The following is a 111,547-nucleotide window of genomic DNA, read 5'->3' on the forward strand; positions in this document are numbered from 1 at the left end:
CGCCCGCATTGCGCCGCGCGCCGACCCGCGGGATCAGGGTGAAGCGCGGGCGGTAGATGGCCACGCCGCCCTCCTCGGCGCGCTCCGGCAGCGCCGCGAGCGGGCGGTAGCGGCCGAGCGCCAGCGGCGGCAGGCCGATCGGGTTGACCACCGTCACCCGCCAGTCGCCCCGCTTCGCCAGCGCCTCGACCGAGCGCGCGACGAAGGTGCCGAACCGCGGATTGACCGGGTTGGGGTAAAGCGTCGAGAGGACGAGGACGTGTTTCACGCGGGTGTCCTAGCAGGTCGCACCCTAAAGCGCCCTGACCAGCATGAAGGCGACCGCGATCCACGCCGGCCGGTCTACCACCACCTGTTTCTGCCCGGCGCCGGGCGGCAGCAGGCGGACCTTGCTCTCCTGCCCCTCGATCAGCCGACCGAAGGCGAAGCGCCCGCCGGGGCGGGGCACGAGGCAGTCGCGGTTGATCGCGCGGGCGAGCGTGGCCGTGCCGTCTGCGGGATCGAGCGTTCTCAGCCAGACGAGATCGCCCGGCCGGTATTCGCCGATGCTGGCGGTGACCGAGAGGACGACCGGCGCCGCCTCGTCCTCGCGGGCGAGCGCGCTGGGGAGCAGCGCCTCGCGCGGGGCGGCGAGCGCCTCGGGCCCGCTCGGCCCCAACTCGGCGACGATCCGTGCGGGCGCGCTCGCCTCTGCCCGCATCAGCGCGGCGGGCTCTACGCCGAGCGCGGCGGCGATGCGGTTCATCCAGGTGAGCGAGAGCTGGCGCGTGCCGGTCTCGAGCCGGCCGATGGTCTGCGCCGTCGTCGGCGGCGCACAGGCAGCAGCGAGATCGGCGAGGGTGAGGCCCTTGGCCTTGCGGATGTCGCGGATGCGGTTCACGGGTCCTCGCGGATTGGATAACCGGATTGGTTTGTTCTTTCCTACAGATGTGCGCGCTTGGCAAGTCCTGCCGTCCACAAGCGGAGGAACCCCATGGAACGCCACCTCGTCGAACGCGAACTCACCCCCGAAGGCCCGCGCCGCACCCGGGTGCGGCCGGGCGAACGGCGCCCCACGCGGACCGTCACGGTCAACCTTGCCGAAAGCCCGCTGACCTGGCTCCACGCCCGCGGGCACCTTACCGACCGGCTGCGCGACGCGGGCGAGGCCTTGCTGCGCGATTACGAGCGCGCGCAGCTTTCCGCGAGCGTGACGATGCGCTGGGACCCGGTGCGGGTGAAGACCACCGGCGAGCGCGGCCTTGCGCCCGGCGAGCGGCAGGTGGCCGCCCGCCAGCGCTTCGACGGGGCGATCCGCGCGGCGGGCAAGGGCCTCGAGGACATCCTGTGGCGCGTGGTTTGCGCCGGCGAGCCGCTTCCGCAAGCGGAGAAGACCCTCGGCTGGCCGGCGCGCTCCGGCAAGCTGGTGCTGCGGATCGCGCTCGACCGGGTGGCGGAGTTCTACCGCATCACCTGAGCCGCTCGGCAATCATCGCGCGCAGCGGCGGAAGGATGTCAGCTGCGAACCACGGGTGCTTCGCCATGAACAGCCGCGAGCGCCACGCGGGGTGGGGCAGGGCGACGAAGGGCAGGTCCTCGCCGAAGCGGCTGACTCGCTCGGCAAGCGAAAGGCGCTTGAGGTGCGGCAGGTAGCGGCCCTGCGCGTGGATGCCGACGAGGAGCGTGAGGCGGTCGGCAGGCAGAACCTCCAGCACCGCATCGTGCCACCGTGGCGCGCATTCCTTGCGCGGCGGGAGATCGCCCCCGCTCGCCTTGCCGGGGTAGCAGAAGCCCATCGGCATCTGGGCGACATTGCGCGCGTCGTAGAAGGTGGACTTGTCGAGCCCCAGCCAGTCGCGCAACCGGTCGCCGCTGTCGTCGTCCCACGCCACGCCGCTCGCGTGGACCTTTGTCCCCGGCGCCTGCCCGATGATGAGGATGCGGCTCGTCGCCGAAAAGCGCGCTATGGGGCGAGGGCCCAGCGGCAGATGCGCCGCGCACAGGGTGCAGGCGGCGATCTGTCGCCGCAGCGCTTCGATGGTGTCGTGCCCCGGTGCCGGGGCGCTCACCCCTCGACCATTTCCGCGAGCATCAGCCAGCGCTCCTCGGCCGCGTCCTTCTCGGCGCGGGCATTGGCGATCCCCTGGCTGATGGTAGCGAACCTTTGCGGGTCCTTGGCGTAGAGTTCGGGGTCGCCCAGCAGCGCCTCGCCCTTCGCGATCGCGGCTTCGAGCTCCTCGATGCGCTGGGGCAGGATCTCGTAATCGCGCTGGTCCTTGTAGGAGAGTTTGGAATTGGCAGGCGGCTTTGTTGGAACGGGCCTGTGCCCCCCCTCAGACCCCCCTTCGCTGCCCCTTCGACCCCCGCCAGACCCCTGCTTGACCCCCGCCAGGGGTGCCTTACGCCGGGCTTCCCAATCGGCGTATCCGCCGGCAACAATATCCACCTTGCCCGACCCGTCGAGGCCGAGGGTGAGCGTCACCGTGCGGTCGAGGAAGTCGCGGTCGTGGCTGACGATCAGCACGGTCCCGTCGAAATCGGCGATGACTTCCTGAAGAAGATCAAGCGTTTCGAGGTCGAGGTCGTTGGTCGGCTCGTCGAGCACGAGGAGATTGGCGGTGCGCGCGAACTCGCGGGCGAGCAGCAGGCGCGAGCGTTCGCCGCCCGAGAGGATGCCGACTTTGGTGTCGACGAGGCCGGGATCGAATAGGAAATCCTTGAGATAGGCCTGGACGTGCTTCCTCACCCCGCGCACGTCGATCCAGTCGCCCCCTTGCGCAAGGATCTGGCGGACGGTGGCCTGGGGTTCGAGGATCTTGCGCTGCTGGTCGATCATGACGCCCGAGAGCGTGCGGGCGTGGGTGACCGAGCCGGTGTCGGGTTCAAGCTCTTTGGTGAGCAATTTCAACAGCGTGGTCTTGCCCGCGCCGTTCGCGCCGACGATCCCGATGCGGTCGCCGTTCTGGATTCTGAGGGAGAACGGCTTGATCACTGCGCGCTCGCCGTAACTCTTTGAAATGTTTTCGGCGACGATCACCGACTTGGACTTGAAGTCGTCGTCCGAGGCAAGCTTGAGCTTGGCCGTCCCGGCGCCCGAAATCATCGCCGCCCGGACGGCGCGCATCTGGTGGAGTTTCTCGAGGCGGCCCTGGTTGCGCTTGCGCCTTGCGGTGACCCCGCGCTCCAGCCAGTGGGCCTCGATTTTCAGTTTAGCATCAAGGCGTTCGGCTGCGCGGGCCTCCTCGGCATAGACCTGCTCTTCCCACGCCTCGTAACCGCCGAAGCCGATCTCCTTGCGCCTCAACGTCCCCCGGTCGAGCCACAGCGTCGCCCGCGTCAGGCGGGTGAGGAAGGTGCGGTCGTGGGAAATGGTGATGAACGCGCCGCGGTAGCGCGACAGCCAATCCTCCAGCCAGTCGATCGCGGCCAGATCGAGGTGGTTGGTCGGCTCGTCGAGAAGGATCAGATCCGGCTCCTGCGCCAGCGCCCGGGCGATCGCCGCGCGCCGTCGCTCGCCCCCGCTGGCGGTCGCCGCGGGGCGGCTCATGTCGATGCCGAGCTGTCCGGCAATCGCCTCGACCTCGTGCGCGGCCGGCGCATCCGCGCCGCCGACGGCGAACTCCATGAGAGTGGAAAAGGGCGTGAAATCAGGGTCCTGTTCGAGGAAAACGATGCGCGTCCCCGGCTTGATCCGGCGCTGCCCGCGGTCCGCCTCGATCCTGCCGGTGATGAGCCTCAGCAGCGTCGTCTTGCCCGCGCCGTTCCGACCGATCAGCGCGAGGCGGTCGCCGGGAAGCACGTGGAGGTCGATCGGCGCCGCGCCGGTGGTGGGCGTCGGCCCGCCAAACAGCCAGCGCCCGCCCTGCTGCAGGGCGAGGCCCTCGAAGGAGAAGATGGGAGGCTGTGCCATGGCCCGCGCACCTAGGGGCTGCGGCGCGGGGCGGCAAGGGTCGCGCGGTTCAGTCGCGCGAAAGCTCGCCGGCCCCATGCGGGCGGCAAACGGAGGACGATTCCATGACCAAGCCCGCTTTCGCCCTTGCCGCCGCTGCCCTAATCGCGCCCGCCACCCTCGCGGCCGCGCCGCAGGTCACCGTTGCCCCCGCCGGCGGTCCCGTGGTCGAGCTGAGCGTCTTCGAGACGATTGAGGTCGCGCCGGACCTTGCGACTATCGGTGCCGGCGTCACCAGCGAGGCGCCCACCGCAAGCGAGGCGCTGCGGCAGAATTCCACGGAGATGCAGAAGGTTATCGCGCGCATCAAGGCTCTGGGGATCGCGGCCAAGGACATCCAGACCACCGGCATCAACCTCAACGCGCGCTACGACTACGATCAGTCCACCCAGCGCCAAGTCTTCCGCGGCTATCAGGCGTCGAACCGGGTGAGCGTCACCTTGCGCAAGATCGACGATACCGGGCGGGTGCTCGACGCGCTGGTCGCTGCCGGGGCGAACGATCTCAACGGACCGAGCTTCGGCGTGGCGGACGACACTGCGGCCAAGGATCAGGCGCGCGCGCGGGCGGTGGCGCGCGCGAACGCCCAGGCTCAGGCCTATGCGAAAATGCTCGGCTATTCAGGGACCCGGGTGCTGGCGCTCAGCGAAAGCATGACCGGCGGGCCGATGCCCTACGACATGAAAGCGCGCAACGTTTCGGCAGAGGCCGTCGCTGCCGCTGCGGCACCGGTCGAACCGGGCATGGTCTCGACCGGGGTGACCGTGACGATCACCTACGAGCTCACCGGAGGGGGCGCGAAGTAGCCCATTCACGGCTTGTTCAATGGGCTGCCGCTAGGCATGGGCACATCATGAAAAGCTTGCGCCCCCTGATGCTTCTGCCCTTGGCCCTGCTCTCCGTGGGGGCTTCCCCTGCCGCCGCGCAGGACGCGCAGGCGCGCGGCGAACAGGGCGAGGCGCGGCGCGAGGCCGAGGCCGGGAACATCATGCGCTCGGGAGAGATCGAGGCGCGCATCCTGCCGATGATGCGCGATGCCGAATATCTCGGCTTTGCCTATGATTCCACCGCCCGGGCCTATCGCCTCAAGTTCATCAGGGAGGGGCGTGTCACCTATGTCGATGTCGACGCCCGGACCGGCCGGATCATCGGCCGCTCGCGCTGAGGGCACTGCATTGATGCATCCTCGAAAGGATTTGGCGGGGGCACAAGCGCCCGGCGATTGCTTGACGCGCGCGCGGCGAGCGCGCAAGCCGCAGGCCAAGACAACCTTTGCAAATGGTGGACAATGCGCATTCTGATCGTCGAAGACGAACCGACCCTCGGCGCGCAGCTCAAGGCGACGCTCGAGCAGCAGGGATATGCGGTCGACCTGTCGACCGATGGGGAGGACGGGCACTTCATGGGCTCGACCGAAGCCTATGACGCGGTCGTGCTCGACCTCGGCTTGCCCGAGATCGATGGGCTCACCGTCCTGGGGATGTGGCGGCGCGAGGGGCGGACCTTCCCGGTGCTGGTGCTGACCGCGCGCGACAGCTGGTCCGACAAGGTCGCCGGGCTCGATGCGGGCGCGGACGATTATCTCGCAAAGCCGTTCCAGACCGAGGAGCTGATCGCCCGCCTGCGCGCCCTGATCCGCCGCGCGAGCGGGAACACCTCCTCGGAACTCACCGCCGGCGACGTGCGGCTGGATACGCGCTCGGGCCGGGTGACGCTGGGGGGCGAGCCGGTCAAGCTGACCGCGCAGGAATACAAGCTGCTCTCCTACCTCATGCACCACAAGGGCAAGGTGGTGAGCCGCACCGAATTGATCGAGCACATTTACGATCAGGATTTCGACCGCGATTCCAACACCATCGAAGTCTTCGTCACGCGCATTCGAAAGAAGCTCGGCGCGGACGTCATCACCACTATCCGTGGCCTCGGTTACAGCCTCGACGACCCCGCCGACCAGCCGCGCGCCTGAGGCGCCAGCGGCAGGCGGCAAAGCGTCGGCGGACTTGCCTGCCGACGAAGGCGCCGCCGCGCCCGGGGGCGTGACGCCGACGCGGCCGAGGCCCCGCGCCAGCCTCGCGCGGCGGATGGGGCTGATTGCGGCGGGATGGATCTTCGTCCTGCTGCTCGGCGGCGGCATCGCGCTCGAACGCACGCTGACCACGCAGGTCGAGGCCAACTTCGACGAACAGCTCGACTATATCCTCACCGCGATGATCGCCTCGGCCGAGATCGACGCGAGCGGGGAGGTCTATTTCTACCGCACGCTCGGCGACCAGCGGTTCCTCGAGCCCGGCAGCGGGCTTTACTGGCAGATCAGCGGCGGCGATTACGAGCCGTGGCCCTCGCGCAGCCTGTGGGACCGGACGCTCACGCTGCGCGGACCCCGGACCACGGGCAAGACGTTCGACAGCGAGGTGCATTTCTACGATTCCGACCAGTTCCGGGGCGAGCCGCTCAGGATTGCCGAGCGGACCGTGATCCTGCCGGGCAGCGAGACCCGCTGGACCTTCGCCGTGGCGAGCGCCACCGAGCAGATGGACGCGCAGATCGGACGCGTGCGGCTGATCCTGATCTGGAGCTTCGCGGTGCTCGGCCTCGGGTTGCTGGTGATGGCGTTGCTCCAGATCCGCTACGGCCTGCAACCGCTGCGCCGGGTGCGCGCGGCGATCCAGAAGCTGCGCACCACGGGGGCGAACCGCATCACCGACCCGCTCCCGCTCGAGGTGCAGCCGCTGGTCGAGGAGCTGAACGCGCTGCTCGAACATTCCGAGCGCCAGGCCGAGGAGGCGCGGCGGCACGCCGGGAACCTCGCCCATGCCCTGAAGACGCCGCTCACCGTCCTTACCAACGCCGCCACCGCCCGCGCGCCTGACCTTGGCGATGCCGTGATGCGCGAGACCCGCACCATGCAGCGCCATGTCGACCACCACCTTGCTCGCGCCCGCGCCGTCGGGCGCCGTGCGGTGGGCCATGCGCGCACCAATGTCATGGCGAGCGCCGAGGCGGTCAGGCGTGCGGTCGAGCGGCTTTACCCGCACGGGCGGCTCGATATCGCAGGCGACAAGGCGGCCACCGTCTCGCTCGAGCGGCAGGATCTCGACGAGTTGCTCGGCAACCTCATCGAGAACGCGGCGAAATATGGCGGGGGCTCGGTGTTCGTGACCATCGATCCCGACGAGGCGGAGGGGCCGCGCGATCCCAGGATGTGCCTCATCTGGGTCGAGGACGACGGCACCGGCATTCCCAAGGCCGAGCGCACCCGGATCTTCGACCGCGGCGTAAGGCTCGACACCGACAAGCCGGGCACCGGGCTCGGCCTTGCCATCGTGCGCGACGTGGCGGAGATTTACGGCGGCAGCGTGTCGCTGGGCGAGAGTGAGGATTTGGGCGGGCTGCTGGTTGAACTGCGCCTGCCGCGAGCGGACTGAGGTTTGCCGTTCACAGGCGGTTCAAGGTGCCACGGTGCATCCTAGGCCAAGTCGCTCAGGGAGCTCATCGGTGATCGCCAGAAGCAGTTGGATCATCATCACGGTTTTCGCGCTTGCCGGCTGTGCCGCTCCCGACCCGCTGGAAGGCCAGCGGACGGTCTTCAGCAATCCTCTTGGCGAGCCGGTCATCGACCGGACGGGTATCGGCCCGCAATGTGCCACGAGGTTCGGTCGCGATGCGACGTGCCTCGATCCGACGATCATAAGGTCCCGCCAGGGCAGCTCCGCTACGCTGTATAGCGGCGAGACCATACGCCTGACGCGCGCTCAGCGACAAATCCTTCGTGAACGCGGCCAAAGGATCGAGGCGCGCCGCGATCAGCCGCCGTCGTCGCCGCCGCCTGCTGGTCCGCCAGAGAACACCACGGCGGACTGACAGGTGACGGGGCCTAGCCGGCCTGCGCGCGCTCGTGGTGGCGGATCACCTCGTCGATGATGAAGCGCAGGAACTTCTCGGAGAATTCCGGGTCGAGATCGGCCTCTTCCGATAGCTTCCTGAGCCGCGCGATCTGATGTGCCTCGCGGTCGGGATCGGCGGGCGGAAGCGTGGCCTTGGCCTTGTATTCGCCCACCGCCTGGGTGATCCGGAAGCGCTCGGCAAGGATGTGGATCAGCGCCGCATCGATGTTGTCGATGCTTTTGCGGAAGGCGGCGAGCACCGGATCGGGCGCGGCTGGAGCTTGCGGATCATGCGGCATCGGCTGCGAAACTAGCACCAAATCTGCGCTTGCCAAGCACGCGCGGGCCGCCCTAAGGCCGTTGTCGATGAGCGCCGACATCGTTCCTCTGCCCCGCAGCCGGCCGACCCTCGATCCGATGCTGTCGCTGACCGCGGCGGGCATGAACTCCGTCAACACGGTGATCCTCGCGCGAATGCAGAGCGAGATCCCGCTGATCCCGCGCCTCGCCGGACACCTCATCTCTGGCGGCGGCAAACGGCTGCGGCCGATGCTGACCCTCGCGGGCGCGGAGCTGGTCGGCTACAAGGGCACCCGCCACCACAAGCTCGCCGCGGCGGTCGAGTTCATCCACACCGCTACGCTTCTGCACGACGACGTGGTCGACGGCAGCGAACTGCGGCGCGGCAAGGCGGCGGCCAACATCATTTTCGGCAACCCCGCGACAGTGCTCGTCGGCGACTTCCTGTTCAGCCGCGCCTTCGAGCTGATGACCGAGGACGGCTCCTTGCGCGTCCTCTCGATCCTCAGCCGTGCGAGCGCGATCATCGCGGAAGGTGAGGTCTCGCAGCTCTCCGCGCAGCGCCAGATCGCGACCAGCGAGGAGCAATACCTTCACATCATCGGCGCCAAGACCGCGGCGCTCTTCGCCGCCGCCAGCCAGATCGCCGCAGTGGTTGCCGAATGCTCCGAGGAGCAGGAACGCGCGCTCGAAGCCTATGGGCGCAATCTCGGCGTCGCCTTCCAGCTGGTCGACGACGCGATCGACTACGATTCCGACGCCGCGGAAATGGGCAAGGACCAGGGCGACGATTTCCGGGAGGGCAAGATGACCCTGCCGGTGATCCTCGCCTATGCCCGCGGCAACGAGGAGGAGCGCCGGTTCTGGAAGGACGCAATCCTCGGCCACCGCATCAGCGACGCCGACCTCGCCCAGGCCATTGCGCTGATCGGCAAGCACAATGCGCTCCACGACACGCGCGAGCGTGCGCGCCATTTCGCGCACCGGGCGATTGACGCGATTTCGATCTTCCCCGACGGCAAGGCGCGCGCGGCCATGGCCGAAGCTGCGCAGTTCGCGGTCGCTCGGGGGCACTAGGCTCTTTCGCCGTTCGCCCTGAGCTTGTCGAAGGGCTCCCCTTATTCTAGCCGGACCGGGTGACCGCCGAGCTCCCAATCCACACCGTCCTCCCCGAAATTCGTGCTGCCTTGGGAGGCGAGGGCGCGGCCGTGCTGGTCGCGCCGCCGGGCGCGGGAAAAACCACTGCGGTCGCGCCGGACCTGCTTGGCGAGCCGTGGTGCAGCGGCCAGATCATCCTCACCTCCCCCCGCCGCGTCGCCGCCCGCGCCGCTGCCGAGCGCATCGCCGAGATGCTGGGCGAGAAGCCGGGCGAGACGGTCGGCTACATGACTCGGCTCGACAGCAAGGTGTCCGCGCGCACGCGCATTCTCGTCGTCACCGAGGCGATCCTGGTGAACCGGCTGGTCGAGGACCCGGAGCTGCCCGGCGTTGCGGCGCTGCTGTTCGACGAGGCGCACGAGCGTGCGCTGGACAGCGACCTCGGCCTTGCGCTGGCGCTCGAGACCCGCGCCGTCCTGCGCGAGGACCTGAGGGTGCTGGTCATGTCGGCGACCATTGATGGCGGCCGCTTTGCTCGGCTGCTGGGTGAGGGCGCGCCGGTGATCGCAAGCGAGGGCCGCAGTTTCCCGCTGACAATCAAGTGGCTTGGCGGCGATGGTTCGCAGGCGATCGAAGACCGGATGGCCGCAGCGGTGATGACCGCATGGCGCGACGAGACGGGCGATATCCTCGCTTTCCTCCCGGGTGTGCGCGAGATCGAGCGGGTGCGCGAGCGACTGGAGCCGCGCCTTGTGGGGGTGCCGCTTCATGCGCTTCACGGCCAGGTCGAGCCCGCCGCCCAGCGCGCCGCCATCCGCCGCGACCCCGAGGGCCGCCGCCGGATCGTGCTCGCCACCGCGATCGCCGAGACCTCGCTGACCCTCGACGGGGTGAGCGTGGTGGTCGATAGCGGCCTTGCGCGCCTCGCCGAATTCGACCGCGCGGCGGGCACCACCCATCTCGTCACCCGGCGCGCCAGCCAAGCCTCGGCAGCGCAGCGGGCAGGGCGTGCGGCGAGGCAGGGCCCGGGGGTCGCCTATCGTCTGTGGGAGGAGGCGGGGCACGCGGGCCGACCGGAGTTTACGCCTGCCGAAATCCTCCAGGCCGATCTCGCCCCGATGCTGCTGCGCCTCGCCAAGTGGGGGACGACCAATCCGGCAGCGTTGCCGTGGCTCGACCCGCCTCCCGAGGCCTCGGTCGCTGCGGCGAGGGCGGCGCTGGAGGCCTTGGGCGCGCTGGCGGAGGGCCGGATCACCCCGCTGGGCGAAGCCATCGCCAGCCTGCCGATGGCCCCCGATCAGGCCGCCGCCGTGCTCCACGGTGCCGCCGCCGGGGTGGTGGAGGATACGGCGCGGCTGGTGATGCTGTTGCAGGAGCGCGGGCTGGGCGGGCGCGGCGAAGACCTTGCCCAGCGTCTCACCCGTTGGCGCGGCGACCGTGCCCCGCGGGCTGTGTCGGCGGGCCGGATCGCCCAAGGCTGGGCGGGACAGGCGGGCAAGCTTGCCGGCGTGCTCGGGCAAAGCCCCGCAACAGATGCTGCCGAGGCGCTCGCGCTGGCGCGGCCCGATTTCGTCGCCCGTCGCCGCGATCCCTCCGGCGAAAATTGGCTGAGCGCCGGGGGCAGGGGCTACATCCTTGATCCTGCCTCGCCACTGGCGCGCGCGGAGTGGATCGTGATCGGCGATGCGCAGGGCCAGGCCAAGGGCGCACGCATCACCGCCGGGGCCGAAATCGCTGCCGAGCGCATCCCGGCGCTCTTTGCCGAGGCGCTTCAGCAACGGGTTACAACCCGCTGGAATAGCGAAAAGAACCGCGTCGAGGCGCGCCGCGAACGGCGGCTCGGCGCGATCGTGCTGGCGAGCATTCCGGAGCCTTCGCCCGATCCGGCCCTGGTTGTGGATATCCTCGTGGAGAAGGCTCTGGAGAAGCTGGGGGAACTCCTCCCCGCCGGCTTCCTCGCCCGCGCCCGCTTTGCTGGCGTGAACGCGCTGTCGGCGGCGGCGCTGCGCGAGCGGGCGGAGGAATGGCTCACCCCGTTGCTCGCCGGGCGCCGCGATCTCGACCTGCCGCCCTACCGCTATGCCGAGGCCGCTCTCGGTCTTCTCGACTGGAACGCAAGGCAGGCGCTCGACCGGACCGCGCCCACCCACTTCACCTCGCCCGCCGACATCCGCCATGCCATCGACTACGCCGGCGACGACGCGCCGAGCGTGGAGGTGCGGGTGCAGGCGCTGTTCGGGCTGGACGCGCAGCCGATGATCGGACGGGTGCCGCTGCTGCTCAAGCTCACAAGCCCGGGCGGGCGTCCGGTGCAGTCCACCCGCTACCTGCCCGGCTTCTGGCGGGGCAGTTGGGCTGACGTGATGAAGGACATGAAGGGCCGCTACCCCAAGCACCGCTGGCCCGATCAGCCGTGGCTCGAAAAGCCCAGCCTCAAGACCAAAAACGCCTTCAACCGCAGCGATTCGTGATCTAAGGCGCGGGGCACATCGGGACGCGGCAGCGGCCCGCAAGGCCGAATGGCCGCCCGCAGCGACGCGACCTTCAGGTCGCATGAGCGAGGACCGAAAACAAAGATGAGCGCACGTATCTACCAGAAGCCCAAGCACACGATGCAGTCCGGCAAGGCGCACACCGACGAGTGGGTGCTCGAATTCGAGCAATCCGAGGCGCGCTTCGCCGACCCGCTGATGGGATGGACGGGCACGGGCGACACGCAGTCGCAGGTGCGCCTCACCTTCCCGGACAGGGATGCGGCCCGCGCCTATGCCGAGAAATACGGCATCCTCGCGCGCGTGATCCCGACGCCGCCGAAGCGGCTCAAGCTCCAGGCCTACGCCGACAATTTCCGCTGAGTTGACGATTCGCGCCGCCAGCGCCATATGGGCGGCCGGGAGTCGGGTGGACGTTTGCGTCCGCTCACCGGGTCAGGGCCGGAAGGCAGCAGCCCAGGTGGATTGCGGCGGGTCGCCCGGCTCCTTCTTTCCCTCAGGCCTCTTCGACGTCGCCGCCCGAACCTCGCATCCGTCCCCGTGCCGCATTGCGCGAGCCGGTCGCTGGAACCAGTCCGGTGAACCTGCCAAGCCCGAAAGCCGGCATATTGGCATAGACGGTCTCGTGCGCACCGCCTGCGACCACGTAAGTCTCGTGGTAGATACCCACAGTGCCATCGTCGCCGATCCGGCGGTTGAAGGCCGTCCAGGCCGGCCAATGCTGCGCGTCGCGCGCGCGGGCGTAGCTTTCGAGCGCCTCGAAGCTGCGCCAGTATTGCAGCAGCAGGAGTTGGCGCGGGCTGACGAGCGCAAATTCACTGCCGATGAACCCGCTGTCGGGCTGGGCAGAGAGCTCGCGCAGCATCGGCCCCATCGCCCGGAACACCGGGAACCACTTGCCGACCTTGCGAAAGTGGTTGATGCGCATACCGATCAGAAACACGACCAGGGGGCCGGAATGGCTGTCGGTCATGCGGCCCCGAACGATGGACATGGCGGTCTCCTCTGGCAGTCGAGATTGATTTCATCATGAAACCTATGCGTCAAGCGCGGTCATGACCGACGACCCGCGCAAGCCTTCGACATTGGTCGAGAGCGCGCCTAAGATGGTGGCGTGATGAACGATTCCGATCCCGATCTGCCTGACGAGACCACCGGTCCCACCGCGGCCGAGCTCGAGGCGGCCGGGCAGTCCGCGCTGTTCGGCGACCCCGCGCCGCCGCCCGCTTCGCCGCAGGCGCCTCCGCCAGCGGCCACGCCCCCCGCCGCGACAGCGGCGCCCGCTCGGGCTCCCTCGGCGTCCGAGAGAGCGGCGAGCCAGCCCTACCGCGTGCTCGCGCGCAAGTATCGCCCCCAGACCTTCGCCGAGCTGATCGGGCAGGAGGCGATGGTTCGCACGCTCGCCAACGCCATCGCCCGCGACCGGCTCGCCCATGCCTTCCTGATGACCGGCGTGCGCGGGGTCGGGAAGACCTCGACTGCGCGCCTGATCGCCAAGGCGCTGAACTGCGTCGGGCCGGACGGGCAGGGCGGACCCACGATCGACCCCTGCGGCGTGTGCGATCCCTGCACCGCGATCGCCGAAGGGCGCCACATCGACGTCATCGAGATGGACGCGGCCTCCAACACGGGCGTCGACGACGTGCGCGAGATCATCGAGCAAGTCCGCTACGCCGCGGTCTCGGCGCGCTACAAGATCTACATCATCGACGAAGTCCACATGCTGTCGCGCAATGCGTTCAATGCCTTGCTCAAGACACTTGAGGAACCGCCGCCGCATGTGAAGTTCCTGTTCGCCACTACCGAGGTCGACAAGTTGCCCGTCACGGTGCTCAGCCGCACCCAGCGTTTTGACTTGCGCCGCATCCCCGCACCGCTTCTGGCCGAACACTTCGCCAAGGTCTGCGCGCTGGAAGGCGTCGAGGCAGAGCATGAGGCGCTTGCGATCATCGCCAATGCCGCCGAAGGATCGGTGCGCGATGGGCTGTCGATACTCGATCAGGCGATTGCACATGCGGATCTGGATGGCGAGGGCAAGGTCGCCGCCGAGCGCGTCCGCGACATGCTGGGCCTTGCCGACAAGAGCGCGCAGCGGCGGCTGCTCGGCCACCTGCTCGAAGGCGATGCCAAGGCGATGCTTGCGGCGGTCGAGGAGCAATATGCCCTTGGTGTGGAGCCGCTCGCTCTGATGCGCGCGCTGATGGACCTCACCCACCGCGTCACCCTTGCACAGGTTGCGGGCGGAGAGCCGGACGCTCCGAGCGAGGACGAGCGCAAGGCGCTTGCGGACTTCGCCGTGCGGCTGGGGGCGGGGGAGCTGCACCGCCTCTGGCAGCTTTTGCTCAAGGGCCATGACGAGGTGCGCACCGGTCCCGATCCGCTAGTCTCGCTCCAGATGGCGTTGCTGCGCATCCTCCATGCCGCGCAGATGCCCGATCCGGGCAAGCTCGCAAGGCGGATCGAGGAGATCGCCGCGAGCGGCATCGTTGCGGCGTCGGCGGGCGAGAGCGCTCCTGCCGCGCCTGCCCCTTCCGCTGCCGCGCCCGGTCAGAGCTGGGCCGCTCTGGTCGATCAGGTCGATGCCGCCGGCTTCATGCACGCAGCCGAGATGATGCGCAGCCGGGTGCGGGTGATCGACATCGGTCCCGAGCGCCTTGTCTACCAGCCCGCCGACAGCTTCCCCGACGATCCCGCACCCGACATCCGCGAGGCGTTGTTCAAGGTGACGGGCAAGCGCTGGCAGATCGAGCGTGGCAGCGGCGCATCGCAACCGAGCTTGCGCGAGGCGGCCGAAGCCGAGGCTGCCGCCGCGGACGCCCGTATCCGCTCCGACCCGCTGGTCAAGGCCGCCTTCGAGGCCTTTCCCGATGCCGAGCTGATCGCGGCGGAACCCGCACGGGCCGCCCATGGTAGCCCCCCCTGGAATTGATGGAGAACCCCCGATGCAATCAATGGAAGAGATGATGGCCGCCGCCCAGAAGGCCGCCGAGACCATCCAGAAGCAGATGAACGAGATGCAGGTGAAGCTCGACTCGATCGAGGTCGAGGGGAGCGCCGGCGGCGGCCTCGTCAAGGTCCGCGCCAGCGCCAAGGGCCGCATCCTCGGCGTTGCCATCGACGACAGCCTGATGGTGCCCGCCGACAAGCAGATCCTCGAGGACCTCGTCGCCGCCGCCTTCAACGACGCCCGCGACCGGGCGGATCGCGTTTCGGAACAGCAGATGCGCGAGATGCAGGGCTCGATGGGCCTGCCGCCGGGGTTCAACCTGCCGGGCTTGGGGTAAGCGCTACCTGATCTCGGGCGTCTCGCCGGACGCGATCCGGGGTTCCGCTATCTTTCCGGCCTCTTGCACGCAAGAAAGCGGGATCCCGGGCCAAGCCCGGGAAGGCGCATCAGGAAAGCTGTCACAACGCAATCGTTCACGCAGCGTCGGCTTCAGGCGCAACGCGAGCTGTCGCTGAGCGACTGGTTTGCGGATTTTGTTCGAGCGCGGCCAATGGCTGGAAGTGGGTGGATAGGCGAACGGCGGCTTCTTTGGCGCTTTTCCTGTCAGACGATCAGGCGGCGATCATCTTGACCATTTTGGGGGTCTGCAGACCGGCCTTCTGCATTTCTGCGAACAGCGCATCGCAAAGGCAGGTCAGACGTGCGCCAAACCTCCGCTCCCGCCACAAATGTGCCTCGCCATGGACGTGCTTTGCAAAGGCAAGATCGGGAATTCGGTTCTTGGGCCCGGATTTTATGTGGAGCAGGCCGCCGGAATTCGGCCTTTCCTTAAAGGGTTCTTCCCTGCTCTTCTCCGGCACGAAGCTGTCGAAATATTGGCCAATCACGAGGATATAGTAGGATCTTGGGAAGGCCTGCCTTTTGGGCATCCTTAATTCGATCGGGTGGAATCTGTGCAGCCCCGGCTCAATCGTCTCGATCAGGGTTTTCAATTCGCCGTCCACGGCTGCGATGCGATCATTTAGCGTAATGTGAGATGCGAGAGTGTTATAGCTCTTCCTCGTATCGAAGGACGTCGGCAGTTCGTGGTCCAAGATGGGCGTGCGCGGAGGATGTTCCGGGCGGGGGCTTTTCCTTTCTCCCCACTCGCCCGTGAATTTTTCGACGACGAAACTCGGATAAAGTTGCATGGCGTCTAGCGGTTCGAGCGGCGTGTCGAACAAAGCCTTCTGGAAATCCGGCTGTTGCCTGTAAAAGTGATTCAGCAAACGATTATACCAGTCGCCGCCTTCAAATGCCCCATCCGGCCAATACTCTCCCGATCCGCTGGGCTCATCCATGCCCCAAAGCATGTTCCGGATTCCCTCTGGCGATGCTCTGACGGCCCTCGATAAGCCACGATCCTTGTCTTGAAATTAAGCACTTAGCTGCGCAATCGAGCCGAAAACCGCAGACCATAATGACCGAAATGGGGTCGCTTCCAGACAGGCAGCTTTTGGACAAAATCCTGTAACAGTCGCCGCGCATCCGCACCGTCCACAGCCTAGCCCGATGTCCCCATTGCGGCCCGCACGGGGGCTTCCCATATCTCCTACATGACCCAGACCTTCCCCCTCCTCCCCCTCCGTGACATCGTTGTCTTTCCCGGCATGGTCGTCCCCCTCTTCGTCGGGCGCGACAAGTCGGTGGCCGCCCTTGAGGCGGCGATGGAGGCCTCCAAGGACATCGTCCTTCTCGCCCAGCTCGATCCGGGCTGCGACGATCCCGAGGGCGAGGACCTCTACGACGTCGGCGTGATCGCGCAGGTGCTCCAGCTCCTGAAGCTTCCCGATGGCACGGTGCGCGTGCTCGTCGAGGGCAAGACCCGCGCGCGGCTGGCGGCGCTCGAGAGCGCCGCGACGCATCTCCTCGCCGAGGTGGAGGTGATCGAGCCCGAGACCGTCGCGGGCAGCGAGGTCACCGCACTGATGCGGCAGGTGACCGAGCAGTTCGGCGAATATGTGAAGCTCAACAAGAAGATGGGCGAGGACGCGGGCGTCGACCTGTCTGAGGTCGACGATGCGGGCCAGCTCGCCGACACCATCGCGGCCGCGATCAGCGCCAAGGTCTCGGACAAGCAGAGTCTGCTCACCGAGAGCAATCCGCTGAAGCGCCTCGAACTGGTCATGGCCTTCATGGAGGGGGAGCTCTCGGTCCTCCAGGTCGAGCGCCGCATCCGCGGGCGCGTCAAGCGCCAGATGGAGAAGACCCAGCGCGAGTACTACCTCAACGAGCAGCTGAAGGCGATCCAGTCGGAGCTCGGCGGCGGCGACGAGGGCGAGGGCAACGAGATTGCCGAGCTTGCGGAGAAGATCGAGAAGACCAAGCTCTCCAAGGAAGCCCGGGCAAAGGCGCAGGCGGAACTGAAGAAGCTGCGCACCATGCAGCCGATGAGCGCCGAGGCGACGGTGATCCGCAACTACCTCGACGTGCTCCTCGGGCTGCCGTGGGGCAAGAAGTCCAAGCTCAAGAAGGACATCGCGCGCGCGCAGGCCGTGCTCGATGCCGATCACTATGCGCTCGAGAAGGTCAAGGACCGGATCGTCGAGTATCTCGCGGTGCAGGCGCGGACCAACAAGCTCAAGGGTCCGATCCTGTGCCTCGTCGGCCCTCCGGGCGTCGGCAAGACCAGCCTCGGCAAATCGATCGCCAAGGCGACGGGCCGCGAGTTCGTACGCCAGTCGCTGGGCGGCGTGCGCGACGAGGCGGAGATCCGCGGTCACCGGCGCACTTACATCGGCTCGATGCCGGGCAAGATCGTGGCGAACCTCAGGAAGGCCGGCACCTCGAACCCGCTGTTCCTCTTGGACGAGATCGACAAGCTCGGTCAGGACTTCCGCGGCGATCCCGCCTCGGCGCTGCTCGAGGTGCTCGACCCCGAGCAGAACGCCAAGTTCCAGGACCACTATCTGGAGCTCGACCTCGACCTTTCGGACATCATGTTCGTGTGCACCGCGAACAGCCTCAATCTGCCCCAGCCGCTGCTCGACCGCATGGAGATCATCCGGCTCGAGGGCTACACCGAGGACGAGAAGGTCGAGATCGCCCAGCGCCACCTGGTGGAAAAGCAGGTCAAGGCGCACGGGCTCAAGAAGGGCGAGTTCACCCTTCAGGAAGACGGCCTGCGCGACCTGATCCGCTACTACACCCGTGAAGCAGGCGTCCGCACGCTCGAGCGCGAGATTGCCAAGCTGGCGCGGAAGTCCTTGCGCCAGATCCTCGAAGGCAAGGTCCAGAGCGTTACTGTGACCCCCGAAAATCTCGGCGACTTCTCCGGCGTGCGCAGGTTCAAGCAGGGCGTTTCGGAGGAGGAACCGCAGGTCGGCGCCGTCACCGGGCTCGCCTGGACCTCGGTGGGCGGCGAGCTCCTCACCATCGAGAGCGTCACCACCCCGGGCAAGGGCGAGATCAAGACCACCGGCAAGCTCGGCGAGGTGATGAACGAAAGCGTCCAGGCCGCCTTCAGCTTCGTCAAGGCGCGGGCGCCCGCCTACGGAATCAAGCCCTCGGTCTTCAACCGCCGGAACGTGCACATCCACCTGCCCGAGGGCGCGGTGCCCAAGGACGGGCCGAGCGCCGGGATCGGCATGGTCACCTCGATCGTCTCGACCCTCACCGGCATTGCGGTGCGCCCCGACGTGGCGATGACCGGCGAGGTCACCTTGCGCGGCCGGGTGCTGGCGATCGGCGGTTTGAAGGAGAAGCTGCTCGCCGCTCTTCGTGGAGGCATCAAGACCGTCCTCATCCCCGAGGAGAACGTCAAGGATCTCGCGGAAATCCCCGCCAACGCGAAGGAAGGGCTGGAGATTGTGCCCGTGGCCCATGTCGACGAGGTGCTTGCCCGTGCGCTGGTAGAAGTGCCTGCCGCGATCGAATGGACCGAAGCGGACGATCTTGCCAGCCAACCAGGCAGTGTCGCGGCAGCGGCGAACCTCGCTGCCGGAGAAGTGCCGACCGCCCATTGAGGTGCCCGGCATGAGGGGTACGCCTGCCGCGATTCGCGGCAGGCACACCTTCGGGAGCGGCGGGACGCGTCACACGGAATCTTGCCCACGGTTAGGCGCAAATTGCGTGCGACCTGTGCGCCGGCGACTGTGACAGGCGGCGATTGCCTTTGACAGCCTCAGCGAAAACGTCTCATTCTCCCGGCTTTCATATCCGCCATTTCCACGATTCCTCGAGACAAGCACACCAGGGGGTTTCAGCATGAACAAGAACGACCTGATCAGCGAAGTTGCAAGCGCGAGCGGTCTTTCCAAGAACGATGCCTCGAACGCGGTCGAAAGCGTGTTCGATGTCATCACCAAGGCGCTCTCGGGCGGCGATGAAGTGCGGCTGGTCGGCTTCGGGACCTTTTCGGTCGCCAAGCGCAAGGCGTCGACGGGGCGCAATCCGCGCACCGGCGAGCCGATGAAGATCAAGGCTTCGAACCAGCCCAAGTTCAAGGCAGGGAAGGGCTTGAAGGACGCGGTCAACTGACCGCCGACTGATCCCACCGCCGAAACGGCACAAGGAAACCCCGACGGCTTCGCGGCCGGCGGGGTTTTCTTCGTCGCCCGTCCGCTCAGCGCCCGTTGGCGGCGATCAGCGCGGTCGGGACCTGCGTTGTGCGCGGCGTGATCGTCCAGGTGAGCGTCTCGCCCGTGGGGGCCGCCGCCGGTCCTTCGTCGGTGTTGTTGGCGAGGATCCGCATCCCGGGTGCGGAGCGGATGGTGAAGGTGCCGTCGATCTGCGGAATGGCCTTGAGGGCATCGGTTTCGGCATCCTCGCTCTCGCCTTTCCCGCCGAGCGCCGCCAGCCCGGCGAGGGAGCCCATGCCGAGCATCGCCCCCAAGCCACTGGGCTCGCCGTTCTGTGCGGCGAAGCCCGGGGCATTGACGCGCACCTGGCCGCCCTTCCTGAGGAACAACTGGACGAAGGGGTTGATCGGCGGGAAGCCCTCGATTGCCGGGAAGGTGAAGTCGTGGCCCAGCGTCCCGCTCGCGCGGTAGCTGACGTCGAACACACCGTCGCTTTTGGCGACGACCCGCTCCCAACCCTTTTGGCGCTGGAGCAGCCTGACGAGCTCCTCGGCGGCCTTGGGATTGGACGGGTCGATCCCGCCCATCAGCGCCGCCATCTGCTCGCCCTGCTTTTTGGCCTCGGCCGCGCGCTGCTCGGCGCCCGCGTCCCAATCGGCACGCTGCTTGGCGAGTTCATCCTCGGTGCAGGCGCGCTCCTCGAAGGATTCGTCCTCATAGCAGGCCTGGGGCTTGAAGACCTGGTCGGCCGCCGCGCCCATCTGTGCGAGCTTGGATAGGCCGAGGAAGAAGATCTCGCCGTCATATCGGAAGGTGAAGCTGTCGGGCCCGGTGATGGCGAGCTCGGCGGTGAATCTGCCGGGCGTCATGAAGCAGCCGGACAGCACCAGCGCCAGTCCGGTGAGCAGGGCCGCCGCCCGCAGCCGGATGTCCGAGACGATCATCATGTCCGTGTGTCCCCCCTGTCCGCGTCCTTCTAGCCCCGGGTCGCCGCCGCATAAAGCGCAATCGCCGCCGCGTTCGAAACGTTGAGGCTCTCGATCGCCGAGGAGATCGGCAGCTTGGCCAGCACGTCGCAATGCGCGGCGATGTTGTGCCTCAGGCCCTCGCCCTCGGCGCCGAGCACCAGGGCGAGGGGACCGGTCGGCATGATGTCGCCGAGCACCGCCTCGGCCTCGCCTGCGAGGCCGATGCGCCAGTAGCCCGCCTCGGCAAGCTCCTCCAGCGCGCGGGCGAGGTTGACGACGCGCACCCAAGGCATTGTTTCCAAAGCACCCGAGGCCGCCTTGGCGAGCACGCCGCCCTCGGGCGGGGCGTGGCGGTCCTGCGTCACGATCGCCGCCGCACCGAAGGCGGCGGCCGAGCGCAGGATCGCGCCGACATTGTGCGGATCGGTCACCTGGTCGAGCACCACGATCGGGCGGGCCGCCTCGCCGAGCGCCACCTCGTCGAGGAACACGTCCTCGAGCGGCGCGCACTCCAGCACGAGTCCTTGATGAGGAGCGTCTTTTGCCACGAGCCGTGCGAGGTCTGCGGCCTGCGCGTGCTCAATCGGGAAGCCGGGGGGCAATTCGCCGTCGAGGCTCTCGAGCCCCTCAGGCGTGGCCCACAGCTTGCGGTGGGCCCGCTCGGGGTTCTTGAGCGCCGCCTCGACCGCGTGGCGGCCCCACAGGCGGACCTGCCCGCTCGAGGCGCGGCCCGAACCGCGGCCGCCCTTCATGCGTCCGGCCCGGCCCCGCAGCGCGCGCTTCTTTTCACCCTTGCTCATGTTGTGTCCCGGCTCCGACGTTCCAAAGGCGCCCCCTGCCAGCAGGCCCATTGACAGGCAAGCACCGCTTCGCCAAAGGGGCGCCTCTCGGCAGCGGGGCCGTTCGCGGACTCGCGCAATTCTTAGCCCCTTGCGGCTTGGGAACGCCCCCCTCTCCTGCGAGGGGACTGTGTGGACAGGTGGCCGAGTGGTTAAAGGCAGCAGACTGTAAATCTGCCCGTGCAAGCGTACGCTGGTTCGAATCCAGCCCTGTCCACCACTTCCCTTTCGCCATCGCCATGTTTCACGTGAAACACGCCCGCCAAGGCCCGCTGGCGGGGCTCTGGGCGGGGTCTAGGTGCGGCCAAGCAGGGTCTAGCCGGGGTCTGGCCGGGGTCTGGCAGGGGTCTGAGGAGGCTCTGGCGAGGCGTGCCCCGCAGCGCCCACGCAAACCGCCCGCACCGCCACGGGGGCGATGCGGGCGGCCGCTTGATCCGACGATGCGACCCTCGGGCCGCCTGACAGGTCAGGCGGCGAGCTTCGCCGGTTGCTGGTCGGCCCACTTGAGGCCGGGGAGGTAGCGCGCGGCGACCTTGCCGCCTTCGAGCGCGAAGAGATGCAGCCAGCCGTTGTCGAACAGCGCGCGCACACCCGGGTGCTTTTCGAGGATACGGATCATCTCCTCGCGCGGGGCCTCGATCATCACGCTCAGTCGCAGCGGCTCGTGCTGGAGCTTATCGCCGTCATGGACCGCCTGCCACGGCAGCCCGGCGCGCAGGCGTCCGCCATTGCCCTCGACCACGCCGAAGCCGCCGACCACGTTGTGGATCAGCTTGTTGCCGCCGCCGAACATCTCGGGCGCGACGCTCGATCCGTAATATTGCAAGGAGATCCAGCTCGCCACCACCACCGGCGCGGTGATGATCAGCTCCAGCGTGCCGAAGCCCGCGTCCGCTTGCCAATCGTAGGAATGGAGGAAGGCGCGGCCCCCGAGGTCGCGGCCCGCGGTCGCCTCGCGCGGGGCGGCGATGAAGGCGGCGCAGCCGGCAAGGCCCCATTCCGGACGGATTTCGGCCCAGTTCTGCGCGCGCGCGGGGATGCTCTCTCCGCTCGCGCCTGGCATCCGGAGAGCGCGCTCGGCGCGGGCGATTTTCGCCGCCTGCGCCAGCCACCCGCGCACCTTGGCAAGATCGCCGGAGCGCGCGGCGGGAAGCCCGTCCTCGTAGATGGTTACGCAATCGGTGGTCGTGTCGTGGAGCCCGGCGACGAACAGCGTGTCGTCCGCCACTTCGACCCCGCGTTCGGCGAGCCCGGCGCGGGTTTCGGGATCGTTGAGCAGGATCGCCAGCAGGCGGGCAGAGACCTCGCCGGTGTAGCCGCCGCAGGCGCCGCAGTGATAGGCGCTCTCGTGCGGATTGTTGGTGACGTTGCCGCCATGGCCGAGCAGCAAGACGATCTCGCCGTGGCCGCGCGTGAGGCTCATCGCCTTCAGCACCGCGGCGCCGGTGTCGGCCTTGGCCTCGGCGCTCATCCCGCCGACCACTTCGGGGGCGGGCTCGGCCTTGGGCTTGGGCACGAAGCCGAGCGCCGACTTCACCAGCTTGACCGCATAGACCGGCCCCATCGCCTCGACGAAGGCGAAGGAGGAGACCGCCGCCTGCCGGAAGCGGCCCCAGGCGCGCTTGGAGCGGGCCTTGATGCGATCGGCCTGGTCCGTGGCGGGATCGCCCATGCTGGAGGTATTGACCGCCGGGTTGAGCAGCACCGGCAAGCGCGCCTCGAGGATGTCCGAACCGTGGGCGTGGTGGGCGAGCGGCAGGCCGAAGAAGCCGGCGAAGCCGATCGTGGCGATGCCCGGGTCGATGCCCTCGAGCGCGCGGCGTAACACTTCCGAGCGCACGTCGATGCAGAAGGCGGCCTGGAGGAAGGGCCGGGTGGCGGCGGGCGCTGCGTTGCCTTCGAGGGCGGCGGCGAGGCGGCGCTGGTGGCCGCGGTCGGCGGCGTCCTGAAGGATGGCGAGCGCCACCTCCTGCGCGCCCGGCACGACCGGTTCGGCATGCGCCGCGACCGTCCGCGCCCAGCGCTCGGCGACCTCGGGGGCGTGGGCGAGCAGCGCCTCGTCCCAGATCAGGCGGATCGCGAGAAGGTCGATCAGGGTGCGATCGGTGTCGCCCTTCAGTTCGGCCTGCCACAGCAGCCAGCGCGCGTGCTGCGCCCATCCGCCGAGGCTCAGCGCGAGGGCATGGAAGGCGGTCGGCGCGGCGGCATCGCTGAGCCCGAGCGCATCGGCGGCGGCGAGGATCGCGCGCTCGGTGGTGTCGGGGGAGGCGGCGACATGGGCGCAGAAGCCTTTCAGCCCGGCGATCTCCGGGGTGAGGTCATGCATCGCCCAGGCGCGCCACGCGGCGAAGGCCTCGGCGCCCGGCGCGGGGCTCCACAGCGCCTGGCCGCGATCGAAATGGCCCGCCGCCCACAGGCCGATGCAGCGGTCGATCAGCGCGGGCCAGTCGATGCCCGTAGCCTCGGCGGCGAGATCGGCGACGGTGGGCAGCGCGCGCGGGGCGGGGCCGTGACCGAGGTTCGCCGCGACCTCGCGCAGCGCCGTGACGCTGGAGGGCTTCATCGGCGAGGCGCTGGCGGCGAGGGCATCGGCAAGGTCCTCCTCGGTGATCCGCCCCTCGGCGATGGCGGCGGCATATTGCGCGCCGGTCCGGGTGGTGCGCACCCCGGCGACCCGGGCGAGGCGCGTGGCGGCGGTGGCAAGGTCCTCCTCGGTCTGCCCGAGGTAGGGGTTGACGGCCACGGTCGCATCGAGCGGGAAGGCCGGCGGGATGGCGCGGGCGGCGGCCTCGGCGGCGTCGAGCACCGCGCTGAAGCGGGCCGGGGCGATGTCGGTGTGGGTCATGAGCATCGTGGGTCTCCGTGTCTGGTGCGGCGGATCAGCGGCCAAGGCCGGTGCTGGGCTTGGTGCGCAGGCCGCCGATCCAGCGGTCGAGCAGCGCGTTCAAGTAGAGGCCGTTGGCGAGGTGGACGCGCAGGCCCGCGGTCGCCGGGTGGTGCGCCCACAGCGGGAACAGCGCCTGGGCGAAGGCGACGAGGCCGAAGCTCGCCACCGCGACCACGATCAGCGCCCATTCGAGCGCGCCGGGGACGGGCGCGGCGGGCAGGATCGGGCCCCACACTTTCGCGGCGATCGCCTGGAAGGAGAAGTAGCCGACCGCAGCGCCGAGGGCGGCGGTGATCGTGCGGGTGGTGAGCGCCGCCGGGGCGCGGCCCGCGAGGCCCTGAGCGACGAGATAGGCGACGCCGAAGATCAGGATCGCGCCCAATGCGAGGGCCTGCGGGCTCTTGGGACCGAGCGCCCAGGTGAAGGCGGCGGCGATCGCGGCGAAGATGCCGAGCGCGAGGGCGAAGCTCTTGACGACGGCGCCGACGCTCGGGACCGCGACCGGGCCGGGGCGGCGGATGTTGGCGACCTCGGTGACGGCCGTCCCCGAGGAGAGGAAGGCGTGGGCCTTGTAGAGCGAGTGGGCGATGATGTGGAGGAGGGCGAGGGTCCACAGGCCCAGGCCGCACTGGAGGAGCATGAAGCCCATCTGCGAGACCGTCGACCAGGCGAGCGCGGTCTTGATCGCGCTCTGGGTGAGCATCACCGCGGCGCCGAACAGCGCGGTGAAGCCGCCGATCATGACCAGCGCGGCCATCGCCCCGGTGCTCTGCTGGACGAGGCCGGCGGCGGTGATGAGCAGCACGCCGCCCGAGTTGATGATCCCGGCGTGGAGCAGCGCGGAGACGGGGGTGGGGGCCTCCATCACCTCGGTCAGCCAGCCGTGCAAGGGGAAGGCGGCAGTCTTGAGCGCGGCGGCGGCGACGATTGCGGCGATGGCGAGGGTGCCGGAAAGGCCGAGGCCGGTGGCGGCGCTCGCCTCGGTCAGCGCGGCGATATCGAGCGTGCCGAAAGCGCTGAACAGCAGGCCGGCGGCAAAGGCCAGCATCACGTCGCCGGCGTGCCAGACGCGGGCGAACTTGGCGGCGGCGCGCTGCGCCTCCGGGCGGTCGGGGTAGAAGAGGAGGAGCTTGCGCAGCGTCAGGCCTACGACGAAGCTCGCCGCAATCAGGGTCGGCAGGGTCGCCGCCTGGACGAACACCAGCACCGCCGCGAGCGTCGCCAGCATCAGCCCGTGGAACGCGCCCTCGCGGCTCTCGCCGTCGAGGTAAGTGCGGCTGTAGCGCATCACGATCCAGCCGATGAAGCCGACGAGGCTCGCCATGGTGGCGGCGACGAGGTCGGCGCGCAGGCCGAAGCCGATCGGACCGTCGAGGAGCGTCAGACCCGGGGAGGAGTTGAGGACGGTCTGGGCGAGGCCGACGATCGTGAGGCCGAGCGCGGCGAAGGCCGACAGCTCGGACAGCTCGGGCAGGCTTCCCGGACGCTTGCCCGGGCGCAGGAGCGCAAACAGGATGGCTGGCACCAGCGCCAGTGGAGCGATCATCGTTTCGGTGATGGCATCGGGCATGAAGCGACACTCCGGCTTTCGGTCGGGAGAAAGTGTTGCCATGCCGGATAGGGGGTGGACGCGATTAAAGAAAATTCATATTTTGTGGTCAATCATTCTATCAGAATGAACGTTCAGCCGGAATTGCGCCGATGGCCAGCCTCAACCTCCACCACCTGCGCCTGTTCCGCGCCGTCGCCCGCGAGGGCACGCTGACCGCCGCGGCCAAGGCGCTTCACATCTCGCAGAGCGCGGTCTCGACCCAGATCAAGGCGCTCGAGGCAGACCTCGGCCACGACCTGTTCGAGCGGCGCGGGCGCAACCTCGTCCTGACCGAGGCGGGGCGGATCGCGCTCGACTATGCCGAGCAGATTTTCCGCGCCTCCGAACAGCTCGCCGCCACCTTCCGCGCGGTCGGCGGGCAGCGCAAGGTGCTGCGGATCGGCGCGCTCGCGACGCTTTCGCGCAACTTCCAGATGGGCTTCCTCGCCCCGTTGCTGGGCCGCGACGATGTCGAGGTGGTGCTGCGCTCGGGCACGCAGGCCTCGCTGCTGCGCGCCCTCGACGCCCTCAGGATCGACGTGCTCCTCACCAACCAGATGCCCGCGCGCGACGCGGCGAGCCCCTATCTGGTGCGCCGCTTGGCCGAGCAGCCGGTGAGCCTCGTGGGCGCCCGCTCGCGTCTCCTGCTTGCCGCGCGCGGCCTGCCCGTGCTGCTCGCCGAGGCGCCGCTGATCCTGCCCACGCCGGAAACCGCCCTGCGCGCAGGATTCGATGCGCTGGTCGAGAGCCTCGGCATCGTGCCCCGCGTCGCCGCCGAGGCCGACGACATGGCGATGCTGCGCCTGCTTGCCCGTTCCGACGCGGGCGTCGCCGTCATCCCCCCCATCGTGGTGCGTGACGAGCTGGCGAACGGCACCCTCTACGAGCTCGCCCAGCTGCCCGGCATCACCGAGGAGTTCCACGCCGTCACCATCGCCCGCACCTTCCCCAATCCGCTGCTGCGCGAGGTGCTCGAGGCCGCGCCCGACATGGTCGGCGCCGACGCCTGAGGCTTGCGGCGCGCGGGGGGCATGGGTAAGGCCGCGCACCCGTCCCGACGCTTGCAGGAATCGCAAAGCCCCATGACCGCTCCCCTCACCGGCCGCCCCGTCATTTCCGCAAGCGGCCTGTTCACCCCGCCCGAGAGCATCACCAACGAGGAGCTGGTCGCAAGCTTCAACGCCTTCGTCGACCAGCACAATGCGGCGAACCCCGACGCCGAGGCGCTGGCCTATTCCTCGGTCGAGTTCATCGAGAAGGCATCCGGGATCAAGGCGCGCCATGTGATGAGCAAGGCCGCGATCCTCGATCCCGACACCATGTGCCCGCGCCTGCCCGAACGAGGCAACGACGAAATCTCGGTGATGGCCGAGATCGGCGTCATCGCCGCGCGCGAGGCGCTGGCGCGGGCGGGCCGCAAGCCCGAGGACGTCGATGCCGTGCTGTGCGCCGCCTCGAATATGCAGCGCCCCTATCCGGCCATGGCGATCGAGATCCAGCAGGCGCTGGGGATCGAGGGCTTCGGCTTCGACATGAACGTCGCCTGTTCGTCCGCCACCTTCGGCATCCAGACCGCAGCCGACTACATCCGCGCCGGCAACGCGAAAAGCGTGCTGGTGGTGAGCCCGGAGATCACCTCGGGGCACTTGAACTGGCGCGACCGGGACAGCCACTTCATCTTCGGCGACGTCGCGACCGCCGTGCTGGTCGAGGATGCCGCGATCGCGCCCGCGCAGCACTGGGAGATCCTCGGCACCAAGCTGAAGACGGTGTTCTCCAACAACATCCGCAACAATTTCGGCTTTCTCAACCGCGCGCACCCGGACAGCGCCGGCAGCGCCGACAAGCTGTTCGTCCAGGAGGGCCGCAAGGTCTTCAAGGAGGTGGTGCCGATGGTCGCCCAAATGATCCTCGAGGAGGCAGACCGCCTCGGGCTCGATCCGGTCGCCCTGCGCCGCCTGTGGCTGCACCAGGCCAATGCCGGCATGAACCGCCTGATCGCGCAGCGCGTGCTCGGCCACGAGGCTTCCGAGGACGAGAGCCCGACCGTCCTCGACACCTACGGCAACACCTCGAGCGCAGGCTCGATCATCGCCTTCCACAAGCACAGCGCGGATCTCGGCGCGGGCGATACGGGGCTGATCTGCTCCTTCGGGGCGGGCTATTCGGCGGGCACGGTGTTCGTCAGGAAGGTCGCCTGACGCCGTCGGTTGCGGCCAAGTGCGGGCGACTTGCCTTGCGGCCTTGCGGCGCCGTCCCTAGAAGCTAGCCGATGGCAGGCGAAATCCTCGACAACAAGGGCCGCGGCGAGGCCGGCTGGCACTGGCCCGCGATCCACCCCGAGGGGCGCAAGTTCGGCCTGATCGCGGGTGGCACGTCGCTGTTCGTGCTGCTGGTGCTGGGCTGGGGCTTCCTCGGCTGGCTGATGCTGCTCGCAAGCGCCGGCGTCTTCGCCTTCTTCCGCGATCCGGAACGCGTAGTGCCGCAGGCCGACAACCTGATCCTGTCACCCGCCGACGGGATAGTGACGCAGATCGCGCCGGTGGAGCCGCCCTTCGAGCTTCAGATCGACGACGGGTCGGGCCATCCCGGCCTGCCCGCCGGGCCGGTGACGCGCGTTTCGATCTTCATGAGCGTGTTCGACGTCCACATCAACCGCACGCCGGTGGGCGGGACGGTGCGGCGGGTGGTCTACATCCCCGGCCGCTTCGTCAGCGCCGAGCTCGACAAGGCGAGCGAGGAGAACGAGCGCCAGCACATCCTCGTCGAGCGCACCGACGGGGTGCGGATCGGCTTCACCCAGATCGCCGGACTGGTGGCGCGGCGGATCGTGCCTTTCGTGAAGCCCGGCGACATCCTCGCCAAGGGGCAGAGGGTCGGCCTGATCCGCTTCGGCAGCCGGGTCGATGTGTATCTGCCGGCCGGGACCGATCCGGCGGTGATGATCGGCCAGAGCGTGATCGCGGGCGAGACGGTCATCGCGGTGCTCGGCCAGCGCGCGCTGATCGAGGGGATTTCGCAATGAGCCGCTCGCCGCAGCGCAGCGCCGGGCCGGCGCGGGGGCGGCGCAAGCTTCCCGGCGCGCGCTTCCTGCCCGCGCGGCTCGGGCCCAAGGCGGCCGAGGATGAGGACGAGACCGAGGGGCGCGGGGCCGCCGCGCCCGGGCTGTCGCTGCGCGCGATGCTGCCCAACGCGGTCACCGCTGCGGCGCTGTGTTCGGGGCTCACTGGCATCCGCTTCGCCACCGAGGCGCAGTGGGGCTATGCGATCGGGCTCGTGGTGCTCGCGGGCGTGCTCGACGGGATCGACGGGCGGGTGGCACGGCTCTTGAACGCCCAGTCGCGCTTCGGTGCGGAGCTCGACAGCCTGGCGGATTCGCTGTCCTTCGGCGTTGCGCCGGCGCTGATCCTGTTCATGTGGTCGCTTCAGGGCTGGCCGACGATGGGCTGGCTCGCCGCGCTCGCCTTCGCGATCTGCTGCGCGCTGCGCCTGGCGCGCTTCAACGCGCGCATCGACGTCGACGACCAGCCGCACAAGTCCGCCGGGTTCCTCACCGGCGTTCCCGCGCCGGTCGGTGCGGGGCTCGCCTTCCTGCCCTTCTACCTGTGGCAGGAGACCGGCATCGCCTGGCTGCGCGATCCCGTGCTGATGGCGCTGTGGCTGACGGTGATCGCGATCCTGATGATCTCGAACATGGCGACGCTGAGCTGGGCCTCGCTGCGCCCGCCGCGTTCGATCCGGCTGCCGCTGATCGCCGTCACCGGGCTCGCCTTCGCGGCGCTGATCCTCCAGCCGTGGTGGACGCTGGCGGTGATCTGTGCAGGCTACCTCGCGCTGATGCCCTGGGGTCTCGTCAAGTATGGACGCATCAAGCGGCGGCGCAGGCTCGAAGCGGCAGCGGCAGGGAAAGGGGCATAGGGCCAGCCGGGCGCCGTGTCGCGAAGGTGCGGCGCGGCTGGGGGAAGGGCACAACCGCCGGGCGCAGACCCATCGCCCGCGCGGGCGCGGGCGCCTGGAGCGCCAGACCGGCCCGCAGCACCTCGCCCTCGCGCAGCAATTGCTCCCACCCGGCCCGCGCCGCGCGCAGGCTGAGGGCGATGACCGCGACCGCCAGCACGCCGGCGACAGTGAATACAAGGCTGATGGCGGCGCTGAGCATGGCGGTTCCCCTTGGGTGAGCTGTTCGAATCGCGTCGTTCGTTCTTTGTTCCTTGTTCCCTACATGTTCTACCCTGTCAAGCGCCGTTCCCACCATAGTGGCCGGGCTTCCGGCAATGCGCCTGCGAGAAAGGGGCTGGATTTCCTATCGCCCTCCCGCTAAGGGCGCGCACGTTCCGGCAGCGGCATGAGGCTTCTGGCGGGGCAAATTCACATGGAAGGCGCACATACCGGTGCCGCAGGCGGGAGCTCCGCCTGACGCGGTTCCTGCCTTCCAGAGGAACAACCGGAAAGGACACGACCTATGGCGGCTCCCGTCGTCACCATGCAAGCATTGATCGAGGCCGGCGCGCACTTCGGCCACCAGACCCACCGCTGGAACCCGCGGATGAAGCCGTACATCTTCGGCGCGCGCAACGGGGTCCACATCATCGACCTGTCGCAGACCGTGCCGCTCTTCGCGCGCGCTCTGGACTTCGTCGAGCAGACCGTGCGTTCGGGCGGCAAGGTGCTGTTCGTCGGCACCAAGCGCCAGGCGCAGGAGCCGATCGCGGAAGCCGCGCGCATGAGCGGCCAGCACTTCGTCAACCACCGCTGGCTGGGCGGGATGCTCACCAACTGGAAGACCATCTCGGGTTCGATCCGCCGCCTGAAGAGCCTCGAGGAAATGCTCTCGGGTGACACCTCGGGCTTCACCAAGAAGGAAGTCCTCCAGCTCACCCGTGAGCGCGAGAAGCTGGAACTCTCGCTCGGCGGCATCCGCGACATGGGCGGCATTCCGGACGTGATGTTCGTGATCGACGCCAACAAGGAAGACCTCGCGATCAAGGAAGCGGGCGTGCTCGGCATCCCGGTGATCGCGATCCTCGACACCAACGTCGATCCCAACGGCATCGCCTTCCCGGTCCCGGGCAACGACGACGCGAGCCGCGCGGTGCGCCTCTACTGCCAGGCGATCGGCGAAGCCGCGCTCGCCGGCAAGGGCAAGTTCCAAGCCGACGTGTCGAGCGATTTCGGCGCGATGGCTGAGCCCCCTGCCGAAGACGTGATCGCCGAAGAACAGGCCGCGGAAGAAACCGAAGCCTGATTTCTGCGCGAGCGATTGGTCCGTCAATCGCCCGTCACAATCCCCCTCTAGCGCGCCCGGCATTGCCCTCCGTTCGGAGAGAGCAGGGCCGGGCGCCCCCACACACACGAAAAGGAATTTCTCCATGGCCGATATTTCCGTCGCCGACGTGAAGAAGCTGCGCGAGCGCACCGGCGCTGGCATGATGGACGCCAAGAAGGCGCTGACCGAAGCCAATGGCGACATCGAAGCTGCGGTTGACGCGCTGCGCGCCAAGGGCCTCGCCACCGCCCAGAAGAAGTCGAGCCGCACCGCGGCCGAAGGTCTCGTCGGCGTGCTGGTGCAGGGCACCAAGGGCGTGGCGGTCGAGATCAACTCGGAAACCGACTTCGTCGCCAAGAACGACCAGTTCCAGACCTTCGTGCGCAACGCCACCGCGGCTGCGCTCGAAACTGGCACCAGCGATGTCGAAGCTCTGAAGGCGGCGGCCTATCCGGGCGGCGGCACCGTGGGCGACAAGCTGACCGAGAACGTCGCCACCATCGGCGAGAACCAGCAGATCCGCCGCATCAAGCAGGTCGCGGTGACTGAGGGCGCGGTCGTGCCCTACATCCACAACGCGGCCGCCGAAGGCCTCGGCAAGATCGGCGTGCTGGTCGCGCTGGAATCGGATGCCGATGCCGAGACGCTCAACGCGCTCGGCAAGGACATCGCCCAGCACGCCGCCGCGATGTTCCCGCAGGCGCTGGACGCTGATGGCCTCGATGCTGACGTGATCGAGCGCGAGCGCAAGATCGCCGCCGAAAAGGCTGCCGAAAGCGGCAAGCCGGCTGACGTGCAGGCCAAGATGGTCGAGGGCGCGGTGAAGAAGTTCGCCAAGGAAAACGCGCTTCTCAGCCAGATCTTCGTCAAGGACGGCAAGGCCACCGTCGAAGAATACATCGCCAAGGCCGCCAAGGACGCCGGCAAGTCGATCAAGCTGGTCGACTACGTGCGCTTCCAGCTCGGCGAGGGCATCGAGAAGGAAGAGGTCGACTTTGCTGCCGAAGTCGCCGCGACGCTGAAGGGCTGATCTCCGCCCGATCGGGCAAGGCGGCCGTCGCAGCGAAGCGCTGCGGCGGCCGTTTGTCTGACAAGCGGGTTTGCGCATCGCCGCTTTGGCCGTTAAGTGCGCCCCACCCAGAGTCCAGCCGGAGCCGAAAGCCCCCATGTCCCTTCCTCCCCTCAAGCGCGTTCTCCTGAAGCTTTCGGGCGAGGTGCTGATGGGCGGCCAGCAGTTCGGCATCGACCCCGAATTCGTCGCCGAGCTCGCCAAGGAGGTGAAGGCGGCGAAGGAAACCGGGCTCGAGATCTGCCTCGTCATCGGCGGGGGCAACATCTTTCGCGGCATGGCGGGCGCAGCCAAGGGTATGGACCGCGCGCAGGCCGATTACATGGGGATGCTCGCCACCGTCATGAACGCGCTCGCCATGCAGAACGCATTGGAACAGCTCGGCGTCCAGACCCGCGTGCAATCGGCGATCGAGATGGACAAGGTGTGCGAGCCGGTGATCCGCCGCCGCGCCGAGCGCCATCTGGAAAAGGGCCGCGTGGTGATCTTCGCCGCCGGCGTGGGCGCGCCCTATTTCACCACCGACAGCGGCGCGGCCCTGCGCGCGGCCGAAATGAAGTGCGATGCGCTTCTCAAGGGCACCAGCGTCGACGGGGTCTATGACAGCGATCCCAAGCAGAACCCGCAAGCGACCCGTTTCGACACCGTGACTTACGACCGCGTGCTCGCGGACAATCTCAAGGTGATGGACGCCTCGGCCGTGGCACTGTGCCGCGACAACAAGATTCCCATCGTGGTCTTCTCGATCCGCGAGAAGGGCAACCTCGCCCGCGTGCTGGCGGGCCAGGGCGTCCAGACCATCGTGCAGGACAGCTAAGCAGAAGGAACCCCAGCCATGCCGCAATTTGACAAGGCCGATGTCGAGCGCCGGATGAAGGGCGCGGTGGAATCCTTGAAGAGCGATCTTCAGGGCCTGCGCACCGGCCGCGCCAACACCACCCTGCTCGATCCGGTGCAGGTCGAGGTCTATGGCTCGATGATGCCGCTCCAGCAGGTCGCCACGGTTTCCGCGCCCGAGCCGCGGATGCTCAGCGTGCAGGTGTGGGACAAGTCGAACCTCCACGCGGTGGAAAAGGCGATTGCCTATGCCAACCTCGGCCTCAATCCGATCATCGACGGCCAGACGCTGCGCCTGCCGATCCCCGATCTCACACAGGAGCGCCGCAAGGAGCTCGCCAAGCTCGCCGGGCAGTATGCCGAGAAGGCCAAGATCGCGATCCGCAACGTGCGCCGCGACGCGATGGAAAGCCTCAAGACCGACGAGAAGAAGAAGGAAATCTCCGAGGACGAGCGCAAGCGGTCCGAGGAACAGGTCCAGAAGCTGACCGACCAATACGTCAAGGAGACGGATGAGGCGGCGGCCAAGAAGGAACAGGAAATCCTGACGCAGTAAGGCGGGTGGGGGTGCCAACTTGCCGTTCGTGTCGAGCGAAGTCGAGACACACCGCAGCAGGGAAGGCCTCTCGACTTCGCTCGAGGCGAACGGACAGTTGGGGTTAGGGTTGGACCAGTCGCGCGCCAGACATGTCGCCATCATCATGGATGGCAATGGCCGCTGGGCCAAGAAGCGGGCCCTGCCGCGCGCGGTCGGGCACCAGCGGGGCGTGGAGGCGGTGCGGCGGCTGGTGCGGGCGCTGGAGCCGATGGGGCTCGAATGCCTGACGCTCTACGCCTTCTCCTCGGAAAACTGGAAGCGCCCCGACGAGGAGGTCGACGACCTCATGAACCTGATGCGCAAGTTCATCAAGTCGGACCTGCCCGAATTCGTCGAGAAGGGCGTCAAGCTCAAGATCATCGGCGACTGGCAGAGCCTTGCGCCCGATATTGTCGCGATGCTCGAGGATGCGCTGGCGCAGACCGCGAACGGGCGGCAGACCTTGGCGGTGGCGCTCAATTACGGCGGCCAGCACGAGATCGCGCGCGCCGCGGCCAAGGCGGCCTCCAAGGGCGACGTGACCATCGAGACGATCACCGCCGAACTCGACACCGCCGATCTGCCGCCGCTCGATCTGCTGATCCGCACCAGTGGGGAGGTGCGCCTGTCGAACTTCCTGCTGTGGCAGGCGGCCTATGCCGAGATGCTGTTCGTCGACACGCTGTGGCCCGATTTCGAGCCTGCGCATCTCGAACAGGCGCTCGATGATTTTGCGCGGAGGGAGCGGCGATATGGCGGTCGGTAACCGGGTGCGCGATCCCAAGGCGGGGACCAGCGACCTGCCGGTGCGCTTCGCCTCGGCAATCGTGATGCTGGTGCTCGCGGGCGGCGCGCTGTGGCTGGGCGGCTGGTTCTGGACCGGCTTCGTGGCGCTGCTCGCGCTGGGCGTTCTGTGGGAATGGAACCGCCTGATCGGCGCCTTCGGGATGAAGGGGCTGGGCGAGACGATCTGGTTCTTCGCCGGCATCGTCTATGTCGGCGGCGCGGCGCTCGCCATGCTGACGGTGCGCAACGGACGGCAGGTGCTGCCGCTCGATCCCGAAGTTTCGGGTTACGGGCCGCTCGAGGTGCTGGTGGTGTTCATCGCGCCGATCGTCGCGGTCGATGTCGGCGCCTATTTCGCGGGCCGGGCGATCGGCGGGCCCAAGATCGCGCCGCGGATCAGCCCGGCCAAAACCTGGGCGGGGCTGGGCGGCGGGGCGACCTTCGCGGCGCTGGTCGGCGTGCTGGTCGAGCTCACCGATTTCGGCCCGGCCGCCGCGCCCGGCACCAGCGCCGTCGCGCTCGGGATGGCGGTGGTCACGGGCGTGCTGATCGCGGTGATCGCGCAGGCGGGCGATTTCTTCGAGAGCTGGATGAAGCGCCGTGCAGGGGTCAAGGATTCGGGCGCGCTCATTCCCGGGCATGGCGGGCTGTTCGACCGGCTCGACGGGTTCATCGCGGTGTTCTTCGTGCTGTTTGTGATTGCCACCCTGCCCGGTTTGCTGGGATGATGCGGCGATGAACCGCTCGCTCACCCTGCTCGGCGCCACCGGCTCGATCGGCGCCTCGACGCTCGATCTGGTGCGGCGCAATCGCGACCGATGGCAGGTGGAGGCGCTGACCGCGCAGTGCAGCGCGGCCGAGCTGGCGGCGCTCGCCATCGAGTTCGATGCCAAGCTCGCTGTGGTTGGCGACGAGCGCTGCCTGCCCGAACTGCGCGAGGCGCTGGGGGCGAGCGGGATCTCGGCGGTGGGCGGACGGCAGGCGCTGGTCGAGGCGGCGGCGCGGCCCGTGGACATGACGGTCGCCGCGATCGTCGGCTGTGCGGGGCTCGCCCCCGTCATGGCGGCGATCGAGCGCGGCGGCACCATCGCGCTCGCCAACAAGGAGGCGCTGGTCTCGGCGGGCGAGGTGATGATGCAGGCTGTCGCCAAGCACGGCGCGACGCTCCTGCCCACCGATTCCGAGCACAACGCGATCTTCCAATGCCTCGCCGGAAACCGCATCGAGGATGTGGCGAAGATCACCCTCACCGCAAGCGGCGGCCCCTTGCGCACCTGGTCGATGGAGCGTCTCCACGCCGCCACCCCGGCCGAGGCGGTGGCGCACCCCAACTGGTCGATGGGCGCCAAGATCAGCGTCGATTCCGCGACGATGATGAACAAGGGGCTCGAATATATCGAGGCCTATCACCTTTTCCCGGTGGGGCTGGAAAAGCTCGCCATCGTCATTCACCCGCAGAGCGTGATCCACTCGATGGTCGAGTTCCGCGACCGCTCGACGCTGGCGCAGCTCGGCCCTTCGGATATGCGCGTGCCGATCGCCTCGTGCCTCGCCTGGCCGCAGCGGATGGAGACGCCGCTCGCCCCGCTCGACCTCGCAGCGATCGGCGAGCTGACGTTCCACGCGCCCGACGAGGAACGCTTCCCCGCCACGCGGCTGGCGCGCGAGGCGATCATGGCGGGCGGCAGCGCGCCCGCGATCCTCAACGCGGCGAACGAAGTTGCGGTCGCCGCCTTCCTCGCCGGTCAGATCCCGTTCACCCGGATTGCCGCATTGGTGGAAGAGACGCTCGCGCGCAGCAACGACGCGCCGCGCCCCGAGAGCCTCGCCGAGGTGCTCGCGCTTGACCAATCGGCTCGCAGGCAAGCCCAACGCCTGCTGGAGACCACCGCCCTTGTTTGAGAGCCCCCCTTTCTGGATGTATGCGGTCGGCTTCGCGCTGCTGCTCGGGCCGCTCGTCACCTTGCACGAGCTCGGCCACTTGCTGGTGGGACGGCTGTTCGGCGTGAAGGCCGAGGCCTTCTCGGTCGGTTTCGGCAGGGAAATCGCCGGTTTCACCGACCGCCGCGGCACGCGCTGGAAGCTCTCCGCGCTGCCGCTGGGCGGCTACGTCCAGTTCAAGGGCGATATGAACCCCGCCTCGGTGCCCGATCCCAGCGCGCCCGTGGAGCCCGGCAGCTTCCAGCACGCCGACCTGTGGAAGCGCGCCCTGATCGTCGCGGCGGGGCCCGTCACCAACCTGTTGCTGGCGATCGGGATCTTCGCCGCCTTCTTCGTGGTGGTGGGCAAGCCCGTGATCGTCGGCGAGGAGGATTCGCGCACGATCGGCGCCTTCGCCGAAGGCAGCGTCGCCGAGGCTGCCGGGATACGGGTGGGCGACCGGGTGGTGGCGATCGACGGGAGGCCGGTGCGCGACTTCACCGACATGAAGATGAAGGTCGCGCTCCATCCCGCGACCCCGATGGTGTTCACCGTCGAGCGCGCCGGGACACGCATCGACGTGCCGCTCGTCACCGCCAAGATCGAGCGCACCGACAATTTCGGCAATGTCAGCACCGAAGGTCTGGTCGGCATCGCGCCGGCCGGCGGCACCTACGAACTGCGCAAGGTGGGCGTCCTGGAAGCGGTCCCGCTGGGGGTGAAACAGGCCTGGGATTTCACCGGCATGATGATCACCGGCATCCGCCAGATCGTCTCCGGCGAACGCTCGGTGAAGGAGCTGGGCGGGCCGCTCAAGATCGCCAAGTACTCGGGCGAGCAGATGAGCATGGGGGCGGCCGCCTTCATCCATTTCGCCGCGCTCATTTCGCTTAATTTGGCATTCATCAATTTCTTGCCAATCCCCGCGCTCGATGGCGGGCACCTGCTGTTCTACCTGGTCGAGGCAATCCGCCGCCGGCCGGTCGGGCCGCAGGCGACCGAGTGGGCCTACCGCACCGGCATAGCCCTGGTGCTGATGCTGATGGCGGTGGTGACGGTGAACGACATAATCGGGCTCCCGGTGTTCGGAAGCTGACTTCGCTGCGGTGGATAGGGCCGGGCCTTTGGCGCTCGCGGCTTGATTGCCCGGGGCACATCGGGCACAGGCGTCAGCCGGGGTCGAGGCAGGCACGCGCGGGCTGCACGGCCCCTTCGCGCATCAGGGTTGAGAACGGGATTTTAGCTGCATGAACCGATTGAGCGAGACGGGCACCGGACCGGCGACGATGAACCGGCACGCCCATCGCCGTCCCCTGCGGGCCGCCGGCCTGCTGTGCTGCGGCTCGATGCTCGCCGGGATGCCCGCGCTTGCCGCGGCGCAGCAGACCGCTCCGGCGCCCGCCGCCCAGCAGTCCGCGCCGGCCCCGGCGCCGGTCGCGCGCGGCACCACGATCCGCACGATCAACGTGGTGGGCGCAGAGCGGCTCGAGCCGACCACCATCCTCAGCTACATCCGTCTGCGCGTCGGCCAGGAATACACCTCGGCCGCCGCCGACGAGGCTTTGAAGGACCTCGGCGCGACCGAGCTGTTCGCCAACTTCTCGATCCGCAACGACGGTGGCGACGTGGTCATCACCGTGACCGAGAACCCGGTCATCAACCGCATCGTGCTGGAGGGCAACAAGCGCCTCAAGAACGACAAGATCCTGCCCGAGATCAAGCTCGCCCCGCGCCAGATCTTCACCCGGTCCAAGGTCCGCGCGGACGTGGCGCGGATCATCGAGCTCTACAAGCGCCAGGGCCGCTTCGCCGCGCAGGTCGAGCCCAAGATGGTGCAGCTGCCGCAGAACCGCGTCGACATCGTCTTCGAGATTTCGGAAGGGCCCAAGTCCAAGGTCCGCCAGATCAACATTCTCGGCAACGAGAAGTTCTCCGACGGCAAGCTTCGCGGCGAGTTCGTGACCAAGCAGGCGCGTCTCACCAGCTTCTTCAGCTCGAACACCAGCTACGATCCCGATCGTCTCGCCTTCGACCAGCAGAAGCTGCGCCAGTTCTACCTGACTGAAGGCTATGCCGACTTCCGCGTCGTCTCGGCCGTGGCCGAGCTGACGCCCGATCAGCGCGACTTCATCATCACTTACGTGGTCGAGGAAGGGGAGCGCTACAATTTCGGCGAGGTCAAGGTCGACAGCCAGCTCAGGGACTTCGACAGCGACGCGATGAGCGCCAACCTGCCGATGAAGGAGGGCGATTTCTACAACGCCAAGCAGGTCGAGGACACGGTCGAGCAGCTGACCGAACTCGCCGGCCGCTTCGGCTATGCCTTCGCCGACGTGCAGCCGCGCTTCAAGCGCGATCCCGACAACCTCAAGATGAACGTCACCTTCGTCCTTCGCGAGGCGCCGCGCGTCTATGTCGAGCGGGTCGACATCAACGGCAACACGCTCACGCAGGACAAGGTGATCCGCCGCGAATTCCGCATCGCGGAGGGCGACGCCTTCAACAGCCTCGCGGTGCAGCGCACCAATGCGCGCATCAACTCGCTGGCCTATTTCCAGGAAAACTTCGAGGTCAAGCAGGTCGAGGGCAGCGCGCCCGACCGCATCGTGCTGGAGGCGAACGTCGAGGAGCGCCCGACCGGCGAACTCCAGTTCTCGGCCGGCTTCTCCTCGATCGAGCAGTTCATTCTTGCCGGCTCGATCCGCCAGCGCAATTTCCGCGGGCGCGGTCAGACCATCGGCCTGTCGCTCAACTATTCGCAGTTTTCGCGTTCGGCGCAGGCGAGCTTCTCCGATCCCTATATCTTCGATCGCAACATCTCCGGCGGGATCGACATCTACCGGCGCGATTTCCAGAACTTCAACTTCCTGAACAACGATCGGAACACCAACTTCCGCCAGGCCACCACCGGCTTCTCTATGCGTGCGGGCGTGCCGCTGACCGAATACATGGCGCTGATTGCGAGCTACACGCTCAACTACGACGACGTGACGCTCGACCGCACGCAGTTCTTCTCCGACATCAACGGGGACGGGATCACCGAGTGCGATCCGCTGCTGGCCGGGCGCTTCCTGTGCGACGCGATCGGCTCGCGGCTGTCCTCCATCGTCGGCCTCAGCCTCAACTACAACTCGCTGAACTCGCGCATCCGCCCCTCGCGCGGCAAGACCGTCAGCCTCAGCGGCGAATTCGCGGGGCTGGGCGGCGACGTGCGCTACATCCGCTTCCGCGGCCGCGCGCAGCAGTTCTGGAACGTGGGCCGTTCGGGCTTCATCTTCTCGCTGCTGGCGGAAGGGGGCACGATCATCCCCCTGCAGGAACGCTCGCAGCCGGGTGTGGACGACGTGTTCCTCAACGACCGCTTCTTCCTCGGCGAGCCGCAGATCCGCGGCTTCGCGATCCGCGGCGTCGGCCCGCGCGTCATCACCCAGACCTCGCAGCTCGACGATCTCGGGCGACCGATCCTCGATGACCAGGGCAACCCGCTGTTCTTCACCAGGCGGCGCGAGATTCGCGACGATGCGATTGGCGGGCGCAACTACTATCTGGGCCGGGCGGAGCTCGAAATCCCGCTCGGCAGCGGCGCGCGCGAGCTGGGCCTCAGGCCCTCGATCTGGACCGACGTGGGCGCCTTGTGGGGCGTCGAGCAGCCGATCCTGACCGTCAACCCGCTGGGCACGCAGCTGCGCAACGAGAATGGTCAGGCGCTTTACGAGATCCCCGGCACCAACACCATCACGACCGATCCGACCCAGCCTGATGGGTCGCCCAACGCCAGGCTGATCCAGAACGGCAGTAACATTCGCGAACTGTTCCTCGGCAACTCGCCGAGCCCGCGCGTCACCGCCGGGATCGGGGTCAACTGGAATTCGCCCTTCGGACCTTTCCGCATCGACTTCGCCCAGACCATCCGCAAGGTCGAAGGCGACGACGAGCGGCGCTTCACCTTCAACGTAGGAACCCAATTCTGATGACACGTCTTGCCACCATTCTCGCCTCTACCGGCCTGGCGCTTGCCGCCACCATGGCCCTTCCGGTCCAGGCTCAGGTCCAGGGCAATATCGCTTCGGCCGACGTGCCGGGCTCGGTGATCGGCTCCACCGCCTTCCAGAACGCCTACAAGCAGATCGAGACCAGCTACGCCCAGCAGATCGAACTGATCCGCACCCGCGCGCAGGAACGCCAGACGCTGCTCGCCAAGTTCGACAAGAACGCCGACAAGCAGGTCGACGACAGCGAGCTCGAAGCCCTCCGGAAGAGCGCCGACGCCACCAAGCTCCAGAGCCTCGAGACCGAGATCCAGTCGGTCAGCAACCAGATCGACGCGGCCCGCGTCTATGCGATCGAGCAGATTCTGGTGCAGGCCGGCCCCGCGCTCCAGGAAGTGGTGAAGGCCAAGAACGTCAAGGTCGTGCTCGAGCCCGGCTCGATGCTCTACGCGCCGCCGGAGATCGACATCACCCCGGCGATGGTCACCGCCTTGAACACCAAGGTGCCGTCGGTCCAGGTCGTCCCGCCGCAGGGCTGGCAGCCGAGCCAGGAGGGCGTGCAGATCTTCCAGCAGATCAACCAGCGCCTCCAGCTCGCCCAGCTCATCCAGCAGCGTCAGGCCGCGCAGGGCCAGCAGCAGCAGCAGGCCAATCCCGCTGCCCCGGCGGGCCGCTGAGGCGGACGGAGAGACACGCGATGAGCGACGCGGGTAGTACGCCGGCAGAGGTGCTGGATTACGACATCGTCAAGATCCTCAAGGCCCTGCCGCACCGCTACCCGCTGCTTCTGGTCGACCGCGTGAGGGCGATCACGCTCGGTGAGCGCATCCACGCGGTCAAGGCCGTGAGCATGAACGAGCAGTTCTTCCAAGGCCACTTCCCGGGCGCGCCGATCATGCCCGGCGTGCTCCAGATCGAGGCGCTGGCGCAGGCCGCGGGCATTCTCGGGATCGAGACGATGGAGCTCGCCGGAACCGGCAAGCTCGTCATCTTCATGGGGATCGAGAACGCCAAGTTCCGTGCTCCCGTGACCCCGGGCTGCCTGCTCGACCTCCACGTCGAATTCACCCAGAAGCGCAGCCGCGTCTACAAGTTCAAGGGCGTGGCGAGCGTCGAGGGCAAGACCACCTGCGAGGTCGAGTTCACCGCAATGATGACCGACGCGCTTTGAGTTGCGCGGGCCCTCTGGGCCGGCGTCCTCAGTGCGTTCCGAGCCCTGTGGACCCGGCACCTGCGGCTCGGCCGCGTGGCCTTGCGGCCGCTGCGCGATGGATCGGGCTTGCATATCCGAGGTTGCAATAGGCTGCGTTCCCGACTAAGCGCGCCGCTTCCCGTTTCATAGCACCGCCGGTCGGCACCGGCGACACGCTCGAAGGATTTGCGTCATGAAGACCGAAGGTCACCCCGATTACCACATGATCACGGTCAAGATGACCGACGGCACCGAATTCCAGACCCGTTCGACCTGGGGCAAGGAAGGCGACGTGCTCGCGCTCGATATCGATCCGCTGAGCCACCCCGCCTGGACCGGCGGCAAGCAGCAGGTCTCCGAAGGTGGCCGCGTGGCCGCGTTCAACAAGCGCTTCGGCGGCCTCAGCCTCAAGAAGTAAGCGATATTGCAAGCTGCGCAGCCTCTCGGGGCTGTAACGAGGGAGGCGGGCCGACGGGTCCGCCTTTTTCGTTTCCGGCGCCCCGGCTCACCCCTGCCAGGGGCGCTCGCGATACCACTTGGTGATGACGTATTTGACGCCCTTCCTCACCTTCATGCCGTGGTGGAGCGTCGCCGGGTTCACGCCGCCGTTGGGCAAGCGGTTGTTCCAGCACAGGAGCTTGCCGGCCTCGGGCTGGAAGGTCTTGCCCGCCACCTTGAAGCGCGTGGCGCCGCCGGCCGGGACATCGTTCAGGTAGATCATGAAGGTCCAGGTGCGGTTTCCCGACCGCGCGCAGTAGCGTTCGAAATCCCCGCCGCCGGGGGTGAAGTAGTCCGTGTGCGGCTTGAATTCCTGCCCCTCGGCATAGCGCTGGCCCTGCAACGGCTCGCCAAATGCCGGGTCGATTCCCGAAAGCTGCGCCAGCAGGGCCTCGACACGCTGTACCGGGACGAGATCGGCGGCGAGGTCGCAGGTCTCGCTGGTGCGGAAGGCAGGGTCGCCATTGTCGTCGGCGATCGTCGAAGGGCGGCGCTCCGCCTCGATCAGCGCGATGAGCTCCGCTGCGAGCGCCGCATCGACGAATCGCCGGCACTGGAAAAGCTCGGCCTTGGGCGTGGGCACCCGCTGCACTCCGGGCTGTGCGGCAATGGATTCGCTGATCGATGTCATGCCGGGCCAGGATAGGGATGCCGCCGTCTCAGGCAAAGCTTTCGGTCACGCGAAACAAAATTGCGTCATACTTGCCACGGCGCAGTTTTCGCTTCCCTTGGAAGGGCCTTTGTGCAAGAGGCGCGCCTCCCCGTCCCGTGCTCTTGACGGTGTGGTTTGCGTGCGCAATGCCGCGCCTCTTCGCACGGTGCCCGCAGCCGCCGAAAGGCCAAGCGGGCAGGGGCGTGTGGCGATCATAGCTCAGTTGGTTAGAGCGCCGGTTTGTGGTACCGGAGGTCACGGGTTCGAACCCCGTTGGTCGCCCCATCTCTCCCCTTTCTCGCCGTGCAGCACCTCCGCAGCCGCGGACCGGGGAGACGACATGACCGCATTCTGGGCCGAGCCCGATTTCGACGCGCACGAGCAGGTGACGCTGGCCCATGACCGGGCGAGCGGGCTCACGGCGATCATCGCGGTCCATTCCACCCACCTCGGCCCCGGCGCGGGCGGCACCCGCTTCTGGCACTATGCCGAGCCCGGACACGCGATGCGTGACGCGCTGCGCCTGTCGCGCGGCATGAGCTACAAGAACGCCATGGCCGGCCTGCCGATGGGCGGCGGCAAGGCGGTGATCCTCGCGGACGAGAGCCGCACCAAGACCCCCGAAATGCTCGCCGCTTTCGGCGATGCCGTCGAGGCGATGGGCGGTCGCTATGTTACCGCCGAGGACGTCGGCATCTCCGAGGCCGACATGGTCGCGGTTTCCCGGCGCACCGCCTACGTCTCGGGCCTGCCGGTCGAAGGCGAGGGCAGCGCGGGCGGCGATCCCGGCCCGTTCACCGCGCAGGGCATCTATCTCGGCATCAAGGCCGCCGTGGCGCACAAGCTGGGCAAGGACAGCCTCGCGGGCGTCCATGTCGCGCTGCAAGGCACCGGCAGCGTCGGCGGCGGCGTGGCGCGGCTGCTGGCGAAGGACGGCGCGAAGCTCACCCTTGCGGACATCGACGCCGCCCGCGCTGCGCGGCTAGCGGACGAACTGGGCGGCACCGCCGTCGCCTCCGACGCGATCATGGCGACGGCGTGCGACGTGTTCAGCCCCAATGCCCTGGGCGCGATCCTCGACGATGCCGGCATCGCCGCGCTCGACTGCGCGATCGTCGCCGGCGGGGCGAACAACCAGCTCGCCCGGCCCGAACACGGCGCGGCGCTGGCGGCGCGCGGCATCCTCTATGCGCCCGACTACGTCATCAACGCCGGCGGGATCATCTCGGTCGCCACCGAATACCTCGCGCGCAGCGAGGGGCGGGCGGGCGATATCGCCGAGGTGGGCGCGCTGATCGCGCAGATCCCCGGACGGCTCGAATCGATCTGGCAGGAGAGCAAGGCCACCGGCGAGACTGCCGACGTGGTCGCCGACCGCATGGCGCAAAAGCTGATCGGGCGCGGTTGAGCACAGACGGCGGCCGGTCGCGAAAGCGGCATTCGGGGCTGGAACAATTCGGCTTTCGTACCATTTGCGCTCTTGTCCGGCGTGGGTGTAAGACTACAAGCCCGGCCAGACCGAAAAACCATGCACATCTACGCCAATCCCGCCCGATTCCTGCGTCTCGCCAAATGGCTGACCCCGCTCATGTTCTGGAGCGGGTTGGTGCTGTCGGTCGGGGCGGTGCTGTGGGGCCTCTTCATGGTCCCGCCCGACCGGCTGATGGGCGATACAGTGCGCATCCTCTTCATCCACGTCCCCGCCGCCTGGCTCGGAATGGGCGGGTGGACCGGGATCGCGATTTCCTCGGGCGTTCTGCTGATCTGGAAGCACCCGCTCGCCGCCGTCGCCGCGCGCGCGATCGCGATGCCTGGCATGGTGTTCTGCGCGGTGTGCCTCGCCACCGGCTCGATCTGGGGGCGGCCGACCTGGGGGACCTGGTGGGAATGGGACGGGCGCCTGACCTCCATGCTGGTGCTGCTGTTCCTTTATGCGGGTTACATCGCACTCTCCGAGGCGACCGAGAAGGAAGGCGGGTCTTCGAGGATCGCCGCGATCTTCGGCCTCGTGGGTGCGGTCAACGTGCCGATCATCAACCGTTCGGTGGTGTGGTGGAACTCGCTCCACCAGCCGCCGAGCATCACCGCGGGCAAGAGCGCGATCGAGGCGACCTTTCTCGTCCCGCTGCTCGTCGCGGTCGTCGGCTTCTCGCTGCTGTTCGGCGCAATCGTGCTGATGCGGATGCGCGCGATCATCGCGGAAGCGCAGGTCGAGGCGCGCCTGCGCCGCCGCGCGCTCGATGACGATGCGCCGCTCGGCGCCGCGCCGGTGCTGGAGCAGGCCTGATGCGCGAAGAGCTCAACCAGTGGGATTTCGTGTGGCTCGCCTATGGCGTCGCGGCGGTTGCGCTCATTGCACTTGTCATCTGGGCGTGGCGCGCGATGGTCGCCGCCGAGGCGCGGCGTGACGCGGTCAAGCGGCGCTGAGCGCGAGGAACGAGGGATGAAGGCCAAGCATCAACGACTGGTTCTGGTGGTGATCGCGCTGCTCGCGATCGTCGGCGCGGGCCTGTTGGCGGCCTGGGGCCTGCGCAATCAGGCTAACTATTTCTACCTGCCCGAGCAGATGGCATCGGAGCCTCCGGCGGTCGGCCAGGCGGTGCGGCTCGGCGGGATGGTGCAGAAAGGCTCCGTCCGGACCGATGCCGACGGGGTGACGGTCAATTTCCGCGTCACCGGCAACACCGCCGATGCGATCCCGGTGCGCTACAGCGGCATCCTGCCCGACCTGTTCACCGAAGGCTCGGGCGTGGTCGCGGAAGGCAGCCTCGGCCCGGACGGGGTGTTCAAGGCGACCAACCTCCTTGCCAAGCACGACGAGAACTACGTGCCCAAGGAGCTCGAGGGCATGGGCACCGAACAGGCCGCCAAGATGGCCGCCGACACCACTGTCGGGCTTAAGTAGCGCCGTGACGCGGGCGAGGGACAGGCGATGATCGCGGAAATCGGCCTTGCCGCCCTGTGGCTCGCGGCAGCCCTGGCTGTGCTGCAATTGGTTTCCGGCGCCTTCGCGCTGAAGGCGGTCGACGGCCAGGTCAACCCTCTCGCCATCTATGCGCGGCCCGCTGCCGTGACGCAGGCGCTGCTGGCGGCGCTCGCCTTCGCGATGCTGCTCTGGGCCTTCGCGACGACCGACCTGTCGATCAAGCTTGTCGCCACCAACTCGCACTCGATGAAGCCGCTGGTCTACAAGCTGACCGGCACCTGGGGGAATCACGAAGGCTCGATGCTGCTGTGGGTCGGCGTGCTGGCGCTGTCGGGAGGCCTGCTCGCGGGCTTCGAGCGCCGCCTGCCGGAGCGCACCATGGGCGCGACGCTCGCCGTGCAGGGCTTCGTGGCATTGGGCTTCTACGCCTTCCTGCTCCTGTCCTCGAACCCCTTCGAGCGCCTGCCCGCGCCGGCGGCCGAGGGCAACGGTTTGAACCCGCTGCTTCAGGACATCGGTCTCGCGATCCATCCGCCGACGCTTTATGCGGGCTATGTCGGCCTGTCGGTCGCCTTCAGCCTCGCAATGGGCGCGCTGCTCACCCGCGAGGTGACGCCGGCCTTCGCCCGCGTCATGCGCCCCTGGGTGCTGGGCGCCTGGGTGCTGCTGACGCTCGGGATCACGGCGGGCTCCTACTGGGCCTATTACGAACTGGGCTGGGGCGGCTGGTGGTTCTGGGACCCGGTCGAGAACGCCTCGCTGATGCCGTGGCTTGCCGCGACCGCGCTGCTGCATTCGGTGAGCGTGCTGGCCGCGCGCGATGCCCTGCGCACCTGGACGATCATGCTCGGCGTGCTCGCCTTTTCGATGTCGATGCTCGGCACCTTCCTCGTGCGTTCGGGCGTGCTGACGAGCGTCCACGCCTTCGCGGTCGATCCGGAGCGCGGCGCGTTCATCCTCGCCTTGCTCGGCATCTACATCGGCGGGGCCTTCGCGATCTTCGCCCTGCGCGCGGGCGCGGTGGCGGAGGGCAAGCGCTTTGCCGCCGTCAGCCGCGAGGGAGCGCTGGTGTTCAACAACGTGATGCTTTCCGGCATCCTTGCGATCGTGCTTCTGGGCACGCTCTACCCGCTGCTGACCGAGGCCTTCGACGTGCGTGTTTCGGTCGGCCCGCCTTATTTCAACCCGGCCTCGGCGATCTTCGCGATCCCCATGCTGCTGGTGATGGCGGTCGGCCCGCTGCTGCGCTGGAAGAGCGACAACCCGGGGCGCCTCAGGATGGAGCTGGTCATCATCGGCGCGCTGATGGTCGGCGTGATCGTGGCGGTGAGCATCGTCGGCCAGTATCCGCTCCTGCCGCTGCTCGGCCTCGGCCTTGCCCCGGCGCTGGCGGTGGCGGCGGTGCTGCCGCTGAAGGGCCGCAAGCTCGCCCGCGTGCCGGTCGCGACCTGGGGCATGGTCGTCGCCCATTTCGGCATCGCCGTCGCCCTCTTCGGCATGGCCTGCGAGGGCGCCTTTTCGCGGGAGCGCCTCGCCGCCGTGGCGCCGGGCGGCACCGAGCGGATCGGCGATTTCGCGGTTACGCTCGAAAGCGTGACGCCGGTCGCCGGGCCCAACTGGACCGCCATCGAGGCGCGCCTCGCCGTGCGCGAGGGCGGCGGTGCGCCGGTGATCCTCACCCCGCAGGCACGCAGCTTCTGGTCGCCGCAGCAATCGACCAGCGAAAGCGCGCTCCTCACCCGCTGGAACGGCCAGCTCTATGCCGTGATCGGCAACCAGGCCGAGGACGGTCGCTGGCAGCTGCGCATCTGGTGGAAGCCCTTTGTCACCTTCATCTGGTATGGCGGCATTCTCGTCGCGCTGGGCGGCGTTCTCGCGATCGCCGGCCGGGTGCGGGTCGACGTTCGTCGTCGCCTCGCCAGCACCAAGGGTGACCGTCGCCGGGCCGATGTCGAGGCGCTCGGCCGGCCCGCGCCGGTGCCGGCGGAGTAGCGCGCGATGCGGAACCGCCTGTGGCTGTGGGTGCCGCTCGCCCTGTTCGCCTTCTTCGCGGGGCTGGCGGCCTATATGCTCACCCAACCCAAGGACCAGTTCGTCCAGAGCGCGATGATCGGCCAGCCGCTTCCCGATTTCGCGCTGCCGCCCGCCTTCACCGGGCTGCCCGGCGCGAGCAAGGCGGACCTTGCCGACGGCCGCCCGCGCCTCCTCAACATCTGGGCAAGCTGGTGCCTGCCCTGCATCGCCGAGGCGCCGCAGCTTGAGGCCTTGCAGAAGCAGGGCGTCGAAATCGTCGGCATCGCGATCCGCGACCGCCCCGAGGATGTCGCGAATTTCCTCGCCAAGCACGGCAACCCTTATACGCGGATCGGCAGCGACAGGATCTCCGAAGTGCAGCTCGCGCTCGGATCGTCAGGGGTGCCCGAAACCTTCGTGATCGACGGCAAGGGCATCATCCGCCACCAGCACATCGGCGACATCCGTCCCGAGGACGTGCCGAAGCTGATCGCCGAACTGGAGAAGGCGCGGTGATCCGGGGCTTGATCGCCTTGGTGCTGGTTCTGATCGCGCTGCCCGCGCTTGCGCAGGATTCGATGCCGCCCGCGCCTTACGCCTACAATCAGCTCGCCGACCCCCGGCTCGAGGCGGAGGCTTCTGCGCTTATGCACACGCTGCGCTGCATCAAGTGCCAGTCGCAGTCCATTGCGGATTCCGATGCGCCGATGGCAGGCGATATGCGCCATCAGGTGCGCAGCCGCATCTTGGCCGGCGAGAGCCCGGAGCAGGTGCGCCGCTGGCTGATCGACCGATACGGCGACTATGTCAGCTATGAGCCCGAGGTGAGCGCGACAACCTGGCCGCTGTTCGCGATCCCGGTGCTGCTGATCCTCGCCGCGCTCGCCGTGCTGCTGCGGCGGCTCGGGCGTCGGCGCGGCGCGGGCGAAGGAGAGGCGGCATGATCGCTGCCTGGCTGCTCGTCGCGGCGCTGGCGCTTGCGGCCTTCGCTTTTGCGGTGGTGGTGCTGAAGCTCCCGCGCGAGGGGATGACGCTGTTCGCTGCGGTGTTGGTGTTCGGCCTTGCGGGTTATGCCTGGCAAGGCTCGCCCGGGCAGCCCGGTGCGCCCAAGCCGCGCATGGAGAACGCGAGCCAGGAAGGTGCGGCGATGGTCGAGGGGCGCAGCGCTTTGTTCGATCGCACCCGGCCGCCGCCCGGCTACCTCGTGACGTCCGATGCCTTCGCTCGGCGCGGCCAGTTCGAACAGGCCGCCGGGCTGCTCCAGAGGGGCCTGCGGGAGAACCCCCGCGACACCGAGGGATGGCTCGCGCTCGGCCTCGCGCTGGTGGGGCACGCCGATGGCTTCGTCACCCCGGCCGCGGTGCAGGCCTTCGGCCGCGCCAAGGCGATCGATCCGCTGAACCCGGGGGCGGAATACTACCTCGGCGTCGCCTATCTGCGCAGCGGCGAGATCATCGCCGCGCGCAATGTCTGGGCGAGGCTGCTTGCGGATTCTCCTGCTGATGCGCCATGGCGGCCGGGACTTGCGGCCGACGTCGCGCGGCTCGACGACATGATCGCGCGCGCCCCGATGCTCCAGCGGCAGTGATCCGCGCGCGTGTCCGGCGCATGACGGCGAGCGGGAGTTTGTTGCAGGTGCTAACGCGCGGTGCTAGGCGCGCCGCCTTGCCGGCGACGAGTCGTTCGCAGCCGATGGGCAGTACCGCGGGATCCGGGAAATCCGAGTGATGAGCAGCACAGCGACCGAACCCGCCCAGGCCAGCGCAGGGCACGCCCAGGGACACGGCCACAAGTCCTCCACCGCTATGCTGGCGATCGGCGCGATCGGCGTGGTGTTCGGCGACATCGGCACCAGCCCGCTCTACGCCTTCCGCGAGACCTTCGCCTCGCACCACGGCGCCCCCGGCATCTCGCCCGACGCCGATCACATCCACGGGGTGCTGAGCCTCGTCTTCTGGTCGATGATGATGGTGGTGACGGTCAAATACGTCTTCACCATGATGCGCGCCGACAACGGGGGCGAGGGCGGCAGCCTGGCGCTGATCGCGCTGATCAAGCGGCGTGCGCAGACCAAGGGATGGACCGCGCCGCTGATCCTGCTCGGCGTGTTCGCCACCGCGCTGTTCTATGGCGACAGCATGATCACCCCGGCGATCTCGGTCCTCTCGGCGACCGAGGGCCTGCAATACATCGTCCCCGGCTTCGAGCCGTGGATCGTGCCGACGGCGGTGGCGATCCTGTTCGGCCTTTTCGCGATCCAGTCGCGCGGGACCGAACGGGTGGGCAAGCTGTTCGGCCCGATCATGCTCACCTACTTCACGATGCTGGCGGTGCTGGGGGTGATGCACCTGTCGGCCGATCCGGCGATCATCCTCGAGACGATCAATCCGGTGAACGCGCTCAATTTCTTCGTCACCGACGGGTTCGTCGCCTTCGTGGCGCTGGGCAGCGTGGTGCTTGCGGTGACGGGGGCCGAGGCGCTCTATGCCGACATGGGGCATTTCGGGCGCAAGCCGATCGGCATTTCGTGGCTGACCTTCGTCTATCCCGCCCTGATGCTCAACTACATGGGGCAGGGCGCGCTGATCCTCTCGCAGCAATCGCCCGAGGCGGCCGCGGCGCTGATCAAGGACCCGTTCTTCCTGATGATCCCCGACATGGTGCGCGTGCCGGTCATCATCCTCGCCCTGCTGGCCACGATCATCGCCAGCCAGGCGGTGATCTCGGGCGCCTTCAGCCTCACCCAGCAGGCGATCCAGCTGGGCTTCATCCCGCGCATGGAGATCCGCCACACCAGCGCGTCGGCCGCCGGGCAGATCTACATCCCGGTCATCAACTGGGGCCTGATGGTGATGGTGATCCTGCTGGTGCTCTTCTTCCAGTCCTCGACCAACCTCGCCGCCGCCTACGGCATCGCAGTGACCGGCGCGATGTTCATCGACACGCTGCTGCTGGCCGCGGTGCTGTTCTCGCTGTGGAAGTGGCCGCTGTGGAAGGGCCTGCCGCTGGTCCTCACCTTCCTCGTGGTCGACATCGCCTATTTCGGCGCCAACCTCATCAAGGTGCCGCAGGGCGGGTGGGTGCCGCTGATGATCGGCGGGATCATCTTCACCCTGCTCACCACCTGGTCGCGCGGGCGCGAGCTGATGCGGGCGAGCATGACCGAAGGCTCGCTCCCCATCGAGATCTTCGCCAAGAGCGCGCAGAATTCCGCCACCCGCGTGCCGGGGACGGCGATCTTCATGGCCTCGACCAATTCGGGCGTGCCCTCCGCGCTGCTCCACAACATCAAGCACAACAAGGTGCTGCACGAGCGCGTGCTGATCCTCACCGTGCAGGTGCGCGGGATGCCCTATGTCGAGGAGAGCCAGCGCTTCGAGTGCAAGAGCCTCGGCAACGGCTTCTACCGGGTCACGATCTTCTGCGGCTTCCTCGAGGAGACCGACGTGCCCCGCATCCTCGGCACGCTCGACCTGTGCGGCGGCGCCTTCGACATGATGCAGACGAGCTTCTTCCTCTCGCGCCAGACCCTGATCGCCTCGTCCAAGCCCGGCATGGCGATCTGGCGCGAAAAACTGTTCGCGTGGATGCTGAGGAATGCCGCGAGCGCGATGGAGTTCTTCCGCCTGCCGACCAACCGCGTGGTCGAGCTCGGGAGCCAGGTGGAGATCTGATCGACCAGGCTAGGCCGTCGGCGGCTCGTCCTTCACCGCCGCGTCCTTTCCTTCCAGCGACAACCCGTGCTTCAGAAGCATCGGGATCTGGCTGAAGGTGAACAGGAAGGTCAGCGGCAGGAACACCCACAGCTTGGCCCACAGCCAGCTTTCGAAGGAGAGCTGGGCACGCAAGCCCTCGTTCAGCAGCGCGAGGCACAGGAAGAACACCCCCCAGTTGCGCGACAGCTTGAGCCAGCCTTGCTCGCTCAGACCCTCGAAGGCAGTTTCGAGCAGGATCCTGAGCAGAGCCTTGCCCCAGACATAGCCGCCCAGCAGGGCGATGCCGAAGGTCGCGTAGATGATCGTGGGCTTCAGCTGCACGAAGGTGGGATCGCCGAAGAAGATCGTGAGGCTGCCGAAGCCGACGATCAGCGCGGTCGAGAACCACAGCATCGGCGAGACCTTGCCGAGCCGCCACTTGGAGATCGCCAGCGCGGCCACGGCGGCGACCATGAAGGCGCCGGTCCCCGCGATGATGGCGGAAAGCTCGCCCACGGCATTGGCCTCGGCCGGCGCGTTCAGGCGGTAGACGCCGAGGAACACCAGCAGCGGCCCGTAATCGACCGCAACGTTGAGCCAGCTCGAGGCGGCCCTCTTGGTTTCGTTCTCGCTCATCACGCAACCCCCGCAATCACCCGCGCGACGAGGTCGGGGTCGAAGGGGCGCAGGTCCTCCATCCGCTCGCCGACGCCGATGGCATGGATGGGAAGGCCATATTGCTCTGCCGCCGCGACCAGTACGCCGCCGCGCGCCGTGCCGTCGAGCTTGGTCATGATGAGGCCGGTGACGCCCGCAACCTCCCTGAAGACGTCGATCTGGGAGAGCGCGTTCTGGCCGTTGGTCGCATCGAGCACCAGCACCACGTCATGCGGCGCCTCGGAGTTCAACCGACCCAGCACGCGGCGGATCTTGGCGAGCTCCTCCATCAGCTCCCTCTTGTTCTGGAGGCGCCCGGCGGTGTCGACGATCAGCGCGTCGATCCCGGTGTCGGTCGCTTGGCGGACCGCATCGAACACGATCGCCGCCGGATCGCCGCCCTCGGGCCCGCGAACCAGGTCGACCCCGATCCGGCCCGCCCAGGTGGCGAGCTGGCCGATCGCGGCGGCGCGGAAGGTGTCGCCCGCGGCCAGCAGCACGCCGTAATCGTCCTCCTGAAACAGGTGCGCGAGCTTGGCGATGGTGGTGGTCTTGCCCGAGCCGTTGACGCCGATCACGAGGATCACCTGCGGCCGCGGGAAGGCGGTGATCTCGAGCGGCTTGGCGACCGGGCGCAGGATCGCGGCGATCTCCTCGGCGACCGCCTCGCGCAGCTGCCGGGTGGTGATCTCGAGCCCGAAGCGCTTCTCCGACAGGCGCGCGCGGATGCGGGCGGCGGCAGCCGGGCCGAGGTCGGACATGATCAGCGCGTCCTCGACCTCGTCGAGCGTCGCATCGTCGAGCTTCGCCGTTCCGCCGCTCGTGCCGGGAAGATTGGCGGTCAGCCGCTCGGAGGTCTTGGCAAAGCCGCCGAACAGGCGCTCGCGCCAGGTGGGTTCTGTCATGCGAGGAGGCCCTCCCTGACCTCGCTGGGGGTCACGTCGACGATGGTGCCCGGCGCCGTGCGGTGGGGCAGGGCGACGGGTGCGTAGTTGGGGGCATAGCCCGTCCCGCCGCGCTCGGCGAGGACCGGCAGGGTTTCGCCCACAAGACCGGCGAGCCACGCCGCCCGGCGCGCGGCGGCGCGTTCCCTGAGGGCGGCGGCGCGGGCCTTCACCAGCTCGCGCGACACTTGGGGCATCCGCGCGGCAGGCGTGCCGGGGCGCGGCGAATAAGGAAAGACATGGGCGTGGACGATATCGAGCTCGTCGATGATCGACAGGTTCTCGGCATGGTGCGCCTCCTCCTCGGTCGGGAAGCCGGCGATGAGGTCCGCGCCGACCGCGATCTCGGGGCGCAGCGCCTTGAGCCGCGCCACCAGCGCCACGGCGTCGGCCCTGAGGTGCCGGCGCTTCATGCGCTTCAGCATCAGGTCCGCCCCGTGCTGGAGCGAGAGGTGGAGGTGCGGCATGACCCTTGGTTCGTGGGCAAGGAGTTCGAACAGCAGCGGATCGATCTCCACCCCGTCCACGGAGGACAGGCGTAGGCGCGTTAGTTCGCTTAGTTCATGCAGGACCGAGTGAACGAGAGCGCCGAGACGGGGTGCGCCTGCAAGATCATGTCCCCAGCTTGTCAGATCGACACCCGTCAGCACAATTTCCTTAGCGCCCGCCGCAAGATGCGAGTCGATCTGCTGTAGGACTTCGGCGACCGTCAACGAGCGGCTCGCCCCCCGGCCTCGCGGGATCACGCAGAAGGTGCAGGCGTGGTCGCAGCCGTTCTGCACCGCCACGAAGGCGCGGGTGCGTGCGGGCGCCACCGGCGGCGCCTCGCCGGGCACGTTCCACGCGCGCGGATCGAGCTTCGCGGCATTCGCCACCAGCGCGTCGACCTCGTCCATCGCGCCTACGCCCGCGCGGTCGATCTCGGCCGCGCAGCCCGTCACCACCAGCCGGGCCGCCGGATGGTCGCGCCGCGCGCGGCGGATGGCCTGGCGGGTCTGCCGCAGCGCCTCGCCGGTGACGGCGCAGGAATTGACGACGACAAGATCACGCTCGCCCGCCAGCATTGCGCGCATCCGCTCGCTTTCCGCGATGTTCATGCGGCAGCCGAGGCTGATGATGGTGGGTGCGGTCAAGCGAAGGCGTCCCAGTCGAACGTCCCGCGAAAGGCCTCGGTGGCGGGCCCGCTCATCAGGATCGTCCCGCCGGGTTCCCAGGCGATCGTGAGATCGCCGCCGGGGAGCGTCACGCGCACCGGGCTCGCCACCAGCCCGCGCCGGATCGCCGCCACGGCGCTCGCACAGGCGCCGGTGCCGCAGGCGCGGGTGAGGCCGGCGCCGCGCTCCCAGACCCGCAGTTTCAGGTGACCCGGCCCTGCAAGGCTCGCGACATTGACATTGACCCGCTCGGGGAACAGCGGGTCGGTCTCGATGAGCGGGCCGAGCCGGTCGAGTTCGACCGCATCGGCATCCTCGACGAAGAACACCGCGTGCGGATTGCCGACATTGACCGCCATCGGCCCTCCGAGCACGCCCTTGTCCATTGGCCACCCAACCGGCATCGCGGCAGTGTCCATCGGATAGGCGAGCGGGATCGCGTCCCAGTCGAAGCGCGGGGCGCCCATGTCGACGCGGGCGCCGCCCTCCAGCGGCTCGAGCGCGATCGGCCCGCCGCCGGTCGCGATGGTGACCGCCTCGCCGTGGAGCAGCGCCACCGCGCGCGCCGCATTGCCGCAGGCCTCGACCTCGCCGCCATCGGCGTTGAAGATGCGCATCCGGAAGGCGTGAGCCTCGCTCGGCTCCAGCAGCACCAGCTGATCGCAGCCGATCCCCGTCCGGCGGTCGGCGAGCGCGCGGGCGAGCGCAGCGGTCATCGCACCGGGCAGCGGGCGCGTCCGCGCGTCGAGCACGACGAAGTCGTTGCCCAGGCCGTGCATCTTGATGAAGGGGACCTCGCTCACGCCTGCGCATCTATGCACGCAGGGCGCCTACGTCCAGTCCCGCCCTCGGGCGGGCCCAGGTCGCCTCAGGATTGCGCGCCGCGCTGTCGCCGGTGCGCGTCGCCGACGACGGCAATGGGGGAGGGGGCGCTTTCGCCCGCCTGCTCCACCAGCTGACCGGCCTCCCGCAGCCGCGCGCGCACCGCATCGGCATCCTCGGGCAGGCCGTAGAGGTAGCCCTGTGCCTTCAGCCGGCCCATGCGCTTCAGGGCCATGAGGATGTCCTCGTCCTCCACACCTTCGGCGGTGAGCGGCAGGTCGAGCCCCCGCCCGAGGCTGACGATCGCCTCGACGATGTGCGAACGGTTGCTCGGCTCGCGCAATTCGGCAACGAAGCTGCGGTCGATCTTGATACGGTCGAAGGGCAGGTTGCGCAGCTGCTCGAGGCTCGAATAGCCCGTGCCGAAGTCGTCCAGCGCGATCTGCACGCCCTGATTGCGCAAGCTGGTGATCATCGAGCGCACGAGGCCGATATTCTCGTGCAGGCAGCTTTCGGTGATCTCGATCTCCAGCCGGCGCGGCGGGAAGTTGGCGGCGACCAGCATCTTGAGCAGGCGCTGGGCGAACCACGGGTCACGCAATTGCACCGGCGAGATGTTGATCGAGAGCGTCAGGCTGTCGTGCCATTCGCGCGCGTCGGCGAAGGCGCGTTCCATGAGGCGCTCGGACATCTCGCTGATGAGGCCGATCTCCTCGGCCACCGGCACGAAGACATCCGGGCTGACCAGGCCGAAATCGGGCGAGCGCCAGCGGGCGAGCATCTCGAAGCCGACCAGCGCGCCGGTCTCGACGTCGATCTGCTGCTCGTAGAAGGGCAGAAACTCGCCCCTGGAAAGACCGCGGCGAATGCCGGTTTCGAGGCTGTGGCGGAAGCGCAGCTCGCTCTCCATGCTCGGCTCGAACCAGAAGTAGCGGTTCCGGCCCTGCTTCTTGGCATGGTAGAGCGCCATGTCGGCGCGGTGCATCAGGGTGGAGGCGTCGACGACCAGGCCGATCGTGCCGTCGGGCTCGTGGTCGGCGGCGATGCCGATCGACAGGGTGACGTCGATCGTCACCTCGGGCAACTGGATCGGCTCGGCAAAGCTTTCGAACAGGCGGATCGCGAGGTCGTCGATCCGCTCGGGATGGCCGGCGGGGAAGGGCATGACGAAGGCGAATTCGTCCCCGCCCAGCCGCGCCAGCCGGGCCTCGCGCGGGAGCAGCGCGCGGATCCGCTCGCACAACATGACGAGCACGGCGTCGCCGTGAACGTGCCCGTGCATGTCATTGATCTGCTTGAAATTGTCGAGATCGATCATGCAATAGGCGACCGCCTCGCCGCGCTGCGCGGCGCGGGTGCGGATCGCCTCGGTCTCCCCGAACATCGCCCGCCGGTTGAGGCACCCGGTGAGCGGATCGGTCGAGGCCAGCACCTGCGCGCGGGCCTCGGCGCGGCGGCGTTCGGCGATCTCGCGGGTCAGTTCGCGGTAGCGCCGCCAGCCGAAGATGATCAGCGCGACATTGAGCAGCAGCGCATTGGCGAGCACCATGTCGGGCTTGTCGCCATAGCCGAGCATCGCCTGGATCGTCTGCGGGACGACCGAGCCGCCCGTGCCGATCAGCAGGATGATCGACGCCGCCGCGATGCCGAGCGCGACGAAATCGCGCTCGGCATTGTGCAGCGGATTGTCTGGCTCTTTGTCGGTCAACGCGGCTGCCCTATGCGGCTGATTGGAGCGTCCATCCCATAATGCGCTAAACATCGGGTTAATCCGGGGGGCTTGGCGGGGGGTGTCCGGGCCGTCTATCGGGGCGGTGTCACACAATGGGACGCGAGCGCTTATGGCCTACTGGCTGATGAAATCCGAACCGTTCAAATACAGCTGGGACGACCTCGTCGCGGAGGGCGAGGGGACCTGGGACGGGGTGCGCAACTATCTGGCGCGCAACAATTTGCAGGCGATGGAGGTGGGCGACGAGGCGTTCTTCTATCACAGCCGCGAGGGGCTGGAGATCGTCGGGATCTGCCAGATCAGCGTCACCGGGATCGGCGATCCGACCGATGCAACCGGCAAGTGGGCGGCGGTGAAGGTCAGGCCGAAGGAGCGCTTCGCCAAGCCCGTCACCCTCGCCGCGATCAAGGCCGAGCCGCGGCTGGCGGACATGCAGCTGATCCGCCTCTCCCGCCTGTCGGTCAGTGCGGTGACTCCGGAGGAATGGCAGCTGATCCGCGCCATGGCCGGCTGACCGGGTTGTTTCACGTGAAACACCGCCGCGAACGCTGGGCAACGCGGGTCTAAAAAGGGTCTGGCAGGGGGCTGGCAGGGGTCAGGCGGGCCCCGAGGGCGTCCTATACACCGTCAGGCGGCGGATCACCTCGTCGCGGCCCTGCCTCTGTTCGCCCCTTGTGCCGGAACGGCTTTCGCCCTCATGCGTCCAACTTCTCGAAAGGCCAATAAAAACATTGGTTTAACGCAGGAGGTTATCATGGGTGAATTCACCGACAAGGTCAAGGGCACCGCCAAGGAAGTGGTCGGGAAGGCCAAGCAGCAGTCGGGCAACCCCGCGACCCGCGCCGAGGGCCGCGCGCAGGAAGCCGAAGGCAAGATCGACAAGGCCAAGGGTTCGGTCAAGGGCGCGCTTGGCGACCGCATCTGACGGTCCGCAGGGCCAGACCCGATGGCCCGACAAGGCGGTTTAGTCACCGCGTACCGGAAAGGCCGCTCTCCACATCGAGGAGGGCGGCCTTTCTCGCATCCGGCTCCCGCGTCAGCCGGCACCCTTCGCCTTTGCGCGCAGCCCGCTGATCGTCGCGCCGCTCGCAGCGATGTGCTCGAGATCGGTGAGCGCATGGATCAGGCGCACGCCGCTGCGGCCCTTCGCGTCCTCGAGCGCGGCGATGAACTCCCCCGTCGTCTCCGCCCGCGCCGCCCACGCGCCATAGGCTTCGGCAAGCTTCGCGAAGTCGGGATTGACCAGCTTGGTCGCCGAGACCCGGCCGGGATATTCGCGCTCCTGGTGCATCCGGATCGTGCCGTAGGCACCGTTGTCGACCACCACCACGATCAGGTTCGCGCCGTGCTGCACGGCGGTTGCCAGCTCCTGCCCGTTCATCAGGAAATCGCCGTCCCCCGCAACCGCAACCACCGTCTGTCCGGGTAAGCGCAGCGCGGCGGCGATGCCGGCGGGGACGCCGTAGCCCATCGCCCCGCAGGTCGGCGCGAGCTGGCCCGGGAAGGCCTCGTAGCGCCAGTAGCGGTGCCACCAGCCGGCGAAATTGCCCGCCCCGTTGGCGACGATGGTGTCGGCGGGAAGGTGTGCGCGCATCGCGGTGACACAGGCGGCAAGGTCCATCGCCGCGTCCGAGCCGCCCGGCGTCGCCCAGGCCTCCCACGCGGCGTGCGCCTGCGCGCCCGCATCGAAAGGGATGATCTCGCTGTCGTCCCACAGCCGCGCGCATTCGGCGAATTCGTCGACCGCGCAGCACAGCGCCAGATCGGTGCGGTAGACCCGGCCGAGCTCCTCGGGGTCGGGATGCACGTGGACGAGCAGCTGGCCGGGATGCTCGAGGCCGGGGAGGGTGTAACCGTCGGTGGTCGCCTCCCCCAGCCTTGCGCCGACGGCGATGATGAGGTCCGCCTGCGCGACGCGTTCGGCGAGCTTCGGGTTGGGGCCGTAGCCGAGGTTGCCGGCATAGACCGGCGAGGAGGGGGCGATCGCGTCCTGGCGGCGGAAGGCGGTGGCGACGGGCAGCCCGATCCGCTCGGCAAAGGCCTGGAAGTGCTCCCGCGCCTTGGCGTTCCAGCCCGCCCCGCCGATGATCGCGATGGGGCTGGCGGCATCGGCGATCATGTCGAACAGCGCCTGCATCGCATCGGGGCAGACGGCCTGCGCGGGGCGCACCACGGCCGGGCGCGGGGCGAGCGCAGCGGGGACCTGTTCGACCAGCATGTCCTCGGGCAGGGCCAGCACGACCGGGCCGGGCCGCCCGCTCATCGCCGCCGCATAGGCGCGGGCGATGTATTCGGGGATGCGCGCCGGATCGTCGATCCGCGCCGCCCATTTGCAGATGGGCGCGAAAAAGGCGGGGAAATCGACCTCCTGGAACCCCTCGCGCCCCTGCGCAGAGCGCGCGACGTCGCCCACGAAGAGGATCATCGGCTGCGAATCCTGGTGCGCGACATGGACGCCGATCGAGGCATTGGTCGCGCCCGGGCCGCGGGTGACGAAGGCGATGCCGGGCCGCCCCGATCCTTCGGCAAGGCTCAGCGCCCCGTCGGCGCAGGCCATGAACGCCGCGCCCCCTTCCTGGCGGCAGGTGACGACGTCGATCTCCGGCCGGTCGGGCAGGGCATCGAGCACGGCGAGGAAGCTTTCGCCCGGCACGGTGAAGATCCGGCTGGCGCCCTGCGCGGCGAGGCAATCGACCAGCAGCGCGGCGGCGGTTCGGGTGGAATCAGGCACGTGTCGTCTCTCCCCTCGTGGCTGGGGGAGGCTCTACAGCCGGGGGCAGGGCCGTGCAAACCGCCTCGCCCCTTCCACAGCCCTGCACGGCTTGTCCCACGCCGCGACAGAATGGCCGCAAAGCGTTTCCAACCGTTAAGAAAGTCTTAAAGACTGGCTGCCCCGCCACCCGGAGATTCGCCGAAATGCGCCGCAGCCTGGTCCTCACCGACGAGACCGCCCGCCACTGGTTCCGCGCTTCGCTGCCGCCGCACGTCACGCGCGATCTGATCCCGATTCCGGCCGAAAGCCTGTGGCGCCTGACGGTCGAGGACGTGCGCGGCGTCGCCAGCACCTACGTGGCGCTGACGCTCGCGATCTTCGCCTTCATCCTTTAGGCCGCGGCAGCCTCGGCGGAGGGGCGCTGCCCTTCGATCCGGTAGAGCTTGCGCGCGGTGGTGGCCGAAACCACGCACAGCCCGAGACTGACCAGCAGTTGTTCTTCGAGCGGGATGCCGAAGAAGCCGAGCACCCCCGCACCCCCTGCGCCCACCGCCATGAACACGCAGGAGATGAAGTTGTTCGCCGCGACCGAACGCGAGGCTTCCGACTTGTCCACGCGGGTCGTCAGGAAGGCATAGAGCGGCACCACGAACATCCCCCCCGCGACCGCGATCAGCAACAGATTGGCGATCAGCACGAGTGCCAGCGGCTGTGCGAGGAATTCGGAAACGCCAAAAAGGCCGCCATTTGTCGGCGTCAGGTTCCACATCCGGCATCCGAGGTAGAAGGTGACCAGCAGCACCGCCATCACCAGGACTGACACCGGCGAATGGCGCGCGGAGATTTCGCCCTTCAGCAGGGCATTGATCGCCACAGACCCGATCGCGATCCCTGCGGAGAAGGCCACCAGCAGCACCATCGCCACCTGCTTGTCGGCGAGCAGCACATTCTTGGCGAGGGGGAAGAACTGCGTGCCCAGGATCGCCGCAATGGCCCAGAAATAGCTGATTGCGAGCACCGAATAGCGCAGCTCGAGATTGCCGAACGAGAAGGCGATCAGGTCTCTCGAGGCGCGGACCGGGTTCCAGTCGACCTTGGTGTCCTCGCCCTGCGCGGGCGCGGGCGGGACGTGGCGACACACCGCATAGCCGAGGATGGCGAAAGCGATGATCGCCACTGTGCTCTGTGTGACCGAGAACACCGCCGAAAGGATCATGCCGGCAAGGATCGCCACGTAGGTGCCGGCTTCGACCAGCCCGGTCCCAGCGAGCACTTCGCCGTCCTCAAGGTGCTGGGGGAGGATCGCGTACTTGATCGGGCCGAAGAAGGTCGAATGCACCCCCATCGCGAACAGGGCCACAAACATCAGCGGGATCGCGACGCTTTCCACCGCGATGCCGCGCGCGGCCATGGTGAGACCGGCGGCGCCGATCGACATGATGATGATCTCGGCGAACTTGATCCAGCGGATGATCCTGGTCTTGTCGCGCATGTCGGCAAGCTGGCCCGAGGTCGCCGAGAACAGCACGAAGGGGAGCACGAACAGCGCGGTCGCGACACCGCTCACCAGTGTCTCCATCTCCGGCGAATCGTAGAGCTGGTACACGATGAACAGCACCATCGCGTTCTTGTAGAGATTGTCGTTCAGCGCGTTCAGCAGCTGGGTGAGGAACAGCGGCAGGAACTGCCGTTTGCGCATCAGCTGGGTGGATGTCGTCATGCGTGGCGGCGCCAGTGTTCCGGTTGCATGCCTCGCGACATAGCGCGAGGCGGCACTTTCACAAGAGCGGCATGATCCGGGGCGGCATGTCGGGTTGTCGTGCCGACGGGGGTTTTGCGCTTGGCCGAGCGGCGCTAGAGGAGAAGGCGCCCATGCAGAGCCTCCCCAACATCCTCACCGCCTCGCGCATCTTCGCGGTGCCGCTGCTCGCCTTCTTCCTGTGGTGGCCGGAGTGGCGGCTGGGCTACCTCGTCGGCTTCGTGCTCTACTGCGTGATCGCCATCACCGATTTCTTCGACGGCTATCTGGCGCGCGCGCAGGGGGCCGTCTCGAAGCTCGGGATCTTCCTCGATCCGATCGCCGACAAGATCATGGTCGCCGCCGTCATCCTCGTGCTGACCGCGCAAGGCTATCTGCGCGGGCCTTATGCGGGGGACGTCCACGTGATCGCGGGGCTCATCATCCTGGTGCGCGAGATCGCGGTCTCGGGCTTGCGCGAGTTCCTGGGCGGCATCCAGGTCTCGGTCCCGGTCTCGCGGCTCGCCAAGTGGAAGACCACCTTCCAGCTCGTGGCGCTGGGCGCGCTGATTCTCGGCGGGGCGGTGCATGGCAAGCCCTGCCAGTCGGTGGGCGAGGGCTGCGGCACCATCGCGCAGAGCTGGGTGCACCTCGTCGGCCTCGTCTCGCTGTGGACGGCCGCGGTGCTGACCCTCATCACCGGGTGGGACTACCTGCGCGTCGGCCTCAAGCACATGGACTGAGAAACGCCCGTTTCCGTAGGGTCTTGCATGGGCCGGCGGCGGTGATACAAAATCTCGCATGGGATGGGATTCGACGCCCGAACCGGGCGCTTTCGTAGGGCAATTGGCAGACCACGCACGCCAGCTTCAACGCGAGGCGCGGGACGCGTTCGAACGGGGGGACTACACCCGCGCCTCAGCCCTGATCGGCGATGCGGAACTGCTGGCCGAGGATGTCCACGAACTGGTGGCGGCGATGGAGCGGCGTCAGATCGGCAGCCTGGCGACGCTCGCGGCCTATGACCTGCGGATCGATGCCGAGACCCCGCCGCAGCCGCCCGCGCGCCGCCTGCCGCTGAGCCCGCGCGCGCTCAAGCTCGCGATCGGGGCGAGCCTCACGCTCGGGCTGGCGCTGACCGAATTCTGATCCGCCCGCGCTAGCCCGCGCGCAGTTCCTCGGCGAGCAGCTGGAAATCCGCCTCGCGCGGGGAATTGCGGCGCCAGGCGAGCACGATCGTGCGCGTGGCGGTGGGGCTGTCGACGGGCCGGGCGACGACCTGCGTGCCCGCGAGGATCCCCGCATTCAGCGCCATTTCGGGCAGCATGGTGAGGCCGAGATCATTGTCGACCAGCTGCACCAGCGTGTGCAGGCTCGTCCCGATCATCGCCGCGCTCGCCCGCAATTCGGCGCGGCTGCACGCGGCGAGCGCGTGGTCGCGCAGGCAATGCCCGTCCTCGAGCAGCAGCAGCCGCCCGGTGTCGATCATCTCAGGCGGAACGCTCGCCGGAGGATCGCGCGGATCATCCTTGGGGAAGGCGATGAACAGGCGGTCCTCGGCGATCTGCGCGATCGCGGCATCCCCGGTGTCGAAGGGCAGCGCCAGCAGCACGCAATCGACCCGCCCGTGGGAGAGGGATTCGAGCGCGTCCTGGCTGGTCTCCTCGCGCAGCATAAGTTTCAGGTCCGGCCGCTCGCGCTTCAGGCGCGGCAGGATGCGCGGCAGCAGGAAGGGGGCGATGGTGGGGATGACGCTCATGCGCAGCTCGCCGGACAGGGGCTTGCCCGATGCCTGGACGAGGTCAGCGAGCTCCTCCGCCTCGCGCAGCAGCCGGTTGGCCTTGGCGACCACCTGCTCGCCCAATGCCGTGAACCGCACCACCCGGCGCGAGCGTTCGACCAGCGTGACGCCGAGCAGGGATTCGAGCTCGCGGATCCCCGCCGACAGCGTCGATTGCGAGACGAAGCTCGCATCGGCCGCCTTGCCGAAATGCCCGTGCTCGTGAAGCGCTACGAGGTATTGCAACTGCTTGATGGTGGGGAGGTAGGTGGACACTCAAATCCTCCCCGGCACGGGGAGGGGGACCACCGAAGGTGGTGGAGGGGCGGGCAACGCTTGCGGGAAGGAGGCTCGCCCCCCCACCATGCTGCGCATGGTCCCCCTCCCCTGAAAGGGAGGATTGGCGGCGCGCACCCTCACTCCGCCGCCAGCGATGCCGAAGGGGCAGGCGCGGGCACCACGTCGTCGATATGGGTCATCTTGAGCCTGCCCTTCTCGACCGCGAAGGCGAGCTTGCCCTCGACCAGATCGAGGGCATCCTTGCCGAACACCTCGTAGCGCCAGCCCTCGAGCACCGACAGCTTGCGCACCCCGGCGGCGAGCGCCTCCATCTCGTCGGCGCGGGTGAGGAGGCGCGGGGCGACATCGATCTCGCGCGCGCGGATCTTGAGGAGGAGCTTGAGGAGATCGGCCACCAGCGCGCCTTCCTTGCCGAGCGGGGCGCCCTGCTTGATCTTCTCGGGCATCTCGTCCTTGGGCAGCGGCTCGGCGTCCGCCAGCACGCGCATCAACCGCTTGCCGATATCATTGTCCTTCCATGCGGCCGAAAGCCCGCGCACCTTGGCGAGATCGGCCTGCGCCTTGGGCGGGTGGCTGGCGATGTCGGCCAGCGTCTCGTCGCGCATGATCCGGCCACGCGGGATGTTCTTGTGCTGCGCCTCGCTCTCACGCCAGGCGGCGAGCGCCTTCATCCGCCCGAGCACCTGCGGATTGCGGCCCGGCTGTCGGATGCGCTTCCACGCGACATTGGGATCGGTGAGATAATTGGCCGGGTCCGCCAGCTTCTCCATCTCCGCATCGAGCCACACGCCGCGCCCGGTCTTGATCAGCTTTTTCAAGATCTTGGGGAAGATACCTGCCAGATGCGTGACGTCGCCGATGGCATATTCGATCTGCCGGTCGGTGAGCGGGCGGCGGCTCCAGTCGGTAAAGCGCGCGCCCTTGTCGATGGTAAGGCCGACCCAGGTTTCGACGAGGTTGGCATAGCCGATCTGTTCAGACTGGCTGATCGCCATCATTGCGATCTGGGTGTCGAATATGGGGTGCGGGGTCTTGCCCGTCATGTTGACGATGATTTCGACATCCTGCCCGCCTGCGTGGAAGACCTTGAGGACGTCTTCGTTATTCGTCAGCAGTTCCAGCAGCGGCGTCAGATCGATCCCGTCCGCCATCGGATCGATCGCGGCGGCCTCTTCGGTATTGGCGATCTGCACCAGGCACAGCTCGGGCCAATAGGTGTTCTCGCGCATGAATTCTGTGTCGACCGCGACGAAATCGGACTGGGCGAGACGCGCGCAGAGGTCGGCAAGGGCCTCGGTGGTGGTGATCAGCGGGTGGATCTTCATGTCTACTTTTCGCGGTTGACGGGCGGAGTGCCGCCCTCGGGAGTGAACCCAGTTTGCGCCTGTCCCGCTTGACAAAGGGGCAGGCTTGCCCTGTTAGCGCGCCGACGGCGGAGCGAGGCTCCGAACGCGCCCGCGCGCCCTAGCGTCTTACCCGCGAACAGGACAAGAGTTTAGATGCACCCCTACCGCACGCATACTTGCGCACAGCTTTCTTCGGATCATGTGGGGGACACGGTCCGCCTGTCGGGCTGGATTCACCGCAAGCGCGATCACGGGGGCGTGCTGTTCGTCGACCTGCGCGATCATTACGGCATCACCCAGATCGTCGCCGACAGCGACAGCCCGGCGCTGCCGGTGCTCGAGGGCCTGCGCGTCGAGAGCGTCGTCACCATCGAGGGCGAGGTCAAGGCGCGGGTGGCCGAGACGGTGAACGCCAACCTTGCGACAGGCGCGATCGAGGTCTTCGCCCGCGGCGTGACCGTGCAGAGCGCGGCCGAGGAGCTGCCCATGCCGGTCGCCGACGAGCAGCCTTACCCCGAGGACATTCGCCTCAAGTACCGCTTCCTCGACCTGCGGCGCGAGACCTTGCACCGCAACATCATGACCCGTGTGGCGGTGATCGCCGACATGCGCGCGCGGATGAATGCGGCCGGTTTCAACGAGTTCTCGACGCCTATTCTCACCGCGTCTTCGCCCGAGGGCGCACGCGACTTCCTCGTGCCAAGCCGCATCCACGCGGGCAAGTTCTACGCGCTCCCCCAGGCGCCGCAGCAGTACAAGCAGCTGCTGATGGTCGCGGGCTTCGACCGCTATTTCCAGATCGCCCCCTGCTTCCGCGACGAGGACCCGCGCGCCGACCGTCTGCCGGGCGAGTTCTACCAGCTCGACCTCGAAATGAGTTTTGTGACTCAGGAAGAGGTGTGGGAGACGATGGAGCCCGTCATCCAGGGCACCTTTGCGGCGTTCGCTGGCGACAAGCAGGTCACGCCCGCCGGTGAGTTCCCGCGCATCCCGTATGACGAGGCGATGCTGAAGTATGGCTCGGACAAGCCCGACCTGCGCAACCCGCTGATCATCAGCGACGTCTCCTCGCACTTCACGCAGTCGGGCTTCGGCCTGTTCGAAAAGATCGTCGGCTCCGGCGGCGTGGTGCGCGTCATCCCCGCGCCCGCGACCCACGAGAAGAGCCGCAAGTTCTTCGACGACATGAACGACTGGGCGCGCAAGGAAGGCTATGCGGGCCTCGGCTATGTGACGCGCAAGGGCGGCGAGTTCGGCGGGCCGATCGCCAAGAACCACGGGCCCGAGCGGATGGCGGAACTCTATGCCGAATTGGGCCTCGGCGAGAACGACGGGTTGTTCTTCGCCGCGGGCAAGGAAGCCGACGCCGCCAAGTTGGCAGGCGCCGCGCGTATCCGCGTGGGCGAGGAACTGGGCCTCATCGACGAGAGCCGGTTCGAGCTGTGCTGGATCGTCGACTTCCCGTTCTACGAATGGAACGAGGACGAGAAGAAGGTCGACTTTTCGCACAACCCCTTCTCGATGCCGCAGGGCGGGATCGAGGCGCTGGAGGGGCAGGATCCGCTCACCATCAAGGCGTTCCAGTACGATCTCGTCTGCAACGGCTATGAAATCGCCTCAGGCTCGATCCGCAACCACAAGCCCGAAACGATGGTGAAGGCCTTCGAGATCACGGGCCTCACCCAGGCGGATGTCGAGGAGCGCTTCGGCGGGATGTACCGCGCCTTCCAATACGGCGCGCCGCCGCACGGGGGCATGGCCGCAGGCGTCGACCGGATCATCATGCTGCTGTGCGGCGCTAGAAACTTGCGCGAGATCTCGCTCTTCCCGATGAACCAGCGCGCCGAGGACCTGCTGATGGGTGCTCCCAGCCCGGCCGAGCCGCGGGCGCTGCGCGAGCTGCACCTGCGCGTGGTCGAACCGCAGGCGAAGCCGGGGGCGGGCGCCTAGGCGCCTTCCAGCCCGGCAAGGAAGGCCGCGACGTTGCGCCCCAGCGCCGCGACGTCATAGCCGCCTTCCATCACCGTGACGGTGGGCAGCCCGAGCGTCGCCACCGCCGCACCGATGCGGTTCATGTCGTCGGTGGTCAGCGCGAAGTGCGAGATCGGGTCCTCGGCGAAGGTGTCCGCGCCGTAGCTGACGATCAGCGTCCGGGCGCCGAAGGCGGCGACGGCCTCCAGCGCCGTGCCGAGCGCCCCCTTGTAGCCCGCCCAGGTCGTCCCGCGCGGCAAGGGCAGGTTCATCGTCGCGCCCTCGCCATCGCCCGCGCCGCGCTCGTCGGCGTGGCCCCAGTAATAGGGGTAGTCCGTCGCCGGGTCGGCATGGATCGAGGCGAAGAACACGCCCCCGTCCTCCCAGAAGATGTCCTGCGTCCCGTTGCCGTGGTGGTAGTCGACATCGAGCACCGCCACCGGGCCCAGCCCCCGCGCCGCCGCCGCGCGGGCGGCGATGGCGGCGTTGTTCAAGTAGCAGTAGCCGCCGAAATAGTCCGCGCCTGCATGATGCCCGGGCGGGCGGCACAGCGCAAAGGCGCGCTTCGCCTCGCCGCCGGCGACCGCCTCCAGCGCGCTCAGCGCCGCCTGCGCGCCGGCATAGGCCGCACCCCATGTCCCGGCTGCGACAGGGGTTGCCGCATCGTAGCTGAACCGGCCGAGCTTCGCGTCGATTCGTTCGAGCGCCAGCGGCCGCCGTCCGCGCACCGGGAAGGTGTAGGGGATTGCATCGCCCTCGCGCCCCGCCGCCCGCCATTCGGCGTGCGCGCTTTCGAGGAAGGCGACGTAATCGGCATCGTGCACCGCCAGGATCGGGGCCAGCCCGTGATCCGCCGGCGCGCGCAGGGCCGCCGGGCCGAGTGCAGCGCGAATGGTCTCTAGCCGCGCGGGCGTTTCGGCATGGTCCATCCATCCCCCGTTGTGCAGTTCGCGCAGCGGGGCATGGGCGGTCTGGGCCGGTGAGCAGAAGGTCAGCATGGCACGCCTCTCGCACGCGGTCCCGAGCGCTGGCAAGGGCCCGCCGCCATCCGTCGCAAGCCCGCTTGTTCTCGTCGCCAAATCCTGCAACTTTCCGCCCCCGAGGGCGCCGGAGAGGGGGATTTGCCATGCGTTACGGTTTCGCGATCGGGCTCGCCGCTGCGGTGCTCGCAGGGACAGGGGCAGCCCATGCCGAGACCCTGCCGGTCGAGGGGATCTACGCCGCCAATGTCGATGCGCCCTCGCGCGCACGCAGCATCGCGCTCGGCGATTTCGCCGGGCGCGGGGGCGAGCGGCTCGCCTTCGCGATCGATTCCGCGTTGCGCTCCGCGATCGTCGAGGGCCGCCCGTGGTTCGACATCACCTTCACCGCGCCGGCCTTTGGGGAACGCTACACCTATGACGGCGGCGCCGATCCGCGCGGGGGCGGGGTGGACGCGGTGATGCGCGGGATTGCCGACGTGACGTGGCGCGACGTCGATTCCGGGACCAAGGAGGTCGAGGAATGCGTCACCAAGAACGGTATCGGGATGTGTACCGAGAAGAAGAAGGTGACCTACGCCTGCAGCACGCGCGAGCTGACCCTGCGGCCCGAGGTGCGGCTCGCCGCGCGCAGCGGGGAGCTGCTCTACGCCAAGGGCGACACGCTCACCGCCAGCCGCCGCTTCTGCAAGGACGAGCGGACCCCGCCGCCGGTCGAGGCGATGGTCGAGGAGCTCGCCGGGCGCTTCGCGCTGCTGGTCCGCCGCGACATCGCGCCCCAGCAGCGCGCCGACGACATCCGCGTCTTCGAGGGGCGCGACGGCATCGCCAAGGACGACCGCGAGGCCTTCAAGGCGGCGGTGCGCCTCACCAAGACCGACATCGAAGGGGCCTGCCGCGCCTTCGCCGCGCTGGAGGAGAGAAACCCCGGCGATCCGTCGATCACCTTCAACCTCGGCCTGTGCCACGAAAGCGCAAGCGAGCTCCAGGAGGCCGCCGAGCAGTACCGCGCGGTGCTCGGCCTGCGGCGCGGCCGGATCGAGGCGCAGGCCGGGCTCGACCGCATCGCCTCGCGCCTGCGCGCCGAGCGGCAGATGGCGCTGCGCCCCGACCTTGCGCCGCGCTGACCTCATGCCCACTTGCGCATCATCGCGCCCTTCTTTAGGGCGGGGGCGACTTATCTAACCCCAGTTTCAAGAGGGAATACCATGAGCGATACTGCCGACCGGGTGGCCAAGATTGTCGTCGAGCACCTCGGCGTCGACGCGGCCCAAGTCACCCAGGAATCGAGCTTCATCGACGATCTCGGCGCCGACAGTCTCGACATCGTCGAGCTGGTGATGGCCTTCGAAGAGGAATTCGGCGTCGAGATCCCCGACGATGCGGCCGAGAAGATCACCACGGTCGGTGACGCCACCAAGTACATCGAAGAGCACAAGGGCTGATCTCGGCCTAAACCCCCGTAAGCCCTGAGCTTGTCGCAGGGCCGTCCCTGCTTGCTGCCATAGCGCTGGATGACATTGCGGGGCTTCGACAGGCTCAGCCCGAACGGGTCTGGGCCTGTTGCTATTTCGGAGATTGCTATGCGCCGTGTGGTTGTAACCGGTCTGGGCCTCGTCACCCCGCTGGGGGGCGATGTCGAGACGACCTGGGCAAACCTCATCGCCGGGGAAAGCGGGGCGGGGCCGATCACCCGTTTCGATGCCTCGAACCAGAAATGCACCATCGCCTGCGAGGTGAAGGGCAAGGACCACCCCTGGGGCTTCGATCCCGACAAGCGGGTGGATCACAAGGTCCAGCGCCAGGTCGATCCCTTCATCGTCTACGGCATCGACGCCGCGGGTCAGGCGCTGGAAGACGCGGGCCTCACCGACATGAGTGAGGCCGAGAAGGAGCGCACCGGCTGCTCGATCGGATCGGGCATCGGCGGCCTTCCCGGCATCGAGATCGAGAGCGTCAACCTCCACGAACGCGGTCCGGGCCGGGTCTCGCCCCACTTCGTCCACGGGCGCCTCATCAACCTCATCACCGGGCAGGTGCAGATCAAGTACGGCTTCATGGGTCCGAACCATGCGGTCGTGACCGCCTGCTCCACCGGCGCGCACTCGATCGGTGACGCGGCGCGCATGATCGCGATGGACGATGCCGACATCATGCTGGCGGGCGGGGCGGAATCGACCGTCAACCCGCTCGGCATCGCCGGTTTCGCCCAGGCGCGCGCGCTCAACATGAGCATGAACGACCGGCCCAAGGAAGCCAGCCGTCCCTATGACAAGAACCGTGACGGCTTCGTCATGGGCGAGGGCGCGGGCGTCGTCGTGCTCGAGGAATACGAGCGGGCCAAGGCGCGCGGCGCCAGGATCTACGCCGAGGTGACCGGCTACGGCCTGTCGGGCGATGCCTACCACGTCACCGCCCCGCACCCGGAAGGCCGGGGCGCGGAGCTGGCGATGCGGATGGCGCTGAGGAAGGCGGGGCTTGGCCCGGGCGACATCGATTACGTCAACGCCCACGGCACCTCGACCATGGCCGACACGATCGAACTCGCCGCGGTCAAGCGTGTCCTGGGCGACGATCTCGGCGGGGCCTCGATGTCCTCGACCAAGAGCGCGATCGGGCACCTTCTTGGCGGTGCGGGCGCGGTCGAGGCGATCTTCTGCATCCTCGCGATGCGCGACGGAATCGTGCCGCCGACGCTCAACCTCCACGATCCCGACGAGGGCACCGAGGGCATCGACCTCGTGCCGCTGGTGGCGAAGAAGCGCGAGGTGCGTGCGGTGCTGAACAACTCCTTCGGCTTCGGCGGGACCAACGCCTCGCTGGTGATGCAGAAGCTCGACTGATCCGATGCGCCGCGCGCGGGCCCTGATCCTGCTGGTGGTGGGCCTCGCCATGGCGGGGCTGGTCGCAGGCTGGGTGCTGCTCGGCTCGGCGACGGTCGAGAAGGACACCAGCTTCGTTATCCCGGCGGGCGCGTCGGTGGCGAGCGTCGCCGACAAGCTCGAGGCCGAGGGGCTGATTGCCTCGGCCTCCGGCTTCATGCTGCAGGCGCGCATCTTCGGCTCCGACGCGCCGATCCAGGCGGGCGAGTTCCTCTTGAAGCCGGGCATGAGCCAGGGCGACATCCTTGCCGCCTTCCAGTCGGGCGACGTGATCCGCCGCTTTGTGACGATCCCCGAAGGAATGCCCTCGATCCTCGTCTGGGAGCGGCTGATGGCCGAGCCCCTGCTGACCGGGGAGGTGCCGGTCCCGCCGGAAGGCTCGATCCTGCCCGACACCTACGCCTTCGAGCGCGGCCAGTCGCGCGCCGAGCTGGTCGAGCAGATGCAGGCGGCGATGGACCGCGCGCTCGCCGAGGAATGGGCGAGGCGCAGCCCCCGCGTCGCCGTGCCGACGATGCGCGAGGCGCTGGTGCTCGCCTCGATCGTCGAGAAGGAGACCGGCAAGCCCGAAGAGCGGCGGATGGTCGCCGGGCTCTATTCGAACCGGGTGAAGTCGGGGATGAAGCTCCAGGCCGATCCGACGATCATCTACCCGATCACCAAGGGCAAGCCGCTCGGGCGCCGTATCCGCCAGTCGGAGATCGCGGCGGTCAACGGCTACAACACCTACACCCGCGTCGGTCTGCCCGAGGGGCCGATCACCAATCCGGGCCGGGCGAGCATCGCGGCGGTGATGAACCCGGAAGACACGGCCGCGCTGTTCATGGTCGCCGACGGGACCGGCGGGCACTGGTTCGCGAACACCCTCGCCGAGCACAACGCCAACGTCGCCAAGTGGTACGCGATCCGCCGCGAGCGGGGCGAGATGTGATCGGCAGGGCGGGGCCTTGCGGTGGCTGATCCCTTCATCCTCACCGCTGTCCTGCCGCCCGATCTCCAGGGTTTCGCCGAGGGGCTGCGCCGCGCCCATTTCCCGCCGGAGCGGAACCACCTCCACGCCCACGTCACGCTGTTCCACGCCTTCGCGCCTGCGCTGCTCGAGGAGCTCACCGACTTCATCCCGAAGCTCGCCGCCGAGTTCGCCGCGCCGCTGGGGATGGTGAAGGGGGTGATGGACCTCGGCAAGGGCACGGCGATCGCGCTCGAGGCGCCCGAGCTCCTGTCCTTGCGCGCGCTCATCGCCGAGCACTTCCGCGGGAGCCTCACCGCCCAGGACCTCCACGAGCCGCGCCCGCACATCACCATCCAGAACAAGGTGACGAAGGAGGAGGCAAGGGCGCTTCAGCGGGGCCTTGCGCCGCTGCTCGCCCCGTGGATCGCCAAGGGCCGCTTCGCCTTCCCCGCGCTCGCGCTGCATCGTTACAAGGGCGGCCCTTGGGAGCACATCAAGACCTGCGCCTTCCGCGGCCGGGAGAGGGCTTGACCCCGCGCGCCGGCGGCCCTAAGTGCCCGCCTCGCGCAGGGGACACCCGGCGCCGAATCCGGCAGGACGCACCGCCGGATGCCCCTTGGGGCGGAGTAGCTCAGCCGGTTAGAGCAGCGGAATCATAATCCGCGTGTCGGGGGTTCGAGTCCCTCCTCCGCTACCACTCTTCTCCCCGGTGGATGGCTCAACGATCTGATCGCGTCCACCTGCGGGACGCCTTCGACGGCGGGATCGACCGGTCGGGCCGGCAGTGTCACAGGGCGGTCAGGCTGCGAAGGTTGCCGGGCGTTTCGGCGAACCACTTGCGGAACGAGCGGCCAAAGCTTGACGTATCGCTGAACCCCAGGGCCTTGGCCACATCGGCAAGCGGCAGCGTCGGATCGGCGATCAGGGCGAGCGCGCGAGCCTTGCGTTCTTCTTCGACGAGCTTGTGAAAGGTTGTCTGCTGGCGTGCGAGAGACCTTACAATCGTGCGTGTCGAGATCCCCAGGTGTGCCGCTGCCTGCTTGAGGCGCGGAACCTGGCGCATCTCGGTCAGCTGGCCGGTGATATAGTGGCGCAAGGGATCGATGGTCGGGTCGCCGGCCACTTCGTTTTCGAGTGCCATGATCTTGGCATTGGCCACGTCCCAGACAAGCGGATCGAAATGGGGGTTGGGCTGGTTCAACCAGCTGCGTGGAAACAGCAAGGCTTCGGCCCGGTCTGATGGCATGATCGCACACCGGAAGGCGCCGAGAGCGGCCTGCGCTTGAGGAAGATCGTGCAGGCTTGTCGCCAAACGCATCCCTTCCAGCCGATCCCCGCGATAGGCAGTGACGGCGCGATGCAGAAGCGTGAGCGCGCAGAGTGCGAAGGAGCGGAACAGTTCTCCCATCGGCCAAACCGGCCGGATCGCGATCTCGATTTCGGCCTCGCTCTCGGAGACGGCCACGCGCACCCACAGATTGCGTGCCGCGAGGCCCCGGGCGACTGCCTTGACCGATGCGCCCAGATCGGGGCCATGCAGCACCGCGAGTTCGCCAGCGAGACTCAAGGCCGGCCGCGGGCGCGTCAGCATGTCTTCGACGAGCGCGAAGGTGTCCGTGTTGTCGACGATGTTGGCCATGATGAGGATATCGTCGGCGCGCGTCACCATCGGCGGCAGGGGACCGCTCCCGTCCGCGAGCGATGTGCCGTCGCGCAGCCAGTCCGGCCAGGCCAGCCATTCGCCGAGGTGCAGGAGGGTCGCCGTCGGCACGCGTGTCGTCGCCCTCGTGCCCATCATGCCGATCGCGCGCTCGGCATCCGCGCGCGCGGATCGCGCAGCGCAGGCGCTTCCCGATGCCATGACCTGCAACGATCCTTTGTCTTCAGACCGCATCACGATCTTCCCACCCCATGGAAGAAGCGCAGATATGCAGGCAATTGGGCGGAGGACCAAGCGAGAATATCGGCTCACCGGGCCGCCGGTGGCGCGATTTGTCCACACTATGGCCGCGAATGCCCATAGCCTCTGGCCCCATTCCTTCGCACTATCGCGACCGGACATGATCAGCGGCGCCTGCGATGTTCGCGGCGCCGGGCAGGGGGAATTGAGCAATGCGTGGTGAGCTTCGGTTGACTGTGCCGTGGTTCGTGCTGATCCTGGCAGCGGGCTGTGGTGCTGGGGTGCCATCTGCGCCCGCCACGCCGGCGGCGGCGGAACAGGCGGCATTCGCATGGCCTTCGAGCCTCACGGTCGTCGGCGACGGTTATCCTGGCCCCGGCGCGGCGTGCCGGCGCATCGGCGAATCCGCCGCAACGGTCGATCTCCTTGACGACAGCGCCGCTCTGGTCGGCTGTCCGTCGGCCGAGGAGGCGGCGCGGCTCGGTGGCAAGGTGTTGACCGAGATCGACGGAGTGACCCTCGTTTCCGTGCCCAACGACCGGGCAGCGAAGCCCGGCGAGGGTGACGGGCAGGGCGATGCCACCGTGGCGGGCACCAGCTACAATGCCACCGCGCAGATCGCCTGTGCAGGCTACAAGGGCGCCGCCGCTGGCACGTGCGATGCGGGTGTGATCCGCAACGGAAGTGATGGAATAACGGTCGAGGTTTCGCTGCCCGGCAGCGTCAAGCGCGCGATCTTTTTCAAGCCCGATGGCAGCTTTCTGACCTTCAGCACGGCCGAGGCCGATGGCACGGCTGCGATGCCGATCAGCGCCAAGCGCAAGGGCGATGCGACGGTTGCGAAGCTCGGCACGGAAATCTACGAGATCCCCGACGCCTTCGTGCTCGGCGGCTGAGCCCGCCGCACCGGCGCCAGCCGGGGGGATAGCCGATGGATTTCATGAAGCTTCTGAAGTCGCTCGAAGAGCTGCTTTACGAAGTCATGGTGATGCTCGTGTTCTTCCCCCGCACTCTCTATCTCACCGCGCGTTATCCTCAGCGGATGATGGACTATGCCGACACCGAACTCGGCGACGTGCAGTCCGAGCAATACAGCGATACGCTCAGCCCGCCGCTGTTCTTGATGATCTGCCTCGCCCTCAGCCACGGTTTCGAGATGGCGTTTCCGTCGCCCGGAACCCAGTCGCTCCCGTCCTTCTTGCAGGACACCCAGAACCTGCTGATGTTCAGGGTGTTCATGTTCAGCCTCGTGCCGCTGATCCTGTCGCTGCGCCTGCTGAACCGAATGGGCATCCCGCTCGACCGCGAAACCCTGCGCCCGGTGTTCTACAGCCAGTGCTTCATCACCGCGCCGATGACGCTGGTGATCGGTATCGCGACAATCCTCTGGCAGATCGGCGACGAGACCACTTCGTTGGTCGGGCATGTGATCTTCTGGGGCGGGCTCGCGTGGTATCTGGTGCAGCAAACCCTGTGGTTCCGGGTCAAACTCGGCATCGGCTATGTGCGGGCCGCCGCAGACGCCCTGGGGGCGACCGTTGCGGCAGCGGCCCTCATCATCGTCACCGCGGTAACGCTGGGCTTCATGTTCGCGCGAGATATGGCGACCTGACGCCTCGTGCGCCGGCTTTGCAGACGGGGGGCCATGCGCTCTCCTCCCGCCGCCTCCGCTGCGCGACCGGACAGCAGCGTCGGGGCGGGGGGGTATGGCGCGAAACATCCAGCGAATGGCGCGAAATGTCCAAAGCCAAGCGGGACCAAATATGTAAGCTTTCAGATCAGGGGTTCATTGGAGGGGTTTTCATGAAACGATATGCGGCAAGCTTTTGCGCGGCGATCTCGAGCGCGGTGATGGTGATGACGCCGGTTGCGGCGGTGGCTAACACGCCGGGGTCGGTGCGCGACCTGATCGGGGCGAGGGGCTCGAGCGGCGAGGACCAGCTCGAATTCCGGGGCTTCCATCGGATCTCCGGCCACACCGATTACGACAGCAAGATCAACTACTGGTGGAACGGCAACACCAAGGAATGCATCAAGGTCGTCACCTACGACGGCAACTTCCAGTCGATCGACAAGACCACCAATGCCGACTGCAACCAGAAAGGCGGCAGCGGCGACAAGGCTGCGGCCGTCGCAATCGGCGCGGTGGCGCTCCTCGGCATTGCGGCGCTCGCCAGCAAGTCGCACCATCGCAACGGGCAGGACTATGACGAGCGCGGCACCGCCGAGTTCGAGCGGGGACACCGCGACGGGCTCTATGGTCAAGCTTACCACAACTACAGCCGCACTGACGCCTATTCGAACGGCTACGACAGCGGCGTGCGTGAACGGGCGGGACAGACCAGCTATCGCGGCGGCTACAATTACGGCGGCGGATACAGCGCCTATGCCGAATTCAACGACCTCAACGGGCAGGAACGCAACTACGCGACCGGCCAGCTTGCAAGCCGCGGCTTCGCACAACTCGACAATAAGCGCACCGATCAGGGCCGCTACATGACCTACTGGCGCGCAGCCTCGAGACAGTGCCTCGTGGTCAATTCGCGCAACGGCTACATCTACTCGATCGAGAGCGTCTCGGCTCGCATCTGCCGGGACTGAACGGACCCGCGATGGCCTGCGTCCTAAGGGGGGCCGGACGAACAGGCAGAGGGCTTGTAGCGTGCGCGCGACGCACGGCACGGGTCGGCTGACCGGGGGCGAGGCACACCTCCGGTCAGCCGGGATCGCTCGCTTATCCCGCCGAGACGGCATGCCCCCGCTTCAGGAGATCCGCTATGAAATCGTTCTTCATTTCGGCTGCTGCTTTGGCCGTAGTGGTGGCTCATGCCGGACCAGCGGTGGGCCAGAACAGCACCCCGGCAGCCCCGTGGGGTGTCGATCCCAAGGGCATTTCCGCCACGGTAAAGCCCGGCGACGATTTCTACCGCTACGTCAATGAGGGCTGGCTCAAGACGGCCAAGCCGCCCGAAGGCGTTCCCTATATCGACGCCTCGGTGGAGGTCTATCTCGCCACCGAACAGCGGGTCGCCGAACTGATCGCGATGGCGCGCGAGAGCACCGACGAGCCGGGCAGCCCGGAACAGATGATCGGCGACTTCCACCGCTCGCACGCCGACATGGAGCGCCGCAACGCGCTCGGCCTTACCCCGATTGCCAGCACGCTGGCGATCATCGGCGGCACCGAGGACCGCGCCGGCTTCGCCCGGATCATGGCCTATCCGTGGATGGATGGTTTCATTGGCGGGGGCGTGGTGGCCGATCTTGACGATCCGTCCCGCCAGATCGCCGCGATCGGCGCCAGCGGGCTGACCATGCCCTCGCGCGATTACTACCTCGCCGATGCCGAGCCCTATATCGGCCACCGGCAGGCGCTGCGTGACTACATCGCCGACAGCTTCCGCCGCGCCGGGATCGACGATCCCGATGGCCGCGCCGCCGCCGTGCTGGCGCTCGAGATCGCGATTGCCCAGAAGCACTGGAGCCTCGCCCAGACGCGCGATGTTGTGCGGATGAACAACGTCATGTCGCCAGCGGAGCTCAAGGCCTATGCGCCGGGCTTCGCATGGGACGCCTTCCTCGCCGAGCAGGATTTCGCCGGCCAGCAGCGGCTCAAGGTGATGACCGACAGCGCGGTCAAGGACATGGCGCAGCTGTTCGCCGCGACCCCGGTGCGCGACCTGCAATCCTTCCTGATGTTCAAGACGCTCGATCACTGGGCGCCCTCGCTGTCGGAGCCTTGGGTGCAGGCGCATTTCGATTTCCACAGCAAGCGCCTGCAATCGATCCCGAAGCGCCGCGCTGCCGAATTCGAGAGCGTCGCCGCGGTCAACGCGGTGCTGGGCGAGGAGATCGGGCGGCTCTACATCGCCAACTATTTCGGTGCGTCCGACCGGGCCAAGGTCGCCGAGATGGTCGGCTATCTGCGCGCCACCTATGCCGCGCGGATCGCCAAGCTTGACTGGATGGACGCGGCCACCCGGGCCGAGGCGCTGCGCAAGCTTGACCGGATCACCACCAAGATCGGCTTTCCCGAACGCTGGCACGATCGCTCGGGCGTCAGGATTGCGCCCGACGATCTGGTCGGCAATCGCGCCCGGTTGCAGCAATGGGCGCGCAAGGACAGTCTGAAGAAGCTGGAGGAAGGCACCCGTGCCTGGGAGTTTCCCTATTCCCCGCACGAGATCAACGCCGGTTACAGCCCGTCTGCCAATGCGATCATCTTTCCCGCCGGGATCCTGCAGCCGCCGTTCTTCGATCCCAAGGCCGACATCGCGGTCAATTTCGGTTCGATCGCGGCGGTGATCGGGCACGAGATCGGCCATGGCTTCGATGATCAGGGCAGCCGGCAGGACGGGGATGGCAAGTTGCGCAACTGGTGGACCGATGCCAGCCGCGCCGAGTTCGAGAAACGCACTGCGGGACTTGTCGCCCAGTTCAATGGCTACGAGGCCCTGCCCGGGCTCCATATCAACGGCCGCCAGAACCTTGGCGAGAACATCGGCGATCTCGGCGGCCTGTCGGTCGCCTATGCCGCCTATCGCGCCTATGTGGCCGACAAGCAGGGCGGCAAGGCACCGGTGGTTGGCGGCTTCACCGGCGACCAGCGCTTCTTCCTCGCCTGGTCCCAGCTTTGGCGCAACATCACCGGCGAAGCCGAAATCCGCCGCAAGGTGCTGTCCGACGTCCATTCGCCGGGCGAGTTCCGGGTCAACGGCGTCGTGCGCAATGTCGATGCCTGGTACGAGGCTTTCGGCGTGAAGCCGGGCGACAAGCTCTACCTGCCGCCCGAACAACGGGTGCGGATATGGTGAAGGCGAGGCGGAGCCAGCTTTCAAATACGACAAGGGGGATCATGTCATGACCGACCACGCCGAACCGACGGCGCTGTGGCTGCGCATCCTGCAATTCCCGCCGATCAAACTGTTCCTGCTCGGCTTGCCGCTGTTCTACTGCATCGGCTTCAGCAACGCCTTCATCGAAATGGCGAACGGCGTGCATCTTGCAGCGGCCTTCTCGGTGGCTGGCATGGTGGCGCTGGCGATGTGGGTCTATGTTGGCTTCGGCCGGCTCGTCGAGCGCCGCGAGATCAGCGATCTGGCGCTCAATCCCGGCCTGAAGGAGCTGGGCATCGGGATGCTGGTCGGCTCGGGGCTCTATACCCTCGGCGTGCTGGTGCTGATCGTGCTCGGCTACGGGCGGATCGAGGGGATGAACCCGGTGGTGGTGATGATCCCGGCGCTCTATCAGGCGTGCAGCGCGGGCTTTCTGGAAGAACTGCTGTTCCGCGGCGCGCTGTTCCGGGTCGTCGAGGAATGGCTGGGCAGCTGGATTTCGGTGATCGTGTCCTCGGTGGTGTTCGGCGCGGTTCACCTGACGAACCCCGATGCGACCCTGACCGGCGCGATCTTCATCAGCATCGAGGCCGGGCTGCTGCTCGCGGCCGCCTACATGCTCACCCGGCGGCTGTGGCTGGGGATCGGGTTTCACATCGCCTGGAACTACACCCAATCGGCGGTGTTCGGCGGCGTCGTATCGGGCAGCATCGCGCAACCGGGGCTGTTCAAGACGGTGTTCACCGGCCCCGATCTGATGACCGGCGGCGGGTTCGGGCTGGAGGCCTCGCTCATCCCCTGCATCATCGCGACCAGTGCCGGGGGATATCTCGCCTACAGGGCCGTGCAGGCGGGCCATGTGGTGCCGCCGTTCTGGAGCAAGTCGCACGGCGCGCAAGGCCATTCGCTCGCCAATGCCTAGGTCCTGCCGCATGGCCGCACGGTTGATGGCGGCGGGGCTGGCGCTCACGGCGGCGGGTATGGCCAAGGCCGCTCCGCCTCCCGTGCCCCCGCCGGTGGAACAGCACACAGCCGATTGCGCGCACCCCGTGTTCGCGACCGACCAACTCGTCTGTGCCGATCCCGCGCTGCGTACGCTCGACGCACGGTTGGGGACGTTGCTGGCAAGCGCGTCTCCGCCGGAGTCCCGCTGGGTCGAGCCGCAATGGCAGTGGTTCCAGCGCCGTAGCCGCTGCGCCTTCAGCGCGGATCACAAGGGGTGCGTGGAAGCGGCCTATCGCGAGCGCCTTGCATTGTTTGAACCGCCCCCCCGGGTCGAAGAACGGCGCGCGATTAAATGCGAGGGCGCCGACATGACGGCTGTCGCCGTGCAAAATGGCCAAATCATTCTGTTCGGCCCATTTGGAGAGGTTTGGGGTCTTGCGTGGAGTGACCCTTCCGCAAAGGTCTGGACGCCTTTTCTGACGGCCTTGCGCCGGGGCAGGGAGGTGAGCCTGCACACGATCGAAGGAGTTTCGAGCAGGTGCCGGATCGAGCGATGATGAAGGAGGGGCTTAAGGCCTCGCTACACCATTCTCCGAAACCAGCCTCGAAGCAAAGTCGAGTCGAGTTGAAGCAGCAACATAGACGCGTCTATTCGAGCTAACCCGCTCGAATCATGATCCGCGTGTCTGGGGTTCGGGTTCCTCCTCCGCTACCATAGGCCTTTCCGGAAGCTTCACATGCTTCCGTATTTTTCCAAAAATCCAATCGAAAGCAGAGGGTTGCGAGTTATTCGCGTCCGCATGCGTCCATGGCCTTCCACATGCAGCCAAATTTGGTGTGGGGGTATTTTCGCGGCGTATCGGAAAGCAGCGATATGCCTCCGGCACGGTGCTCGAGGTTGATCGCCGGCAACGGGGCAGGGGCTCCAGAAGGGCAGCTATACGGTGGTGGTAACCGATCTCACCCGCGAGCGTTTGACCCTGCAGAACGAGCGCGGGCGGCAATTCGAGTTTCGCCCCTGACCGCCCCGTCCGCAGGGAGAACAGGATCCGGTGAAGCTCTACGAACGCCGCGAGATCGAAATCCATGATGGCGACCGGATTCGCTGGACGGCGACCGATCACCGGCGCGGCCTGCTCAATGCCGACCAGGCGCGGATCATCGCTGTCGACGCCAAAGGCGTACCGGCACCTCGCAGCTCGTAGTCAAGCTACTGTCCCGGCAGATCGACGACCTCGCCAATCGCGACATCGCCATGTCGCTGACCCGCTGAAGCAGCGAAACTCGGAGGGGACCGAGACAATGCCCGACAGGATTTTCGATGACTGCGAAGCCCAAAACTCGTGAAGAAAGTACCGCCTCTGTCGGAAGCACGCCTGCCAGCGCGCCGCCGCCCCGTCTCCTGCGTCTGCCTGAGGTTATGGAGAAGGTCGGACTTCGCCGCTCGGCAATCTATCAGCGGATGAGCGAAGGGCGGCTTCCTAAATGCCGCTCGCTGGGTCCGAAATAATCGGTGTGGGTAGAGGCAGAAATCCATGCGTGAATCGAGAAAGTCGCGCAATCCTAAGTAAATTTGAAATCGCAGATATATTGGACTGTTTCGATGCGCCTAGAAATGATTTTTGTGATTGCGCTTATGTTTGCATTAGCATACACCTAGACTGATATATTGTTTCACTAAATCACAGTTAATCGAAATTATTGGAAAATGAGCGTTTTTTTCTTCAAATATGTTGTGCCTTAAGAACGCTTTGGTTTGATTTGAAAAGAGTTGATAGCAGGCGATTAGTGTCCCTATGAGCCGAAGGGCAAAAGGGAGTTTCATCTTGCAGATTGGCCAATCGCGGAAGGGCATCCGGGGATCAAGCTCGGGCCGATCAATAATCGGGGCGCTGCTTGGCGTCGGGTTTTTTGTCCTCACCGCTTATGCTGCATACTTCAACATCAAGACAATGCGGGAGAGCGATGAACGCATCCGCGCGACGCATGAGGTGCTCTCGGCGCTCGATGCATTGATGGTGGCGACCCTGAATGTCGAGACCGGGCAACGCGGATACATGCTGACCGGCGAAGACCGATATCTCGAACCCTATGAGAAAGGGGTTGCAGATGCGCGCAAAAGCCTGTCCTCGCTCGAACGCTTCACGCAATCCAGCGTCGTCCGCGATGAAAGACTGGATGCGCTCGAGGCCGCTGTCGACAGGAGAGTGCGCGTTGCTGAAGGCTTGATCCGCACGCGCCGCGAGGAGGGGCTCGCTGCTGCGATCACGGCGATCGACGACGATCGCGGCAAGAGAGCGATGGATGCCGTCCGGCAGATAGTCGATCAGATGGTTCAGGAGGAGGAAGCCGAGCGTTTGGAGCGCATCGCTGCGCTTGCTGCGGCCTCGCGCGCGGCGGTTGTGACCGCGATCGTCTCCAGCCTGATCGGCGCCGGCCTTACGATCGTGATTTTCATCATGCTGGCGAGGAGCGACCGCAACCGCGAGCGGCAGCGCTGGCTTCAGACCGCGCAGGTGGACCTCAGCGAAGTCATGCGGGGCGACAAGACGGTCGAGCAGGTGGGGGCCGCAGTGCTGGCCTTCCTTTCAGAAAGAACCGCTGCAAATGCCGGAGCGCTGTTCAAGGGCGAAGGAGGCCTTTTCAACCGGGCGGCCATGCTCGGCATTGCAGACGCAACTTCCGTGCCCGAATCCTTCGGGATGAACGAAGGCCTTCTCGGCAAGGTTGCAACCGATGCTCGTGCAACAACGCTTTCGGACATTCCTGACGGATATCTGAAGATCGGATCGGCGTTGGGCAGCGACGCGCCGCGCCACCTCGTGGTCGCACCCCTGTTCTACGAAGGTGAAGTCAATGGCATCGTCGAACTCGGCTTCTTCACCGAAATCGATCCCCTTGTGCTTGAATTGCTCGACACCGTGTCCGGATCGGTCGGGGTCGCGCTGCGGTCAGCGCGATTCCGCGAGCGCTTGCAGGATGCGCTGGAGGAATCGCGCCGGCAAGCTGGAGAGTTGCAGGCCCAGAGTGAGGAACTGCGTGTCAGCAACGAGGAACTGGAAGAGCAGAGCAACGCGCTGAAAGAAACGCAAGCGCGCCTCGAACTCCAGCAGGTGGAACTCGAGCAGACGAACAGCCAGCTCGAAGAACAGGCCCAGACGCTGGAGGTGCAGCGCGACGAATTGGCACGCGCCACCGCCACGCTTCAGCTCAAAGCGCAGGAGCTGGAGCAGGCGAGCCAATACAAATCGGATTTCCTCGCGAACATGAGCCATGAGTTGCGCACGCCGCTCAATTCGCTTCTGATCCTGTCCAAGCTTCTGGGCGACAACCCCAATGGCAACCTCACCGCCGAGCAGGTCAAGTTTGCCCGCACCATCGAATCCTCGGGCAATGATCTCCTGACGCTGATCAACGATATTCTCGACCTGTCGAAAATCGAGGCAGGGCACGTGACCATCGAGGCGGCACCGATTGCCCCCCAGCGCCTCGCCGCGGATTTGCGCAAGGTGTTCGAGCCGCTCGCACAGCAGCGCGGGCTGCAGCTCGTCATCGACGTTAGGCCCGACATGCCCGCCTCGTTCGAAACCGATCGCATGCGGCTCGAACAGGTGCTGAAGAACCTCCTGTCGAACGCGATCAAGTTCACGGAGCAGGGCAGCGTCACCTTGAGGATGGGTTCGGCCGCAAAGGGTGCACTGGAATTCAAGGTCATCGATACGGGCATCGGCATTGCCGAGTCGCAACGCGAGGCGATCTTCGAGGCCTTCCGTCAGGCCGACGGCACCATCAGTCGCAAATTCGGGGGTACCGGGCTGGGCCTGTCGATCTCGCGGGAGCTGGTGCGCCTGCTGGGCGGGACCATCCGGCTGGAAAGCGAGCCTGGCAAGGGCAGCACCTTCATCGTCAGTCTGCCCGCGACATACGATCCCGCAACAGTCGAGCCGCGCGAGCCGGCGCAGTTCCGCGATCACGCTCCCGGCGCGCCCGTCCAGCCTCCGCCATCGGCCACGCCTGCCAAACCGGTTCCGTCGAGACCGGCAATGGTGGACGATGATCGCCAGCGCCTGTCGGAAGGCAAACAGGTCCTCCTCGTGATCGAAGACGATCCCGCCTTTGCCGAAATCGTAGCCGATTTGGCCCGCGAGATGGGGTTCCAGTGCATTCTGGCGGGAACGGCCGAGGAGGCGGTCGAGCTTGCCGGCGAGTATCGGCCCAGCGCGATCGTTCTCGATATCGGGCTGCCGGATCAGTCTGGCCTCACGGTCCTCGACCGGCTGAAGCACGACGGGGAAACGCGGCACATCCCGATCCATGTCATCTCCGGCTCCGATCAGAGCCAGACCGCGCTGGCGCTCGGCGCGGTCGGTTTCCTCGAAAAACCTGCCCCGCGTGAACGCCTCGCCGAGGTCCTGGCCCAATTGCAGGACAAGCTGGCAGCCCGAGTGCGCCGGGTGCTGATCGTGGAGGATGACGAGGTCCAGCGCGAAGCGGTCAGCCGATTGCTGTCCTCGCAGGATGTCGAGACTGTCGGCGTCGGCACGGCTGCCGAATGTCTCAGCGAATTGCGCGCTGCGCATTACGACTGCATGGTGCTCGACCTCACCCTTCCGGACGCTTCGGGTTTCTCCTTGCTCGAAGAACTCAGCGAAGACGAAACCAGAACATTTCCGCCGGTCATCGTTTACACGGGCCGCGATCTTTCGCCCGAAGAAGAGCAGCGCCTGCGCCGCTATTCCAGCTCGATCATCATCAAGGGCGCCAAGTCGCCCGAGCGTCTGCTCGACGAGGTCTCCCTGTTCCTCCACCGGGTCGTGTCGGATCTGCCCCCCGAACAGAGGCAGATGATCGAAAAAGCCCGCCACCGCGACGCGGCGCTGGAAGGACGGCGCATCCTGATTGTCGAGGACGATGTCCGCAACGTCTACTCGCTCACCAGCATCCTCGAGCCGCGCGGAGCGTTGACGCGGATCGCCCGCAACGGACAGGAGGCGCTCGATGCGCTGGCCGAGGCGTCAGCGGATCCCACCAAGGCTATCGACCTGGTGCTGATGGACGTGATGATGCCGGTGATGGATGGCCTGACCGCGGCAGGCGCCATCCGCGCCGAGCCTCGCTGGAAGAAGCTGCCGATCATCATGCTGACCGCCAAGGCCATGCCCGACGACCAGCGGAAATGCATCGAGGCGGGAGCGAACGATTACATGGCAAAGCCGCTCGATGTCGACAAACTGCTGTCCCTTATTCGGGTCTGGATGCCGCGGTGAGCGAGAGCATCGAGGATATCGAGATCCGATTGCTGCTGGATGCGGTCTATCACCACTATCATTATGATTTCCGGCATTATGCGCAGGCATCGATAAAGCGGCGCCTTTTGCAAGCGCGGGCGCAATGGGGATACGACAGCATCTCCGAAATGCAGGCGGCTGTCCTGCGCGATGAGACCATGCTGCCGCGGCTGCTCAATTACCTGACGGTGCAGGTCAGCGAAATGTTCAGGGACCCGTCCTATTTCCGCGCGCTGCGTGAAAAGGTTGTCCCACACTTGCGCACCTACCCCTCGCTCAAGGTGTGGGTTGCCGGATGCAGTCATGGCGAAGAACTCTATTCGCTGGCGATCCTGTTCGAGGAGGAGGGGCTCGCCGACCGGACGATCTTCTACGCGACCGACATCAACCCCTCGGCCCTGCGCGCGGCACAGGCGGGTATCTACTCCCTCGATCGTATCAGGCTGTTCACCGAGAACCACCGCCTGTCAGGCGGCCATTCGTCACTGTCGAATTACTATACCGCCCACTACGACCGGGCGGTATTCGAGAAGTCCTTGCGGGAACGCACCGTGTTTTCCGATCACAGCCTGGTGACCGATGCTGCCTTCGGCGAGATGCATCTGGTCAGCTGCCGCAATGTCCTCATCTACTTCAATCGCGAGCTGCAGGACCGCGCGGTCGGACTGTTCGGCGAGTCCCTCGTACGAGGCGGCTTTCTCGGCATCGGCTCCAAGGAGAGCTTGCGATTTTCCTCCCACGCCGATCTTTTCTCGGAATTCGTTCGCGAGGAACGGATCTACCGGAGAAATGCGCAATGAGCCTCCAGGCCGTTGTCATCGGTGCCTCTGCTGGCGGTGTCCACGCGCTGCTGCAGGTGCTTCCCGCGCTGCCTGACGATTTCCCGGCGGCAATTCTCGTGGTCGTCCATATCCCGCCCCGTCGTGATAACGCGCTCGTCGCACTGCTGGCCGAAAAGTGCCGATTGACCGTTAAGGAAGCCGAGGACAAAGAGCCGATTGTGCCCGGCACGATCTACATGGGGCCGCCCGATTATCATCTGCTCGTCGAAAGCGACGGGACCATCGCTCTGTCGTCGGACGAGGCGGTCAATCACTCGCGCCCTGCGATCGATGTGCTGTTCGAAAGCGCCGCCGATGCGTTCGGCGACAGGCTCGCCGGGATCATCATGACCGGGGCGAACCACGATGGCGCAAGAGGGCTGCGTGCGGTCTGCGATGCGGGCGGATATGCGCTTGTGCAGGCCCCTGCCACAGCGGAGGTGGCCTACATGCCCGAAGCCGCCCTGGCCGCGTGCCCCGCTGCGCGCGTCATCGATCTTGAAGACCTGCCATCTGTGCTTGAGGAGATTTTGGACCAGTGACCAGTACTCCCAAATTCCTGCTGGTTGACGACCTTGAGGAAAACCTGCTTGCGCTCGAAGCACTTCTGAAACGCGAGGGCCTTGAGCTGCACTGCGCACGCAGCGGCGAGGAAGCACTCGAGCTCATTCTTGAAAACGAATACGCGCTTGCCCTCCTCGATGTGCAGATGCCCGGCATGGACGGTTTCGAACTGGCCGAATTCATGCGCGCCAACACGCGGTCGCAGCACATCCCAATCATATTCCTGACCGCGGGAAGGGGGGACGCCACGCGCAGATTTAATGGCTACGAGGCGGGCGCGGTCGATTTCATTCAGAAGCCGATCGAACCCACGATCCTGCGGTCCAAGTCGAGCATCTTTCTTGATCTGTTCGTTCAGCGTCAGCAGATCGTTGTCCAGCGTGACGAGCTGGTTGCCCTGACCGCGGCATTGCAGGCCGCCGACCAACAGAAGAACCGGTTTCTCGGCGTGCTCGCGCATGAACTGCGCAACCCGCTTGCTGTGTTGTCTTCCGGTGTCGCTCTGCTTGAATTGCCGATGGGCGACCTCGACACGGATGCCGTCCGAAAATCCATGCGCCAAAACGTCCGCCATATGAGCCGCCTGATCGACGACCTGCTCGATATCAACCGCATCGAGCACGGCAAGATCTCGCTGAAGAAGGAAAGGGTCGATCTCGGTGAGATCCTGCCACACGCGCTGGAAATCGCCCAGCCTGCAATCGATGCAGGAGGCCATGAGCTTGCCGTGTCCCTGCCTGATGAACAGATTACCCTCGATGCCGACCCGGCGCGCGTCATCCAGATCGTGGGCAACATCGTGGGCAATGCGGCCCGCTACACGCCGAACGGCGGCCGCATCGAGGTCACGGTTTCAAGAAATGCCCCCCATGCTATCCTTACGGTCGCGGACAATGGCGTTGGCATTGCGCCCGAACAACAGTCAATAATCTTCGAGATGTTCGGACAGTCGGATAATGTGCTCGGCATCAGCGGTGGGGGGCTGGGGATCGGGCTCGCTTTGGTGAAACAACTTGTCGAATTGCACAGCGGGGAAGTACGCCTCGTCAAGAGCGTACTGGATGAAGGTAGTGTCTTCGAAGTTCGGCTGCCGCTTGCCAGCTAATTCAGTTCCAATTAGGCACGCTGGCAAGGGTTTTGTTTCGTTGTCAAGACACTGTATTCAAAGTAGCCGAAAGCCGATGAGGCAACTGCGAATCCGCGCGCGAACGAAATAATCGAGTGGGCGATGATTCCGCCTTGCCAGGCACCAGGGCAAGATTTTTCTCTGCTCAGCCTTGCTCCGGTCAGAACAAAGGGGGCGCAAGATGGGAACCATTGGGATTGTAGGCTCTGGACCGACAGGAATCTACACGGTCGCGGCGCTTGTGAAAAACGCCACGCCAGTCGACATCACCCTTTTCGAACAGGGGGATCGGGCCGGGGTAGGGATGCCCTATGACGGTGATTCCAATACGCGCCTAATGCTGGCGAACATTGCCAGCATAGAAATCCCGCCAATCGGGATGACGTACCTGGATTGGTTGCGCGGCCAACCTGACGATTGGCTAGGCCGCTATCGGATCGACAAGGCCAAGCTTCACGAACGGCAGTTCCTACCCAGAGTGTTATTGGGTCAGTACTTCCGTGACCAGCTCCTCTGGCTTGTCGACGAGGGCCGGGCGCATGGCATCGCGATTACCATCCGCGAAAATTGTCGGGTTACCGACATCGAAGCGCGCGCGGACGGTGTTGCGCTGTGGGTTGAAACGGATGAAGCACCGCTCCGTTTCGACTGGGTCGCAATCGCTACGGGTCACGTCTGGCCTGACGCGGACGAGGCGACCAAGGCCTATTTCCCCAGTCCGTGGTCCGGGCTGGTCGATGCTCGCATTCCTCCCTGCCGCGTTGGGATCATGGGCACCTCGCTCAGTGCGATTGACGCGGCGATGGCTGTTGTCTCGCAGCATGGAGACTTTGTCGAAAACGCGGACGAGGCTGTCGAATTCAAGCACGATGCAGGCAGCGAAGACCTGTCGATCACGCTTATGTCGCGAACGGGAATTTTGCCAGAGGCCGACTTCTACTGCCCGATTCCCTATGAACCGCTGGTCCATGCCACCCTCGATGCGATTACCGCCGAGATCGAAGCGGGGAGCGCCAGATTGCTGGACAGATGCTTCGGCAGGTTTGTGCAGGAAATCGCTGTCGCCGACCCGTGGTGGGCGGCGCGAATTTCGCTCAGCGAACGCACCGCCGACGATTTTGCCGATGCCTACTTTGCCGACCGCATCGCTCATAACCCTTTCCGCTGGGCACAGTTCAATCTCTCCGAGGTCGAGCACAACAAGCGCAACCGCATCACCGTTGCATGGCGATATGCGATCCTTCGGATGCACGAAGTGTTTCAAGATATCGTCCCCGTGCTGGACGAGGCAGACCGGGATCGCTTCGATTCCGGCCTCGGTCGGGTGTTCATGGATAATTATGCCGCGATCCCCTCGCAATCGATCCGCCGCATGCTCGCGCTGCACCGGGCCGGCATTCTCACGCTGCTGGAACTCGGCTCGGATTACGGGAAGGACGTCACCGATCACGGGACGACGATCACCGTTGGCGGGAAGACGCACGATTTCGACGTCTTCATAGACGCGCGCGGACAAAAGCCGCTTGAATCGAAAGATTTGCCGTTCCCGCGTCTGCGTGCGCAACTTATCGAGGCAGGACAGGACATCCCGTCGGTCTGCGACGACTACAGTCTCGACCGTCCGGTCGAGGCCCGTGGGAGAGTTGCGCTGGGCGCTCTGCCCTACCTGCTCCACGATCAGCCCTTCGTACAGGGCATAACGGCGGGTGCGGAGATCGGTTCGAAGATGGCACAGATGGTGATCCGTGCGCCATCCCGCCTTCGCCGCGTTTGTTTTCCGCACCTCTAAGCAAGGCCGCGCATCGCGCCCGCCTCTCGCAACAGCTTGCAGCTGTCTCTGGGAAGACTGGCAAGAACGCTGTCGGGCGTGATCGGAAACTGCAGCACCCGCGCACCGCAAGCATTGTAGATCGCGTTGCCGATCGCCGCCGCGCCGCCGCACATGCCAAGTTCCCCGATTCCCTTGGCCTCGATCGGGCTGGCGATAGCATCGCGCTCCTCGACCAGAACCACATCGAGATCGGGCACATCCCGGTGAACGGGGACATGATATTCGGCAAGGTCGCAGTTCACGAGGTGCCCGTCGCGCGGGTCGAATTCGAGCGCTTCGGTCAATGCCGTGCCGATGCTCCAGGTCAGCCCGCCCAGAAATTGCGAGCGCGCGGTGCGCCGGTTGAGCACGCGGCCAAACCCGAACGCGCCGAGCATCCGGTCAACCCGCGTTTCTCCGGTGAAGTGGTTGACGCGCACCTGTGCGAAAAATGCGCCGAAGCCCGCAGCCGTATACTCTTCCTGTGCCTTGGCAGGCTTGTAATGGCCTTCATGGGACAGGCTCTCGCCGCCGAGAACATCGACCAGCGTCCGACCGCCGCCGACCTTGCCATCGCGCAAGTCGAGCGCCTCTTCGGCGACCCCGGCCCGGGCAGCAAGGTCTTCCCGGATGGCGCGGCAGGCGAGAAAAGCCGCCGATCCGATCGAGGAGGCGCCCCAGCTTCCACCCGATCCGGGGCCGCGCGGGTGGCGCGTGTCACCAATGTCCACCCGCACCGCTGCTGGATCCATACCGAGCATCTCGGCGACCATCTGGGCAAGGATCGTGTAGGTCCCGGTGCCGATATCGGTCATGTCGGTCTCGACCCGCGCCGTGCCATCGGCCGACAGCGTCACGCGCGTCCTGCTTTCCATGGTGTTGTGGATGCGCGCACCGCTGGCCATGCCGGTGCCGATCCACCACTCGCCCTCGCGCCGCTGCCGCGCCTTGCGCGGGCCCGCATCCCAGCCGAAGGCGTCGGCCCCCTGCCGCAGGCATTCGGCAAGCTTGTGCGAGCTGAAGGGAAGATCGTTTTCGGGATCTTTGTCCGGAATGTTCATCAACCGCAGCTGCACCGGATCGACGCCGGACTTCTCGGCGAGCATATCCATCGCGGCTTCGAGCGCCGGCATGCCGACGGCCTCGCCCGGCGCGCGCACCGACCCGGCGGTCATCCGGTGGATGCGCGCCAGGTTGAGCATCAGCTCGCGGTTCTCGCCGCGATACATGAAATGCGAGGACTGGAGGACGGGCTCGCAGAATTCCTCACCGGGAAGGTTCGACACCAAAGCCTCGTGCCCGAAGCCGATCAGTTTGCCTTCGGAGGTTGCGGCCAGGCGCAGGCGCTGCGTGGTCTCGGATCGCCGCATTATGCACTGGAACACCTGCTGACGCGACAGGACCACCCGCACCGGGCGCTTCAGCTTTATGGACGCAAGCGACGCCGCCACGACATCCGGACTGATTCCAAGCTTGGACCCGAAGCCGCCGCCGACAAAACGGGCGATGAGACGGATCTTGTCCTCGGGAATATCCAGCGCGTCGGCCAATTCGCTGATATTGTAGTTCAGCATCTGGAGCGAGGCGTGGACGGTCAGTTCCTCGCCATCCCAATCGGCGATGGCGGCGTGAGGCTCCATAGCCGCGGACGCGTGGCCCTTAGTCGCGATACGCACATCGACGCTGTGCGCGGCGTCTTTCATCGCCTGCTCGAGGTCTCCCTGGCTGACGGTGTCGTCTTCCTGCTCTTCGGGCGTGACGTCGTCCGGCGACAGCGACGGATTGGGCGAAGCATCGTATTCGACATGAATACGCTTCGCCGCATCGCGTGCCTGTTCGAAGCTTTCCGCGACGACCAGGGCGATGGGCTGGCCCCAATAGCACACCGTGACCGGGGCTTGCTGCGGCGCTTCGCCGGCGGTGCCCTGCACGGCACGGGTTATGAGGCGGCTGTCATCGATCACCGCGATCACGCCCGGCATGGTCAGGGCTGCTTGCGTGTCGAGCCGCGTGACAGTGCCGTGGGTGATGGTGCTGGTGACGAGAACGCCCTCGGCGCAATTGTCGATGGGGTATTCGGCCGCATAGCGGGCCGTGCCGGTCACTTTGGCCAGCCCGTCGATGCGGGGCAGGGGCTCGCCGAGCACGCCCTGCTTCATGTCGTCCAGGCGGGCCTTGCCGTCATTCTCGGTTCGGGTCGTGCTCACGCTGCGTCCTCCACGGCCTGCGTCAGGACAGCGCGCAGGGTGCGCCGTGCCAAGGGGATCTTGAAATCATTCTCGCCAAACCCGCGCGCGGACTGGAGCAGCACGTCGGCAGCCTCGTCGAACAGGGCATCATCGGCCGCCTTGCCGAGAAGGACCGCGCCGATTGCGGGATCGAACCACGGCTTGTGGGCCAGTCCGCCGAAAGCGAGATCGGCACGCGTGAAGACCCCGCCCTCAATCTCGATCACCGCCGCGACCGAGACCAGCGCGAAGGCATAGGAGGAACGTTCGCGCACCTTGCGGTAGTAATGCGCCCCGCCGACCGGGGGGGGCAGGGTGACAGCCGTGATCATCTCGCCGCGCCCCAGCTCATTTTCGCGCCACGGGGTATCGCCCGGGAGCAGGTGAAAGTCGCGGACCGGCACGGATCGTTCCGTCCCGTCTTCCTTCATGATGTGAACCTCGGCATCCAGCGCGCTCATCGCCACGGCCATGTCGCCGGGATAGGTGGCAATGCATTGGTCGCTGGTGCCGAGCACGGCGTGGAGCTTGGCCACCCCCTCGATCGCGCTGCAGCCGCTGCCGGGATCGCGCTTGTTGCACGGCTGGTCGATCTTGGTGAAGTAGAAACAGCGGGTCCGCTGGCACAGATTGCCGCCGGTGGTCGCCTTGTTGCGCAGTTGCTGGGTCGCCCCGGCAAGGATCGCGCGTGCGAGTACGGGGTAATCCTGTCGCACGCGCGGATGCACCGCAGTTGCCGTATTGGTGACGAGCGCACCGATACGCAGGCCGCCATCAGGTGTGTCGGTGATCTCGGCACAATCGAGCCTGCTGATGTCGGCAAGCCGCGACGGGGTTTCCACCTGCAGCTTCATGAGATCGAGGAGGTTCGTGCCGCCTGCGATAAGGCGGGTGTGCTCATCTTTCGTAAGTTGCGCGGCATCGGAAGGTGACGGTGCGCGGACCAGCTCAAACGGTTGCATCGGCGCGCCCCCTGGCGACATCGCGGATCGCAGCGACGATGTTGGCATAGGCGCCGCAACGGCACAGATTGCCGCTCATCCTCTCACGGATTTCCTCGTCGCTGAAGGTCGCTTCGGACGTCAGGTCGGCGGTGGCATCGCTGGGCCAGCCCTCGGCAATTTCGGCAAGCATCGCCTGCGCCGAACAGATCTGGCCCGGCGTGCAATAGCCGCATTGAAGGGCGTCGTGCGCCATGAAGGCGTGCTGCAGATCCGACGGAGCATCGGGGCCTCCGATCCCCTCGATCGTGGTCACCCGGTCACCTTCATGCATCGCGGCGAGGGTCAGGCAGCTGTTGATGCGCATGCCGTTGACGATGACCGTGCAGGCACCGCACTGGCCATGATCGCAGCCCTTTTTCGTGCCGGTCAGTCCCAAATCGTGCCGCAGGAAATCCAGCAGCGACGTGCGCGGATCGGCAGGCAGAGAGTGGGCTGTACCATTGATACCGATCGTTCCGGCCATGTCCTGTATCTCCTCGAAACCTTTGGCGGCTTCCTTCGCGATTATCGTGCCTTTGAACATTGATCCCCGCAGCAACTGATGATTCATTGCTGTTCGATCATTTTACCGGCGCCGCGCATTCATTTCATCGCGAACGATAACGGCAAAGTGCGACGCGCTCGTGTCGGCAATCCCCAAGTCATCTGCGCGTCGAATGTTCCGGTCCCGGCGATGTTTTTCATCCTGAATTTCAGCATTCGGACGAAGTATCTGGAAATCATCATCGCTGATGGAACATTGTCAGCGCGGTCTTTCTTACGTTGGCTGAGCTATCCGCCACATGGATGGCAATTCCCAATGGAGGAACCGACGTTATGAACGCCAATACCACCGCTCTCGAAACGCTGATCGACACGACCTATGATTCGGTCGAAGGGTACCGCAAGGCGGCCGAGACCGCGAAGTCGCCCGAACTGAAGCGCATCCTCTCGGAGCAGGCTGCCAAGCGCCAGAAAACGCTCGATGCGCTCAATACCGAGCTCACCCGTCTCGGCGGCAAGCTGGTGACCAAGGGCACCGCGACCGGCGGCCTGCACCGTCTGTGGATGGATCTCACCAACCTCTTCGAAAGCGACGACAAGGCTGCCGTGGAGCGTGTCGAGGAAGGCGAAGATTATCTGGCCGACAAGTTCGAGGAAGCGCTCAAGGCGACTGATCTCGATCCGAACACGCGCTCGGTCATCCAGACTGCGCTGGGCGAAGTGCGTGAAGGCGAGCGCCTGACCGATCGTCTGGAAGAACAATACGACTGATTTCTTTCCCCCGACAGCGCGGCTTCCCCCACCGCGCTGTCGGGATCCGATTTTTCCGCCTTTTCTGCCGCTCGAGGAAATTCCCTATGCCCCGCACTCCGACCCCCGCCGACACATCACCTGCAAGCGACAACGCGTTGCGCGATCACCGGCAAGGCGAGGGATCGGCTCCCTTCGTCGAGACCGGAGGCAATGCGGGCGAGCTGCATCAGGACATTGCCTCGAAGGGCGATCATTCCGATGGCCTTGCGCATTTGACCGACAATCACGGCCACCGCATCGCCGACAACCAAAATTCCCTGCGCGCAGGCGAACGTGGACCGACGCTGCTCGAGGATTTCGTGCTGCGCGAGAAGATCTTCCACTTCGATCACGAACGCATTCCCGAGCGGATCGTCCATGCACGCGGATCGGGCGCGCACGGCACCTTCGAGGTGACCCGCGCGATCCCGGAGTGGACCCGCGCCAAACTGTTTCAGGAGAAGGGCAATTCATGCTCGGTCTTCGTCCGCTTCTCGACCGTTGCCGGCGGTGCCGGAAGCGTCGACACCCCGCGCGACGTGCGCGGCTTTGCAGTCAAGCTCTATACCGAAGAAGGCAATTGGGATCTGGTCGGCAACAACATCCCGGTGTTCTTCATCCAGGACGCGATCAAATTCCCCGATCTCGTCCACAGCGTGAAGATGGAGGCCGACCGCGGCTATCCGCAGGCGGCGAGCGCGCACGACACCTTCTGGGATTTCGTCAGCCTGATGCCCGAAACCATGCACATGGTGATGTGGGCGATGTCAGACCGCGGCATTCCGCGCTCGCTGCGCATGATCGAAGGCTTCGGCGTCCACACCTTCCGCTTCATCAATGCCGATGGGGAGGGCCGGTTCGTCAAGTTTCACTGGAAGCCGGTGCTCGGCCTCCAAAGCACGACATGGGACGAGGCGGTCAAGATCGCCGGCGCCGACCCCGATTTCCACCGCCGCGATCTGTGGGAAGCGATCGATGCTGGCGACTATCCGCAGTGGGATCTGGGCGTGCAGGTCTTCGACGAGGCATGGGCGGCCAAGCAGCCCTATGACGTCCTCGATGCGACCAAGCTGATCCCCGAGGAGGAAATCCCCGTCGAGGTGATTGGCCGCATGACGCTGAACCGCAACGTCGACAATTTCTTCGCCGAGACCGAGCAGGTCGCCTTCCTGCCGACCAACATTCTGCCCGGCATCGACTTTTCCAACGATCCGCTGCTGCAGGGCCGACTGTTCAGCTATCTCGATACGCAAAAGTCGCGGCTGGGGACGACCAATTTCCACCAGATCCCGATCAATGCGCCCAAATGCCCGTTCCACAACATGCAGCGCGACGGGATGATGCAGACGCTGGTGCCCACGGGGCGGGCCAACTACGAACCCAATTCGCTGGCCGAAGCCGGCGAGGACGGCGGCCCCCGGGCCTGCCCGGAAACCGGGTTCAGTTCGTTCCGCGAGAATGCCGAGCGCTACGATCCCACCGCAAAGCTGCGGGTGCGTGCGGAAACTTTCGCCGACCACTACAGTCAGGCGCGGATGTTCTACCTCTCGCAGACCGAGAACGAGCAGGCGCATATTGCCTCGGCGATCGTGTTCGAATTGTCGAAGGTGTCGATCGCCCACGTCCCGCCCGCGGTTGTTGCACGGATGCGGAACATCGACGAAAATCTCGCCAGTCGGGTTGCGGACGGCCTCGGCATCGATCTGCCCGAGAAGGCCAAGGCCGCCAAGGAGCCGGTCGATTTGGGCACCTCGGATGCGCTTTCGATCCAGAAGAACGCCAGGGCAGGGCTGGAAGGACGCAAGGTCGGCATCCTGTTCGACGAAGGCTCGAGCAAGGAAGCGATCGACACGCTGGTCGCCGATATCGAAAAGGCAGGCGGCACCGCCTTCCTCGTCGCGCCCAAGATCGGGCCGCTGAACGTCAAGGGCGGCACGCTCAAGGCCGATGGCCAACTGGCCGGAACGCCGTCGGTGATGTTCGATGCGGTCGTTGCGATCCTGGTACCCGAACGCGCCGAGAAGCTGGCGCAGGATGTCGGGGCGGTCGCGTGGTTCGCCGACGCTTGGTTCCACTGCAAGACCATCGGTGCCTGCGGAGGCACGCGCAAGCATCTGCTACCCAAGGCCAATATCGAGCCAGACGACGGTATCGTCGACCCCGAAGACTTTATGAAGACCGGACCCATCCGGCACTGGCACCGCGAACCCAAGGTCCGCGATCTGGCGTAACGTCGTCCGCTTTGCATCAGCCGTTTGCGCGAGGAGCAGAGATACGAGAAATTGCGTGCGGCCATTCTGTCGCGCGACGAGCAGCTCGACGGCTCTATCAACCCCATGCTCGCCCGTCATGGCGAAATCAGCGAGGCGCGCCAGTACAGTGGCCATGCGGTCAATGACGACTGGCAATGCCCCTTCAGGGATCCCCGAAAGTCATGACCAACCGTATTCCCCCTCGGTCCGGAACGGCCCTCACGCTCATGGCCGGCCAGACGCTCACCGTGGTCGATCCCGAAGGAATGCAGGTGAGCGACATGGTCGCTTTTGCGCTCGATGATCCTAGCGAGGTGATCTCGAACGGTCGCACCTTCGATTATGAGGAAACGATCGCGCTGACGACCGGGGCTACACTATGGTCGAACCGTTCGCGAAAGATGCTGGTGATCGACTATGATGACGTGGGGCGCCATGACTTTCTCCTGACGCCCTGTTCGCCTGGCACCTTCACGCATTTTTATCCCGACAAGCCCGTGCATCCTGGATGTTTCGGCAATCTCGCGGACGCGTTGGCGCCCTGCGGCATTTGCCCTGATCAGATTCCCACAGCCTTCAACATTTTCATGAACGTGCCCGTTTCGGCGGACGGATCGATTTCGGTGAAACCGCCGGTCAGCCGGGCTGGCGACCAGATCCGGTTCCGCGCATGCATGGATCTTCTTATCGGGCTCACGGCTTGCTCGGCCCATGCATCGAATGGCGGAAGCTCCAAGCCGATTGATTATTTTTGCGGCGCAGATTGAACATCGACCGCCTCAAGTACTTATAAAAAATGTGGAGTCTATGTTGTCAGGCCAGTTTCCGGGATCAATCTCCGGACGGTCGCAGAACTCGGCGAAGCTTAACTGGCAAATCACTGTGTCATCCCTGACATCAAGGAGTTCAGGATGAAGCGCGCGCAACCGTTCGCCCGCCCCGGCCACTCCGCCTTGGGCGATCACGGCAAATCATGGCGGCCATCATGGTGGCGGCCGAGGCGAACCACCCGACCTATTCGTGCATCGTTTCTCTCCAGTCTTGGCAAAAGGAGCGCTATCTTGCGGAATTGGTCCTGAACGTCGCAATTTCTTTGGGGAAATGGACCTCGCCGCCTCTTCATGTGAAATGGTGCCGTAAGACTTGTGCTGCCGAAATATGCGCTAGCTGGCTGGCGTGCTTGTGCCTATGTTCAGCCGGAAGCGACCGGCTAGGCTGGAGCGCTGAATATGAGGCAGCGGAGGTCTTAGCTCGCCATGGTCGAAAGCGCCGAGTTTCTCCCCCGCAACCTTACAGCGGAGCCCAAATCTATTTCAATTCGCGGGCGTTCTACGTCCCGCGAATTCGTGGATAGAGATCGCGGAAAAAGTGATACGATTTGGCGCGAGGCCTCGGCAACGCGGGCCCATGTCGTAGTTGATGCGGCGGATTACTTCGATCTGCTCCAGGTTGCCATGATGAATGCCAAGCAGCGAATTATGTTGATCGGCTGGGATTTCGACACGCGCATTCACTTACACGCAAGGCGAAAGAAGCCTGGCGGGCCGCCCAAGCGTTTAGGGGAATTCATCATATGGCTCGCGGGCCGTACACCGGGGCTTGAGATCAAGCTACTCAAGTGGAATTTTGGCGCGCTAAAATTGCTGGGCAGAGGCTCCACCATGCTCGATGTAGCGCGTTGGGCTATGCATCCTCAAATTGAGCTGAGACTTGATAACGCGCACCCCTTTGGATGCAGTCATCATCAGAAAATCGTGGTCATTGATGACAAGTTTGCGGTGTGCGGTGGCATCGACATGACTTCCGGCCGATGGGACACACCGGCACATCTGGATGACGACGTGCGGCGCAAACGGCCTAATCGAAAACTATACGATCCCTGGCATGATGTAACGATGATGATCGACGGCAAAGCCGCTGCCGAACTTGGCGAACTTGCGCGTATGCGTTGGGAGCGGGCGGGTGCAGCTCCTCTGGCACCGTGTGAACCGCAAAAGGAGTCACCATGGCCGGGATCGCTCGAAGCCGAATTTCAGTTCGTTCAAGTTGGTATCTCTCGGACGCGAGCAGAATACGAAGACAGTCCACCCATTTTCGAGATCGAAAATCTCTTCCTTGAACAGATAGCCCGCGCGAAAAAGTTCATCTACGCAGAAAATCAGTACTTTGCGTCACGAAAGATTGCTGAGGCGATCGCACGCCGTATGGCGGAGCCGGAGCCTCCAGAAATATTCATTGTCACTTCAGAAAGCGCCGATGGTTGGCTTGAGCAAAAAGCTATGGACAGCGCTCGTGCGAGGCTGATTCGAGCTATTCAAGAAAAGGACAAAGCCGGCCGGTTCTCGGTCAACATTCCCTACACGGCAAAAGGAACGCCAATTTATGTCCATGCCAAGTTGATGATCGTCGATGACGAAATTCTTCGCGTAGGTTCCGCGAATATGAACAATCGATCATTGGGCCTGGACAGCGAGTGCGATCTCCATATCGACATGGCAGCTGACGGAAACGAGTCGGTGGGGCCGGCCATCAAGCTTCTCAGGCATCGGCTCCTCGCGGAGCATTGTGGGGTGAGCACCGAGCAGATGGCGGCAAAGCTGAACGGTGGGGCATCAATGCTAGAGGCCGTGCAGCAGTTAAGGTACGGCGGCCGACGTCTCGAACAGCTCACACTCCCCAAGCTCACCGATGCGGAAAAGGTGCTGGCCGATCAGGCAATGCTCGATCCAGAGTCGCCTGAAGAACTCTTTGAACCATTCGCTAAAACGAGTATATTTTCAAAAAGCCGCATACTGAGCGCACCAGATTAAGCATATCCCGGTCTTCTGGTCAGTCTGAATTCCTAGCGATGATATTCCAGTCGAGGGCAGATCAAAGGCAGGTCTACATCAAGATATTGAGCCCTGCCCACTTTTTGACCCATCTGCACCACTTCGCTCGCGGAGAATTTAGTCGTGTAACGGTATATCGTTGCGCTTCCAAGCAGGAAGCGCGGACCAAGCATTGGTCGGCGAGGCGAACGGTCTATCGTTGAGCCAATGAGCCCATAGAGTAGGGGTCACTATCGGGACACTGCATAAAAAGACGTGCCACTTGAAGGTGGCAAAACTGCCCACCTCCAAGCGGCACGCTATTTAATACCGATATAGCGCGAGTTACTCGTCGCCAGTGACCGGCTTTCCCTCCGCGTCGCCGGGCATGTCCACATCGACGGTGGGCACTTCGACGGTCGTGGTCTTGGTGCCGACATCGACATCAGCGGTTTCGACATCGAACTCGGGCGCTTGGCCACCCTTCACCTCAACCTCGGGAAGCTCGGCTTCCTTCGTCTGGTCAACGTCGCACGCGGCGAGGGCCATTACGAAGGGGGCAACGAGTGCGGTCATGATCAGCTTTTTCAATTTCGGTTCTCCTGTTTAAACTTATCAAATCGGACGAAGCGGCATCAAAGACTTTCATTCTGAGGCGCGGAAAGACGGTTGGATAATGAAGCGCGCTCAGGGCGTCCCGCCTGCGGTACTCACATCAAAAATGAAGAGATATTTCTGCAATTACGACAATGATTACGTCGCCTTTTCAGCCTTCTTGCGGCGGTTGAAGACGCTGCGAAGATGGGCAAGGTCGGCGTCGCTCAGGTGCTTTTCGGCTGCAACGAATTGCTCCTGTTCCTCCTCTCGGATGTGGTGAAGGTACTTGTCCTTCAACTTGGCAAAGCGCCGGAGCCAGCCGGGAGAGGCCATGTCTGCCTCTTGCAGTTCCTCAATCAGCTCGTCGATTTGCTTGTGCTCCGCGACTGCGTGACGAGCGTCTTCGGTGGTGTCCGGATTGCGGAGGACGGCCGACCAAAGCGCCTGTTCCTCGGCCGCCGCATGGGCTTGCATTTCATTGACCAACTCGCCGAACAAGCGACGCCGGTCCGGGGAATCGCCCGAAGTTTCTTCAATCATAGCAAGTAGCGCGCGGTGCTCATCGTGATCGGCCACCAGCCTTCCGAAGATATCTGGATTGCCCCGAAACCTGGTCGCAGGCGTGCTGCCGATCCTCGCGGCGAGATCAGGCGCCAAGCGCTTGGCGCGTGCGATCGCGGCAGACTTGGCATCATGTTCAGTGATCTGGTTTGAATGTGCGGTCATGGTCGCTGTCCTCGTGCAATTGCGATCATCAGCGTCGGCCGCCCTTGGGGATCAGACCGGCGCTGTGTCGAACGTTGGAGCGGCTTACGCCGCAGTGACGGGAGTGGAAGCGGTGCCAGTCCGGGTGTCGCGACCATCGGCAGTCTGCTGGTCACGGTGGCGCTTGAAGAGGTAGCCGCCTACGCCGATGGCGATCAAGGCGGGCAAGCTCATTCGGGCGATCAGAGTAGGCGCGATCGAGCCGAGAATGACACCTGTGCCATTGTCGACCTTGGTGGTGCTCTTGGCGAGCTGGCTACCGACAAGGCCGCCGATGATGCTCTTCATCATGTTTAATCTCCTTCGGCCAGCGTCAAGTCAAAGGGTGCGACGAATGTTCCGTGTGCCATTTTCAATTAGCCGTGCAGGCCGTTTGGAAATGAAGAACCGCCTGTGTGCCGCGATCCAGCATGATCAGTTCAGGATGACCGCCCAAATCATGCGCGGATGCATCCACGACCTGCGTGCCGAGACCGGTCCCTCTCGGTGCACCGCCGCTGATACCAACGCCAACATCGTCCACTTCCAGCCGTGTCGTATTGCGATCACTACACCCCACCCGCATTTCGTCCCGACGGGTGCATCGATAGGCATGGCTGCTGACATTGGTTATGAGTTCGGAGAGCGCCACGCCGAGCGACAACGCGCGGTCGATTCCGAATTGCCGCTAGCAGGTGCTTAAGGCGCCCTAGGTCGGCGCACAGAGGTTGGCGGCGTATTCGTCGAACCGCTGTTCTAGGGAAATTGCCATTCTGCATAAGCCAGCGCACGCTTGCTTGAGCTCAACACTGCAAGGAAGGAGCAGGGCGATTTATCCAGACGTCAACATAGCGGGCTTGACCAAATCCGTGGCCCCAACTGTTATCGCCGCATGGCGCGCTTATGAATCGTCAATCTCGCCGGGCACAGCCCTTTTGGCGGTCAACGGCACCACGCTCGGCACAGGGGCAAGCTTCTGAATTAGCGGGATCAATTGTCGGGCCGTAATGAAATCCACCAAGGCCCTACTTACGAAAAATCGGGCCGGGGAAGAACGCATCGGAGGAAATCGAGGTCATCTCGCCGGAACCGGTGCCGCGATTTCGCGGGCACCGGAAGTCACCGTAAGACAGCTGGAAAATCGCCGGTCAGTTGATCTCGGCCATCGCGGCCGTTTCACGGCTCACCAACAGCGCCTGCCACACGGTCGCCACGACATTGTCGGGGTTGAAGGGCTTGCTGATGATATAGGCAGGCTCGTGCCCTTCGCCGGTCAACAGCTTTTCAGGGAAGGCGGTGATGAAGATCACCGGCACGGTCATCGTCGTGAGAATGTGCCGCACTGCGTCGATGCCGCTCGATCCGTCAGCCAGATTGACGTCGGCGAGGATCAACTCCGGCTCGACCTGCTCGGCTGCCGCGATGGCCTCGCTCTCGGTGCGCACGATCGCGGCGACGTCATTGCCCATCGACACCATCAGTGACTTGAGATGGAGCGCGATGACTGCCTCGTCCTCGATAATCATGATCTTGGCCGAGAGCATTGCGTGGATCGCGCTGCGGGCTTCCTTCACGAAATCTTCGACCTCACGCTCGGACATGCCGAGGATCAGCGCGGTCTCGTCGACTGTGAAGCCTTCGATGGTGGTCAGCAGGAGCGCCTTGCGAAGCTTCCGCGGCAACGAACCGACAATAGCCCCTGGCATTTCGATCGGGCGCAGCGACGTATCGCTCCAGATGCGGTGGAAGATACGGTACAGTTCGGTCCGGACAGGCGCGTCCTCGTCGATCTCGTCGGGCGCGGCTATCATCGCCTGAAGCGTTTCGCGCACTGCCGCATCACCAACAGACTGTGACCCGGTGAGTGTGCGGGCGTAGCGGCGCAGATAGGGAAGCTCGGCAGCTATGCTAGCTTGGAATGAGGACATGGGTTTATTCTCCAATCGCGTAGCAGACCCTTTACCGATCACACGTTCCAATGCCACAGGACATTTTTCGCAGATATGCTGATTTGTGTTGTACACTCGCTTTAGGGACCCCTTGGACAATGCTTCACGCAGGCTCCGATGTCACCTAGCGACAGAGCGATCGAACGGAAGTATCCAAGATGACGGAAAAAAAGCAGCCCGAGCCGAAGCGAGAGCAGCCCGCTGTGGCGTTTGATCCGGTGGAAGCCGCATTGCGGCAGATTTTCGATGATGTCGCCGCGGAGGATATCCCGGACGATTTCGCCGATCTCGTTGCTCAGCTCACCACGAAATCCAGTGACGAGAAGGACAAATGATGCCCGAGCCTGATGCCGAGCCTTTGTCCCCCGAAGCTCTGGACACCTTCAAGACCCAAATGGTCGCTCTCATCCCGGCGCTGCGCGGTTTTGCGCGCGGGCTTTGCCGCGACAAGGTGATGGCCGACGACTTGGTGCAGGAAGCGATGATGCGGGCATGGGCGTCGCGTCACACCTTCATCGAGGGATCGAACTTTCGGGCCTGGATGTTCATGATCCTGCGCAACCATTATTATTCCGGCGCCAAGAAGCGGGCGCGCTATACCGTCTGGGATCCCGAAGCTGCCGAGCGGATTCTCGTGCAGGATGCAACGCAGGAATCGGGGCTGCACGTTGACGATGTGATGCGCGCGATCCACCGCCTTCCCGAACAGCAGCGTGAAATCCTTCTGCTCGTGGCCGGTGCCGGACTGAGCTACGAAGAAGCGGCAACTGTGACCGGGGCCAATATGGGGACGGTCAAGAGCCGGCTCAATCGCGGCAGGGCAGGGGTTAAGGCCCTCCTCGAGGGAGAGAAGGCGTCTGCAGTCGCCTGACTGTCGATGAGCGATGATGTGCGGAGGGAAGGGCTCGGTTTTGGCGGCCCCTTTTTCTTGTACCACGCCGCGTCTCGACTGAGTACCCTCCTTCAGCACACAACCCGCAAAGCAAAACGGGCCCGCTATGATAGCGAGCCCGCTGCAAGATATCGTTCCGGTGTGCCTCAAGCGGTTCAATATCTTTAGTGCATTAGTGCCGTGAATTAGCGCACGCGGCCACGACGGAAGAGGTTGATCGCACCCAGCAAGATCACCGCGCCGATGAACGATGCAAAGAGCGAGCGAATGTCGAAAGCGCCGCTGGTGATCGGCGCGCCGCCAATCAGCGGGGTGACCAGAAAGCCGGCAACCAAAGCGCCGATGATGCCGACGACGATGTTGAGGAAAATGCCCTGCTGCGCGTCAGTGCGCATCACGATACTGGCCAGCCATCCGAGGATCCCGCCGACGATAAGAATGATGATGAGGTTCATTTCGTGATCTCCACATTGAGTGCGAGGTATAAGAGTTAAAATATGGGATTGTTCCAGCACGATCTGAAAACTTTTGTATCTTTGCTTGCTAGTGAATGAACCAATCCGATCAATTAGGGTGAAAAAAATGGCCTTCATCAGCATTTGCTGATGAAGGCCACAGTTTATCGGGGCACGGCGGGTCAGAGCCAGTGCAACGGGTCAAAGCGCACGGCACGAGGAATGTTTCATGAGCGCATAAATTTTTTTGGAATGTACCGATTGTCGATAATCCGGCGTGATCAGGTCTGTCATGGTTCTCGTGACGGAAGGTTTGCATACCGTCCCGGATGCTGATCGCCCATTCTCCCGACGGAAAATTTAGCTCCTCATCCGGTCCTTCTGCTAATTCCGGTTTGGGAGCACGAACAAGCGCTTGGCTTGAGATCCTGCGTCTTGACTGATGAGATAAGCCAATGGGGGTACCAGAGGGGGTATCTTGAGAAGAGTGCGGCCAAAAAAAAATTGAAAAATCACGTAATTACGGCTATCTTCTTGTCCTTCCTCAGCTACCATAGGACTTTCTCCAGCCGGCATTGCCAAGGCACGCCGAACGGGGCGCAGGTTGCCTCGCTTCGCCAAGCCGACGAAGGGGAAGCCCGATCCGGTCACCGTTTCGGCAGTAGCGGGAGATCGATGGCCTGAACCTCTGTCCCGATCGCGTAGACGCGCACGCCCTTGTCGGTCGGCACGGTCTCGAACTTGTTCGCCGCGCGGGCAATGGGCGCGCGCTCCCACGTCCGGCCGCCGTCCTTCGTGGCAAAGCCCCCGGCGGCGGTGCCGACGAAGCCCACGTCTTTGGAGACGAATCCGATCCCGAACTGGCGTGCGGTCTTGTCCTGCGCCATCTCGATCTCCCGCCAAGTCCTGCCCCTGTCGTCAGAGCGGATCACCAGCTGGGTGGCGCGTTCGGGGTCGTAGGACTGGACCGTGGCATAGCCGGTGTCGGAGCCTTCGGGAAAACTCGCCTTCCAGATGAGTTCGAACCGGCGGCCCGAGCGATAGACTTCCTTCCACGTCTTGCCGCCGTCCTCGGTGCGCAGCACCAGCCCCTCGGCCTGAGCGGGATCGGCATTGGTGGCGGCAAAGACAAGGCCGGTGTTCTCGTCGAAGAACGTGACGTCGAGGATCATGCCGGCGTGCCGGGCCATGTCGATCACGCTCCACGTGTCGCCGCCATCCACCGATCGCAGGATGCCGGTCGGCCCTCCGACGCGCCCGGCGGCGTGGATCACCGTGCGCGGCACGAGCGTGCCCTGATAGATGCGCTGGGTCTTGAGGATGTCGATCGCGCACACGCCCTTGATGGTGGCCGCGCCCGTATCGACCGCCTCCCACGTCTTGCCGCCGTCGCGGGTGCGGTAGAGCGGGGTGGTGTCGGTGACGCCCGGGTAATAGTCGGTGCCGATATTGCCGATGAAGCCATCCAGCCGGTCGACGAACCCGACCGCGCGCACGAAGGTGCCGGGGCGGCTGGCGACCTTGGTCCAGGTCGCGCCGCCATCGGTCGTGGCAAACAGATCGCCCGCGCCGGTGCCGTACCAGCCGTGGTCCGGATCAACGAAGCTCACAGAATCCCGCTTGCCGCGATAGGCCTCGGTGGCGAATGTCCGCCAACCGTCCGCTGCGGCAGGGGCTGCTGTTGCAGCGGGCTGCGAACCCTGCGCGGCGAGCGGAGCGGGGAGAGTCAGCGCGGCCAGCGCTGTAAGCAATCGTGTCTGCATTCGGTGCGATCCCTGTGGGTTAGCCGTGAAGGGCGGAGGCTAGCCCATTCGCGAAGCGGTTGAACAGGGTCTGCGACGAGTATGGCCCGGCGCAGGCGCGGGTTCGACCTGCAACGTGCCTGGCGATGCCCTCAGTACGTCGGCGCCCGGTGGTGCTGCGGGTGCAGGGCTTCGGCGCGCTCGGCCACGCCGTCACCGCCCCGGGTGTCATGGCGGGCGGGGCCGAGGACGGTCCCGCGTCAGAACCGGTCGAGATCGTTCGCCAGTGTCACGCGTCCCGCGAAGTGGGTGCGGATGTCGGCGAGGTAGCGCGCGGTCCGGTCCGGGTCGGGCGTGCCGGCGGCAAAATGGGTGATGACGAGCGCACCGACACCCGCACGCGCGGCAAGCTGGCCGACGGCACCGGGGGTGAGGTGGTGGGTCGACAGATGCTGTTCGAGCTGCCGCCGCGCCTCGGCCGGCATATCGGGTGAATTGCGGTCCACAACAGCGAGTGTCCCGCCCATGTCGATCATCTCGCTGACCAGCAGGTCCGCGCCCCTGGCGAGCTGTTCGACCGCAGGGCTGGGGCCGGTATCGCCGGTGTAGACGATCGAACGGCCCGGCAGATCGAAGCGCAACGAGAAGGATTGGTAGTTGCGGTCCTCGATGCTGCCGGGTGCGAAGTCGTAGTGCGAGTTCTGGACGGCGGTGATGCGCATCCCGTCGACTGAGAGCGTCGCGCCGTCGCGCATTTCGATCACGTTCACGGTTTCGGCCGGGGCCTGCCAGGGTTGGCCGGGGATACCGTAGCCGGCACGGGCGGCGGGCTGCATCGCCGCGACCAGCCCGGCGACCAGTTCGCGCGTGCCGGGCGGGCCATAGATCGTGATCGGCTGGCGCTGGTTGGTCTGGTTGCGCAGCGCGAGCACCGCGGACAGGCCGCCGGTGTGATCGGCGTGGAGGTGGCTGAGGAACACCGCCCGCACGCGGGGCAGGAGTATCCCTGCGCGGGCGAGTTGCCCCACCGATCCGTCGCCCGCATCGACCAGATAGACCCTACCGGCATGAAGCAGGGCATTGGCCGGCTGCGAGCGGTCCGGCGAAGGCACCGGCCCGCCCATCGTGCCGAGCGTGATGAAGGCGTCCTCGGCGGGTGAGGGCTTCATCTCCGTGGGTGCCGACTGCACCGGTGTCGCCGCCAGCCAGGCCGCGAGCGCCAGCGCCGTCAGCCCCCGGCGCATCAGAAGTTGACCCCGAGCCGCACGCCGTAGGTGCGCGGCGGGCGCAGCGCCGCCACCGGCAGATCGAGGATCGGGCGGGTGCCGGCCCGGGCCATGATGCGCTCGTCGGTGATGTTGTTGATGAACCCGGTCAGGCTCCATGCGCCTCCATCGATGGTGAGGTAGGCATCGGCCATCGCGAAGGCACCCTGGCGCTCTTCCGGGCGGAAGTTCGAGTTCATGAAGCGGCTGCTCTCGATGTTGCCGCGCGCGCCGAAGATGAGGTCGAGCCTGTCGGTGAGGTTGAAGGTCCGCTCGTAGGCGATGTTGACGACCCATTCGGGCGACTGCACCGTCGGCCGGCCCGAACAGTCGATATCGAAGAACCGCGCGGCGTTGATCCCCGGGTTCGCCAGGCGGTTGCCGACCACGGTGCACCCGGTCGCCACCGGAGCGCCGGTGCCCGAGAAGTTGGCGGTCCTCAGTTTGTCGTACTTGCCCTTCATCCACAGCACGTCGAGGCTGAACAGATCGTTCCGGCTCGGCGCGAAGCGGGCCTCCAGTTCCGCGCCATAGATGGTGGCCTGCCCGGCGTTGACCGTGGTCGAGCCTTGCGCGAACAGCCCGCCCGCCGTCCGCACGCCGCCTACGAAGGTGATCTGCTGGTCCTGGTAATCCCAGTAGAACGCCTCGAGGTTCAGTTGCAGCTTGTTGCCCGCGAAGCGGTTCTTGGTGCCGATGGTGTAGGCGGTCAGAAGCTCGGGCGCGAAGGTGTTGTTGGGTGGTTCGGCGACGAAGAAGCCGCCCGACTTGAACCCGGTTGCGACGTTCGCATAGACCAGCGACGCCGGGCCCGCGTCCCATTCCAGCCCGGCCTTCCAGGTGAATTTCTCGAAGGACAGCGCGCCCGTGAAGGGCGCACTGAGCGGGGGTTCGACCGGGCCGGGACGACCGCCCGCCGCAACGGAGGTCAGCTGGTCCTTGTCCTCCTTGGTATAGCGACCGCCCGCGACCAGCCGCAGCGTGTCAGTGATGTCGAAGGTCAACTGGCCGAAGGCGGCGAGGCTGACCGTGCTGAGCCGCGGCGTGAAGCGGGTGGTCGACAGGGCGCCCTGGCGGAAGAAATTCTCGGTGTCCTGGTTCTCGCCGAAATAGAACAGCCCCGCGACGTAGCGCAGGCGCTGATCGTCATTCGAGGCGAGCCGGACCTCCAGCGAGGTCTGTTCGGCCAGATCCTTGACGGTCCCGGAAAAGCCGGTGACGTAGGACAGCACATTGACGTCGGACCGCCGGTAGGCGGGGATGACGGTCAGCGTGCCGAAGCCGAGATCGCCGGTGACGGTCGCGCTGATGCCGAAGAACTGGTTGTCGAGGAAGCCGTCGGTGGCCGCCAGCGAAACGCACCCGCTGGTGACGAAGCCGCCCACACCGCCGCAGAAGGGCGGGGCGGTGAGCCGCGAGGCGAGGGTGCGGATTGCGGCCTGCGCGCGCGGATCGGCAAGGCCGACCAGGTCGTCGAGCGGCGGCACCGCGTAGCGCGCTTCCGGCAGCAGGACGGCGCCCGGGCCGCGGCCGTGCTGGTTGAAAAAATCGGCGACCAGCAGCATCGACCACTGGTCCGAGGGCTCGATCAGCAGCGAGGCGCGGATCGCCTCGCCGCGATTGTCGTCGTAGCCGTCCGAGAGGTAGCCGTCCCGGTCCACCACCTGCCCGGCGATGCGCAGCGCAACATTCTCCCCGATCGGGAGGTTGAGCGCGGCCGAGCCCCGCTTCAGGTCGTAGTTGCCGTATTCGAGGGTCGCCTCGCCGCCGAAGTCGCCGAGCACCGGCGTGCGGGGCAGGACGTTGATCGCGCCGCCGGTCGCGTTGCGACCATAGAGCGTCCCCTGCGGCCCCTTGACCACCTCGACCCGCTCGAGATCGTAGAGGACGCCGATGGGCGCGGTGGGCCGGCCGACATAGACACCGTTGAAGTTGAAGGCGACGGCGTTCTCGGCAAAGGAGTTCTGCGCGTTGGTGCCGACCCCGCGCAGGAAGAAGCTGGTCGTGCCCGCCGACGGCTGAACTGACAGCGAGGGCACCACCCTGCCGAGGTTGACCGTGTCCGTGATCCCGGATTTGATGAGATCATCGCCCGTCACCGCCGTCACCGCAAGCGCAGCCCGTTGCAGGTTCTCCTCGCGCCGCTGCGCGGTGACGATGATCTCGCCCAGGCCCTCGGACGGCGTCTCGGCGCCTGTCTCGTCGGCCTGCTGGGCAGCGGCCGGTGACGTCAGCAGGCACCCGGCGAGCATACTCCCCGCCAGCAGAATGGCTTTCATCGCAATCTCCCCTGTCGCGCCGGTTGATCCTTGCGGATTGCCGGTCTTGCTGATGCGCGAGACTAGATTGGAATCGGCCCATTGCTAAAATTTTTTGTTTAGATGATTTTGCACAAATTGGCTGGATAGGTGGCGAATGCGGTTCAAGGGGCTTGATCTCAATCTGCTGGTGGCTTTCCATGAATTGATGGAGGCGCGCAGTGTCAGCCGGGCGGCGGCGAAGCTTAACCTCAGCCAGCCGGCGATGAGCGCCGCATTGGGGCGCCTGCGCGACTATTTCGAGGATGAGCTGCTGGTCGTGCAGGGCAAGCGGATGTTCCCCACGGCCTATGCGGAATCGCTCGTGCCGCTGGTGCAGGACGCTTTGCGCCGGATCGACGCGGTGATCACCACCTCGACCAGTTTCGACCCGGCCACCACGCAGCGCGTCTTCCGGCTGATCGCATCGGATTACATCACGGCCGCCGTGATCGCGCCGCTTTCGCGTCGGCTTGCGCGGATCGCGCCGGGGATCCGGATCGAGGTGGTCCTGCCTTCCGACAACAGCAGCGAGCTGATCGCGCAGGGAAAGTTCGACCTACTCATCACGCCCGAGGAGTTCATCGGCACCAAGCAGCCGGCCGAGCTCCTGTTCGAGGAGCGCCACGTGGTCGTGGGCTGGAACCGGAACCCGATCTTCGCGGACGAGGTCGGGCTGGACCATCTGCTGAGTGCCGGGCACGTCGGTGTGCTGATGGGCGAACAGCGCACCAATTCTTTCGCCGACAACGTGATGGAGAAGCTCGGCCATCCACGCCGGCTCGAGGTCGCCGCGTCGTCGTTCACGCTGGTGCCCTGGCTGCTCATCGAAACCGATCGGGTGGCGCTGATGCACGAGCGGCTGGCGCGGCGCATGGCGGGGATGTTCCCGCTGGCCATCGCGCCCGTCCCGTTTCCCTTTCCGGTGATGCGCGAGATGATGCAGTTCAACCGCGCGCGGGCGGAGGACGAAGGCCTGTCGTGGCTGCGCGGCGAGCTGCGGACCATCAGCGAAATCGATACGCAGTCATAAAAACAATCAAATTTACAGATTTTCTGCCGCCCCTATATCTCGCCCCAAGAGGGGTTTGCGAGCCCCCGTCGGTCAAGGCGAGAGAGGTGGCGAAAGGTGCAGCAGTTGCACATTCTGATCGTGGGCGGGGGGATTGGCGGGCTGACGTCGGCCATCGCTCTGCGCCGCAAGGGCCATGCGGTCGAGGTGATCGAGCGCGACCCCGATTGGTCCGTCTACGGCGTCGGCATCATCCAGCAGGGCAATGTCATCCGGGCGATGGCCGAACTCGGGCTGATCGACGATTACCTCGATGCAGGCTTCGGCTTCGACCGGGTGCAGGTCTTCATCCCCACCGGGCAATGCGTCGCCGACATCCCCACGCCCCGTCTGGTGGATGGCTATCCCGGCAACGTGGGCATCGGGCGGCGCGCCCTGCACAAGGTGCTCGGCGACCGGACCAAGCAGGCGGGTGCGAGCGTGCGTCTCGGGCTCACTGCGACCGCGATCGATGACGATGGCGAGGGCGTTTCGGTGGCCTTCAGCGACGGGACGTCCGGGCGTTACGATCTCGTGATCGGCGCCGACGGCCTCTATTCGCAGACGCGCGCGACGATCTTCCCCGACGCGCCGCCGCCCGAGTTCACCGGCCAGTCGGTGTGGCGCTACAACTTCCGGCGAACCCCGGATGTGATCGGGCTTCAGGCCTACGAGGGGCAGACCGGGATCGGGCTCGTGCCGCTCTCGGACGAACTCATGTATATGTACGTGACCACGCCCGAGTCCGACAATCCGCGCTATGCCACGCAGGATCTCGCCGCGACGATGCGCAGCAAGATCGCCGGCGTTCCCTCGCCCGCGATCCGGGCGCTGGCGGACCAGATCACCGAGGATGACGAGGTGGTCTACAAGCCGCTCGAATGGCTGCTGCTCGAAGGGCCTTGGCACAAGGGCCGGGTGGTGCTGCTGGGCGATGCCGTCCACGCCACCACGCCGCACCTCGGGCAGGGCGCGGGCATGGCGATCGAGGACGCGGTGGTGCTCGCCGAGGAACTCACCGCCGCCGACGCGATCGAGCCCGCGCTGCAATCCTACCGCGACCGCCGCTTCGCACGCTGCCGCTACATCGTCGAGGCCTCGCGCGCGATCTGCTTCGGCCAGCTCGGCAAGGGCCCGCTGGTCGATAACGCGGCTGCGACCCGCGAGATGTTCATGAAGGTGGCAGAACCAATCTGACGGCTGCCGCCGACGTTCTGGAGTTGATCGATGTCCCGAGTAAGCGAAATCCGCCATGTCGGCTATGCCGTCGCCGACCTGGCTGCCGAAGCGGCCTTCTACCGCGACGTGTGGGGCCTGGAAGAGGCGGGCGAAAAGGACGGAATGCTGCACTTCGCGACGCAGGGGCACGACGAGCTCTATGTGGTGCGGCTGCGCCAGGATGCGGTGCAGCGCATCGACATCATCACGCTGGCGGCCGATAGTCGCGCCGATGTCGATGCCTTGCACGCAAGGGTCGCCGCTTACGGCTGCCAGATCGTCTTCGCGCCGCGCGACCTCGACACGCTGGGCGGCGGCTACGGCTTCCGCTTCTTCAGCAAGGACGGGCTCCCCTTCGAGATCTCCAGCGACGTCGCCCGCGGCACCGCACGCGAGCTGACCCGCTGGGAGGGCATCCCCTTGAAGATCAGCCACATCGTGCTGCATTCGCCCGATCATCAGGAAATGGTGCGCTTCTTCACCGACGTGCTGGGCTTCCGGGTGAGCGACTGGCTGGGCGACTTCATGTGCTTCCTGCGCTGCAATTCGGCCCACCACCGCATCGCCATCCTGCCGGGCCCGCCGTGCCTCAACCATGTCGCCTATGACATGCTCGGCGTCGACGACATGATGCGCGGCATCCACCGCCTGAAATTGAAGGGCACGGACATCCGCTGGGGTCCGGGCCGCCACACCGCCGGGAACAACACCTTCAGCTATTTTACCACGCCGGGTGGTTTCGCAGTCGAATACACCTCCGAGCTCGAGGAGGTCGACGATGCGACATGGGAGGCGAAGGTCCATCCGCCCGCGCCGCTCGTCATGGACCAGTGGGGGATCGGGGTCGGCGGACCGCAGACCATGCCGCACCCGGCGCCCGACGCGGGCCTGTTCCAGCCTGCGGGAGTGTGACCCTTGGCCCTGTTCGAATATTTCCCGAACTACATCTGGAACCTCTCCGTCGCGATCGCGATGGAGAGCGGCGGGCAGATCGGCGAGGTCATCGATATGTGCGCGCCGATCCGCGATGCGGCGGCAGGCGGCGCGGATGTCGGCACGCCGGCGTTCATGCAGCAATGGGCGATGATGGGCGACAAGCTGATCGCGCTCGCCGACGAGGACGAGGCGAAGGGGCGCGCGATCAGCGCCTCGAACAAGCTCGAGCGCGCCGCGCTCTACCTGTTCACCGCCGAGCGGATGCAGGGCCACGGCCAGCCGGGCCGCAAGGAGACCTACGCCAAGGCGCGGGCGACCTTCGACCGGTCGACGCGGCTCGGCCGGATCAACCGCGAACGGGTGGAAATCCCGCTGGCGCAGGGCACCATGCCCGCGCTCTACACCCGCGCCGGAGGGCCGGGGCCGCATCCGGTGGTGGTCTATTGCAACGGGCTCGATAGCTGCAAGGAGCTGCTCTACTGGTCGCGCCTGCCCGAGGCGCTGGCGCGGCGCGGGGTGTCGACCCTGTGCGTCGACCAGCCCGGATCGGGGGAGGCGCTGCGCCTCCAGGGCCTGCCGGTCGATCCGCACAGCGAGAACTGGGCCGCGAAGGCGGTCGACTGGCTGGAGGGGCAGCCCGATGTCGACCCGAAGCGGGT

General features: G+C 66.2%; 107 protein-coding genes, 3 tRNA genes, 1 other RNA gene and 2 pseudogenes (1 of these 113 cut by a window edge). 78 read left to right on the plus strand and 35 right to left on the minus strand.

The features are described 5' to 3' along the window. Together OPU67_RS03660 and OPU67_RS03665 are read right to left on the minus strand one after the other, a co-directional pair. Window positions 1–268 (minus strand): annotated as a pseudogene (locus OPU67_RS03660) (glycosyltransferase family 4 protein); the annotation flags it as partial. A gap of 24 nt (window positions 269–292) precedes the next feature. Continuing rightward, entirely contained in the window at window positions 293–880 is a 588-nt protein-coding gene (locus OPU67_RS03665) for a helix-turn-helix domain-containing protein (RefSeq protein ID WP_267617657.1), read from the minus strand. Window positions 881–973: 93 nt separating this feature from the next. Between OPU67_RS03665 and OPU67_RS03670 the strand changes: the two genes are divergently transcribed. Beyond that, entirely contained in the window at window positions 974–1,456 is a 483-nt protein-coding gene (locus OPU67_RS03670; protein ID WP_267617660.1) for a DUF6456 domain-containing protein, read from the plus strand. Here OPU67_RS03670 and OPU67_RS03675 read toward each other — a convergent pair. Together OPU67_RS03675 and OPU67_RS03680 are read right to left on the minus strand one after the other, a co-directional pair. Beyond that, window positions 1,449–2,048: a uracil-DNA glycosylase family protein gene (locus OPU67_RS03675; RefSeq protein WP_267617661.1), complete on the minus strand. Its 600-nt coding sequence runs from the start codon at window positions 2,046–2,048 to the stop codon at window positions 1,449–1,451. The two genes, OPU67_RS03670 and OPU67_RS03675, sit on opposite strands and share 8 nt — an antisense overlap. After that, a complete protein-coding gene (locus OPU67_RS03680) occupies window positions 2,045–3,889 on the minus strand; it encodes an ABC-F family ATP-binding cassette domain-containing protein (RefSeq protein WP_267617663.1) in 1,845 nt (614 codons plus the stop codon). The genes OPU67_RS03675 and OPU67_RS03680 overlap by 4 nt, the downstream gene beginning before the upstream one ends. Window positions 3,890–3,993: 104 nt before the next feature. Between OPU67_RS03680 and OPU67_RS03685 the strand changes: the two genes are divergently transcribed. The 5 genes from OPU67_RS03685 (at window position 3,994) to OPU67_RS03705 (ending at window position 7,789) form a co-directional block, all read left to right on the plus strand. Next, window positions 3,994–4,734 (plus strand): SIMPL domain-containing protein, encoded by a 741-nt coding sequence (locus OPU67_RS03685; protein WP_267617665.1) that lies wholly within the window; start codon window positions 3,994–3,996, stop codon window positions 4,732–4,734. 95 nt (window positions 4,735–4,829) lie between these two features. After that, on the plus strand, window positions 4,830–5,093 hold the full coding sequence (locus OPU67_RS03690; protein WP_324255334.1) for a hypothetical protein: 264 nt from the start codon (window positions 4,830–4,832) through the stop codon (window positions 5,091–5,093). 123 nt (window positions 5,094–5,216) lie between these two features. Continuing rightward, on the plus strand, window positions 5,217–5,894 hold the full coding sequence (locus OPU67_RS03695) for a response regulator transcription factor (protein WP_267617666.1): 678 nt from the start codon (window positions 5,217–5,219) through the stop codon (window positions 5,892–5,894). Between the two features lie 115 nt (window positions 5,895–6,009). Further along, window positions 6,010–7,353: a sensor histidine kinase gene (locus OPU67_RS03700; protein WP_267617845.1), complete on the plus strand. Its 1,344-nt coding sequence runs from the start codon at window positions 6,010–6,012 to the stop codon at window positions 7,351–7,353. A gap of 70 nt (window positions 7,354–7,423) precedes the next feature. Further along, window positions 7,424–7,789: a hypothetical protein gene (locus tag OPU67_RS03705; RefSeq protein WP_267617667.1), complete on the plus strand. Its 366-nt coding sequence runs from the start codon at window positions 7,424–7,426 to the stop codon at window positions 7,787–7,789. A gap of 13 nt (window positions 7,790–7,802) precedes the next feature. Here OPU67_RS03705 and OPU67_RS03710 read toward each other — a convergent pair whose 3' ends face one another. After that, entirely contained in the window at window positions 7,803–8,111 is a 309-nt protein-coding gene (locus tag OPU67_RS03710; protein ID WP_267617669.1) for a chorismate mutase, read from the minus strand. Window positions 8,112–8,178: 67 nt separating this feature from the next. Between OPU67_RS03710 and OPU67_RS03715 the strand changes: the two genes are divergently transcribed. The 4 genes from OPU67_RS03715 (at window position 8,179) to ffs (ending at window position 12,195) form a co-directional block, all read left to right on the plus strand. Beyond that, window positions 8,179–9,189 carry a polyprenyl synthetase family protein gene (locus OPU67_RS03715; protein ID WP_267617671.1) on the plus strand — a complete coding sequence of 337 codons (1,011 nt, stop codon included), beginning with the start codon at window positions 8,179–8,181 and terminating at the stop codon, window positions 9,187–9,189. Between the two features lie 59 nt (window positions 9,190–9,248). Continuing rightward, the gene (hrpB, locus tag OPU67_RS03720) at window positions 9,249–11,681 is read left to right on the plus strand and encodes an ATP-dependent helicase HrpB (protein WP_267617673.1); all 2,433 of its coding nucleotides are present in this window, start codon (window positions 9,249–9,251) and stop codon (window positions 11,679–11,681) included. Between the two features lie 105 nt (window positions 11,682–11,786). After that, on the plus strand, window positions 11,787–12,065 hold the full coding sequence (locus OPU67_RS03725; RefSeq protein ID WP_267617675.1) for an ETC complex I subunit: 279 nt from the start codon (window positions 11,787–11,789) through the stop codon (window positions 12,063–12,065). A 35-nt stretch (window positions 12,066–12,100) separates the two neighbouring features. Further along, an RNA gene (ffs, locus tag OPU67_RS03730) (signal recognition particle sRNA small type) lies at window positions 12,101–12,195 on the plus strand. 3 nt (window positions 12,196–12,198) lie between these two features. Here ffs and OPU67_RS03735 read toward each other — a convergent pair. Then, window positions 12,199–12,696 (minus strand): DUF4188 domain-containing protein, encoded by a 498-nt coding sequence (locus OPU67_RS03735; protein WP_267617676.1) that lies wholly within the window; start codon window positions 12,694–12,696, stop codon window positions 12,199–12,201. A gap of 123 nt (window positions 12,697–12,819) precedes the next feature. Between OPU67_RS03735 and OPU67_RS03740 the strand changes: the two genes are divergently transcribed. Together OPU67_RS03740 and OPU67_RS03745 are read left to right on the plus strand one after the other, a co-directional pair. Continuing rightward, window positions 12,820–14,631 (plus strand): DNA polymerase III subunit gamma/tau, encoded by a 1,812-nt coding sequence (locus OPU67_RS03740; protein ID WP_267617677.1) that lies wholly within the window; start codon window positions 12,820–12,822, stop codon window positions 14,629–14,631. Window positions 14,632–14,644: 13 nt separating this feature from the next. After that, a complete protein-coding gene (locus tag OPU67_RS03745; protein WP_267617679.1) occupies window positions 14,645–14,986 on the plus strand; it encodes a YbaB/EbfC family nucleoid-associated protein in 342 nt (113 codons plus the stop codon). A 274-nt stretch (window positions 14,987–15,260) separates the two neighbouring features. Here OPU67_RS03745 and OPU67_RS03750 read toward each other — a convergent pair whose 3' ends face one another. After that, window positions 15,261–16,001 carry an imm11 family protein gene (locus OPU67_RS03750; protein WP_267617680.1) on the minus strand — a complete coding sequence of 247 codons (741 nt, stop codon included), beginning with the start codon at window positions 15,999–16,001 and terminating at the stop codon, window positions 15,261–15,263. Window positions 16,002–16,244: 243 nt separating this feature from the next. Between OPU67_RS03750 and lon the strand changes: the two genes are divergently transcribed. Together lon and OPU67_RS03760 are read left to right on the plus strand one after the other, a co-directional pair. Further along, the gene (gene lon / locus OPU67_RS03755) at window positions 16,245–18,653 is read left to right on the plus strand and encodes an endopeptidase La (protein ID WP_267617681.1); all 2,409 of its coding nucleotides are present in this window, start codon (window positions 16,245–16,247) and stop codon (window positions 18,651–18,653) included. Window positions 18,654–18,894: 241 nt separating this feature from the next. Then, window positions 18,895–19,167, plus strand: a complete 273-nt coding sequence (locus OPU67_RS03760; RefSeq protein WP_267617683.1) for an HU family DNA-binding protein — start codon at window positions 18,895–18,897, stop codon at window positions 19,165–19,167. A gap of 85 nt (window positions 19,168–19,252) precedes the next feature. Here OPU67_RS03760 and OPU67_RS03765 read toward each other — a convergent pair whose 3' ends face one another. Then, window positions 19,253–20,155, minus strand: a complete 903-nt coding sequence (locus OPU67_RS03765; RefSeq protein ID WP_267617685.1) for a hypothetical protein — start codon at window positions 20,153–20,155, stop codon at window positions 19,253–19,255. Between the two features lie 29 nt (window positions 20,156–20,184). After that, window positions 20,185–20,976 carry a 23S rRNA (guanosine(2251)-2'-O)-methyltransferase RlmB gene (gene rlmB, locus OPU67_RS03770; RefSeq protein ID WP_267617687.1) on the minus strand — a complete coding sequence of 264 codons (792 nt, stop codon included), beginning with the start codon at window positions 20,974–20,976 and terminating at the stop codon, window positions 20,185–20,187. Between the two features lie 173 nt (window positions 20,977–21,149). On the opposite strand from rlmB, the gene OPU67_RS03775 reads away from it, so the two are divergent. After that, window positions 21,150–21,235 (plus strand) — tRNA-Tyr (locus OPU67_RS03775). A gap of 246 nt (window positions 21,236–21,481) precedes the next feature. Here the strand turns inward: OPU67_RS03775 and OPU67_RS03780 are convergent. Together OPU67_RS03780 and OPU67_RS03785 are read right to left on the minus strand one after the other, a co-directional pair. Beyond that, on the minus strand, window positions 21,482–23,866 hold the full coding sequence (locus tag OPU67_RS03780; RefSeq protein WP_267617689.1) for a YbcC family protein: 2,385 nt from the start codon (window positions 23,864–23,866) through the stop codon (window positions 21,482–21,484). 28 nt (window positions 23,867–23,894) lie between these two features. Next, on the minus strand, window positions 23,895–25,472 hold the full coding sequence (locus tag OPU67_RS03785) for a proton-conducting transporter membrane subunit (protein WP_267617691.1): 1,578 nt from the start codon (window positions 25,470–25,472) through the stop codon (window positions 23,895–23,897). A gap of 131 nt (window positions 25,473–25,603) precedes the next feature. Here OPU67_RS03785 and OPU67_RS03790 point away from each other — a divergent pair, with 131 nt between their 5' ends. The 4 genes from OPU67_RS03790 to pssA all read left to right on the plus strand — a co-directional run bounded on the left by OPU67_RS03790 (window position 25,604) and on the right by pssA (window position 29,411). Continuing rightward, a complete protein-coding gene (locus tag OPU67_RS03790) occupies window positions 25,604–26,503 on the plus strand; it encodes a LysR family transcriptional regulator (RefSeq protein ID WP_267617692.1) in 900 nt (299 codons plus the stop codon). Window positions 26,504–26,575: 72 nt separating this feature from the next. After that, complete coding sequence (locus OPU67_RS03795; protein ID WP_267617693.1) at window positions 26,576–27,694, plus strand: beta-ketoacyl-ACP synthase III; 1,119 nt, start codon at window positions 26,576–26,578, stop codon at window positions 27,692–27,694. Between the two features lie 71 nt (window positions 27,695–27,765). Beyond that, window positions 27,766–28,518 carry a phosphatidylserine decarboxylase gene (locus OPU67_RS03800; protein WP_267617694.1) on the plus strand — a complete coding sequence of 251 codons (753 nt, stop codon included), beginning with the start codon at window positions 27,766–27,768 and terminating at the stop codon, window positions 28,516–28,518. After that, window positions 28,515–29,411, plus strand: coding sequence for a CDP-diacylglycerol--serine O-phosphatidyltransferase (pssA, locus tag OPU67_RS03805; protein WP_267617695.1), 897 nt, complete (start codon window positions 28,515–28,517; stop codon window positions 29,409–29,411). The genes OPU67_RS03800 and pssA overlap by 4 nt, the downstream gene beginning before the upstream one ends. On the opposite strand, the gene OPU67_RS03810 is transcribed toward pssA, so the two are convergent. Further along, the gene (locus OPU67_RS03810; RefSeq protein WP_267617696.1) at window positions 29,362–29,652 is read right to left on the minus strand and encodes a hypothetical protein; all 291 of its coding nucleotides are present in this window, start codon (window positions 29,650–29,652) and stop codon (window positions 29,362–29,364) included. The two genes, pssA and OPU67_RS03810, sit on opposite strands and share 50 nt — an antisense overlap. Window positions 29,653–29,955: 303 nt before the next feature. Between OPU67_RS03810 and rpsB the strand changes: the two genes are divergently transcribed. The 12 genes from rpsB to rpmE all read left to right on the plus strand — a co-directional run bounded on the left by rpsB (window position 29,956) and on the right by rpmE (window position 41,547). Further along, window positions 29,956–30,738 carry a 30S ribosomal protein S2 gene (rpsB, locus tag OPU67_RS03815; RefSeq protein ID WP_267617697.1) on the plus strand — a complete coding sequence of 261 codons (783 nt, stop codon included), beginning with the start codon at window positions 29,956–29,958 and terminating at the stop codon, window positions 30,736–30,738. A 124-nt stretch (window positions 30,739–30,862) separates the two neighbouring features. Next, window positions 30,863–31,789 (plus strand): translation elongation factor Ts, encoded by a 927-nt coding sequence (gene tsf / locus OPU67_RS03820; RefSeq protein WP_267617699.1) that lies wholly within the window; start codon window positions 30,863–30,865, stop codon window positions 31,787–31,789. Window positions 31,790–31,925: 136 nt separating this feature from the next. Further along, complete coding sequence (pyrH, locus tag OPU67_RS03825) at window positions 31,926–32,645, plus strand: UMP kinase (RefSeq protein WP_267617700.1); 720 nt, start codon at window positions 31,926–31,928, stop codon at window positions 32,643–32,645. Window positions 32,646–32,663: 18 nt separating this feature from the next. After that, window positions 32,664–33,221 (plus strand): ribosome recycling factor, encoded by a 558-nt coding sequence (gene frr / locus OPU67_RS03830; protein WP_267617701.1) that lies wholly within the window; start codon window positions 32,664–32,666, stop codon window positions 33,219–33,221. Between the two features lie 145 nt (window positions 33,222–33,366). Then, complete coding sequence (gene uppS / locus OPU67_RS03835) at window positions 33,367–34,008, plus strand: polyprenyl diphosphate synthase (RefSeq protein ID WP_267617703.1); 642 nt, start codon at window positions 33,367–33,369, stop codon at window positions 34,006–34,008. After that, window positions 33,995–34,756, plus strand: coding sequence for a phosphatidate cytidylyltransferase (locus OPU67_RS03840; protein ID WP_267617705.1), 762 nt, complete (start codon window positions 33,995–33,997; stop codon window positions 34,754–34,756). Before uppS ends, OPU67_RS03840 begins: the two co-directional genes overlap by 14 nt. A gap of 7 nt (window positions 34,757–34,763) precedes the next feature. Further along, window positions 34,764–35,930: a 1-deoxy-D-xylulose-5-phosphate reductoisomerase gene (dxr, locus tag OPU67_RS03845; RefSeq protein WP_267617707.1), complete on the plus strand. Its 1,167-nt coding sequence runs from the start codon at window positions 34,764–34,766 to the stop codon at window positions 35,928–35,930. 16 nt (window positions 35,931–35,946) lie between these two features. Continuing rightward, window positions 35,947–37,044 (plus strand): RIP metalloprotease RseP, encoded by a 1,098-nt coding sequence (gene rseP, locus OPU67_RS03850; protein ID WP_267617847.1) that lies wholly within the window; start codon window positions 35,947–35,949, stop codon window positions 37,042–37,044. 190 nt (window positions 37,045–37,234) lie between these two features. Beyond that, entirely contained in the window at window positions 37,235–39,919 is a 2,685-nt protein-coding gene (gene bamA, locus OPU67_RS03855) for an outer membrane protein assembly factor BamA (RefSeq protein WP_267617848.1), read from the plus strand. Further along, complete coding sequence (locus OPU67_RS03860) at window positions 39,919–40,614, plus strand: OmpH family outer membrane protein (protein WP_267617708.1); 696 nt, start codon at window positions 39,919–39,921, stop codon at window positions 40,612–40,614. The genes bamA and OPU67_RS03860 overlap by 1 nt, the downstream gene beginning before the upstream one ends. A 20-nt stretch (window positions 40,615–40,634) precedes the next feature. Next, entirely contained in the window at window positions 40,635–41,108 is a 474-nt protein-coding gene (gene fabZ, locus OPU67_RS03865; RefSeq protein WP_267617709.1) for a 3-hydroxyacyl-ACP dehydratase FabZ, read from the plus strand. Window positions 41,109–41,322: 214 nt separating this feature from the next. Beyond that, window positions 41,323–41,547 (plus strand): 50S ribosomal protein L31, encoded by a 225-nt coding sequence (gene rpmE, locus OPU67_RS03870; protein WP_267617710.1) that lies wholly within the window; start codon window positions 41,323–41,325, stop codon window positions 41,545–41,547. Window positions 41,548–41,634: 87 nt separating this feature from the next. On the opposite strand, the gene OPU67_RS03875 is transcribed toward rpmE, so the two are convergent. Then, on the minus strand, window positions 41,635–42,258 hold the full coding sequence (locus tag OPU67_RS03875) for a prolyl hydroxylase family protein (protein ID WP_267617711.1): 624 nt from the start codon (window positions 42,256–42,258) through the stop codon (window positions 41,635–41,637). 229 nt (window positions 42,259–42,487) lie between these two features. Here OPU67_RS03875 and OPU67_RS03880 point away from each other — a divergent pair. The 10 genes from OPU67_RS03880 (at window position 42,488) to OPU67_RS03925 (ending at window position 50,892) form a co-directional block, all read left to right on the plus strand. After that, window positions 42,488–42,564, plus strand: a tRNA-His gene (locus OPU67_RS03880). A 55-nt stretch (window positions 42,565–42,619) separates the two neighbouring features. After that, entirely contained in the window at window positions 42,620–43,687 is a 1,068-nt protein-coding gene (locus tag OPU67_RS03885) for a Glu/Leu/Phe/Val family dehydrogenase (protein WP_267617712.1), read from the plus strand. A 120-nt stretch (window positions 43,688–43,807) separates the two neighbouring features. Beyond that, window positions 43,808–44,566 carry a heme ABC transporter permease CcmC gene (gene ccmC / locus OPU67_RS03890; protein WP_267617713.1) on the plus strand — a complete coding sequence of 253 codons (759 nt, stop codon included), beginning with the start codon at window positions 43,808–43,810 and terminating at the stop codon, window positions 44,564–44,566. Then, the gene (locus tag OPU67_RS03895) at window positions 44,566–44,706 is read left to right on the plus strand and encodes a hypothetical protein (RefSeq protein ID WP_267617714.1); all 141 of its coding nucleotides are present in this window, start codon (window positions 44,566–44,568) and stop codon (window positions 44,704–44,706) included. The genes ccmC and OPU67_RS03895 overlap by 1 nt, the downstream gene beginning before the upstream one ends. Before the next feature lie 16 nt (window positions 44,707–44,722). Continuing rightward, a complete protein-coding gene (gene ccmE / locus OPU67_RS03900) occupies window positions 44,723–45,184 on the plus strand; it encodes a cytochrome c maturation protein CcmE (RefSeq protein ID WP_267617716.1) in 462 nt (153 codons plus the stop codon). Between the two features lie 27 nt (window positions 45,185–45,211). Further along, a complete protein-coding gene (locus OPU67_RS03905; RefSeq protein WP_267617718.1) occupies window positions 45,212–47,197 on the plus strand; it encodes a heme lyase CcmF/NrfE family subunit in 1,986 nt (661 codons plus the stop codon). A 6-nt stretch (window positions 47,198–47,203) separates the two neighbouring features. After that, window positions 47,204–47,734, plus strand: a complete 531-nt coding sequence (locus OPU67_RS03910; protein ID WP_267617719.1) for a DsbE family thiol:disulfide interchange protein — start codon at window positions 47,204–47,206, stop codon at window positions 47,732–47,734. Then, on the plus strand, window positions 47,734–48,162 hold the full coding sequence (locus OPU67_RS03915) for a cytochrome c-type biogenesis protein (protein WP_267617850.1): 429 nt from the start codon (window positions 47,734–47,736) through the stop codon (window positions 48,160–48,162). The genes OPU67_RS03910 and OPU67_RS03915 overlap by 1 nt, the downstream gene beginning before the upstream one ends. Then, window positions 48,159–48,806: a tetratricopeptide repeat protein gene (locus tag OPU67_RS03920; RefSeq protein ID WP_267617720.1), complete on the plus strand. Its 648-nt coding sequence runs from the start codon at window positions 48,159–48,161 to the stop codon at window positions 48,804–48,806. The genes OPU67_RS03915 and OPU67_RS03920 overlap by 4 nt, the downstream gene beginning before the upstream one ends. Before the next feature lie 139 nt (window positions 48,807–48,945). Next, a complete protein-coding gene (locus tag OPU67_RS03925) occupies window positions 48,946–50,892 on the plus strand; it encodes a potassium transporter Kup (RefSeq protein WP_267617721.1) in 1,947 nt (648 codons plus the stop codon). Between the two features lie 9 nt (window positions 50,893–50,901). Here the strand turns inward: OPU67_RS03925 and OPU67_RS03930 are convergent, their stop codons facing one another. From OPU67_RS03930 to OPU67_RS03950, 5 genes are all read right to left on the minus strand, one after another. After that, the gene (locus OPU67_RS03930; RefSeq protein WP_267617723.1) at window positions 50,902–51,549 is read right to left on the minus strand and encodes an inner membrane-spanning protein YciB; all 648 of its coding nucleotides are present in this window, start codon (window positions 51,547–51,549) and stop codon (window positions 50,902–50,904) included. Next, a complete protein-coding gene (ftsY, locus tag OPU67_RS03935; protein WP_267617724.1) occupies window positions 51,549–52,475 on the minus strand; it encodes a signal recognition particle-docking protein FtsY in 927 nt (308 codons plus the stop codon). Before ftsY ends, OPU67_RS03930 begins: the two co-directional genes overlap by 1 nt. Beyond that, complete coding sequence (locus OPU67_RS03940) at window positions 52,472–53,647, minus strand: MiaB/RimO family radical SAM methylthiotransferase (protein ID WP_267617725.1); 1,176 nt, start codon at window positions 53,645–53,647, stop codon at window positions 52,472–52,474. The genes ftsY and OPU67_RS03940 overlap by 4 nt, the downstream gene beginning before the upstream one ends. After that, entirely contained in the window at window positions 53,644–54,447 is an 804-nt protein-coding gene (gene dapF, locus OPU67_RS03945; RefSeq protein WP_267617851.1) for a diaminopimelate epimerase, read from the minus strand. The genes OPU67_RS03940 and dapF overlap by 4 nt, the downstream gene beginning before the upstream one ends. 89 nt (window positions 54,448–54,536) lie before the next feature. Continuing rightward, entirely contained in the window at window positions 54,537–56,198 is a 1,662-nt protein-coding gene (locus OPU67_RS03950) for a putative bifunctional diguanylate cyclase/phosphodiesterase (RefSeq protein WP_267617726.1), read from the minus strand. A gap of 133 nt (window positions 56,199–56,331) precedes the next feature. On the opposite strand from OPU67_RS03950, the gene OPU67_RS03955 reads away from it, so the two are divergent. Both OPU67_RS03955 and OPU67_RS03960 read left to right on the plus strand, forming a co-directional pair. Then, a complete protein-coding gene (locus tag OPU67_RS03955; RefSeq protein ID WP_267617727.1) occupies window positions 56,332–56,736 on the plus strand; it encodes an EVE domain-containing protein in 405 nt (134 codons plus the stop codon). 240 nt (window positions 56,737–56,976) lie between these two features. Continuing rightward, a complete protein-coding gene (locus tag OPU67_RS03960; protein ID WP_267617728.1) occupies window positions 56,977–57,147 on the plus strand; it encodes a CsbD family protein in 171 nt (56 codons plus the stop codon). 111 nt (window positions 57,148–57,258) lie between these two features. Here OPU67_RS03960 and OPU67_RS03965 read toward each other — a convergent pair whose 3' ends face one another. Continuing rightward, window positions 57,259–58,953 (minus strand): thiamine pyrophosphate-binding protein, encoded by a 1,695-nt coding sequence (locus OPU67_RS03965; RefSeq protein WP_267617729.1) that lies wholly within the window; start codon window positions 58,951–58,953, stop codon window positions 57,259–57,261. A gap of 185 nt (window positions 58,954–59,138) precedes the next feature. On the opposite strand from OPU67_RS03965, the gene OPU67_RS03970 reads away from it, so the two are divergent. Next, window positions 59,139–59,330 (plus strand): hypothetical protein, encoded by a 192-nt coding sequence (locus OPU67_RS03970; RefSeq protein WP_267617730.1) that lies wholly within the window; start codon window positions 59,139–59,141, stop codon window positions 59,328–59,330. On the opposite strand, the gene OPU67_RS03975 is transcribed toward OPU67_RS03970, so the two are convergent. Beyond that, window positions 59,327–60,655, minus strand: coding sequence for an MFS transporter (locus OPU67_RS03975; protein WP_267617731.1), 1,329 nt, complete (start codon window positions 60,653–60,655; stop codon window positions 59,327–59,329). The genes OPU67_RS03970 and OPU67_RS03975 overlap by 4 nt on opposite strands. Window positions 60,656–60,807: 152 nt before the next feature. On the opposite strand from OPU67_RS03975, the gene pgsA reads away from it, so the two are divergent. Next, window positions 60,808–61,416, plus strand: coding sequence for a CDP-diacylglycerol--glycerol-3-phosphate 3-phosphatidyltransferase (pgsA, locus tag OPU67_RS03980; RefSeq protein ID WP_267617732.1), 609 nt, complete (start codon window positions 60,808–60,810; stop codon window positions 61,414–61,416). Between the two features lie 58 nt (window positions 61,417–61,474). Continuing rightward, window positions 61,475–61,822: a hypothetical protein gene (locus OPU67_RS03985; RefSeq protein ID WP_267617734.1), complete on the plus strand. Its 348-nt coding sequence runs from the start codon at window positions 61,475–61,477 to the stop codon at window positions 61,820–61,822. A gap of 10 nt (window positions 61,823–61,832) precedes the next feature. Here the strand turns inward: OPU67_RS03985 and OPU67_RS03990 are convergent, their stop codons facing one another. Further along, window positions 61,833–62,729: a LysR substrate-binding domain-containing protein gene (locus OPU67_RS03990; RefSeq protein ID WP_267617736.1), complete on the minus strand. Its 897-nt coding sequence runs from the start codon at window positions 62,727–62,729 to the stop codon at window positions 61,833–61,835. A gap of 140 nt (window positions 62,730–62,869) precedes the next feature. Further along, complete coding sequence (rnd, locus tag OPU67_RS03995; RefSeq protein WP_267617737.1) at window positions 62,870–64,078, minus strand: ribonuclease D; 1,209 nt, start codon at window positions 64,076–64,078, stop codon at window positions 62,870–62,872. A 174-nt stretch (window positions 64,079–64,252) separates the two neighbouring features. Here rnd and aspS point away from each other — a divergent pair, with 174 nt between their 5' ends. After that, window positions 64,253–66,049 (plus strand): aspartate--tRNA ligase, encoded by a 1,797-nt coding sequence (aspS, locus tag OPU67_RS04000; protein ID WP_267617738.1) that lies wholly within the window; start codon window positions 64,253–64,255, stop codon window positions 66,047–66,049. On the opposite strand, the gene OPU67_RS04005 is transcribed toward aspS, so the two are convergent. Then, a complete protein-coding gene (locus OPU67_RS04005; protein WP_267617739.1) occupies window positions 66,046–67,068 on the minus strand; it encodes a histone deacetylase family protein in 1,023 nt (340 codons plus the stop codon). The genes aspS and OPU67_RS04005 overlap by 4 nt on opposite strands. A gap of 128 nt (window positions 67,069–67,196) precedes the next feature. On the opposite strand from OPU67_RS04005, the gene OPU67_RS04010 reads away from it, so the two are divergent. The 6 genes from OPU67_RS04010 (at window position 67,197) to OPU67_RS04035 (ending at window position 71,581) form a co-directional block, all read left to right on the plus strand. Next, window positions 67,197–68,177 (plus strand): tetratricopeptide repeat protein, encoded by a 981-nt coding sequence (locus tag OPU67_RS04010; RefSeq protein WP_267617740.1) that lies wholly within the window; start codon window positions 67,197–67,199, stop codon window positions 68,175–68,177. Between the two features lie 81 nt (window positions 68,178–68,258). Next, window positions 68,259–68,495, plus strand: coding sequence for an acyl carrier protein (locus OPU67_RS04015; protein WP_267617741.1), 237 nt, complete (start codon window positions 68,259–68,261; stop codon window positions 68,493–68,495). A 138-nt stretch (window positions 68,496–68,633) separates the two neighbouring features. Then, on the plus strand, window positions 68,634–69,893 hold the full coding sequence (gene fabF, locus OPU67_RS04020) for a beta-ketoacyl-ACP synthase II (RefSeq protein WP_267617742.1): 1,260 nt from the start codon (window positions 68,634–68,636) through the stop codon (window positions 69,891–69,893). Between the two features lie 4 nt (window positions 69,894–69,897). Beyond that, complete coding sequence (gene mltG / locus OPU67_RS04025; RefSeq protein ID WP_267617743.1) at window positions 69,898–70,863, plus strand: endolytic transglycosylase MltG; 966 nt, start codon at window positions 69,898–69,900, stop codon at window positions 70,861–70,863. 21 nt (window positions 70,864–70,884) lie between these two features. Continuing rightward, window positions 70,885–71,415: a 2'-5' RNA ligase family protein gene (locus OPU67_RS04030; protein WP_267617744.1), complete on the plus strand. Its 531-nt coding sequence runs from the start codon at window positions 70,885–70,887 to the stop codon at window positions 71,413–71,415. A gap of 89 nt (window positions 71,416–71,504) precedes the next feature. Beyond that, window positions 71,505–71,581: transfer RNA gene (locus OPU67_RS04035), tRNA-Met, on the plus strand. Between the two features lie 90 nt (window positions 71,582–71,671). Here OPU67_RS04035 and OPU67_RS04040 read toward each other — a convergent pair. Further along, the gene (locus OPU67_RS04040; protein WP_267617745.1) at window positions 71,672–72,745 is read right to left on the minus strand and encodes a helix-turn-helix transcriptional regulator; all 1,074 of its coding nucleotides are present in this window, start codon (window positions 72,743–72,745) and stop codon (window positions 71,672–71,674) included. Between the two features lie 251 nt (window positions 72,746–72,996). Between OPU67_RS04040 and OPU67_RS04045 the strand changes: the two genes are divergently transcribed. The 13 genes from OPU67_RS04045 to OPU67_RS04105 all read left to right on the plus strand — a co-directional run bounded on the left by OPU67_RS04045 (window position 72,997) and on the right by OPU67_RS04105 (window position 88,152). Then, window positions 72,997–73,680: a hypothetical protein gene (locus OPU67_RS04045; RefSeq protein ID WP_267617746.1), complete on the plus strand. Its 684-nt coding sequence runs from the start codon at window positions 72,997–72,999 to the stop codon at window positions 73,678–73,680. 35 nt (window positions 73,681–73,715) lie between these two features. Beyond that, window positions 73,716–74,396: a hypothetical protein gene (locus OPU67_RS04050; RefSeq protein WP_267617747.1), complete on the plus strand. Its 681-nt coding sequence runs from the start codon at window positions 73,716–73,718 to the stop codon at window positions 74,394–74,396. 191 nt (window positions 74,397–74,587) lie between these two features. Next, on the plus strand, window positions 74,588–75,385 hold the full coding sequence (locus OPU67_RS04055) for a hypothetical protein (RefSeq protein ID WP_267617748.1): 798 nt from the start codon (window positions 74,588–74,590) through the stop codon (window positions 75,383–75,385). 176 nt (window positions 75,386–75,561) lie between these two features. Then, window positions 75,562–77,598 carry a M13 family metallopeptidase gene (locus tag OPU67_RS04060; protein WP_267617749.1) on the plus strand — a complete coding sequence of 679 codons (2,037 nt, stop codon included), beginning with the start codon at window positions 75,562–75,564 and terminating at the stop codon, window positions 77,596–77,598. A 46-nt stretch (window positions 77,599–77,644) separates the two neighbouring features. Further along, window positions 77,645–78,541, plus strand: coding sequence for a CPBP family intramembrane glutamic endopeptidase (locus tag OPU67_RS04065; RefSeq protein WP_267617750.1), 897 nt, complete (start codon window positions 77,645–77,647; stop codon window positions 78,539–78,541). A gap of 10 nt (window positions 78,542–78,551) precedes the next feature. Continuing rightward, entirely contained in the window at window positions 78,552–79,121 is a 570-nt protein-coding gene (locus tag OPU67_RS04070) for a hypothetical protein (RefSeq protein ID WP_267617752.1), read from the plus strand. A 495-nt stretch (window positions 79,122–79,616) separates the two neighbouring features. After that, complete coding sequence (locus OPU67_RS04075) at window positions 79,617–79,769, plus strand: hypothetical protein (protein ID WP_267617753.1); 153 nt, start codon at window positions 79,617–79,619, stop codon at window positions 79,767–79,769. Between the two features lie 116 nt (window positions 79,770–79,885). Beyond that, entirely contained in the window at window positions 79,886–80,074 is a 189-nt protein-coding gene (locus OPU67_RS04080) for an AlpA family phage regulatory protein (RefSeq protein WP_267617754.1), read from the plus strand. Window positions 80,075–80,396: 322 nt separating this feature from the next. Then, window positions 80,397–83,831 (plus strand): response regulator, encoded by a 3,435-nt coding sequence (locus OPU67_RS04085; RefSeq protein ID WP_267617853.1) that lies wholly within the window; start codon window positions 80,397–80,399, stop codon window positions 83,829–83,831. Then, window positions 83,816–84,652 (plus strand): CheR family methyltransferase, encoded by an 837-nt coding sequence (locus OPU67_RS04090; protein ID WP_420708950.1) that lies wholly within the window; start codon window positions 83,816–83,818, stop codon window positions 84,650–84,652. The genes OPU67_RS04085 and OPU67_RS04090 overlap by 16 nt, the downstream gene beginning before the upstream one ends. Next, window positions 84,649–85,215: a chemotaxis protein CheB gene (locus OPU67_RS04095; RefSeq protein ID WP_267617758.1), complete on the plus strand. Its 567-nt coding sequence runs from the start codon at window positions 84,649–84,651 to the stop codon at window positions 85,213–85,215. Before OPU67_RS04090 ends, OPU67_RS04095 begins: the two co-directional genes overlap by 4 nt. After that, window positions 85,212–86,342, plus strand: coding sequence for a hybrid sensor histidine kinase/response regulator (locus OPU67_RS04100; RefSeq protein ID WP_267617760.1), 1,131 nt, complete (start codon window positions 85,212–85,214; stop codon window positions 86,340–86,342). The genes OPU67_RS04095 and OPU67_RS04100 overlap by 4 nt, the downstream gene beginning before the upstream one ends. Before the next feature lie 202 nt (window positions 86,343–86,544). After that, window positions 86,545–88,152: an FAD-NAD(P)-binding protein gene (locus OPU67_RS04105; RefSeq protein WP_267617762.1), complete on the plus strand. Its 1,608-nt coding sequence runs from the start codon at window positions 86,545–86,547 to the stop codon at window positions 88,150–88,152. Here the strand turns inward: OPU67_RS04105 and OPU67_RS04110 are convergent. The 3 genes from OPU67_RS04110 to OPU67_RS04120 are packed head-to-tail and all read right to left on the minus strand — an operon-like array spanning window position 88,149 to window position 91,868. Further along, the gene (locus OPU67_RS04110; RefSeq protein WP_267617854.1) at window positions 88,149–90,332 is read right to left on the minus strand and encodes a xanthine dehydrogenase family protein molybdopterin-binding subunit; all 2,184 of its coding nucleotides are present in this window, start codon (window positions 90,330–90,332) and stop codon (window positions 88,149–88,151) included. The genes OPU67_RS04105 and OPU67_RS04110 overlap by 4 nt on opposite strands. 44 nt (window positions 90,333–90,376) lie before the next feature. Further along, on the minus strand, window positions 90,377–91,363 hold the full coding sequence (locus OPU67_RS04115) for an FAD binding domain-containing protein (protein WP_267617764.1): 987 nt from the start codon (window positions 91,361–91,363) through the stop codon (window positions 90,377–90,379). Next, on the minus strand, window positions 91,350–91,868 hold the full coding sequence (locus OPU67_RS04120; protein ID WP_267617855.1) for a 2Fe-2S iron-sulfur cluster-binding protein: 519 nt from the start codon (window positions 91,866–91,868) through the stop codon (window positions 91,350–91,352). Before OPU67_RS04120 ends, OPU67_RS04115 begins: the two co-directional genes overlap by 14 nt. Window positions 91,869–92,221: 353 nt before the next feature. On the opposite strand from OPU67_RS04120, the gene OPU67_RS04125 reads away from it, so the two are divergent. The 5 genes and pseudogenes from OPU67_RS04125 to OPU67_RS04145 all read left to right on the plus strand — a co-directional run bounded on the left by OPU67_RS04125 (window position 92,222) and on the right by OPU67_RS04145 (window position 97,742). Continuing rightward, a complete protein-coding gene (locus OPU67_RS04125) occupies window positions 92,222–92,659 on the plus strand; it encodes a ferritin-like domain-containing protein (protein WP_267617765.1) in 438 nt (145 codons plus the stop codon). 86 nt (window positions 92,660–92,745) lie between these two features. Next, complete coding sequence (locus OPU67_RS04130; protein WP_267617766.1) at window positions 92,746–94,911, plus strand: catalase; 2,166 nt, start codon at window positions 92,746–92,748, stop codon at window positions 94,909–94,911. A gap of 24 nt (window positions 94,912–94,935) precedes the next feature. Further along, window positions 94,936–95,118, plus strand: a pseudogene (locus OPU67_RS04135) (YqcI/YcgG family protein); the annotation flags it as partial. Continuing rightward, entirely contained in the window at window positions 95,115–95,699 is a 585-nt protein-coding gene (locus OPU67_RS04140; RefSeq protein WP_267617767.1) for an urea carboxylase-associated family protein, read from the plus strand. The pseudogene OPU67_RS04135 and the gene OPU67_RS04140, both read left to right, overlap by 4 nt. A gap of 489 nt (window positions 95,700–96,188) precedes the next feature. Continuing rightward, window positions 96,189–97,742, plus strand: a complete 1,554-nt coding sequence (locus OPU67_RS04145; protein ID WP_267617768.1) for a phospholipase D-like domain-containing protein — start codon at window positions 96,189–96,191, stop codon at window positions 97,740–97,742. Between the two features lie 345 nt (window positions 97,743–98,087). On the opposite strand, the gene OPU67_RS04150 is transcribed toward OPU67_RS04145, so the two are convergent. The 3 genes from OPU67_RS04150 to OPU67_RS04160 all read right to left on the minus strand — a co-directional run bounded on the left by OPU67_RS04150 (window position 98,088) and on the right by OPU67_RS04160 (window position 99,395). Next, on the minus strand, window positions 98,088–98,333 hold the full coding sequence (locus OPU67_RS04150; protein WP_267617770.1) for a hypothetical protein: 246 nt from the start codon (window positions 98,331–98,333) through the stop codon (window positions 98,088–98,090). Between the two features lie 162 nt (window positions 98,334–98,495). Beyond that, the gene (locus OPU67_RS04155) at window positions 98,496–99,065 is read right to left on the minus strand and encodes a hemerythrin domain-containing protein (protein WP_267617771.1); all 570 of its coding nucleotides are present in this window, start codon (window positions 99,063–99,065) and stop codon (window positions 98,496–98,498) included. 84 nt (window positions 99,066–99,149) lie between these two features. Further along, window positions 99,150–99,395 (minus strand): hypothetical protein, encoded by a 246-nt coding sequence (locus OPU67_RS04160; protein ID WP_267617772.1) that lies wholly within the window; start codon window positions 99,393–99,395, stop codon window positions 99,150–99,152. Window positions 99,396–99,483: 88 nt separating this feature from the next. On the opposite strand from OPU67_RS04160, the gene OPU67_RS04165 reads away from it, so the two are divergent. Then, a complete protein-coding gene (locus OPU67_RS04165) occupies window positions 99,484–99,786 on the plus strand; it encodes a hypothetical protein (RefSeq protein ID WP_267617773.1) in 303 nt (100 codons plus the stop codon). A gap of 445 nt (window positions 99,787–100,231) precedes the next feature. On the opposite strand, the gene OPU67_RS04170 is transcribed toward OPU67_RS04165, so the two are convergent. After that, entirely contained in the window at window positions 100,232–101,026 is a 795-nt protein-coding gene (locus OPU67_RS04170) for a response regulator (protein ID WP_267617775.1), read from the minus strand. A gap of 164 nt (window positions 101,027–101,190) precedes the next feature. On the opposite strand from OPU67_RS04170, the gene OPU67_RS04175 reads away from it, so the two are divergent. Then, on the plus strand, window positions 101,191–101,367 hold the full coding sequence (locus tag OPU67_RS04175) for a NepR family anti-sigma factor (RefSeq protein ID WP_267617776.1): 177 nt from the start codon (window positions 101,191–101,193) through the stop codon (window positions 101,365–101,367). Next, complete coding sequence (locus OPU67_RS04180; protein WP_267617777.1) at window positions 101,367–101,903, plus strand: sigma-70 family RNA polymerase sigma factor; 537 nt, start codon at window positions 101,367–101,369, stop codon at window positions 101,901–101,903. Before OPU67_RS04175 ends, OPU67_RS04180 begins: the two co-directional genes overlap by 1 nt. 206 nt (window positions 101,904–102,109) lie before the next feature. Here OPU67_RS04180 and OPU67_RS04185 read toward each other — a convergent pair whose 3' ends face one another. From OPU67_RS04185 to OPU67_RS04200, 4 genes are all read right to left on the minus strand, one after another. Beyond that, window positions 102,110–102,379 carry a GlsB/YeaQ/YmgE family stress response membrane protein gene (locus tag OPU67_RS04185; RefSeq protein WP_267617779.1) on the minus strand — a complete coding sequence of 90 codons (270 nt, stop codon included), beginning with the start codon at window positions 102,377–102,379 and terminating at the stop codon, window positions 102,110–102,112. A 647-nt stretch (window positions 102,380–103,026) separates the two neighbouring features. After that, window positions 103,027–104,142 carry a WD40/YVTN/BNR-like repeat-containing protein gene (locus OPU67_RS04190; RefSeq protein WP_267617780.1) on the minus strand — a complete coding sequence of 372 codons (1,116 nt, stop codon included), beginning with the start codon at window positions 104,140–104,142 and terminating at the stop codon, window positions 103,027–103,029. A 239-nt stretch (window positions 104,143–104,381) separates the two neighbouring features. Beyond that, window positions 104,382–105,365: an MBL fold metallo-hydrolase gene (locus OPU67_RS04195; protein ID WP_267617781.1), complete on the minus strand. Its 984-nt coding sequence runs from the start codon at window positions 105,363–105,365 to the stop codon at window positions 104,382–104,384. Further along, entirely contained in the window at window positions 105,365–107,665 is a 2,301-nt protein-coding gene (locus tag OPU67_RS04200; RefSeq protein WP_267617783.1) for a TonB-dependent receptor, read from the minus strand. Before OPU67_RS04200 ends, OPU67_RS04195 begins: the two co-directional genes overlap by 1 nt. Window positions 107,666–107,801: 136 nt before the next feature. Here OPU67_RS04200 and OPU67_RS04205 point away from each other — a divergent pair, with 136 nt between their 5' ends. The 4 genes from OPU67_RS04205 to OPU67_RS04220 all read left to right on the plus strand — a co-directional run. Beyond that, window positions 107,802–108,716, plus strand: coding sequence for a LysR family transcriptional regulator (locus OPU67_RS04205; protein WP_267617784.1), 915 nt, complete (start codon window positions 107,802–107,804; stop codon window positions 108,714–108,716). A gap of 96 nt (window positions 108,717–108,812) precedes the next feature. Next, on the plus strand, window positions 108,813–109,931 hold the full coding sequence (locus tag OPU67_RS04210; RefSeq protein WP_267617786.1) for an FAD-dependent oxidoreductase: 1,119 nt from the start codon (window positions 108,813–108,815) through the stop codon (window positions 109,929–109,931). A 30-nt stretch (window positions 109,932–109,961) separates the two neighbouring features. Then, window positions 109,962–110,864 carry a VOC family protein gene (locus OPU67_RS04215; protein WP_267617788.1) on the plus strand — a complete coding sequence of 301 codons (903 nt, stop codon included), beginning with the start codon at window positions 109,962–109,964 and terminating at the stop codon, window positions 110,862–110,864. Window positions 110,865–110,867: 3 nt separating this feature from the next. Beyond that, window positions 110,868–111,547, plus strand: partial view of an alpha/beta hydrolase family protein gene (locus OPU67_RS04220; RefSeq protein ID WP_267617790.1) — the 5' portion only. The gene runs 478 nt beyond the window's last position; only the first 680 of its 1,158 coding nucleotides appear in the window; the start codon lies at window positions 110,868–110,870; its stop codon lies beyond the right edge, outside the window.

This window comes from Erythrobacter sp. WG (assembly GCF_026586795.1).
In the GTDB taxonomy this organism is placed as follows: domain Bacteria; phylum Pseudomonadota; class Alphaproteobacteria; order Sphingomonadales; family Sphingomonadaceae; genus Erythrobacter.

Excerpts from the sequence above, each read along its gene's own strand:
- OPU67_RS03905 (WP_267617718.1), top strand. The coding sequence starts at position 45,212 with ATGATCGCGGAAATCGGCCTTGCCGCCCTGTGGCTCGCGGCAGCCCTG.
- OPU67_RS03895 (WP_267617714.1), top strand. The coding sequence starts at position 44,566 with ATGCGCGAAGAGCTCAACCAGTGGGATTTCGTGTGGCTCGCCTATGGC.
- OPU67_RS03700 (WP_267617845.1), top strand. The coding sequence starts at position 6,010 with ATGGGGCTGATTGCGGCGGGATGGATCTTCGTCCTGCTGCTCGGCGGC.
- OPU67_RS03710 (WP_267617669.1), bottom strand. The coding sequence starts at position 8,111 with ATGCCGCATGATCCGCAAGCTCCAGCCGCGCCCGATCCGGTGCTCGCC.
- rlmB (WP_267617687.1), bottom strand. The coding sequence starts at position 20,976 with ATGAGCAAGGGTGAAAAGAAGCGCGCGCTGCGGGGCCGGGCCGGACGC.
- rpmE (WP_267617710.1), top strand. The coding sequence starts at position 41,323 with ATGAAGACCGAAGGTCACCCCGATTACCACATGATCACGGTCAAGATG.
- tsf (WP_267617699.1), top strand. The coding sequence starts at position 30,863 with ATGGCCGATATTTCCGTCGCCGACGTGAAGAAGCTGCGCGAGCGCACC.
- OPU67_RS03920 (WP_267617720.1), top strand. The coding sequence starts at position 48,159 with ATGATCGCTGCCTGGCTGCTCGTCGCGGCGCTGGCGCTTGCGGCCTTC.
- OPU67_RS04040 (WP_267617745.1), bottom strand. The coding sequence starts at position 72,745 with ATGGCATCGGGAAGCGCCTGCGCTGCGCGATCCGCGCGCGCGGATGCC.
- OPU67_RS03695 (WP_267617666.1), top strand. The coding sequence starts at position 5,217 with ATGCGCATTCTGATCGTCGAAGACGAACCGACCCTCGGCGCGCAGCTC.
- OPU67_RS03985 (WP_267617734.1), top strand. The coding sequence starts at position 61,475 with ATGGGATGGGATTCGACGCCCGAACCGGGCGCTTTCGTAGGGCAATTG.
- OPU67_RS04180 (WP_267617777.1), top strand. The coding sequence starts at position 101,367 with ATGCCCGAGCCTGATGCCGAGCCTTTGTCCCCCGAAGCTCTGGACACC.
- ftsY (WP_267617724.1), bottom strand. The coding sequence starts at position 52,475 with ATGACAGAACCCACCTGGCGCGAGCGCCTGTTCGGCGGCTTTGCCAAG.
- frr (WP_267617701.1), top strand. The coding sequence starts at position 32,664 with ATGCCGCAATTTGACAAGGCCGATGTCGAGCGCCGGATGAAGGGCGCG.
- aspS (WP_267617738.1), top strand. The coding sequence starts at position 64,253 with ATGCACCCCTACCGCACGCATACTTGCGCACAGCTTTCTTCGGATCAT.
- OPU67_RS03790 (WP_267617692.1), top strand. The coding sequence starts at position 25,604 with ATGGCCAGCCTCAACCTCCACCACCTGCGCCTGTTCCGCGCCGTCGCC.
- OPU67_RS04145 (WP_267617768.1), top strand. The coding sequence starts at position 96,189 with ATGGTCGAAAGCGCCGAGTTTCTCCCCCGCAACCTTACAGCGGAGCCC.
- OPU67_RS03745 (WP_267617679.1), top strand. The coding sequence starts at position 14,645 with ATGCAATCAATGGAAGAGATGATGGCCGCCGCCCAGAAGGCCGCCGAG.
- OPU67_RS04195 (WP_267617781.1), bottom strand. The coding sequence starts at position 105,365 with ATGCGCCGGGGGCTGACGGCGCTGGCGCTCGCGGCCTGGCTGGCGGCG.
- OPU67_RS03840 (WP_267617705.1), top strand. The coding sequence starts at position 33,995 with ATGGCGGTCGGTAACCGGGTGCGCGATCCCAAGGCGGGGACCAGCGAC.
- OPU67_RS04165 (WP_267617773.1), top strand. The coding sequence starts at position 99,484 with ATGAAGAACCGCCTGTGTGCCGCGATCCAGCATGATCAGTTCAGGATG.
- pssA (WP_267617695.1), top strand. The coding sequence starts at position 28,515 with ATGAGCCGCTCGCCGCAGCGCAGCGCCGGGCCGGCGCGGGGGCGGCGC.
- OPU67_RS03670 (WP_267617660.1), top strand. The coding sequence starts at position 974 with ATGGAACGCCACCTCGTCGAACGCGAACTCACCCCCGAAGGCCCGCGC.
- OPU67_RS04050 (WP_267617747.1), top strand. The coding sequence starts at position 73,716 with ATGGATTTCATGAAGCTTCTGAAGTCGCTCGAAGAGCTGCTTTACGAA.
- ccmC (WP_267617713.1), top strand. The coding sequence starts at position 43,808 with ATGCACATCTACGCCAATCCCGCCCGATTCCTGCGTCTCGCCAAATGG.
- ccmE (WP_267617716.1), top strand. The coding sequence starts at position 44,723 with ATGAAGGCCAAGCATCAACGACTGGTTCTGGTGGTGATCGCGCTGCTC.
- OPU67_RS03740 (WP_267617677.1), top strand. The coding sequence starts at position 12,820 with ATGAACGATTCCGATCCCGATCTGCCTGACGAGACCACCGGTCCCACC.
- fabZ (WP_267617709.1), top strand. The coding sequence starts at position 40,635 with ATGAGCGACGCGGGTAGTACGCCGGCAGAGGTGCTGGATTACGACATC.
- rnd (WP_267617737.1), bottom strand. The coding sequence starts at position 64,078 with ATGAAGATCCACCCGCTGATCACCACCACCGAGGCCCTTGCCGACCTC.
- OPU67_RS03925 (WP_267617721.1), top strand. The coding sequence starts at position 48,946 with ATGAGCAGCACAGCGACCGAACCCGCCCAGGCCAGCGCAGGGCACGCC.
- OPU67_RS03930 (WP_267617723.1), bottom strand. The coding sequence starts at position 51,549 with ATGAGCGAGAACGAAACCAAGAGGGCCGCCTCGAGCTGGCTCAACGTT.
- OPU67_RS04185 (WP_267617779.1), bottom strand. The coding sequence starts at position 102,379 with ATGAACCTCATCATCATTCTTATCGTCGGCGGGATCCTCGGATGGCTG.
- OPU67_RS04060 (WP_267617749.1), top strand. The coding sequence starts at position 75,562 with ATGAAATCGTTCTTCATTTCGGCTGCTGCTTTGGCCGTAGTGGTGGCT.
- OPU67_RS04095 (WP_267617758.1), top strand. The coding sequence starts at position 84,649 with ATGAGCCTCCAGGCCGTTGTCATCGGTGCCTCTGCTGGCGGTGTCCAC.
- OPU67_RS03715 (WP_267617671.1), top strand. The coding sequence starts at position 8,179 with ATGAGCGCCGACATCGTTCCTCTGCCCCGCAGCCGGCCGACCCTCGAT.
- OPU67_RS03785 (WP_267617691.1), bottom strand. The coding sequence starts at position 25,472 with ATGCCCGATGCCATCACCGAAACGATGATCGCTCCACTGGCGCTGGTG.
- OPU67_RS04205 (WP_267617784.1), top strand. The coding sequence starts at position 107,802 with ATGCGGTTCAAGGGGCTTGATCTCAATCTGCTGGTGGCTTTCCATGAA.
- OPU67_RS04005 (WP_267617739.1), bottom strand. The coding sequence starts at position 67,068 with ATGCTGACCTTCTGCTCACCGGCCCAGACCGCCCATGCCCCGCTGCGC.
- OPU67_RS03780 (WP_267617689.1), bottom strand. The coding sequence starts at position 23,866 with ATGCTCATGACCCACACCGACATCGCCCCGGCCCGCTTCAGCGCGGTG.
- OPU67_RS04105 (WP_267617762.1), top strand. The coding sequence starts at position 86,545 with ATGGGAACCATTGGGATTGTAGGCTCTGGACCGACAGGAATCTACACG.
- OPU67_RS04120 (WP_267617855.1), bottom strand. The coding sequence starts at position 91,868 with ATGGCCGGAACGATCGGTATCAATGGTACAGCCCACTCTCTGCCTGCC.
- OPU67_RS04110 (WP_267617854.1), bottom strand. The coding sequence starts at position 90,332 with ATGAAGCAGGGCGTGCTCGGCGAGCCCCTGCCCCGCATCGACGGGCTG.
- mltG (WP_267617743.1), top strand. The coding sequence starts at position 69,898 with ATGCGCCGCGCGCGGGCCCTGATCCTGCTGGTGGTGGGCCTCGCCATG.
- OPU67_RS03860 (WP_267617708.1), top strand. The coding sequence starts at position 39,919 with ATGACACGTCTTGCCACCATTCTCGCCTCTACCGGCCTGGCGCTTGCC.
- OPU67_RS04190 (WP_267617780.1), bottom strand. The coding sequence starts at position 104,142 with ATGCAGACACGATTGCTTACAGCGCTGGCCGCGCTGACTCTCCCCGCT.
- OPU67_RS03680 (WP_267617663.1), bottom strand. The coding sequence starts at position 3,889 with ATGGCACAGCCTCCCATCTTCTCCTTCGAGGGCCTCGCCCTGCAGCAG.
- OPU67_RS03800 (WP_267617694.1), top strand. The coding sequence starts at position 27,766 with ATGGCAGGCGAAATCCTCGACAACAAGGGCCGCGGCGAGGCCGGCTGG.
- uppS (WP_267617703.1), top strand. The coding sequence starts at position 33,367 with ATGGATGGCAATGGCCGCTGGGCCAAGAAGCGGGCCCTGCCGCGCGCG.
- fabF (WP_267617742.1), top strand. The coding sequence starts at position 68,634 with ATGCGCCGTGTGGTTGTAACCGGTCTGGGCCTCGTCACCCCGCTGGGG.
- OPU67_RS04155 (WP_267617771.1), bottom strand. The coding sequence starts at position 99,065 with ATGACCGCACATTCAAACCAGATCACTGAACATGATGCCAAGTCTGCC.
- rseP (WP_267617847.1), top strand. The coding sequence starts at position 35,947 with ATGTATGCGGTCGGCTTCGCGCTGCTGCTCGGGCCGCTCGTCACCTTG.
- OPU67_RS04010 (WP_267617740.1), top strand. The coding sequence starts at position 67,197 with ATGCGTTACGGTTTCGCGATCGGGCTCGCCGCTGCGGTGCTCGCAGGG.
- OPU67_RS04045 (WP_267617746.1), top strand. The coding sequence starts at position 72,997 with ATGCGTGGTGAGCTTCGGTTGACTGTGCCGTGGTTCGTGCTGATCCTG.
- OPU67_RS04015 (WP_267617741.1), top strand. The coding sequence starts at position 68,259 with ATGAGCGATACTGCCGACCGGGTGGCCAAGATTGTCGTCGAGCACCTC.
- OPU67_RS04070 (WP_267617752.1), top strand. The coding sequence starts at position 78,552 with ATGGCCGCACGGTTGATGGCGGCGGGGCTGGCGCTCACGGCGGCGGGT.
- OPU67_RS03960 (WP_267617728.1), top strand. The coding sequence starts at position 56,977 with ATGGGTGAATTCACCGACAAGGTCAAGGGCACCGCCAAGGAAGTGGTC.
- OPU67_RS03970 (WP_267617730.1), top strand. The coding sequence starts at position 59,139 with ATGCGCCGCAGCCTGGTCCTCACCGACGAGACCGCCCGCCACTGGTTC.
- dapF (WP_267617851.1), bottom strand. The coding sequence starts at position 54,447 with ATGCACGGCCTGGGCAACGACTTCGTCGTGCTCGACGCGCGGACGCGC.
- dxr (WP_267617707.1), top strand. The coding sequence starts at position 34,764 with ATGAACCGCTCGCTCACCCTGCTCGGCGCCACCGGCTCGATCGGCGCC.
- OPU67_RS03885 (WP_267617712.1), top strand. The coding sequence starts at position 42,620 with ATGACCGCATTCTGGGCCGAGCCCGATTTCGACGCGCACGAGCAGGTG.
- lon (WP_267617681.1), top strand. The coding sequence starts at position 16,245 with ATGACCCAGACCTTCCCCCTCCTCCCCCTCCGTGACATCGTTGTCTTT.
- OPU67_RS03910 (WP_267617719.1), top strand. The coding sequence starts at position 47,204 with ATGCGGAACCGCCTGTGGCTGTGGGTGCCGCTCGCCCTGTTCGCCTTC.
- OPU67_RS04055 (WP_267617748.1), top strand. The coding sequence starts at position 74,588 with ATGAAACGATATGCGGCAAGCTTTTGCGCGGCGATCTCGAGCGCGGTG.
- rpsB (WP_267617697.1), top strand. The coding sequence starts at position 29,956 with ATGGCGGCTCCCGTCGTCACCATGCAAGCATTGATCGAGGCCGGCGCG.
- OPU67_RS03875 (WP_267617711.1), bottom strand. The coding sequence starts at position 42,258 with ATGACATCGATCAGCGAATCCATTGCCGCACAGCCCGGAGTGCAGCGG.
- OPU67_RS04125 (WP_267617765.1), top strand. The coding sequence starts at position 92,222 with ATGAACGCCAATACCACCGCTCTCGAAACGCTGATCGACACGACCTAT.
- OPU67_RS04080 (WP_267617754.1), top strand. The coding sequence starts at position 79,886 with ATGACTGCGAAGCCCAAAACTCGTGAAGAAAGTACCGCCTCTGTCGGA.
- bamA (WP_267617848.1), top strand. The coding sequence starts at position 37,235 with ATGAACCGGCACGCCCATCGCCGTCCCCTGCGGGCCGCCGGCCTGCTG.
- OPU67_RS03810 (WP_267617696.1), bottom strand. The coding sequence starts at position 29,652 with ATGCTCAGCGCCGCCATCAGCCTTGTATTCACTGTCGCCGGCGTGCTG.
- OPU67_RS04175 (WP_267617776.1), top strand. The coding sequence starts at position 101,191 with ATGACGGAAAAAAAGCAGCCCGAGCCGAAGCGAGAGCAGCCCGCTGTG.
- OPU67_RS03750 (WP_267617680.1), bottom strand. The coding sequence starts at position 16,001 with ATGCTTTGGGGCATGGATGAGCCCAGCGGATCGGGAGAGTATTGGCCG.
- OPU67_RS03725 (WP_267617675.1), top strand. The coding sequence starts at position 11,787 with ATGAGCGCACGTATCTACCAGAAGCCCAAGCACACGATGCAGTCCGGC.
- pgsA (WP_267617732.1), top strand. The coding sequence starts at position 60,808 with ATGCAGAGCCTCCCCAACATCCTCACCGCCTCGCGCATCTTCGCGGTG.
- OPU67_RS04130 (WP_267617766.1), top strand. The coding sequence starts at position 92,746 with ATGCCCCGCACTCCGACCCCCGCCGACACATCACCTGCAAGCGACAAC.
- pyrH (WP_267617700.1), top strand. The coding sequence starts at position 31,926 with ATGTCCCTTCCTCCCCTCAAGCGCGTTCTCCTGAAGCTTTCGGGCGAG.
- OPU67_RS04140 (WP_267617767.1), top strand. The coding sequence starts at position 95,115 with ATGACCAACCGTATTCCCCCTCGGTCCGGAACGGCCCTCACGCTCATG.
- OPU67_RS03760 (WP_267617683.1), top strand. The coding sequence starts at position 18,895 with ATGAACAAGAACGACCTGATCAGCGAAGTTGCAAGCGCGAGCGGTCTT.
- OPU67_RS03765 (WP_267617685.1), bottom strand. The coding sequence starts at position 20,155 with ATGATGATCGTCTCGGACATCCGGCTGCGGGCGGCGGCCCTGCTCACC.
- OPU67_RS03735 (WP_267617676.1), bottom strand. The coding sequence starts at position 12,696 with ATGTCCATCGTTCGGGGCCGCATGACCGACAGCCATTCCGGCCCCCTG.
- OPU67_RS04200 (WP_267617783.1), bottom strand. The coding sequence starts at position 107,665 with ATGAAAGCCATTCTGCTGGCGGGGAGTATGCTCGCCGGGTGCCTGCTG.
- OPU67_RS04065 (WP_267617750.1), top strand. The coding sequence starts at position 77,645 with ATGACCGACCACGCCGAACCGACGGCGCTGTGGCTGCGCATCCTGCAA.
- OPU67_RS04215 (WP_267617788.1), top strand. The coding sequence starts at position 109,962 with ATGTCCCGAGTAAGCGAAATCCGCCATGTCGGCTATGCCGTCGCCGAC.
- OPU67_RS03685 (WP_267617665.1), top strand. The coding sequence starts at position 3,994 with ATGACCAAGCCCGCTTTCGCCCTTGCCGCCGCTGCCCTAATCGCGCCC.
- OPU67_RS04160 (WP_267617772.1), bottom strand. The coding sequence starts at position 99,395 with ATGATGAAGAGCATCATCGGCGGCCTTGTCGGTAGCCAGCTCGCCAAG.
- OPU67_RS04115 (WP_267617764.1), bottom strand. The coding sequence starts at position 91,363 with ATGCAACCGTTTGAGCTGGTCCGCGCACCGTCACCTTCCGATGCCGCG.
- OPU67_RS03795 (WP_267617693.1), top strand. The coding sequence starts at position 26,576 with ATGACCGCTCCCCTCACCGGCCGCCCCGTCATTTCCGCAAGCGGCCTG.
- OPU67_RS03975 (WP_267617731.1), bottom strand. The coding sequence starts at position 60,655 with ATGACGACATCCACCCAGCTGATGCGCAAACGGCAGTTCCTGCCGCTG.
- OPU67_RS03955 (WP_267617727.1), top strand. The coding sequence starts at position 56,332 with ATGGCCTACTGGCTGATGAAATCCGAACCGTTCAAATACAGCTGGGAC.